This window comes from Bacillus cereus group sp. MYBK14-1 (genome assembly GCF_051916885.1).
GTDB lineage: Bacteria > Bacillota > Bacilli > Bacillales > Bacillaceae_G > Bacillus_A > Bacillus_A cereus.
Genome location: NZ_JBQAHM010000003.1, coordinates 230,687 through 343,989, shown reverse-complemented (window position 1 = coordinate 343,989; position 113,303 = coordinate 230,687). Strand labels below are relative to the sequence as shown.

Genomic DNA, 113,303 nt, shown 5'->3' with positions numbered 1-113,303 from the left:
ATGTTATTCCTGCTTTAAAAGCAGATTGGTTCGTAATGGTTGCAAAAATTATGGAACAATCTGGTGATATTATTTTCGCTAACCTTGCATTATTATTCGCAGTTGGGGTAGCAATTGGTTTAGCTGGTGGAGACGGAGTAGCTGGTTTAGCAGCATTCGTCGGCTACTTAATTATGAACAAAACGATGAGTGTGTTCTTAGAAGTAGATAAGCTAGTGAAAGTAACAAGTTCTGGAGCAGACCCAGTAAAAATTGGATTTGCAGATCCAGCGTATGCAAACGTATTAGGTATTCCAACGCTACAAACAGGGGTATTTGGTGGTATTATCGTCGGTATAGTAGCGGCATATTGCTATAATAAATACTTCAATATTGAATTACCATCATACTTAGGTTTCTTTGCAGGTAAGCGTTTCGTACCGATTGCAACTGCAACATTCTCTTTAATAGTAGGTATTATCATGTGCTTCGTTTGGCCATACATTCAAGGTGGCTTAAACACGTTCTCACATCAAATGATTGATGCAAATAGAACAATTGCAGCATTTATATTCGGTTTAATTGAACGTTCATTAATTCCATTTGGATTACATCACATTTTCTATTCACCGTTCTGGTTCGAATTCGGTCAGTATACAAATGCAGCTGGCGAATTAATCCGTGGTGACCAAAAAATCTTTATGGCACAGTTAAAAGACGGTGTAGAATTAACAGCAGGGACATTTACAACTGGTAAGTATCCGTTCATGATGTTCGGTCTTCCAGCAGCAGCTTTAGCAATGTACCATGAAGCACGTCCAGAAAATAAAAAATTAGCAGCAGGTATTTTAGGTTCTGCAGCATTAACATCTTTCTTAACAGGTATTACAGAGCCACTTGAATTTTCATTCTTATTCGTAGCGCCAGTATTATTCGGAATTCACGCTGTATTTGCTGGTCTATCATTTATGACAATGCAAATTTTAGGTGTTAAAATTGGTATGACATTCTCTGGTGGTTTAATTGACTTCCTATTATTCGGTGTACTACCAGGCCGTACAGCATGGTGGTGGGTAATTATTGTTGGTCTTGTACTAGCAGTTATTTACTACTTCGGATTCCGCTTTGCAATTCGTAAATGGAATCTAAAAACACCTGGTCGTGAAGTGGCAAATGCAAATGACGGCGCAGGAAAAGCAGAAGCAGGCGAACTCCCTCGTGAAGTATTAGTAGCACTTGGTGGTAAAGAAAACATTGCTTCTTTAGATGCTTGTATTACTCGTTTACGTGTTCAAGTTAACGAACAAAAGAATGTAAACAAAGACCGCTTAAAAGAACTTGGAGCAGCTGGTGTACTTGAAGTTGGAAATAACATTCAAGCTATTTTCGGACCGAAATCTGACACATTAAAATCACAAATTCATGATATTATGTCAGGTCGTACACCTCATGTTGAAAAAGAAGAACCTGTAAAAGTGGAAGAAACTCCTCAAAAAGTTGATGAAAATGAAACAATTGTATCACCAATCGAAGGAAAAATCTTACCAATTACAGAAGTACCTGACCAAGTATTCTCAGGAAAAATGATGGGAGACGGATTTGCAATTGAGCCAACTGAAGGAACAGTAGTTTCTCCAGTGAACGGTGAGATTGTCAATGTATTCCCTACAAAACATGCGATTGGTATTCAATCTGAAGGCGGAAAAGAAATTTTAATTCACTTCGGTATTGATACTGTAAAATTAAATGGTGAAGGTTTTGAAGCGCTTGTAGCACAAGGCGACAAGGTGAAACAAGGCCAACCATTATTAAAAGTAGATCTTGCATTTGTAAAAGAAAATGCACCATCTATCATTACACCAATTGTCTTTACAAACTTACAACAAGGGCAACAAGTCGAATTGAAAAAAGATGGAAATGTTAAGAAGGGCGAAACCGCTATTATTGACATTCAGTAGGAATTTGACGCAAAATGTTTATAATTATAATAGGCGATGTGGTTGACCGAACATCGCCTATTATATACAATAGATGATGTAGTACTCACGTCTATACAACTAAAAAATACTGTAATTTAAAGGAGATAAATTATCATGGAAAAAATCTTTAAAGTAACTAGCGACTCAGGAATTCATGCTCGTCCAGCAACTCTACTTGTAAACACTGCAAGCAAATTCGGTTCTGATATTAACTTAGAGTATAACGGAAAGAACGTTAACTTAAAATCAATCATGGGCGTTATGTCTTTAGGCATTCAACAAAACGCAGAAATTAAAATCACTGCAAATGGTGATGATGCAGCTCAAGCACTAGCAGCTATCGAAGAAACTATGAAAAACGAAGGATTAGGAGAATAATGACTCTTAACATTCAAGGGATCGCTGCATCAAGTGGGATTGCTATTGCAAAGGCTTTCAGACTTGAAAATCCTGAATTTAACATCGAAAAGAAATCAATTACAAACGAAGCTGCAGAAATTGCACGCTTAGACGCTGCGCTTGAGAAAGCAAAAACTGAATTAGAAGCTATTAAGGACCACGCATTTGCTGAGCTAGGTGCTGACAAAGCTGCAATCTTTGAAGCGCATTTATTAGTGTTAAATGATCCAGAACTAGTAAACCCAGTAAAAGATAAAGTAAATAGCGAAAAAGTAAATGCTGAATTTGCAATGGATGAAGTTGCATCAATGTTTATTTCTATGTTTGAAAACATGGATAACGAATATATGAAAGAACGTGCTGCGGACATTCGTGACGTAACAAAACGCGTTCTTGCACATTTACTAGGAATTAACTTCTCAAATCCTGGTACAATTTCTGAAGAGGTAATCATCATTGCTGAAGATTTAACACCATCTGATACAGCTCAGTTAAACCGTAAGTATGCAAAAGGTTTCACTACTGATATCGGTGGACGTACATCTCACTCAGCAATTATGGCTCGTTCTATGGAAATTCCAGCTGTTGTTGGTACAAAAGTTGTTATGGAGAAAATCCAAAATGGCGATATCGTTATCATTGACGGTTTAGATGGAGAAGTAATTGTAAACCCATCAGAAGAAACTCTTCGTTCGTTTGAAGAAAAGAAAGCGAAATTTGAAGAGCAAAAAGCTGAATGGGCTAAATTAAAAGACCAAGCTACTGTAACAAGTGACGGACATCACGTTGAGCTTGTTGCAAATATCGGAACACCAAATGATGTACAAGGTATTATCGATAATGGCGGAGAAGGCGTTGGCTTATACCGTACAGAATTCTTATACATGGGCCGTGACAATCTTCCAACAGAAGAAGAGCAGTTCGAAGCGTATAAAGCAGTTCTTGAAGGTGTAAAAGAAGGTCAACCAGTCGTTGTTCGTACACTTGATATCGGTGGAGATAAAGAGCTTCCATACTTACATTTACCAAAAGAAATGAACCCATTCTTAGGATATCGTGCAATTCGCTTATGTCTTGATGAGCAAGATGTGTTCCGTACACAACTTCGTGCATTACTTCGTGCTAGCGTATACGGTAACTTAAAAATTATGTTCCCAATGATTGCAACTCTTGATGAGTTCCGTCAAGCGAAAGCAATTTTATTAGAAGAGAAAGCGAAACTTGTAGAAGCGGGTACAACTGTTTCTGATTCTATTGAAGTTGGTATGATGGTTGAAATCCCAGCTTCAGCAGTATTAGCAGATCAATTCGCGAAAGAAGTTGACTTCTTCTCTATCGGAACAAATGATTTAATCCAATACACAATGGCTGCAGACCGTATGAACGAACAAGTATCATACTTATACCAACCATATAACCCATCTATTTTACGTCTTGTAAAAATGGTTATCGATGCTGCTCATAAAGAAGGAAAATGGGCTGGTATGTGTGGTGAGATGGCGGGCGATTCACTTGCTATCCCATTACTATTAGGATTAGGGTTAGATGAGTTCAGTATGAGTGCAACATCTATTCTTCCTGCAAGAACACAGCTAAGCAAGTTGTCAAAAGCAGAAATGGAAACATTAGCAGAAAAAGCATTAATGATGTCAACTGCTGAAGAAGTTGTTGAACTAGTTAAAAGCATCTAATTAATAAAAAAACCTGAGTCGATTTGAAATCGGTCTCAGGTTTTTTCTATGAGAAAAGTAAATCTTATTTGCTTACTATCGAGGATAAGAGACAGAATTAGATAGCGATTGCAACGATATCAGTTGGGCATACACGTAAAATACCAGTAAAAGTATTTCGATTTTGATTGTTCTTATCGTCTTTATTGTTATCTTTGTTGTCTTTGTCATTACGAGCTAAAGCAGAGAAAAGAGCAACACCGTTAGCGAAACCTTCAAAAATTACATTGTTGAAAGTACCATTACCTCTAATGCTTAAAAGAGAAAGTTCTGTTCCAACTGAAATGCTAGCAAGTACGTTACATACAGCTGGTTGTTGTGGTCTAACCTCTCTCTCTCTCTCTTTCTCGCGATGGTCGCGCTCTCTTTCATGATGATGACATTCTCTAAAGTTATCACAGCATCCAAATGATCCAAACATAATCCTCATCACCCCCTTCACACTTATAATCTATGTAAGTTCGGTAGTTAGTGACTGGACAGAGAGTGGAATTTTTTCTAGGGGATTTTCTCATTTTAAATGACTAGCTGGGTGTTTAGTATGGAATGATGTTTAAAATAGGTGGAATATAACAAAAAAATGTAAAAACCACCGAAATAAATGAAATGGGTAGCCTTTACACTTTTTTACTTTTATATAAAACGATGATATATATAGGAAGAGCTAGGAGTAGTGGTACAATGGATCGTGCAGTATGTTTTTCTGATTCTAATTGGAATGCTTCTTCTTTTGGAAATTGTAAAATGGAGATGTTTGCGGCATCACCAATAAAATATAGAAGCAGTACAGTTACTATGTAACATAAAAGTGCGATAAAGCTTCCGTATGAACTCAATGAAAATCCCTCTCTTGTTATCTATTTGTTATCATTGTATCACAATTGTAACAAAAATACACGGGTATATTTCAACGCTTTAACAAAATTCGACACGAAACGTCACGTTTATTTATGAGAAGGGAATAGAATATACTTTTCCATAAGTATAAATGTCGAATGATTTGTAGTAATATTACAAAATTATGACAGGGAATAAAAAAACGAAGGCAATGTAGTTGCCTTCGTTTTTTATTATTTTGCCCACTCGCTTACTTGCTCTACGCTCATGCGAGGTGCAGGGTGGCCTTTTAAAGTTGATTCACCAATTGTAATAAGCATAATAGGAACGTAACGAGATGAAACGTTAAATTCGTCTGTCAGTGCTTGTGGATTGAAGCCACCAATAGCACAAGTATCCCAACCAGTTGCTTTAGCTGCAAGCATAAGTTGCATTGCTGCTAAAGATGCATTTGAAAAGGCAGCATCTCTTGGGAATTGTTCACGAGCATATGCAGATTCAATATTTTTAGCTAAGCGTTCTTTTGCTTCTTCTTTCATAAATCCCTGTTCTACAATTGGACCATATACTGGCTCAACATTTTTATAAGCTTCTAAATCACCTAAAATAGCGACTACTGCAGAAGCATCAAGAATTTGTTGTTGGTTATAAGCTATTGGGTGTAATCGTTTTTGTACATCTTCACCTTGAAAAACAAGGAATTTCCAGTGTTGTAAGTTCCAAGCGGAAGGTGCTTGTGCTGCTGCTTTTAAAATCTCATGTAATTCTGTAGATGAGATTTCTTTATTTGGGTTGAATGCACGTGTAGATGTGCGTTCATATAGAACGTTAAAAAAGTTGTCGTTTGTCATAATATATCCTCCAAATTGTATATAAAATTATCGGGAAAACGCAATGTATATTACTTACATTTTGTAAGTTATCGAATTTAAGAATATAATATCTTTATTTTAATTGTCAAGTTTTAAGAAATAAGCTAGGGCATTCATACAAACGATATAATTCCTATAATCATACACTAAAAAAGGAATTTATAGAGTGAAAAGGGAAGATAACATTCTCAATTAGCTTGTTAATATGTATTTCTCACAAATTAAAGTTTATTGGAGAACAGTCTTTTAAAAATGTTTGTGAGGAATTCAGTAGAACAAGATATATGAAGTGAGTGAAGACTAGTGATGAACATACTACATTTTTTATTAGAGAATACGGTTTTCCAAAATGTGTTACAAGATCTGCAGTTAAATGTCCTTTATATAGAAAATGGATGTAAACATCAACAAACGATAGAAAATATCCATCCAAAATGTATGTTTATAGCAAATAGTTTTGAAGAGGGCGAACTATTATTTCAAAGAACGAAACCGCACATTATAATTATGTATGTAACAGATTATTCTCAAATAAAATATATAAAGAATATGTATACCTCGCAAAGTACATTCATTGTCATTTGGGATCAACAAATAACAAAGGAATTTACAGATGTACTTGCATTAGGAATACGTAATATTGTAATAGCCCCTGTAACTCCGCAAGCAGTGTTAGAAGAAGTGAATAAGAGTTTGTATCAACTTTCTTTAGTAAGGCAAGTTAGTTTACAACAGGAACTGCTTCAAACGATGTTTGATTTTCAAAATGATTTATTATTTATAGTAGAAGATGATGAAATTGTTGATTGTAATACAAATTTTTTAACGTTTTTCGGATATGAAAATTTGTTTGCCTATCGCGAGCAACATTTAGTATTTGCTGAACATTTTATTAGAGAAAATGGATACTACTCGACGACGCATGATATAACATGGCTAGACGATACTTTATCAAGCGGTAGAAGAATTAAGATGTCAAATTATGAAGGGGCAGTATCTACTTTTCTATTACGTGCGACACCATTGCCAGAAGATTTATCAAGATTTATTGTAAAGTGCACGGAAATTACAGAATTAGATGAAATCTATCAAGAACAAGAAAGACTTGCTATGATAGATTCATTGACAGAGATTTATAATCGTTTAAAGTTTCAACAAATACTAGAGGTAGAATGGGAAAAGGTAATACGTAATGATGAGAAAATAGCAATTATTTTATTTGATATAGATAATTTTAAAACAGTTAATGACACATATGGTCATGATTTTGGCGATTTGGCATTAATACAACTTGCAGAGCTTATGAAATCTAAAGTGGAGCAGCAACATGTATTTGCAAGATGGGGAGGGGAAGAATTCATTATATTAGTGACAAATACAGTAGAAAAGGAAGCATTTCAAGTTGCGGAATCATTACGATTCTTCATTGAAACAAAGCAATTCACTGGAATTTCGAAGTTAACAGCTAGCTTTGGAGTTGCGTTATATGAACAAGGAACTACAAGAGAAGAATTAATGCAACGAGCGGATATTGCATTATATGAAGCGAAAAAAAATGGAAAGAATCAAGTATGTGTGTATAGAAAAGAAAAAATGTGATTTTTCGCAACAAATTGTTGCGATTTTTTTTTATTGTTTGATAATAGAATAGGGGGACAATTTTTAGCGAAGGAATTATGGAGGATCAATATGATAAAAAAAGTAATGGTGGTGGCTTCACTGTCTGCTATAGTTGGCGGCGGAGTATACTATTTTCTTGTTAGCCCCAATATAAAGGAAAACACTGTATTAACAACTAAAGTGAATCCTACTATTGAATCGGAAGTACAAGGGAATATAGAAGAAAAAGAAGAGCAACAAATTGATTATGCTAGCATATCTCAAAAATTAGATCAATATTTAGTCGGAAAGCAATTCAATGGAACAGTTTTGGTAACAGATAAAGAGCATGTTATATTGAATAAAGGATATGGGTATGCTGATGTTCAAAATAAAATAGAAAATACGCCTCAAACAAAATATCGTATCGGTTCTATTACGAAAACAGTCGTTGCCACATCTATTTTACAGCTGCAAGAACAAGGGAAATTGAATATTCAAGATAATGTAAATAAATATATTCCTTCATTTCCGGAGAATAAAAATATTACGCTATATCATTTATTAACGCATACCTCTGGTTTACCTGAACACGCAAAAGGCAATATTAATGCGGCTTCCCGCTTACAATTAATTAATTGGATTGGACGTCAAAATTTAGAATTTCCTGCAGGAACAGGTTGGAGATATACAGATTATAATTATATGGTGCTTGCTTATATAATAGAACATATATCGAAAAAACCTTTAGGAGATTACATAAAAGAAAACATATTTGTAAAAGCAGATATGCATGAATCCGGTATGGGAAATATGGTACCTGGAGATAAAAATTTTACAAAGGGTTATGTGAAAAAAGATCAAGAGCTTGTACCAGCGCAGAAGTTAGGCATGGATTGGCTATATGGTTGTGGTGAGATGTATACGACAGTTGGAGATATGAAGAAATTAGACGAAGCAATTATAAATGGAAAACTTCTTTCTGAACAAAGTATACAAGCAATGTTTTCACCTTCAGCAGAACGGAAATATGCATTTAGTTTTTATATATATCCAGATTATTTTCATAATCATGGTGTATTATCTGGTTGGAACACTTTCAATAATTTTAATAAAGAAAAAGGAACTTTTGTTATTTTATTTTCAAATGTGAAAAATAGTATGGATGATGACTTTAATAAAGAGTTCCGAAAGATGGTAAATGATTTATTAGAACAAAGGGGATGAGAAAATGGAACATAAAACTTTATCAATAGGTTTCATTGGTATTGGCGTAATGGGAAAAAGTATGGTTTATCACTTAATGCAAGATGGTCATAAAGTATATGTATATAATAGAACGAAAGCAAAAACAGATTCTTTAGTGCAAGATGGTGCAAATTGGTGTAATACGCCAAAAGAGTTAGTAAAGCAAGTTGATATTGTAATGACAATGGTTGGATATCCACATGATGTAGAAGAAGTGTATTTTGGTATAGAAGGAATTATAGAACATGCAAAAGAAGGTACGATAGCAATTGACTTTACGACATCTACACCTACTTTAGCAAAACGGATTAATGAAGTTGCAAAAAGAAAAAATATATATACGTTAGATGCACCTGTCTCAGGAGGAGATGTTGGCGCAAAAGAAGCAAAACTCGCAATTATGGTAGGTGGGGAGAAAGAAATATATGATAGATGCTTACCTTTACTTGAAAAGTTAGGAACAAACATTCAATTACAAGGACCAGCTGGGAGTGGACAACATACAAAAATGTGCAATCAAATTGCGATTGCTTCCAATATGATTGGAGTATGTGAAGCTGTTGCTTACGCGAAGAAGGCTGGACTGAATCCAGATAAAGTGTTAGAGAGTATTTCAACAGGGGCAGCAGGTAGCTGGTCATTAAGTAATTTAGCTCCTCGAATGTTAAAAGGAGACTTTGAGCCAGGATTTTATGTAAAGCATTTTATGAAAGATATGAAAATTGCTTTAGAGGAAGCAGAAAGATTACAATTACCAGTCCCAGGCTTAAGTTTGGCGAAAGAATTGTATGAAGAGTTAATTAAGGATGGCGAAGAAAATAGTGGAACACAAGTACTATATAAAAAATATATAAGGGGGTAAACGAGGTGGACCTTCAAAAGTTTGATGAGATGATTGATACTGTACAGCGAGCTACTTGTATGCAAATTAATGAAAAACAAAAAGAAGCTTTTAAACAAAAATATGATTTTGAACCAGAATTTGAATATGGAAGAGATGAGAAGGGACATTATGTAATTCGAACCTCAAAAAAGATGTTAGAAGAAATGGAGTTTTATTTGGCATTGAAATATGATCGTGATGGAGTGGATCTTTATATGCAAGCTGAGATTGATGGTATATTTCATGTATCTGTTAGCTATGGTGAAGATGCCCTACATCTACAAGAATTGTTTCAATTTCTAGAAGAAAATAAATAAAAGTCCTCATTTGAGGACTTTTATTTATTTAGTCATCTTTAATTTTTATAATTATAAGTTAGAAGCGCGTCGGCATCGTTCAACAGGGAACGGGATAATTTGTGCGATGTGATTAGGACCAAATTGTTTTGTACGAGCATGGCGTATTATATAAAAAGCACACAGAATTGAAACAGGAATAGCGCCGAATAAACCAAATAATAAAGCGCTTACACAAGATGCGACAAATCCTAAAACACCAATTTCTAACTCTTCCATAATAGCTCCTAAAATAACAGGAAATGCTCCACATGTAACTCCAAGTATAAGTGCGATAAGTAAGCTCATGATTATCCCCCTCTGTTTGCGATATTATTTTCCTTCTAAGTTAATTGTAGTATATCACATGTAAAACAGAATTTTCAGAAAAAATTCAATAAATGTTCAAAAAATGTTCGAAAAATGCACTTGAAAAATTAAGGTGTAAATTTGTGATGAAATGGTACTTTCAAGTAAATAAAAAATCAGACTTATTTCAAAATGAAATAAGCCTGTTCCATAGGAGGATGTATATATGTAGAGTGAATAAAAGTTTGGAAAAGGGGGTCCAAGTCCTTTTATTCAACTAACTACCTTAATAGATTGGAACCCAGCCTTCAGTTGTCACAAAAATACGAATAGCTACAACTTGGCGATCATCTTGCAAGGTAAAATAATGTCTTGCATTTTCAGGAACAGATATTAAATCGCCTGGCTCAAGTTCAACATCAAAGAATTTCCCATCTTTACCTTCAATAGCGAAAATGCCGTGACCACTGACGATAAAGCGAACTTCGTCATCTGTATGATGGTGTTCCTTTTGGAAATTAATTAATAATTCGTCAAGGTTAGGTGTGCTACTTGAAAGTGAGATTACATCATGTGCTTTATAACCTCGACGTGCTGAAACATCAGCGATTTCTTTTGAAAAAATAGCTAATATTTCAGCTTTGTTTTCATCTGTTAACGAATAATTTTCATTTAAATGAGTAGGAAGTTTAGAAATATTCCATTTCTCATATAAAACGCCTTCCTCTTGTAGAAATTTAGATACTTCCACTTCATTTTCAATACGAGTATTTACTTCATGAATACGAATTTGCGCCATTAGAAACGCCTCCTTGAATTGATAATAGTTTTATATGAAATTGGAATAAAAACTCATAAGCTTCTAATCTCTTCTTTGCATCAAAGCTATCTCGGCCCCATACGGTAATACCGTGGTTACGGATTAATACTGCACCCGAATCTCCTTGTATATGCTTTCGGAAGTTTTCTCCAAGTGTTGGGATATGGGCATGGTTTTCGATAATAGGAATGTGAATGGTTGCACCTTCTTCCCAAATATCGAGAGCTTTAATAATTTCTTGATTTTGAAGGGTGACTGCATCACTATATAAATTTGTGATGACATTATTATCGGTTGTATGAACATGAAGTACGCAACCGGCATTCGTATTGTTATAAATGTGTGTATGCAATATTGTTTCTGCTGAAGGGCGTAATTCAGTCTCTAAAACGGGAACTCCTACATGATCTACTAATAGAAAATCATCTGGAGTGGTTTTTGTTTTATCTTTACCGCTTGCCGTAATAAGAAAAGTAAGTGGTTCATGACTAACCTTTATAGAAATATTACCACTTGTTGCTGGGAACCAATTTCGTGTTGTTAACTCTTTTTTTATCTCGCTTAAGTCATACCATTGACGAAAAAGTTGTTTCATGCCTTCACCTCCAACAAAAGTTTTAATTCAGCTTGCACATCTTGAAATGTTTCAAACGGTGTATAAGCAATATGATTTTCTTCACACTTTGTAATAAGAAAATCGCGAGCGAATACTTTATCAGCTTGTTTCGCGGCTTGTAAATCAGTAATAGAATCTCCAATTACAATATGAAAGTCATCTGTATCACTTAATTTACGGATTAATGATGATTTACATAATCCGCAATGATTTTGACAATGATCATCACAAGAATGAGGCCATTTAACTGTAATAAACTCTGCTGAAAAGTCTGTTTCATTACAATAAATTTGCTCTTTTGGAATGATTCCTTGTAAGAGTGGATAGACGAAGAAATCCATTCCACCTGATATCACGTAAAAAGAAATGTTATTTTCCTTTACGAATTGTATAAACTCATGAAAACCACTACGGATTTCAGCAGTTTCTATTAAAAATTGAATAATATCATCGTGCAGATTAGTAGGTATTAATTGAAATAATTGAGAAACACCTTCTTGAATGGATAGTTCTTGTGATAAAATTTTATTCTTTACTTCTTCGGCTTCTGGTGGTGCGAATTTTTCCATAATGGACATAATGTTATCATTATTTGTAATCGTGCCATCGAAATCACAAAATACTTGAATACTCATAATTTCACCTCATAAGAGGGATTTCCCCATATTTGTAGTGCACTATGCAAATTTATGTCGTCTACTTCATGGAGTGGTTTATTTTGCAAAGTAGCATCAATTGCAGTACGGAAAGCTTTACCGCCGCCTTGCGCTCCATTTGGATGTCCGTGTATCCCGCCGCCAGCATTAATAACAACATCTTTACCGAAATCTCGTACAATAAAGGGAACGAAACCAGGATGAATACCAGCAGACGGAACAGAAAAGCTCTTCTTGAAAGATGCATCGTCTTCAGTTAAATATTTTGAGATAGCAAGAGCCTCCTCTTTTTCTAGCGCAACACTTCCGTATGGAGATGGGAATAATGAAAAGTCAGCCCCAGCATAACGTAGTAGCTTTCCAAGTAATAATGGAGATGAAACTCCATATAACTTGGATGCTGAATAAGCACCACTTACAGCAGGATGTGCCATAATAGGAACTGGGATTTCATCATCTTCTGCAAGTGATTGTAGTACATCTAGTCCGTAAGCAAATACGTTAAATAATAGAATATCAGCTCCAGCTTGCACTGCACGTTTAGCATTTTCTTTTAAATCAAAAGTTCGTCCTGTTAAATTTACGGCATATAACGTTTTATGTCCGTATGTTTCATATACAGATTGTAAAACTTCTTTTCCAGATACAATGCGTTTCGTAAGTGGTGTTAATGCATTTTCAAATAATATTTCATCATCTTTTACTATATCTACACCACCAATTGCTTGATCGCGTAATTGCGTTTTTAAATACCCAATGTTTCGTCCAATCATTCCTTTAAAAATACTCATTAAAAGGGGACGATCATGCACTTGTAAAAGATTTCGAATACCATCTATCCCAAATTTTGGACCAGGAAAATGTTTTTTTAACTCGTCTGAAAAAGTTAAGTCAATTAATTTTACTTCGCCATCAAGTGATAGCTTTCCAAATGTAGTCGTTAAAATCGCTGGTAAATCTGGACTGAAGTTTAATAGCGGATATTCGATTTTAATAATTCCGCGTTTTACTTTTTTACGTAAATACGAATTGGTATGTTCATGTTCAGCTAATTCCTCAACATGAATGACGTTGCCTTTATGCTGCTTTAATTGTTCTTGCAATAAGTGTGGCAAATGAGTCCAAGAGCCAATTGTTAAACCGAGTGCAGTTTGCTCAGCTTTTTTTTCTAAGTTATGTGAATCATCATGGATTAAATACGTCGCTATAATTCCGCTCATTGTTATAACCTCCTAGTTAAATAAAAAAACCTCTCAGCTAAGGAGAGGTTTTTTTACAACCAGCTCCTTATCTGTCAGCGTAATGCTGCGAGAATTAGCACCGTGTCTACAATTGTAGATCGGTTGCCGGGTTTCGTCGGGCTCGTCCCTCCACCTGCTCTTGATAAGAAGTATTTAGAAATGTTTAAATTTTTAAGATAACTGAATTTTGTCAGATATTTTTCGTGTTGTCAATTACTTTTTGAAAAAATTTAATTTATCAATTCGATTAATGGCTTCTCGTAATCTATCTTCTGTATGTAAGAGACCAACACGGACATACCCTTCGCCATGCTCACCAAATCCAACACCAGGAGCAACTGCGACATGTGCTTTTTCTAGTAAAATATTAGAAAATTGCTCAGAGGTATATCCTTTTGGAACGGGAAGCCATGCAAAGAATGATCCTGTTGGAATGTCTACATTCCAACCAATTGAGTGACAGGCTGAAATAAGAGCGTTTCTTCGAGATTCGTAACTATTTACAAGGTCTATTACACAAGACTGTGAACTTAATAGCGCTTCTCGAGCAGCATCTTGAACTGCACCGAATATACTAACATACATATGATCTTGTAATAGGTTAATTGTTTCAATCACACTTTCATTCCCTACAGCAAAAGCGATGCGCCAGCCAGCCATATTGAAAGTTTTTGATAATGTGTAAATTTCAATTCCTATATTTTTCGCACCATCTGCTTGCAAGAAACTAACAGGTTTTTGACCATCAAATCCGATAGCGCCATAAGCAAAATCGTGAACAACTAATATATTATGTTTATTAGCAAAGTGAATGGTTGCATCAAAAAAATCTTTTGATGCAGTAGCACCGGTAGGATTATTTGGATAGTTTAAAAACATTAATTTTGCACGCTCTGCAATAGAGTCATCAATGTTCGTATAATCTGGTAAAAAGTTATTTTCTGCAATAAGTGGCATTCTTTCAAAGTGTGCTTTTGCTAAAGCAACCCCGGATAAATAATCTGGATAACCTGGATCCGGAACGAGAATCGTATCACCAGGATTTGTAAAACAAATCGGTAATTCTACTAGTCCAGCCTTCCCACCAAACAAAATAGCAACTTCAGTTTTTGGGTTTAATTCGACGCCATATTCACGTTTATAGAATGTAGCCACGGCTTCCTTTAAGCTTTCATGTCCGCGAAATGGCGGATATTTATGATGAATGGTCTTTTCGGCAGCATCTTGTAAAGCTTTTACGATATGCTGCGGTGTTGGTTGATCTGGATTACCTTGACCTAGATTAATAACATCGTGACCAGCTGCAACGACTTTGTTAACTTTTGTAACAAGTGAAGCGAAAAATTGTGTTGGCAATGATGTTACTATCTCAGAAGGTTGAAATAATTTCATACTTTCCACCTCTTTTGAAAGTTGTTACAATTCTAGTGACAAATGATATAATCTTTCCAGTATTTTGTAAAGAGAAAAATAAGAATGGGGGTGAAAAAATGAAAGTCGCATGTATTCAAATGGATATTGTTTTTGGAGATGTAGAAAAAAATATTGAGAATGCTAAAAATAAAATAAGTGAAGCTATGAAGGAAAGGCCAGATGTTATCGTCTTACCAGAACTATGGACAACAGGATATGATTTAACGAGACTTTCTGAAATTGCAGATAGGGATGGAGTGGAAACGAAAGAAAAGTTAATAGAATGGGCGAAGCGATATGATGTACATATTGTTGGTGGGTCCATAGCAAAGCAAACAGAGCAAGGCGTTACAAATACGATGTATGTTGTAAATAATGAAGGACAGTTAGTCAACGAATATAGTAAAGTACATTTATTTCAGCTTATGGATGAACATAAATATTTAATAGCTGGTAATGGTACGGGCGAATTTAAGCTAGATGATGTTGAATGCGCTGGAACAATTTGTTATGATATTCGTTTTCCAGAGTGGATGCGTGTTCATACTGCTAAAGGGGCAAAAGTATTATTTGTTGTAGCTGAATGGCCATTAGTTCGTTTAGCACATTGGCGTTTGCTATTGCAAGCAAGAGCAGTTGAAAATCAGTGTTATGTTGTTGCGTGTAATAGAGCAGGGAAGGATCCGAATAATGTGTTTGCAGGTCATTCTTTAATTGTGGATCCTTGGGGTGAAGTTGTAGTAGAGGCGAATGAAGAGGAATCAATTTTATTTGGAGAGCTTGAATTCGAGAAAATTAAAGAAGTACGTAAAGGAATTCCAGTTTTTGCGGATCGCCGTCCAGAATTATACAAATAAAATGTTGACAAGTGATTTTTATTCTTGGTATAGTCTTCAACATAAAGTTAAAAATTCAAAAAATTATACAACTCTTATCAAGAGCAGGTGGAGGGATTTGGCCCGATGAAGCCCAGCAACCGACCGTAATACCATTGTGAAATGGGGCGTTTATTACGCCAAAAGGCACGGTGCTAATTCCAGCAGAAAGTAAAACTTTCTGGCAGATAAGAGGGGAGAAGATAAACTTCAAACCTCTTTCTTAGTGGAAAGAGGTTTTTCTATGTTAGAAAAACCTCTGAATTTAAAAAGGGGGAGAAGAAGATGGGATATTATTCATTAACAGAAATAACAGCTGTACAATATGCGAAAGATCATGGCTATTTTGAAGAGAAGGCAAATGTCATTTGTCATGAAATTGGAGATGGAAACTTAAATTACGTGTTCAAATTAGATGATGGAGAGAAATCCATTATAATAAAACAAGCACTGCCTTATGCGAAAGTAGTTGGTGAAAGCTGGCCATTGTCTATAAAAAGAGCAACGATTGAAAGCAAGGCATTACAAATTTTTGCGCAGTATGTACCGGATTATGTTCCAGTAGTGTACAGTCATGATGAAGAGTTAGCGATAACGGTAATAGAAGACTTATCAAGACTAACAATTACAAGAAAAGGATTAATAGACGGAGAAGAATATCCGCTTTTATCCCAGCATATTGGTCGTTTTCTAGCACATGTTTTATTTTACACTTCAGATTTTGGTTTACAGTCAGAAGAGAAGAGGATACTAGAAGGTACCTTTGTAAATCCGGACCTATGTAAAATTACAGAGGATTTAGTGTTTACAGATCCTTTTGGGCATTATGATACAAATGATTATGAGCCAGATTTACAGCTCGTGGTTGATGAACTTTGGAGTGATAAAACTTTAAAACTAAAAGTAGCACAATATAAATATAAGTTCTTAACAAGAAAAGAAACTCTTATTCATGGTGATTTACATACTGGTAGTATTTTTTCGTCACCTTCTGAAACGAAAGTGATTGATCCAGAATTTGCGACATATGGCCCATTTGGATTTGATATAGGTCAATTTATTGCAAATCTATTATTAAATGCGTTATCTAGAGAAGAAGAAAAGAGAAGTGTACTATTTTTTCATATAGAAAAGACGTGGAGTTATTTTGTAGAGACTTTTACAAAGTTATGGATTGGAGAAGGTGTAGAAGCATATACGAAAGAAAAACAATGGTTACCAATTATTTTGCAAAATATCTTTACTGATGCTGTTGGATTTGCCGGATGTGAACTAATTCGTAGAACAATTGGTTTAGCTCATGTAGCAGATTTAGATGAAATAGAAAATAAAGAAACAAGAATTCAAGCTAAGAAACAAGCGCTATCCTTAGGAAAAGAACTAATAAAATATGAATCTAAAAGTGCTGATATTCAACTGTTTCGAACATTATTTCAACAGACAGTTTCAAGGGGTGTAAAAGCATGAGTACAATCGTTACTGTTCCGAGATCTGTAAGTTGGAAAGGGGATGCAATTGCGGTATTAAATCAAACGAAATTGCCACATAGCACAGAATACAAAACATTAACGACTATTGAAGAGGTTTGGAAAAGTATCATAATGTTAGAAGTACGCGGAGCGCCTGCAATTGGAATTGTAGCTGCATTTGGCTTGGCGCTTGCAGCGAAAAAATATAATACTTTACATATCGAAGAATTTCAAAAGAAGTTTAATAGAGACTGTAACTATTTAGGGACATCACGCCCAACGGCAGTAAATTTATTTTGGGCAATTGATCGTATGAGAGAATCTATTCGAGAGATTACTACAATAAAAGAAGCACAAAAAATATTAGAAGAAGAAGCGCTTCGCATTCAACAGGAAGATGAAGAGGTGTGTCGAAATATTGGGGAATATGCGTTAACATGTTTTAAAGATGGCGATAATATTTTAACAATCTGTAACGCTGGAAGTATCGCAACTGCCAGATATGGAACTGCATTAGCTCCCTTTTATATTGGAAAAGAGAAAGGTGTGCGTTTACATGCATATGCGTGTGAAACGAGACCAGTTTTACAAGGTGGTCGCTTAACGACGTGGGAATTGAAGCAAGCAAATATTGATGTGACCCTTATAACAGATAATACTGCAGCTCATGCTATTCAAACGAAAGAAATAAACGCAATTATTGTGGGGGCGGATCGAATTGTCGCAAATGGAGATACAGCCAATAAAATAGGGACAATGAATTTAGCTATTTTAGCAAAGTACTTTAATATCCCATTTTACGTTGCTGCGCCACTGTCAACATTTGATGTTACGAAAGAAACTGGAGCCGAAATTATTATTGAAGAAAGAGATGAAACAGAAGTTACGAAAATCTTTGGAAAACAAGTAGCACCAATTGGAACGGATGTTTATAATCCAGTATTTGACATAACGCCGAATGAATTAATTACAGGAATTATTACTGAGAAAGGTATTATACGCGGGGACTATAAACGAGAAATTGCATCATTATTTGAAAAACAAGCTAATACATAATAGCTTGTTTTTTTATGCCTAAATGCAGTGTTTTCTCTTACTTATATAATGAAAGGAGGGGAAGAGGGTGGAAGAGTGGATCAAGATGATAGGTAATGTAGGGTTTCCGATTGTTGTAACATTATATTTACTCCACCGTATTGAAAGTAAATTAGAGGGGGTAATTGTTGCAATTGAGAAGCTCCCGCGGCAATTACTAAAGTACGAAGATCCTCGGGATAAAAAATAAAGTTTGCTCTTCTTGAGCAAACTTTATTTTTATTGAGCGGTATAACCACCATCGATAACGACAGCTTGACCAGTTATACCTTTAGCTTTTTCACTCGCTAAAAACATCGCATAATCTGCAATTTCTTGTACTTGTAATAAGCGCTTTTGTGGAACGAGTGGATAAATAACATCTTCTAAAACATTTTCAAGTGGTACATTTCGTGTAGTAGCTAAGTCTTGTAGTTGATTACGTACAAGGGGGGTATCAACATAACCAGGGCAAAGGGCATTAACAGTAATACCATGCGTAGCACCTTCTAAAGCGGCAACTTTTGTTAATCCAATTACGCCATGTTTTGCACTATTGTAGGCAGCTTTTCCAGCAAACCCGACAAGGCCGTTAATAGAAGCGACATTAATAATACGACCATATTTTTGTTGTTTCATAATCGGAAAGGCATGCTTAATTGCAATAAACGGAGCAATTTGCATAATTTGAATTAGTAGCTCGAACTTTTCAGTTGGAAAGTCTTCAATGGGTGAAACGTGTTGCATTCCTGCGTTGTTAATTAATATATGTAATGAACCGAAATGATCAACTGTTTGAGAAATTGCTGCTGTAATTTCCTCTTCAGATGTAACGTCACATTTTAAACCGATAGCTTGAAAACCTTCATTTTGTAATTGTTCAGCAGCTTCTTTTGCACGTTCTTCAAGCCGATCGGTAATCACAACTTTTGCACCTTCTTTTGCAAAAGCCTTTCCCATTTCATAACCAATACCACTTGCAGCACCTGTTAAAAAGACAACTCGATTTGTAAACATGATGAAAAACATCCCTTCATAATAAAGTTTTCATAGTGCTCTATTTAGAGAAGCTATAATGAAATTCCTGCAAACATTTGGAAAAAATATCGTTAGCTATCTTGTTTTGCAAAATAGTCTTTGCTATACTATTTTGTAAAGCAAGATACTTACGCTTATCTATCTTGTAAAGCAAGATAGTAGGAGGATTTGAATTATGTCGACAAGTCAAATGCTGAAAGGGATTTTAGAAGGATGCTTACTTGCTATTATTTCTGAAGGCGAAATATACGGTTATGAAATGAGTGAAAAGCTAGCGAAGTATGGTTTTACAATGGCGAGTGAGGGAAGTATTTATCCGTTATTAATACGAATGCAAAAAGAAGGACTAATAACAAGCGTAATGAAGGAATCTCCATCTGGTCCAAAGAGAAAATATTATACATTAACAGAAAAAGGCGAGGAAGCACTTGATGAATTTATGGATCGCTGGGAAACGATGCAAAGTAGTGTAGAACGTCTACTTGAAGGGAAGGGAAGGAGAAAATAATGCTATCAAGTGAAGCGCGAAAGTTTTTGTTAGATATGAGATTATTTTTGACGGCAAAGAGTGTGAAAGAAAGCGATATTGAAAATTTTATAGAAGATGCGGAACTCCATTTAATTGAGGGTGAGAGTGATGGGAAAAGTGTAGAAGATATTTTCGGAAGCTCACCGAAAGAATATGCAAATGAACTTGTCAAAGTAATGGAAAGAGATAGACAGGAAACGTGGAAGCAAATTGGTTTTACAGTAATGAATATCGTATCGTTTTGGATTATTGCTTCTATATTAATAGTGAATCATGGAATGTTACAGATTTCACTTATTCAGTGTATCGGTTATAGTTTTTCATTGATTTTAGTTGTTATAGGTCCTAATTTTCTACTTCGCAAAATGGCCTTCGTCACAAGTTTTACAAAAACATGGTTTTCTATGTGGTCTTTAGTTATGATCGCTCCAATGTTTTTATTAGGAGCTGTTACGATATTAGACGTGATATATCCGACAAAAATGCTCACATTCACCGAAGTGCAAAGTTATATAGTGGCTGGTGGGATTTTTATCATCACAGTAGCTATAAATATATATTTTGAAGGATGGTTTAAAAACTTATATTTAATCATTCCACTTTCAATTATGTTAGTGTTTAAAACATTTACAACGGAAGACCTTGTTCCAATGTTATTTCAAATTATATGTTTATACGGAAGTTTATTTATTTTAATTTTTGTTGAAATTATGATGAAGGCGAATAGAAGAGAAATGGTTAAATAAGGGAGGGGCTATAATGCAGATTTCTAAAGAAGGAGAAAAGTTCTTAATCGATACGAAAGTATATTTAATAACAAAAGGAATTAAAGAGGAAGATGTTGACGCTTTTTTAGAAGATGCAGAACTTCATTTAATTGAAGGTGAGAAAGAAGGAAAAACGGTAAGTAATATATTTGGTGATTCGCCAAAAGAGTATGCGGAAGAATTAGCGAAAGAGATGGAGAAGGATAAAGGCGGAAGTATAAAGAGTGTTTTAGGAATGATTATTGGGATAGGTGGGTATTGGTTACTAACCAATATTTTATTTGGAAATCCGAATCAACAATTTACGTTAACAAATGTACAGGTAATTGGTTATCCTATCGTTTTAATTATTACAATTATTGGAACGGTTTTTGCGTTTAGAATGTCTTCTTTTAAAAGTAAATTAGTAGAGTTTGGAATTATTTATGTAATAGTAATGATACCTATTTTATTATTAGTGTTATTAATGTTTATGAATAAATGGTATGGGACGCCAATTTTACAATTGTCGACAATGCAGACATATATATTAGCAGTAAGTATATTTTTATTACTTCTTATTGGTGAAGTATATGTTCTTGGTTGGATGGGTGTTTTGGTACTAATTGTTCCTCTTGCGATTATGTTCTTATTTAAAGACTTAGAAGAAAGAAATGTATTTTGGGGAATTGCAAAGATATTACTTATGTATGGAAGTATATATGGATTAATGAGATGGTCTTTAAAAATTGAAGAAAGAAAAAGTGTGAACTAGAAATTCAATAAAAAGCGGCTGCTCTGGATATACCAAAAATTATTTCCAAAGAAATATTATATAGGGATTTTTAGAGGGATTACATTTACATTTAGTTGTCTATTTTTATTTCTAGCAGCCGGGATTTGTTTTGTTGATTGGAATAAGTTGTTTTAAACAGTAACATGAGGGTTACTGTTTTTTTCTTTGCAATAAAGAGCTTTGTAAAGAGAGTGTTTTTTGTTCGTTCGTCAATAGAGACTGAATAGGAACATTTTCAGGGCGCGGGACTATCGGATACATAAGATTGGTTGGAGAAGGATGGTGCTCCGAGCCAGTTGGGGAATGAGGATCTGCGTGAGTAAGTTTTCCGTGAACACGTCTTGTAAATAAAATATGACCGATTTCGTGAGCAAGCGTATATATATTTTTCATAGGAGCAGCCGAGTTTGTTAAAACGATATATCCGGTAAGTTGTTGCTGTTTTGCTAAAGAGTAAGCGCAGGCAATTACTGCTGTTTCTTTGAAATAATCACTGCCAATATAACAAATATAAAGGTCGCATTCAGGAGCTTCATTTACACATGTTTGGAAAAAGGATGCCAGCTTTTCTTGACTTTGAATGGAATTTTTATAACTGATTTCACGGTCAAAAAAACGGAAAAGTTCATTTAATACAATTACTTCTTGAATTTGAAATGTAATGGGGTGCCAAATTGATTCTGCAACAGCTAAATCTTTTGCGATGCGGTCATCAGAAATATCGGCGCCGGGAGTAATACAAATACATATATTGACGTATGGATCCATAAGGAACACCTCAACTGAAAAAAAGTTCTTCCTATAATATATGTGGGGAAAAGATGTCATGTATGGATAAACGCCTTCTTTATTGAATATATAGATGACAAGTCGAAAAAATTTCATAGTTCTATAACGTAGTGTGATCATCTTTTTGATATAGTAAAGAAAAGGGGGAGAATATATGTATACATTAAAAATCGTTTCAGACAGAGAAGCTCTTTATCAATTTGCAAGTTATGTAAGAGTTGTACAAGGGGTGGAAGATGTATATGTAGAGGTGGGAGAACCTTTATATGAACATCCGTTAATGAAGTTTTATGTACATATTAAGCTGAAAGAAACATATGAGCAGCATAAAGCGTTACAGGAAATAGCAAGATTAGTAGAATTGGGGCGTTTTACATATGTCCATTATCGTAATGATGAAATTGAGGAAGCTTTTGAAGCTGTAAAATATGAAAGTTTTAAGAAATAAAGGTGAAAAAAAGGAGGCGAAAGCTTCTTTTTTTCTTTAAAATTACATGAACAAAAAGAGCAAAATTTTGTTATGATAAGGGAGGTTAGGGAAAGGGGAATTTACATATGGGGTATATTGAAGAGTTACGAAAAGTCGTTGGTACAAGGCCGCTTATTCTCGTAGGATCAGCAATTATTATATTAAACGATAATCAAGAAGTATTGCTTCAATATCGTTCAGATACATATGATTGGGGTGTACCTGGTGGGGCGATGGAACTGGGCGAAACGACAGAAGAAACTGCACGTAGAGAGTTATTTGAGGAAACGGGGTTAACTGCAAAAATAATGCAATTTCTTGGTGTTCTATCAGGAAAAGAAGTATATTTCCGTTATCCGAATGGCGATGAAATTTTCAATGTTATTCATCTGTATCAGGCACATCATGTGAGCGGAGAATTAAAGCTCGATCATGAAGGGTTAAAACTTCAATATTTTCCAGTAGATAAGTTGCCAAAATTGAATGAAACGACAGAGAAAATTTTACAAAAGTTTTTATATGCGCTGACAGAATAGAAGGTTAATTCCTTCTATTTTTATTATATTAAATATTTTGATTTTTTAGTATGTTTATAGTATGATAGTTATAGATATACATCTTATGGAATTTCACCTAAAAACTGACTAGGGTACATAAGAGAGGGGCAAGTGCAAAATGCATAATGTTGTTATTACAGCTGCAGTTCGTTCGCCAATTGGAACTTTTGGAGGAGCGCTAAAAAATGTAACGCCAGTAGAATTAGCTGTTCCTGTACTTCAGGAAGCTGTAAAACGAGGCGGGGTAGAACCACATGAAGTTGATGAAGTAATTTTAGGTCATTGTATTCAAAGAACTGATGAAGCAAATACGGCGAGAACAGCTGCATTAGCGGCAGGATTTCCTGACACAGTTACGGGATATACAATCCAACGTCAATGTTCTTCAGGTATGCAAGCAATTATGTCAGCTGCAATGCAAATCCAATTAGGTGTAAGTGATGTCGTTGTTGCAGGTGGGGTAGAAGCGATGAGTTCGAGCCCTTATGCATTGAAACAGCACCGCTGGGGACAACGTCTACAGCACGGAGAAATTCGTGATACGGTGTGGGAAGTGTTAGAAGATCCGATTCACCATATTATGATGGGTGAAACAGCGGAAAATTTAGTTGAACAATATGAAATTACAAGAGAGGAACAAGATGAAGTTGCTCTTCGCAGTCATACATTGGCACTGAAGGCAATCGAGTCTGGATACTTTGACGATCAAATTGTTCCTATTACAATAAAAGAGCGTAGAAAAGAAGTTGTATTTTCGAAGGATGAACATCCACGTGCAGATATTACAGCTGAAAAATTAGCTGGATTGAAGCCGGCGTTCCGTAAAGATGGATCAGTGACTGCTGGAAATGCATCTGGCCTTAATGACGGGAGTGCAGTTCTAGTATTAATGAGCGAAGAAAAAGCGAAAGAAAAAGGTTTACAACCGTTAGCTAGAATTGTTGGATATTCAGTAGCTGGAGTAGATCCAAAAATTATGGGTATTGGACCAGCACCAGCAATTCGTAAAGGTTTAGAAAAAGTAGATTGGTCATTGGAAGATGCAGATTTACTTGAAATTAATGAAGCTTTCGCGGCTCAATATTTAGCTGTAGAGAAAGAGTTAGGCTTAGACCGTGAAAAAGTGAACGTAAACGGTAGTGGCGTAGGACTTGGGCATCCAATTGGTTGTACAGGGGCTCGTATTACAGTAAGTTTAATTCACGAATTAAAAAGACGTGGGTTAGAAAAAGGAATTGCCTCTTTATGCGTCGGTGGCGGTATCGGGGTTGCCTTATTTATAGAAGCACTATAAAAAAGAAGCAGCTATTGCTGCTTCTTTTTTTACGACTCAAATAGATGATGGAATAATCGATCGCGATTTTCAAAGAAAAGTTTCATCGTTTGGTAATGCTCAGTTTCTTCTAATGTGGATTCGTGAATTCCCTCTTGTGTTAAAGAATATATAGTGGATTCAGGATAAGCCATTAAAATAGGAGAATGCGTCGCGATAACAAATTGTGAACCTTGTTCAGCTAGTTCGTGCATTCGAATGAGCATGGAAAGTTGTCTCATTGGTGATAAAGCTGCCTCAGGCTCATCTAAAATGTATAAACCTTGTCCTGAAAAACGGTTCATAAATAATGAGAAGAATGATTCACCGTGTGATTGTTTGTGTAGTGAGATACCACCATAAGAGTTGATAACCGGATTCCCACGTGCTTCTCTATCAGCATCTATTTCATCAATATAAGAAGCAACGTTATAAAATGATTCAGCGCGAAGAAAGAAACCGTCGTTTGGTGTATTGAAACTTTTTGAAATTCGAAGGTATTCATGTAAAGATGAATGGGAATCGTTTGTGCTAAAGCGGAAGTTCTTCGTTCCACCTTCTGCATTAAAACCTAACGCAATTGCAATTCCTTCAAGTAATGTTGATTTACCTGTTCCGTTTTCTCCAATAATGAATGTTACATTTGGATGGAAAGCTAGTGATTGTAATGTTCGAATAGCGGGTAAACAGTAAGGATATGCGGAAAAACTAGGGATATTTTCTTTTTTTAATGTGACATTTTGTAAAAAGGGTACGTCAATCAATATATAAACCTCAATTCATAACGGATTTTGAATTTAAAAAGGCAGCAAATACAAGTGTTAATGACACCTGAATCCCTTCTTGTTTTCTGAATATTTTATGTGGATTATATCATTTAAACTATCATATTCCAATGTGAAAATAAATATTGCATGAAGATCCATTCTCTCGTTATGATATATGGTATTCTATTGAAAATGTGAGAAGGAGTTAAAGTATGCCGTTTACATTTGCACATCCAGCAGCAGTTCTTCCTTTTGCGAAAAAGCACTCTAAACATATTTCAGTAACGGCTCTTATATTAGGTAGTATGGCGCCTGACTTTGAATATTTTTTGCACTTTAGACCCTATGGTGTTATTGGTCATACATGGCTTGGGTTCTTATATTTAAATTTACCGCTTGTATTTCTAATCGCATACATATATCATTACATTTTAAAAAAGCCGTTTATAACGCATTTGCCTAAACCGTTTGCTGGTTATTATTCATATGCAATAGATGAGAGGTGGGGGCTACATACCTGGAAAGAATTCTTTGTATTTTGCTATTCTGCATTATTCGGTATGCTCACGCATGTCGTTTTGGATGCATTTACTCATAATACAGGCTATTTCGTTATGAAAATAGCATTGTTACAAATTGAATTACGCAGTATTCCATTGTATAAATATATGCAACATGGGAGTACATGTGTTGGCTTATTATTGCTATTATACGTACTATGGAAGTATAAAGATGAAACAGGGAAAGATATGATTGTAGCTTTAGAAAAAAGAAAGTATTGGGTTTCGATAATCATTGTGACAGCTTTTATATTTATCGTGCATGCGTTCCTAGATCCCTATTTTCATATTTTCCAAATTGGAGGTATAATAGTATCTGGACTGACAAGTTCATTTTGTGGAATTGTCATTGTTTCTATAGTTTACAAAGCAAGGGACTAATTTTATATTCATGAATGATAGCGTTAGGAGAAATGAAATGATGAAAGCATGGAAAAGTATTTTTGTTTTATGTAGTTTTCTTCTTATGTTAAGTGGTTGCTTCCATCAAGAAGAAAAGAAAGCTGAACCGAAGAAGAAAGAATCTATTCCTGAAACGAAAGAATATGGTGGGCGTGAGCTGAAAAAAGTAGGACAAAAAGTGAAAGAAACAGGATGGGGTACTTTCAAGTTAGAGCAGATGCATTCTGTGAATCAAACATTTGAAGTAGCGCCAATGAAAATTCACGTACAAGATGTGAAAGTAATCTCTTTATCACAAATGAGTGAAAAGGCAAAAAATACATTGAAAGTATACACGGCACTAACTCCTGAAGAAGTAAAACGTAGATTAGGGGATAAAGTAAGCCAAGAAGATGCAGAATTATATGCATCGCTAAGTGGAACAGAGATTAGTAATACAATTCGTTACGTTGAGATTACATATAAAGTGGAGAATAGCGGAAATAAAAATATGCAATTTTTCTCTATGAATGATGTTATGATTAATGGTAAGCAACATTTTAAAGTAGCCACTCAAAACTTTTTATATGACGAAGATACGTTAGTTGGTACAAAAAATGTATCAAGAGAAGACTATAAGCCTGGTGAAATAAGAGATGGTATTATTGGTTTAATACTTGACGATGGAAAAGACAAGGTAAAGGATATTCAGTTTACAACTGATGATTTACTTGCAGGAGATTCAGAAACACAAGATGTTGTAAAAGAGCCACAAACGTTTAACATCTCACTAAAATAATGTAAGACAAAACAGTCAGCATACAAATATTATGCTGACTGTTTTTTTATTTCTTTTATGTATGAATCTACATTTTGAAAAGGCACCTTAATTTTAAACGCATCTTTTTGTTCATTAAATTGCTTTTCATTGTAGGGACCGAAACGTTTATTGTGCTTTACATCAATAATCCAATAATGTTCACTTTTTTTATTTGCAATTGCTGCGTCAGGGTTATTTGGATCTGATTTTTCCTCAGTTTGTTTTGCAATAATGTATTTATCATCCCAAGCAATGTCTGTAATTTTTGCAGGGATGTATTGTGTGGCATATACAGCATCTTGCGAGGGGAAAAGTTCAAATGCATTTCCAGAAGTACGTATGAGTTCGTATTCATCGTTAACCGTATAAGTTAAGTGACTTGTGTTTCCTGCACAACCAGTTAATAGGAAGGCGACGAATAGGATTATCCATTTTTTCAATATGGGAACCTCCTTTATAATGCTATTGTAACAAATTGTACAAGAAAAGTAAGAGAAACGCTAGTTTACAATGTTTTTTAGAAGTGGTACGATGAGACGGGTAAAGAAGGATATGAAGGAGTCGACATAAAATGAAGTTAAAGATGCATCGTCCAGCGCTTGTAATGAATCGCATAGGTGCTTCCCTAATTGACATGTTTTTAATCTCGGTTATGTATGGTGCAGTAGTAGCTATTATGACCGGAAACTATAGTGCTATGTTTAAGCGCTTTAATATAAGCTTAGGTGATTTTAGATATGATTTCGCAGTAGTTTTCATATTAATGGCGATATATTTTATTGTATTACCCTTTATTTGGAACGGTGTTACACTTGGCAAAAAGGTAACGAGAATAAAATTAATTTCATTGAAGAGTGAAAAGCTAACGTTGCAAACATTAATTATAAGATTTTTTGTAGTGTTATTACCGAACGTATTGCTATTAGGAATTCCATTAATATGTAACGTATATATGATGTTGTTCCGCAAAGACAATTGCGGTTTTCAGGACTTAATTACAAAGACGAAAATAATAAGTCTTGTATAATAAAATAAAAAAAGACCCTTTTATATATAAAAGGGTCTTTTTTTATTTTATAAGTATATTGTGAATATTTACAGTAAGGAAAAGCTAAAATGTGTCATTTCTATTTATAATAGATTGAAAATTAAGATAATGGTATAATGATTAAAAATAATATCTTTATCTCACCATTTGGGGCTGATTAAAGTTTTACTTTATATAATAAGGGGGAAGTTGAGATGACAGGAGGTAGCATAATTTTTTGGGGCATTCTTATTTTTATCGGTCTAGTTCTTGAGCAGCGTAAGAGTAAGAAAAAAGAAGGATAAAAAGTAAACGTTTACAAATCGAATGGCAATTTTTCTTGCTTGCAGAATAATCTCATAAAGGAGTATACTGAATGACGGTAAGACTTATAGAAGGGGTAATGAAAATGAAGCTTGCAGGAAAAGTTGCTATCGTAACTGGCGGTGGCATCGGTATTGGACGTAATACAGCTCTTTTGTTGGCTAAACAAGGCGCAAAAGTTATTGTAACGGACATTGATCAAGAGAGTGGACAAGCAACAGTGGAGGAAATTACGAATCTAGGCGGAGAAGCCCTTTTTGTATTCTATGATATGGAAAAGCAAGGAGATTGGCAACGCGTTATTAGCATTACTTTGAATGCATTCAGTCGCATTGACATGCTTTTTCAAAATGCTGGTTTATATAAAATAGATTCTATTTTTTCTCGCCAACAAGAGAACGATTCCAATGTACTTTGTATTAATGACGTTTGGATAGAGATAAAACAATTAACGTCATCTTTTATGAAACAGCAAGAAGAAGTGGTGCTTAGTGATTTACCGATTTTCGGTATTATTGGCACGAAAGGACAATCATTTCATACAGTAGAAGCCCTAGTATAATAATGAAAACCGCCCTCAATATATGTGGACGGTTTTTTATATGTGTATAGTAAAGATAAATTTTTTAGCGAATACGTTGTTCAGTTTGGTTATCAAAGAAATGCGCTTTATTTATATCAAATGCTAATTTAATTTGGTCACCAGGTGAAAACGTATGTCTTGCATCTACACGTGCCGCAAAATCTTGATTCCCAAGTTTCATATATAAAATGGATTCAGCACCTAATAACTCAGCGACTTCAATTTTTGTTGTGAAGGCAGTAGATTGTGAAGCTTCTAAAAATAGTAGTTCATCATGAATGTCCTCTGGACGAATACCTAAAACAATTTCCTTATTTACATAGCCTTGTTCACGTAGCATCTTCATTTTTCCTTCAGATACTTTAATTTTTATAGTATTGTCTATAACGAAATCGGTTTCAGTCAATTTACCACGGAAGAAGTTCATAGCTGGTGAGCCGATAAATCCACCCACGAAGATGTTTTCTGGTGTTTCATATACTTCTTTTGGAGTTCCAATTTGTTGGATTTTTCCATCCTTCATAACGACAAGACGCGAAGCCATAGTCATTGCTTCTGTTTGATCATGTGTTACATAAATTGTTGTTGTTCCAAGACGATGATGTAGCTTAGAAATTTCTGAGCGCATTGCAACACGGAGTTTAGCATCTAAGTTTGATAATGGTTCATCCATTAAGAAAACTTTTGCATCTCGAACGATTGCTCTACCTAACGCAACACGTTGGCGCTGTCCACCTGATAATGCTTTCGGTTTTCTATCTAAATATTGTTCAAGTCCTAAAATTTTTGCTGCATCTTTCACACGACGATCGATTTCATCTTTTGGTATTTTTCGAAGTTTTAATCCAAATGCCATATTATCATATACACTCATATGTGGATAAAGAGCGTAGTTTTGGAATACCATAGCGATATCTCGATCTTTTGGAGGAACATCATTCATTAGTTTACCATCAATTGAAAACTCGCCTTTTGAAATATCTTCAAGTCCAGCTACCATTCGTAATGTTGTAGATTTTCCGCATCCAGAAGGACCGACAAATACAATAAATTCTTTATCTTGAATGTGTAAATTAAAATCAGTTACAGCTGTTACGTTATTATCATATATTTTATAAATGTTTTCTAATTTAAGTTCTGCCATGGTATTTCCCCCTAGAAATAATTATGCAAACGTTTTCTTTGGGTTCATTATAAACGAATAGATTCAAAAAATAAATAAAAAAATAAAACGTTTTCATTTATTGGAGATTTATTAGTGGTTTTCATATGTTTTCTTAGAAAAAGAACAATAAAAATTGTAAGCGCTATTTTAAATTGAGATAGAATCTGTTATCATTCATTAATGAAAACGTTTGCGCCTTAAAAAAGAGAAAAATGAATGATGAATGAAATGGGGTAGCATAATGGAAAAACAATGGTGGAAAGAAAGTGTAGTATATCAAATTTATCCTCGTAGCTTTATGGATAGTAATGGTGATGGTATAGGAGATCTTCAAGGGATTATTTCAAAGCTAGATTACTTAAAAGAGTTAGGGATTGATGTGATTTGGTTATCACCAGTCTATGAATCTCCAAATGATGATAATGGTTATGATATAAGCGATTATTGTAAAATTATGAACGAGTTCGGAACAATGGAAGATTGGGATGAGCTATTACATGAAATGCATGAACGTAATATGAAATTGATGATGGATTTAGTTGTTAATCATACATCTGATGAACATAATTGGTTTATTGAATCACGTAAATCAAAAGATAATAAATATAGAGATTACTATATATGGCGCCCTGGAAAAGAAGGAAAAGAACCGAACAACTGGGGAGCTGCTTTTAGTGGATCTGCATGGCAGTATGATGAAATGACAGATGAATATTATTTACATCTGTTTTCTAAAAAACAGCCAGATTTAAATTGGGATAATGAAAAGGTAAGACAAGATGTTTATGAAATGATGAAGTTTTGGTTAGAAAAAGGAATTGATGGTTTCCGTATGGATGTTATTAATTTTATTTCTAAAGAAGAGGGATTACCAGCTGTTGAAACAGAAGCAGAGGGGTATGTTTCAGGTCATAAGCATTTTATGAACGGTCCAAACATTCATAAATATTTACATGAAATGAATGAGGAAGTATTATCGCATTATGATATTATGACGGTTGGTGAAATGCCTGGTGTAACGACAGAAGAAGCGAAATTGTATACTGGAGAAGAACGAAAAGAATTGCAAATGGTATTCCAATTTGAACATATGGATTTAGATTCAGGAGAAGGTGGAAAGTGGGATGTAAAACCATGCTCACTTCTTACTTTAAAAGAGAATTTAACAAAGTGGCAAAAAGCATTAGAGCATACCGGATGGAATAGCCTTTATTGGAATAATCATGATCAGCCTCGCGTTGTATCTCGTTTTGGTAATGATGGAATGTATCGCATTGAATCAGCAAAAATGTTAGCGACAGTTCTTCATATGATGAAAGGAACGCCATATATTTATCAAGGAGAGGAAATCGGAATGACGAACGTCCGATTTGAGTCAATTGATGAATATCGAGATATTGAAACGTTAAATATGTATAAAGAAAAAGTGATAGACCATGGTGAAGATATAGAAAAAGTAATGGAATCTATTTATATAAAGGGTCGTGATAATGCTAGAACTCCGATGCAGTGGAATGATCAGAATCACGCTGGATTTACAAAAGGTGAACCTTGGATTACTGTAAATCCTAACTATAAAGAGATTAATGTGAAACAAGCAATCCAAGATGAAGGTTCAATTTTTTATTACTATAAGAAATTAATTGAACTACGCAAAAATAATGAAATAGTTGTGTATGGATCATATGATTTAATATTAGATAATGACCCTTCTATTTTTGCTTATGTAAGAACATATGGAGATGAAAAACTACTTGTTATTGCAAACTTTACTGCGGATGAAAGTGTATTTGAAATGCCTAAGGATATTAGTTATAGTGAATCAGAGTTATTTATACACAATTACGATGTAGAAATCGGATCAATAGATAACATTCCATTACGTCCGTATGAAGCGATAGTGTTCAAATTGAAATAAGAAAAAGCCTTATGCCACTTCAAACTTGGCATAAGGCTTTTTTGGATTACCATTTTAATATGGAGAATCCATATGGAGGAAGTGTAACTTGTAATACACTTGCTTCTGCTGAAAATTCTTCGTTTGTATAAATGTTAATTATTTTCTTACCAGTAACATGAAGAGGGAGTGAAACTGTAACTTCACTATTAGTAGGGTTTAAAACGAAAAAGATAGTTTCATCCTCATATGTTTTCGTATAAGAAATATAATTATGTTCATCATTTGCTTCGATGAATTGAAAAGTACCATGTCCTCCAAATGCTTTATGTTGTTTCCGTAATAAAATCAATGTTTGTATATGGGTAAATAATGCATGATCTTGTTCTTTAGTATCCCAAATCATACATTTACGGCAATCAGGGTCCATGCCGCCATCCATACCAATTTCATCTCCGTAATAAATACAAGGAGAGCCGATGAAAGAAAGATGGAATACATAGAGCAATTTCAACTTATTTTTATCTCCGTTGCATGTTGTTAAAATTCTTGGAGTATCATGGCTATCTAATAAATGAAAGGCTGCTTCATTTACATTCATAGAGTAGGAATGTAGAGATTCTGTAATTTGCTTCATGAATTCACTTGCTTTAATGGAATCGTTAGCAAAGTAAGAAAGTAGAGCGTTTGTAACAGGATAGCTCATGACAGCATCAAATTGATCGCCTTGTAGCCACGGAAGGGCATCGTGCCAAATTTCTCCCAAAATATATACTTCAGGATTTAGTGTCTTTATTTCAGTTCGGAATTCTCTCCAAAAGTTGTGATCGACTTCATTGGCGACATCAAGGCGCCAGCCATCTATATTGAATTCTCGTACCCAATAACGTCCTACTTCAAGTAAGTATTCTTTTACATCTGGATGAGCTGTATTTAATTTAGGCATATACGGTGTAAAGGCGAAAGTATCATAATTTGGAAGTGGTTCGGTTATAATCGGAAATTCATGAATGTGGAACCACTCTTTATATGCGGACTTCTCACCATTCTCTAGTACGTCTTGAAATTTCTCGAAAAAGTATCCACTATGATTAAACACAGCATCGAGCATTACTTTTATACCGTGCTTATGACATTCTTCAACGAGCTCTTTAAAAGTTTCTTTCGTCCCAAATTGTGGGTCAATTTCCATATAGTCAATTGTGTCATATTTATGGTTTGAATGAGCTTTGAAAATAGGTGTGAAATATATTCCGGAAATGCCAAGCTTAACAAGGTAATCAAGGTTTTGAATAACACCAGAAAAATCTCCGCCGAAAAAATTAGTTGGAGTTGGATTCGCACTTCCCCAAGGAAGGGTGTTTTCTGGATTCAGCGTACTATCGCCATTAGCGAATCGCTCAGGGAAAATCTGATACCAAATGGTGTCTTTAATCCAAGATGGTGCTTTGAATACATCATCTGCATGAATAAATGGAAAACAGAAAAAGTTACCAACATCATCATTTGGAATGCTAGAAAAGAATCCTCGCTCTGCATAAATAAGAGTGTCTGTTTCAGATTTTAATTCAAACCCATAACGTAAGCGCTTAAATTTTGGTTCGATTGAAATGGACCAATAATCAAATAATGCAGTAGAACCCGTTTTTTTCATGGGTGTACTTGCTGATATCCATTTCCCGTCTTTCCATTCGTAAGGATCACCGTAAATAAGATCGGCGTTTTGAATATCATCTCTCTTAGTACGTACTCGGATGTGAATTGTTTGTTCATCATAAGCGTATGCATAATTATCTTTCGGCCTATGATAAATAGCTTCTTTAAACATATAGAAAATCCCCCTTCAATATCTCTATACATAGTATTCCCTTAAGTGTAATAATAAAGCCTATATTGCAAACGATTGCCTTTCTCGTAGCTTTAATATTGCTTATAAGAGTAGTATTCATTTCATATAAAGTCAATGTATAAAGAGTATAATGACATAATTTTTAAATTAATATTTGCAAAATGAATAAAAGAATGTATAATGATAGACAAATAGCGCAAACGTTTTCATAGACTTGAGATATTGTTTGCGCTTCAATTAAACTATTAAATGCAAACGTTTTCAGTTACTGAGGTACATAGACAATTTAGGGAGGTTTTTGGGATGAAGAAAGCATTATCATTATTAACGGTTTCGGCATTATCTATTGGTATGTTATCTGCATGTGGACCGAAAGATTCAGGGAAAAAAGAGGAAAGTAAAGCGAAAAAAGACTATGATCTTCTTGTTTGGGAAGATGATAAAAAAGGTGTTGGTTTAGAACCAGCAGTGAAAAGCTTTGAGGAAAAATATAAAGTAAAAGTAAAAGTTGTTGAAATGCAAATGACAGATCAAGTGAAGAAGTTACGCCTTGATGGGCCAGCGGGGACTGGACCAGATGTTGTAACATTGCCACACGATCAAATCGGAAATGCAGTAACAGAAGGTTTACTTTCTGAAGTGAAAGCAGATGATGCTGTAAAGAGTAAATTTACTAATTCATCAATAGAAGCACAGACATATAATGGAAAATTATATGGTTTACCAAAAGCAATTGAGACACCAGTCTTTATTTACAATAAAAAACTAATGCCAAAAGCGCCAGAAACGATGGACGAGCTGTTTAACTTCTCAAAAGAATTTACGAAAGATGGCAAGTACGGATTTTTAGCATTAGGAGATAACTTCTACTTTGCTAATGCATTCATGGCAGGTATGGGCGGTTATGTATTTGGTGAAAAAGATGGAAAGCCAAATGCAAGTGATGTTGGATTAAATAATAGCGGAGCAGTACAAGGTGCTGAATATCTTCAAAAATGGTACAAGGAAAAATTATTCCCAAAAGGTATTATCGGTGAATCAGGTGGGCCTGCTGCTGATGGACTATTCAATGAAGGAAAAGCAGCTTCTATCATGAATGGCCCATGGGCGTTCCAAGCAATGGAAAAGAACGGGATTGATTATGGCGTTGCTCCAATGCCGAAATTACCAAATGGTCAACCAATGAAAACGTTTGTTGGGGTTAAAGGATGGCATGTAACAAGTTTCTCTAAACAAAATGATTTAGCTACAAAATTCACTGAGTGGGTAACAAATGAAGAAAACGCAAAAATTCGATTTGAGAAAACAAAAGAAATTCCTCCAGTAAAATCAGTAATGGAAGATCCAATTATTAAAGATAACGAAGCTGCAAAAGCAGTTGCAACGCAATCTGAAAATGGAATTCCAATGCCAAACATTCCAGAAATGCAAGAAGTTTGGAAACCAGCTGGAGATGCGCTTCAATTAGTTGTTACAGATAAAGAGGCACCAAAAGCGGCGCTTGATAGTGCAGTGAAACAAATTAAAGGTAATATTGAGGCAAATCATAACAAGAAAAAATAAGGTGAAATTCGTGCCTCGAATATGAGAGGCACGAATTCTCTCCCTTCCATGTAGGAAGAAAAAAGGGGGAAGGAACATGCAAACATCTATGGAACCAGCAAATGGGTTAAACCATTCAAAGCATAGAAAAATGGCAACCATGTTATCAATCATTCCAGGCGTGGGCCAAATGTATAATAAACAATTTGTAAAAGGTCTTATTTTTCTAGTATTAACAGGTTCATTTATTGTAGCCTTTGCTGATTTATTAAATATGGGATTATGGGGTATTGTAACGCTTGGTACAGAAGTTCCACGTGACCATTCTGTCTTTCTATTAGTAGAAGGAATCTTGGCCCTTATCGTTATCGCTTTTGGGCTCGGCATATATGCATTTAACTTATACGATGCATACCAAAATGGAAAGAAACGTGATATCGGAACACCGTTAAATTCTGTAAAAGAGCAATACCGTAATTTGTTAGATCAAGGTTTTCCTTATTTAATGGTTTCACCAGGTTTTCTACTACTTATCTTTGTTGTCGTATTTCCAATCATCTTCGTAATTTTAATTGGATTTACAAACTATGATCTATATCATTCTCCTCCAGCAAAATTAGTAGATTGGGTGGGCTTTAAAAACTTTATTGATATTTTCACTTTACCGATGTGGAGAGAGACATTTGTAAGTGTATTCTCTTGGACTGTCATTTGGACATTCGTTGCAACAACATTACAAGTTGCGCTTGGTATTTTCTTAGCGATTATCGTAAATCAGCCCGGTATTAAAGGAAAGGCAATTATTCGAACAATCTTCATTTTACCGTGGGCGGTTCCAGCATTCGTATCTATTCTTGTTTTCTCTGGTATGTTTAATGAAACATTCGGAGCGATTAACAATCAAGTATTAGCTTTATTCGGAATTGAAAAAATTGCTTGGATGACAGATCCATTTTGGGCGAAGATTGCTTTAATTATGATTCAAACGTGGCTTGGGTTCCCGTTTATCTTTGCGATGACAACGGGTATACTGCAATCGATTCCGGGAGAATTATATGAAGCGGCTACAGTAGATGGAGCGACAGCTTGGCAACAGTTTCGTAAAATTACATTGCCACTTGTGTTATATGCAACAGCACCAATATTAATTACGCAATATACGTTTAACTTTAATAACTTTAGTATCATCTATCTATTTAACGGTGGAGGTCCTGCTGTAGCTGGACAAGACGCAGGTGGAACGGATATTTTAATTTCATGGATTTATAAGTTAACGATGACTTCAGCGCAGTACGGAAAAGCAGCAGCTCTTACAATGATATTATCGTTAATCGTTATTACAGTTGCGTTATGGCAATTTAAGAGAACAAAATCATTCCAAGAAGAGGATATGATGTAAATGAATATTAAAAGACAGAAGATGTTACGTCTCTCATTAAGTTATTTAGTTATTTTCGTAATGTGTGCCATCATTTTCTATCCGTTATTATGGATTATTGGCTCATCGTTTAATCCGGGTGATAGTTTATCTGGATCAAGTATTATTCCACAAAATGCAACGTTAGATCATTATCGTAAGTTATTAGATCTAGAGAATAGTAATTACTTACTATGGTATAAAAACACATTAAAAGTAAGTGTTTTAACGATGATTTTCTCAGTGTTAGCAATTAGCTTTACTGCTTATGCATTTTCGAGATATCGTTTTGTTGGAAGAAAAAATGGTTTATTAACATTTTTAATTCTGCAAATGATTCCAAACTTTGCAGCGTTAATTGCTTTATACGTATTAGCTCAATTAACAGGATTAATTGATACACACCTTGCATTAATTTTAATTTATGTAGGCGGGGCTATTCCGATGAATACATGGCTTATGAAAGGGTATTTTGATACGATTCCGAAAGAACTAGATGAATCAGCTCGAATGGATGGAGCAGGGCATTTTCGTATTTTTTGGCAAATCATTATGCCACTTGCAAAGCCAATCGTAGCGGTTGTAGCGTTATTTACTTTCATTGGTCCATTTACAGATTTCATTTTAGCGAGTATTATTTTGCGAACACCAGAAAATTATACTTTAGCAGTTGGATTATATGAAATGGTTGCGAAGAAATTCGGTAATGAGTTTACAACGTTTGCAGCGGGTTCTGTGTTAATTGCGATCCCAATTTCAATTTTATTCCTATCACTACAAAAATACTTTATTTCTGGTTTAACAGCTGGAGGTACAAAAGGATGAAAAATGGGACATTACGTCCCATTTTTCTTTTCATCTCCCTATAAATAAGTTTATAGGGAGATGAAAAGAGATTTGACATCACATGTGAAAAGAAGTGAAATAAATAGTATATTATAGTATAGGAAAAAATAGCTATATCCCTTACAATACATGAAGAGGGAGAATAGGATTAGTTTTGCAAGATATAAGAAATGAAAGTTTATGACTTGCAATGAGTGCGAGATAAAATATATGAAAAATGGCAGAGAAATGAGAGGAGGGGGATTTTTATGACAGTTACAATTAAAGATGTGGCGAAGCAAGCGAATGTGGCACCATCAACAGTTTCTCGTGTAATTGCTGATAATCCAAGTATAAGTGAAAAGACAAAGCGCCGTGTTAGGAAAGTGATGAGTGAATTAGGGTATCATCCCAATTTAAATGCGAGAAATCTTGCGAACCAAACGACGAAAACACTTGGTCTTGTTATGCCAAGTTCTGCAAGTAAAGCTTTTCAAAATCCATTTTTCCCAGAAGTTATAAGAGGGATTAGTTCATTTGCACACGTAGAAGGTTATGCGCTTTACATGTCGACAGGTGAAACGGAAGAAGAAATTTTTAATGGTGTCGTAAAGATGGTACAAGGACGCCAAATTGGTGGCATTATTCTTTTATATTCAAGGGAGAATGATCGGATTATTCAATATTTACATGAACAAAATTTCCCGTTTGTTTTAATAGGAAAACCATATGATCGAAAAGATGAAATTACATATGTAGATAATGACAATTATACAGCTGCAAGAGAAGTGGCAGAATATTTAATTTCATTAGGGCATAAGCAAATCGCGTTCATTGGTGGTGGATCAGATTTACTTGTAACGAGAGATCGTTTAGCTGGTATGAGTGATGCCTTGAAATTAGCAGACATTGTATTACCAAAAGAATATATTTTACATTTTGATTTTTCGAGGGAAAGTGGTCAACAAGCTGTTGAGGAATTAATGGGACTGCAGCAACCGCCAACGGCAATTATGGCAACGGATGACTTAATTGGACTTGGTGTGTTAAGTGCTCTTTCTAAAAAAGGATTCGTTGTACCGAAAGATGTTTCTATTGTAAGCTTTAATAATGCTTTATTATCAGAAATTGCGAGCCCTCCACTTTCGACAGTTGATGTGAATATTTATCAGCTAGGATATGAGGCAGCAAAAGCTTTAGTTGATAAAGTAGAGAATGCAGAATCCACTGCAAAGTGTATCATTATTCCTCATAAATTACTAAAACGTCAAACTTGTGATCATTATGCATAAAAAAGCTAAGAGTTTAACTCTTAGCTTTTTTCTTTAGAAAGGCTTCTAATCGGTCGCAGCCTTCTTTTAAAGTTTCGATACTATACGCATAGGACAAGCGAAGGTAGCCTTCACCGTATTCAGAGAATGCTGTTCCAGGAACTACAGCTAGTCCCGCTTCTTTGACAAGATCAAGTGCAAAATCAAATGATGAAGATGTCAAATGACCAACATATGGGAATAAGTAAAATGCACCTGTTGGCTTTTCAACTGTTAATCCCATTTGAGTGAGTCTATTATATACGTAATCACGGCGTTTTTTATATTGGTGGCGCATCATTTTTGGTGCGTCTTTAGCTGCTGTTAATGCTTCAATTGCAGCGTATTGAGCGATTGAAGTAGCACACGTTACATTGTATTGATGAACTTTTAATATGTGTCCTGCTAAATAGCTTGGTGCAAATAAAAGTCCAACACGCCAGCCAGTCATAGAATGTGATTTAGATAAACCGTTAATGACAATTGTCTTTTCACGCATTTCTGGGAAATGTGCGATAGATGTATGCTTTTGTTCATATACAAGCTCGCTATAAATTTCATCTGAAAGGACGAAAATATTTTTATCTTTTAAAACATCTACAATATCTTTTAATTCTTCTGTGGATAAAGTTACACCAGTTGGATTAGAAGGATACGGTAGTACGATACATCTTGTTTTTTCTGTAATAGCATTTTTAAGCGCTTCAGCTGTTAAACGAAATCCAGTTTCACGAACATCTACAAAAATAGGCGTTGCACCGCATAATCGAATAATGGGTTCGTAACCTGGATAAATAGGAGCAGGTAAAATTACTTCTGTTCCTGGCTCTAAAATCGTTCGGAATGCAACATCAATTGCTTCGCTAGCACCGATTGTAACGATGGTTTCGTTTTCAGGTGAGTAATGTAAATCGTAGTTATCTTTTACGAAGTTACAAGCTGCCTTACGTAATTCTAGTAAACCAGCGTTATGTGTATAGCTTGTATAGTTTTCTGTAATAGCCCGTTTTGCCGCTTCTTTCACGAGAGAAGGTGTAGGGAAATCGGGTTGTCCAATTGTTAAAGAAATCAAATTATCATAGTTTTGAATCATGTTAGAGAATTGACGGATTCCAGAAATTTGGATATCCTTCACTCTAGGGTTAATGAATTGTTCCATTGTATCTCCCTTTCTTCCGTTTGAAAATTAAGTTCATTTTATCATATTTTCTATGATTACGCTTTGTATATGTTATTTAGAAAGAGAGAGAAAAGAGAAAAAAAGCCGCTATAAGCGACTTTTTAATATCCGTATTCCCAATCTATTTCATCTTCATTCCAGAGTACAGAGGATACCTTGCCAAGGTGAACAACTGATTCGTTCACAGCACATGTGCAGTTTTCTTCTCCCGCTTTATGCTGTAACTCTTCATATACTGATTTTTCAACATTTTCTAGAACAACCAAATTTTCTTCTTTTAAAACAAGCGTAGTACCCGCCATATTTATCTTCCTCCTACTAAAGTAATGATCACTTATTTGTAAACATAGATAGTATGGATTATATGCTGTATTTTGCTATAGTTGTCCGTCTAAAAAAGTATTTTTATATTTTCTTTGTAATCCGTATTCATTGTATACTGCACGAAGGAAATTTGGTACAGGGTTTACAATCATTTCGAAAATCTGTAACAATTATTATGAGTTGTTAACAAAGAATTAACAAATATGTTAAGAAAAATCAAAATTTTAAAACAAATACACCTATAAAATGATATAATCATATCAAAATACATATAGGGGATGAGAGGTTATGGAGCTTATCCGTGATTTATTGATTCAAATTGCCATCATAATTTTGCCACTATTTTTATATGAAGCGATTCGTTTAAATCGCTATCAAGAAATGCCTCCGAAGCCAAATCGTTACTTTATTATGTTTTTATCTAGCGTTACGCTCGTTCTCTCCATGACATACTCTATTTGTTTTGGCAATGTGTGTGGGTATAACTTTCACCCCATTCCAATTGTCAGTGGTTTTTTATATGGTGGGATTGTTGGTTTAATCCCAGCAGTTATTTTTGTTGCATACGAATGGTTACTAAAGGGAATGAGCTTTCTTCCAGTTTTAGAAGTAATATTTTTATTGATAGTTCCGCTATTTTTATCAAAGAAATGGTCTCTTTTTTCAAGGGATAAGAAATTAATTTTAGCATTTATGATTTCATCATTTTATGTGCTTGTTTCTTTAGTATTAGGCATGATTAATGTTCTTTTGGAAACAGGATTTACACCGTATATTTCGCAAATATATAGCGGATTTATATTTGCCTCGCTTATCATGGTCATGACAATGGTATTCCAGGTGTATTTAACTGAATATTTAAATGAAAATGCATTGCTACGTACAGAGATGCAAAAATCAGAAAAGCTTAATATTGTAAGTGAGTTAGCAGCAAGTGTGGCACATGAAGTTCGAAATCCACTAACTGTTGTTCGTGGATTTATCCAATTGCTAGAAAGTACGGAAGATGTGAAGAATAAGGATTATATGCGTCTCGTATTAGCTGAATTGGATCGGGCGGAACAAATTATTTCAGATTACTTAAATTTAGCAAGGCCGCAAATTGAGAAAAAAGAACACATTTGTTTATCAGCCCAATTAATAGAAATGACCACTCTTATGTCGTCATTTGCAGCGATGCAAGGTGTATATTTACAAGTTGAAATTTCAGAAAGTCTTTATACGATTGGTGATAAGACAAAATTGAAGCAAGCTATTATGAATGTTGTTAAAAATGGTATTGAAGCAATTCAAGGAAATAAAGGATATTTAAAAGTAACAGCTATTCAAAAAGATGAAACAATCATAATAAGAGTTAAAGATAGTGGTGTTGGTATGACGAAAGAACAGTTAGCAAGGCTTGGGCAACCATATTATTCTTTAAAAGAAAAAGGGACAGGATTAGGACTTATGGTAACATTTAGTATTTTACAAGCGCATAATGGTACATTGGAATATAAGAGTGAAAGTGGAAAAGGCACTGAAGCAATTATTATATTACCAGCTGTACAAAATAAGGAATAAAAGTTACCGATGAAAGGTAACTTTTTATTTTATATTGTTTATTCATTTGTTTTTTCTTGTTTTGCTCGGCTAAATAAACTTTTAAATGATTGAAAGAAGCTTTGCTCTTTTGAGGCAGCAACCATTCTTTTTGTTTCTTGAATTTCTCGAATAACTTGCATAAGCTGTGCATCACGGTTACTGTCTTTATTATAAATTTGACTAACAAGTTTATTCATTTTTTCTTCCTGTTTGGATTCTCGTTTATACATATGATTCATTAATAAGTCCATCTTTTCTTTTTGCAGTGCATCTGTTTGAGCGGCGTGATCGACTAACTCTTGAAGCATTTTTTCTTGAGAGCCTTCTTTTACATAAACTTGTTGCATCAATTCGTCTAGTTTCTCATCCTTTAAACGATTTTGTGTAATTAAAGTAGAATTTTGATGAATAATTGCCTCATTTAATTGAGCTAGCATTTCAAGTTTTAACATGAACTCCTCAAAGTTACGCCCATCTTCTTTTTCTTTCGTTTGTATCTCTTGCTTATCTTGTATAACTGGTACAGGTGGGGCCTCTTTTTCTTTTAAAATAATCGGTATCGTTTCTGAAATATCTTCTTGTAATGTAGCAGCTCTTTCGTGTATAGATTTCAATAATTTTAAATCATCAAGTTTATAAATACGAGCATCAGCTGTTTTGGAAATCATATAACCATGTTCCTCTAACAGTTGACTATATTTGCGAACTATATGTTTTGGGATGCCTGTTTTATTCGTGACATCTTTCGTTTTATAGGTAGCTTCCATCATATTTCCTCCCCAAAAAGTATCGTATATATCATTTCAATCTTTTATGAGGACTTCCTTTGAAAAAGAATGTCGGAAGGCTATTAGTTTTCTACAGCATTAGTGAAAAAATGAAAATTTTTGGCGGAATGGCAAGGAATAACTAAAATAATGTCTGAAAACATATACAGGAGAAGTTTGTTATAATAACGGAGGAAAAAAACTGGTAGAAACATGGAGGTATACATGAAGCAATTAAAAGGTATTATCATTTCAATTATCGCAATTCTGTCTATTTTAGTAGCAGTTTATGAAGTACTTGTGCCAGAGGAAACAAGTGTAAAGAAAACGAATACGTATGATCAAGTGTTAGAATTTCCGAAAGAACGTTATCCAGAGACAGGAAAACATATTACGGATGCTATAAAAGAAGGGCATTCAGAAGTTTGTACAATCGATCGTGGTGGTGCTGCAGATAGAAGGAAATTGTCGTTAGCACCATATCCATCAAAAAAAGGGTATGATCGTGATGAATGGCCAATGGCGATGTGCAAGGAAGGCGGAAAAGGAGCACATATTGAATATATAAGTCCGGCGGATAACCGTGGAGCAGGCTCTTGGGTAGGGAATAAGTTAGATAAATACCCAGATGGTACGCGAGTAAAATTTGAAGTGAAGTAGTAGTTGTATATTTCATAATGAAGGAGAAGGGGAACTATGGAGTTAACGATTTCTTATTCGCAATTAATGTTGATGAACTATGACGGTGAGCAACCTTATGTAGATTGGACTGATGAAGATTTTGAAAGAGGTTATGCTAAGGCAGATGGAACTGTTATTTTTGAAGCACTTTCTGATTATACTTGTGAAGTGAAAGTGACCCCAGGGAAACATATTGAAAAAGAAGAAGTAGTTAGAACGATTACGGTTCCTTTTACAGTTGAAAATGAAAGTATCGTTATAACGAGTATTCTTTCTAATAAATTTCAAATACCTATTCCAAATGGTGAGTATACAGTTGTATTACAAGCAATTCCTCTTGAAGAGCCAACGGATGATGAATTATATAAAATACAATATGAATTCTTTTTTGAAAGTAAAGAATAAAAAATGGGTTATCCTGAGAAAAGGATAACCCATTTTTGTTATGCGTTTGTTTTTAAAAGGGAACGAGCATCTTTCGCTGCTTGCACCATATGTTCTAAAGCTGGAATAACTTCTTCTGTTCTTCTCGTTTTTAAACCACAATCAGGATTAATCCAGAAATATTTAGGATCACATACTTCTAAAGATTGTTCTACGATTTTATACATTTCATCTTTACTCGGTACACGTGGGCTATGAATATCATATACACCTAGGCCGATGCCTTTTTCATATGTTGTATGTTTTAATGTATCAATAAATTCTCCGTGACTTCTTGATGTTTCGATAGAAATTACATCTGCATCTAATGCGCGAATCGCGTCAACAATATCTTCGAAGTTACTGTAACACATATGAGTATGAATTTGTGTTTCATTTGCTACAGAAGAAGTTGCTAAAAGGAAGGATTGTACTGCCCATGTAATATAAGCATCCCAATCTTTTTCTTTTAGTGGCATTCCTTCACGAAGTGCGGGCTCATCGACTTGGATTACTCTAATTCCGGAAGATTCAAGTAGTTCAATTTCGTGACGAAGAGCTAGTGCAATTTGATACGAAACTTCTTTTCTTGGAATATCATTTCGAACGAAGGACCAATTTAAAATTGTAACAGGTCCGGTTAACATTCCTTTTACAACTTTCTCTGTTAAGCTTTGCGCATAAACTGTTTCCTTAATAGTCATGCCGTTAATAAAGGCTACATCACCATAAATAACAGGTGGTTTTACGCAGCGGGAACCGTATGATTGTACCCAACCGTTTTTAGTGAATGAGAAACCAGCAAGGCGCTCACCAAAATATTCGACCATGTCAGTTCTTTCAAATTCACCATGTACAAGGACATCAAGCCCAATTTCTTCTTGGTAACGAATCCATTTTTCTGTCTCTTTTTCAATAAATTGTTCATATTGTTCATTTGAAATAACACCGTTACGCCATTCTTTTCGCGTTTGACGAACTTCAGTTGTTTGCGGGAAGCTACCAATAGTCGTTGTTGGTAATAGCGGTAACTCTAGAGCAACTTGTTGTAATTCGTATCGTTTTTCAAATGGAAGAGGACGTGAAAAATCTTCTTCTTTTAGTGCTGTTCGTGCTGCTTTGACATCTTCTCGGTTACGTGCAGCAGATGAACGAATTGTATGATGTACGTTTCGATATGTTTCCAGCTCATTACTAATGCTTTCTGTACCTTGAGTGAGAGCGGAATGAATAAGAACTAATTCTTCTAATTTTTGATTTGCAAATGCTAACGCATCAAACAGCTCAGTCGATAAGTGAGTTTCTTCTGTTTTATCGATTGGTGTATGCAATAAGCTACAAGAAGGCTGAACGATGATATCTTTCGTTTGGACTTGTTTTTGTAACGTTGTAAATAACTCAAGAACTTCATCAAGGTCAGCTCTCCAAATGTTACGGCCATCTATACAACCGACAGCTAAAGTTTTATCAGCTGGGAATCCATATTTTGAAATAGCATTTAGATTACCTTCTTTACCATGAATGAAATCTAATCCAATACCGGATACCGGGAATGTAATAATTTCTTCATAGTTTTCTTCTACGCTATCAAAATATGTTTGTAAAAGAAGAGTCGCATTTGGAACTTCTTTACGAATAGCTTCATAAATTTCTTTTGCTTGTTGAACTTCTTTTTTAGTTAAAGAAGCGAAAATCGGTTCATCAACTTGAATGGCTGGTGCACCAGCTGCATGTAGTTCTGAAAGCAGTTGTACGTAAGGTGCAACTAACTGTTTTAAAATGGTAGGAAATTGTTCTTGTGTATAACCTTTAGCTAATTTTAAGAAAGTATATGGTCCTAAAATAACAGGCTTTCCATCTACTCCTAATTCTTGTTTTGCCTCTTCGTATAAGCGAAGTGGACGATTATCTTTTAAAGAGATTTGTAATCCCTCTTCATATTCAGGAACGATATAGTGATAGTTTGTGTTAAACCATTTTGTCATTTCGGAAGCTACGTGATCTTTAGAGCCACGCGCCATTGCGAAATATACATCAAGGTAAGATGTAAACTCAGAAAAACGTGATGGAATAAATCCTAGCATATAGGCAGTATCCAAAACGTGATCATAATATGTAAAGTCGCCAATTGGAATGAGTTCAATCCCTTTTTCTTGCTGTACTTTTACGTGTTGAAGGCGAATTTCTTTCATTGTTGTTAAAAATTGTTCTTCATCGATTTTATTGGACCAAAAAGCTTCCAATGTTTTTTTCCACTCTCGTTGTAGTCCGATACGTGGATAACCTAAGTTACTTGTTTGAATTGCCATTTTAAATTCCTCCCTAATTGAAAGTAAGCATTTCCGTTTACTAGGAAATACCTATAACAAAAAGTACAAAGACATAGAAAATAAGCCTTCCTTTTTGTTTTAACACCTCATCATCATCCGTGAATCTATCAGTGTTGTTAAAACAGGCAGGTCTCCTGACTTATGCTTCATATAATTTCTTTCACCTTCCCGTTTTCACAGTGGCACCAAAAAGAAATCTCAGCATTTACAGTGGCGGGACCGTGTTGGAGTTTCACCAAGCTTCCCTTTTAAACACGAAACGAAACTTTCGTGTACCTATTTTCCTTTTGAAAGGAATTTAACAAGCGATATGATATTGAAACAAATTTTAACATAATTTTTGGAATTTTGTCTACTGTTTTAAAATAAGAAAATTCTAAAGTTTTTATTTCTTAGTATTCTGACTTTTTATATTCTGGAGTAACTAATAATATTACAGTATGAAAAGAGAAATTGAGCTATGAAAGAAGTAGGGATGTCTTCTTTCATAGCTCAATCTTCATCTATAGCAACTTCTGAAAGTTGGCCTGCTATAGCATCTTTAAGGAGGGTGTTTAGCCATTGTAATTCAACTGTAATATGCTCAATTACACTTTGCAAAATATATAGTTGTGCACGTGGAACCTTTCCTTTATTACAATCATATATCGTTTGCATAGTATGTAAATATTGAAGAGTATCGTTTTTCTTTTTTTCTAAAATAGGAACTAATTCGTGATCATTGCTAAAGTGAGCGAAAGATAAGGCTGAATAAATAGGTTTATATATTTGGTTTTTGGCTTCGAATTGTTTTAATAGTAAAGTGTGGAATAGTTTTTTGCCTTCTTCTGTTATATGAAAAATCGTTTTGTCAGGTCGATTTGTGTCTCTAATTACATTTGTAATATGAATTGCCCCTTGCTTTTCTAATTGCTCGAAGGCGTAATAAAGTGATCCTTTAGCATATTTAATGTAACAATCCATTTGTCGTTCTTTCATAATATGCTGCACTTCATATGGATGTTTATCTCCTTCGAGTAGTAAGCCGAGAATGACTAATTTCATGCTCATGCTGTCTCAACTCCTGTATATAAAAACTTTATACATATTATAAACGGCATATCCTTTTTCATAAAGGGATATGCCGCTTCTTTTTTATATTAACTAACTTGCTTTTGTTTTTCTTTCTTTTTAGGGCCTGTAAAGAGGCGTTCATTTCCCATAAGTAAAATACAAATAATACTTAGTACAGCCGGGATGAGTGCCCAGAAGAATGTGTTCGCAATAGATGTAGCGAGAGCTTCCTTAATACCCGCTAATATTTCAGCAGGAATTTTTGCGGTAGCGCCTGGTGATAATAAGAAACTTGTGTCTCCGCCTTTTGGAGCTAATTTTGCTAGTTCAGGGGGGAATACAGAGTTTAGTTTATCTGTAAAAATATGATTTTGAATTGTACCAAAAATCGTTACACCAAGAGTCATACCGAGTGATCGGAAGAATGAGTTTGTTGATGTCGCCGAACCACGGTCCCGCATTTCCAACTTGTGAATAGAAGACATACTTAATACTGAGAATGAGAAGCCAACACCAAGCCCAGCGAGAATCATAAATAGTGTTACGAGTAAACGAGGTGTGTCCATTGTTAAAGTACTTAATAAATAAATACCAAGAACGAAGAAGACACCAGATACCATCATAATGTTACGATAGCTTGTTCGAGAAGCTAATTGTCCTCCTGTTTGACTTCCAATTACAGAACCAACCATCATTGGTGTTAAAATTAATCCAGCATTAGAGGCGGAACCTCCAAGAACGCCTTGAATGAAGATTGGAATATAAACTGTACAGATAATAAAAGCGGCACCATAGAAAAAGGCAACTCCTTGACTAGCTGCGAATAAAGGTTTTTTAAATAGATGGAACGAAATAATAGGCTCGGTTGCTTTTCGTTCTACAAAGAAGAAAATAATAAGCGTAATAACTACTGTTGTAAATAGGCCAATAATTACAGTAGAATTCCAGGCATATTCCTTACCACCAAGTTCTAATGCGAACATTAAGCAAACGATGCTTATGACAAGTGTAATAGCACCAGCCCAATCAATTTTTTGTTTTCTAAATTCTAGAGACTCACTGTAGTATTTAGTAATGAAGAAAAAGGAGATAAGTCCTAATGGAATATTAATATAGAAGACCCAATGCCAACTTATATAGTCTGTAATATAAGCACCTAATAAAGGACCGAATACACTAGATGTCCCGAAAACAGCACCGAATAGTCCTGTCATCTTCCCGCGTTTTTCTGGTGGGAAGATATCGTACATAATTGTGAAGGCGATAGGCATAAGGGCACCACCACCGATCCCTTGAATAGCTCTATAAATACTTAATTGCTCAATACTTGAAGCTGTTCCGCAAAGAGCAGAACCGAATAAGAAAAGAATGAGGCCCCCAATATAAAAACGTTTCCGCCCGTACATATCAGAAAGTTTCCCGAAGATAGGCATCCCTGCCATTGTTGCTACCATATAAGCTGATGTGACCCAAACAAACTTATCAAATCCTCCTAGGTCTCCAACGATTGTTGCCATTGCGGTTGCAACGATTGTATTATCCATTGCGGCCATTAATATACCAAGCAGTAAACCAGCAACAACAAATTTTGTCTTGTTGGCTTCTTTTTTTAATGGTTGAGTTTCCAAATATAACCCTCCTTTAGAAATAAGTAAACTATATTAAGTTTTGAGTGCAGTGGATAAAAAATTTTAATGTATAGTTGATTTTAATTTCTTTTCCATAAGTGCACTGATATGCCATAAAGAATATTATAGTCAAATTTGACTATAAGGCAAACTTTTTCTTACGTCAAAATATTCTTTCGTATGAGTAGAGAACGAGTAAGCCATACTGAATATTGCTATGAAGGGAATGAAGTAAATTGTAAAAAAATTTCATAAAGAACACCTTCTGTTAATAGATGAAAAATGGTTTTTTCTTCATATTGTCGAATAGGATAAAAGGAAGAGAAATATTAAACATTGCTTGTAGCAAGCTTTAGTAATTTGGGGAATTCATTGTGTGTATGTTACATCTGAAATGAGGTGAATATATATTATGAAAATATGGGGACGAATTTCGGATACAGGAAAGTATTCAATACCGCTACAACCAGTATTGTGGATTGACGGATCGAAAAAGGAAAACGAATTTCCTCAAGTAGCCGTTACATTACAAATTGGTAGTATGTATACAGAACAGTTTTCGTATGAATTGACCTACGATGTAAACGACATACTTATTATGCGAATTGAAGTGGAAAATAAAGGGGTAGAAATGATTTCGAGAGTTGTTGTAAGTCATATGATTCGAGATTACTTTGCTTATATTCCTAATTCTTTAAAAGTTGATAAGGGGATAAGTGAGTTTTTATTCCAGCTTGTTAGATGGCGAATTGATGATTTGTTACCGAATGAGAAGGTGGAACTACGTTGTAAAATAAAAGCTAATAAAGATAAAGCTCTTAAACAAACATTCTTTCAGGCTACATATACATTTCAAGATAAAGAGATATCATATGGCCCACTGCAAACAAATGAAGTTGTTGTGCGTCAATGATAAAAAGGAACCTGTACAAAAGGTTCCTTTTTTAGTGAAGGTTGTGTTTTTTGAGTATTTTCTTTTGCTCCATTCCTTTTTTTCCTACATAGTTATTTTTGTAGCCAAAGTATAGAATAAATAAAAATGAAACAACATTAACAATAGCGTCGATTTGATCGTTTGTAATAAAGTGTATCCCGAAAGAGGTAAATAATAATTTTAATGATAATAGAAAACCAGCTAGTAAACGCATAGCATCTGATAGATTCTCTTTTTGTAGCATATAGATTACTCCTTTCTATAAAAGTTATATATTATATATATGAAATAGAGTAGAAAAGGTATACAAGCTTAAGCAGAAATGTACATTGCATATGTACATTTTTTATTTTGTAGAAAAACATTATTGATATAGAAACATATATTGGTATAAAAGGGGGAAAAGTATGAAACATAAAGGGAAAATTAGTGGATTATTGCTTGGCAATACTGTGGCAGTTACAGAATGGATTGCACTTCAGGATGTAATTGCAAAACTGGATTCACGATCATTTTATACCGTCTTTATTATTTATATATTGCAAATGATACTAAGTTATTATTTTGGACATTGGTACGATAAAAGAGCGAACGAGCGTATGGGTATGGAAGTAGGAGGAATGGCAAGCAATGATTTTGTTGTTGATTTTTTTGGGAAAGTAGCTGCTTTATCTGAAAGAGATTCTCGTAATATTACAGTGTACATTCTTTCTGTAAAAGAATGGGAAGGATTAAAAGACACGTTGCAAGAAAAAAAGTTGGGAGTGTTAGTACAAAAATTAGAGAGTACCATTGTAAAGACAATTCGGAAGGGCGATGTTGTTACAAAGTGGGATGAAAATAAGTACGTTATTGTAGCAATTGATAATGGTCATGAAACATCAACAATAACAAAACGATTAATGAAAAATATTGAAAGTGAAATAGAAGGTGATTTACTCAGTGTCACTCTTTTATTTGGAGCAGCTAGCTATCCAGTAGAAGGAAAAACGTTTGAAGAACTGTTGAGAAAGTCGCAAAATCAATTGTACCAGTATAGAAATTTGCAAGAAAAGGAGTGAAGCTTTGATTTGAAGATATATGATAGGAAGATGTTTTATTTGTAACATTTTTTTGACTTTTATTACAAAAAAACGCCACGTTTGTAATAAAAGTCTTTAAAAATATATGAAATAAGCATATAATTATGATGGTAGTGCCAATGCAATTTGCACAGTGTGTTTTATTTTAAAAGTGTAGAGGAAAGCAAGCTCTACACTTTTCCTTTTTAGGAAATGAAAAGAATATTTGTAAGTTGTTGCGAGATATCGATTGTACTGTGTAAAATGAACAAAGAGATTAATTGATAGAAAGCTGGAAAGGGAATGATAGACGTGAGAGCGGAGCGATCACCTTTTATCAGGTGAACTATTATAGTCTTATTAAGACTGAGGTGAAATTCCGTGGATATTAAAGTAATACATAGTGTGAACAGGCCTTAAAAAACACGAAGTAGTATACTTAAAGATGGATATGGAATTGCTAAATAATTCAAAAAGAATAATGTAATATCAAGTAATAATTTGTACAAACAATATTAATGATCTTCGTAAAAAAGATGCGAGTGTATAGAACAATTACATATTTTATAACTTTTTTATATTACACGATGGTCGTTTATAAGTAGGAGGAAGAGATGTTGAAATATAGTAAATTAGCAATTGTAACTACATTATCAATGATTTTATTAGCCGGTTGTTTCGGCCCGAAACCAGAAGAAGAATTATATGTAGCGTTTGAAAACGCTGCTAAACAAGAAAAAACAATGTTTGAAGATGCAAAAAAACTTGAGACTTTAGAGAAAGAAGGACAAGAATTATATAACCAGATTGTTCAAGAAGGAAAAGATAATAATCAAACTGTTAAAGAAAAACTGAATCAAGCAGTGAAAAATACAACTGAACGAGAAAAAGTGCTTACAAAAGAAAAAGAAGTTTTAAATAAAGCGCAAGAAGAAGTGAAGTCAGCTGATAAGTATGTGAAGAAAATTGAAGATAAGAAATTGAAAGATCAAGCTGATAAAGTGAAAAGCATGTATGAGAAACGCCACGATTCGTTTAATAAAATGTATGACAGCTATAACAAATCTTTAAAACAAGAAAAAGAGTTATATACAATGTTACAAGATAAAGGTACTAAATTAAAAGATATTAGTGAAAAAGTAAAAGTAGTAAATCAATCTTATAAGGATATTGAGTCAGAAAAAGATAAATTTAATGAATTTACAAAGTCTTATAATACAGAAAAAGTAGCTTTTTATAAACAAGCAAATATTAAAATTAAAGAAGAGAAAAAATAAAACAGTTTGGCCTACAATTGGCCAAACTGTTTTATTTTTTTGTATAAGTACGACTATACCATGGAACAGGCTCACTTAATTTTTTTTCTTGTTTTAATGCTTCAGGACCAATATAATCTTGAAGTGTTTTTTTTGCTACTGTTAAAGATAAGGTTGTTTTCGGATTTCGATAGGAGGATTCAAGATGACCAAGATGCGGTAGAATTCGAAAATCTTCTTTCGTAGGAGGGATGTGGAAAAAATAATCGCCTAAACGTATAAGGACATCAGATTGTTGTTGGCTAAAACGTGGGTTTCTAGAAAAATGCAATCCTTCTTTAATTGCTTTTTTTTCAGCAATCAAACGTTCTAAAGCTGTCTTTTTTAACCAGTATAAATATTTAGGATTAGTAGCTGCTTTAGCATGACGATTCACAACGAAAATAGATTGAGCTAGTCGATTAATAGAATGTTGGTTTTGTAATTGAGATTGTGGTTGTGAAGGTTTCATATTGAATCTCCTTTCAATTTTTCATTATTATACCATAAATAAAATAGGTATTTATTATACGCAAAAAGTGATTGTATATATTTTCAATATTAAAGCAATATTGTTACAAAAAACAACTATTTTGTATAATAGTAATAGAATATGTTTTTGAAATTTGATAATGAAAGAGTGAGAAGTTTGAAAGAAATATTAAAACAACAGTATGCCATTATAGATATTGGATCTAATACAATGCGTTTAGTTATTTATGAAAAGCAAAATGGAGGTTTTTATAAAGAGATTGAAAATACGAAAGTTGTTGCTAGGTTAAGGAATTACTTAATTGATGGTGTATTGAATGAAGAGGGAATAGAAGTATTATTACAGACATTATTTCAATTTCAAGAAAGTACAAGATTCCATCAGTTGCATCATGTACTTTGTGTTGCAACAGCAACAATTAGACAGTCGGAGAATCAAGAGGAAATTAAAAAGCTTGTTGAAGGACAAACGGACTTTACTCTTAGAGTATTATCAGAGTATGAGGAAGCGCGTTACGGATACTTGGCGGTTATGAATTCTACATCGTTTTCAGAAGGAATAACGGTAGATATTGGTGGGGGAAGTACGGAAGTTACATACTTTAGAAATAGAGAGATTTTAGAGTACCATAGTTTTCCTTTTGGGGCACTTTCTTTAAAGCAACAATTTATTAAAGGTGATATTCCTACTAAAGATGAGTTAGAGGGAATGCAACAGTATTTAGAGTTTCAATTTCGAACGTTACCATGGTTAATCAATAAGAAATTGCCTCTTATTGCAATTGGTGGTAGTGCTAGGAACTTAGTAAAAATCCATCAAAATTTAATATGTTATCCTATAGCAGGATTACATTTATACAAGATGAAAGAAGAAGATATTGAAAGTGTAAAAGAGGAATTGGAAAAATTGTCGTTCATAGAACTTCAGAAATTGGAAGGATTAGCAAAAGATCGAGCAGATACGATTATTCCAGCGGTTGAAGTATTTCATACACTTGTTAATGTTATAGAGGCACCGGCATTTGTATTAAGTAGAAAAGGGTTAAGAGAAGGTGTTTTCTATGAAGAGTTGACAAAAGATTTGGGGATTTCATATTATCCGAACGTAGTTGAAGAAAGTTTGCATTTACTATCACATGAATACGAAATGGACATGGAATTTGTTATTCAACTTATTAAACATGGAAGACTAATTTGCAAACAACTTGAGGAAATAGGGCTTATTTCTATGTCAGTAAAAGACTGGGAAGTGTTCCATCAAGCTGCGAAAGTATTTAATATAGGCAAATATATAGACGAAGAAGCGAGCCGTTTACATACGTTTTATTTATTAGCGAATAAGACAATTGATGGCATGATGCATAAAGATCGAGTAAGGCTAGCGCTTATTGCATCGTATAAATCAAAAATGTTATTTAAACAACATTTATCTCCATTTGAAGGTTGGTTTGATAAAAGCGAACAAAAAAAAATCCGCCTGTTAGGAGCTGTTTTACAATTTTCAGCTACTTTAAATGTAAGGCAACGATCGCTTATTGATACCATATCTATAACAGAAAGCGAAGAGGGATTAACGTTTAAAGTTTTATGTGAACAATCGGCATTAGCAGAAAAAGTACAAGCTGAAAAACAAAAAAAACAGTTAGAAAGAGTATTAAAAACGAATATTAATTTATTATTTGAACTAAAACATTAGGATTGTACGGATGTCTTTACGAAAAATTTACACTTTGTAATATTGTAATTTGATAAAATGAAATTAACTAAATTATAGTAAAAAAGTTTCAAGGGGAAGTGTGAAGATAATGGAATTATTGAAGGGGAATGCAGTAAATTTAAATGATACAGCTTATTACAATAATCGAGAGTTAAGTTGGTTAGCATTTAATGAACGTGTCTTACAAGAAGCGCAAGATGCAAATAATCCACTTTTGGAAAGATTGAAATTTATTAGTATTTTTAGTTCGAATTTAGATGAATTTTTTATGGTACGTGTAGCGGGATTAAAGGATCAAGTGAGTGCTGGATTTAATCAACCAGAAAATAAAGCTGGCTTAACACCGAAAAAGCAATTAAATAAAATTGCGATAAAAGCCCATGCACTAATGACAGTACAATATGATACATTTAAAAATTATGTATTACCAGCGCTTGAGTTAGAGGGAATTGAACGTTTAACATTCAATGATTTGACGAAAGAGCAGCGAGAATTTATAGAAGAGTATTTTGACGAGCAAATTTTTCCGGTGTTAACTCCTGTAGCTATTGATGCATATCGCCCATTTCCAATGTTATTAAACAAAAGTTTGAATTTGGCTACTCTTTTATATGATGAGAAGCAAGCGGAAGAAGAAAACAGGACGAAGTTAGGGATTGTACAAGTTCCTTCATTACTTGAGCGCTTCATAATTTTACCGAGTGAAGGGCAAAAGCATAAATTTATTTTATTAGAAGACGTAATTAGTAGCTTTACTCATAAATTATTTACGGGATATACAGTATCATCTGTTACTCGTTTCCGTATTACACGCAATGCAGATTTAACGATTCATGAAGAAGGTGCGAGAGATTTATTAAAGGTAATTGAAAAAGAATTAAAAAAGCGTAAGTGGGGGGCTGCTGTACGTTTAGAAGTTGGGAAAGAACACATTGATGAAAGAGTATTAGCGTTATTATATGAGGTTCTGGAAGTAAAAGATGAAGATGTATATATAATGGATGGCCCATTAGATTTAACATGTTTGTTTTCTTTATATAAAAAACTAGCTCCTTTATATGAACATCTTGTATATCCAGCTCTTATTCCGCAACCGCCTCAAGATTTAGGTGATGAAGAAGATGTATTTGAAAAAGCAATTGAGCATGATATTTTATTACATCATCCTTTTGAATCATTTCAGCCGGTAGTTGATTTTGTCCGTGATGCGGCAGACGATCCGAATGTACTTGCGATTAAACAAACGTTATATCGTGTAAGTGGTGATTCACCGATTATTCAGGCGTTAAAGATAGCGGCTGAAAAGGGAAAACAAGTGACGGTATTAGTTGAATTAAAGGCAAGGTTTGATGAAGAAAACAATGTTCACTGGGCTAAAGAATTGGAACAGGCAGGCTGTCATGTTATTTACGGTGTCAGTCACTTGAAAACACATAGTAAAATTACGCTAGTTGTAAGGAGAAAAAACGGAAAAATCGAAAGGTTCGTACATCTCGGAACTGGGAACTATAATGATGCAACAGCGAAGTTATATACTGATTTTGGATATATTACATCAAGAAAAGATTTTGGGGTCGATGCAACCAATTTCTTTAATTATTTAAGTGGTTATACAACAAAGCCACATTTTCATCATTTATCGGTTGCTCCATTTGATATAAGAGAGCAATTTATGGATTTAATAGATGAAGAAATCCGTTATCATAGGCAATATGGAAATGGATATATTATCGCTAAGATGAATTCATTAACAGATAAACCGTTAATAAAAAAAATGTACGAAGCATCACAAGCTGGAGTAAAGGTAGAGCTCATTGTTCGAGGAACATGTTGCCTACGACCTGGTATTCCAAATGTAAGTGAAAATATTCGTGTAGTTAGTGTTGTTGGAAGATATTTAGAACATAGCCGTATTTATTATTTCCATCATAATGGGGAGGAGAAAATATATTTATCTTCAGCTGATTTGATGACGCGAAATATGGAGAAGCGAGTGGAAATATCTTTCCCGATATTAGATATTGAAATGAAGGCACGAATTAAGGCGATTTTACAGCTTACATTAGCTGATAATGTGAAAACACGTGAACAAAATAAAGATGGTGATTACTATTATGTTATTAATGGTAGTACAGAAGAAATTGATAGCCAAGTGAAGTTGTTTAAGATGGCGTATCAAAATACAGACGCTGAATAATGAAAAAAAGTAAAAACCTCTTATGTCCATAAGAGATTTTTACTTTTTTCTACTCATATGCTCCAAAAATAGAAGGATGAGTAGAAACAATAGTTTTATTATAAGCGTGTAATGAGATGGCTCGTTGAGAGAATAATATTTGAAAGAATCGTTACTTTAACCTAGTAATAGTAGGGTTGCTGACATGGTCCACCGTAACAAGGATAAGGTGCTGGCGGCGGGAAAGGTGGTGGATAAGGTGGATAAAATGGTCGAGGGCCGAAAGCTAATGCTCCGCCGAGCAATCCACCAGCAATTCCAGCTAGAAAGGGAACGCCAAAAAACGGGAAGAAGCGTGAGTCGCCTACTGGACCAATAGGTGCTGAACGGACTGGAATTGGTTGATAATATGGATACATGAACATACCTCCTTTATTGGACTCACTTTTATCATATGGTAAACGAAACATGGATGAGCGCGTACAAGAAAGGATATGTAAGAAAATAGGCGAATTATTACGAATGTTGGAGTGTGAAAATTGTGATTTCAGGTTTTGACATGAAACGAAATGGGACACGTGTTCTTCCGAGGCCTCGATTGACATAGAGAGTTAAATCCTGCATCGTATAGAAGCCTTCAATATAGTCTTTGGCGAGTGATGGCGTAATAATAGCCCCTAAAAAAGGAATTTGTACTTGTCCGCCATGGCTATGACCAGAAAGTTGCAAGTTGATTGGATATTTTGAAATTTGCGGCGCGATATCTGGCTCGTGAACAAGAACGATGTTATAAGTATTTTGCCGTGCATGTTGTAATGTTTTCTCTATTTTTGGTTTGCCTAGTAGTATATCATCGAGACCGAAAATAGAAATTTCACTATTATCCATTAGACGAATTCTTTTTTTACTATTTAGCAATAGTTCAAATCCTGATTCACGCATGATGTGCTCATAGTATTCAGTTCCATATCCACCGTGATCATGGTTACCATAAATAGCGAATTTACCGAAGGGGGCTTGTATATTTTTTAAAATGGATGCGACAAAAGGAGTGTCAGTATACGTTTGATAATTATCAATGAGATCTCCGGTAAAAAGGACAATATCTGGATTTACAGCATTAATTTTAGAAACAACTTGAGATAAATGTTGAAGCGAGAAATAGTATCCGAGATGTAAATCGCTGAATTGAAGAATTTTCATACCATGAAAACTTTTTGGGATGAGTTGTGATTTTAATGTGTGCTGTGTAAAAGAAATGAAATGGGGTTCTATATATTTAGCATAGTAGTATCCGATGCCACTGGTTATAAATGAATAGAGACAAGTACGCATACCAATTTTTAAAAAATTTCTTCTTGTAATGTGCGTCATAAAAATATGAGTATACCTCAATGTTTTTATTCCATTTACAGGCTACTCAAATCTCCTTTCAGTTTATTTAAAAATATACTTTACATAATAAAAAATTAGTATAGATTACGAAAAAAATGAATAAAAAGAAAGTTCTTTACATTAAAATATCAGAAAAGTTTAAAAATATAAAGATTTCTATTAAATAAAGTGATAAAATGAATGTGTATTCATTTTTTTGGAGGGGATGTATGTGAAAGAAAAGGTAGTTATTATAACAGGTGGATCGAGTGGAATGGGAAAAGGAATGGCGACTCGCTTTGCAAAAGAAGGGGCACGAGTTGTTATTACAGGACGTACAAAAGAAAAACTAGAGGAAACAAAGTTGGAAATTGAACAATTTCCAGGGCAAGTATTACCTGTACAAATGGATGTAAGAAATACGGATGACATTCAGAAAATGATTGAACAGATTGATGAGAAGTTTGGTCGAATTGATGTTTTAATAAATAATGCAGCTGGAAACTTTATTTGTCCAGCAGAAGATTTATCCGTGAATGGCTGGAATTCGGTCATTAATATTGTATTAAACGGTACATTTTACTGTAGCCATGCTGTCGGAAAATATTGGATTGAAAAAGGTATAAAAGGGAATATCATTAACATGGTAGCAACATATGCATGGGATGCAGGTCCAGGAGTTATTCATTCGGCTGCAGCAAAGGCAGGAGTATTAGCGATGACGAAGACGCTCGCTGTTGAGTGGGGACGTAAATATGGAATACGAGTTAACGCTATCGCTCCAGGACCAATTGAACGTACGGGCGGTGCTGATAAATTATGGATTTCAGAAGAAATGGCTAAGCGTACGATACAAAGTGTTCCGCTTGGAAGGCTGGGTACGCCAGAAGAAATCGCTGGTCTAGCTTATTATTTATGCTCAGATGAAGCTGCGTACATAAATGGAACTTGCATGACAATGGATGGAGGACAACATTTACATCAATATCCATTTTAAAAGGGATAAAAAAATGAATGTTTGATTCATTTTTTTACGGTTAAATGTGACGGAATTGTGACATATGAAAGAAAAGTGTTTACAAGAGGTCATATATACGTTATATTTAAGACCTCTTTTTTCTTCATAGTAGAATTGCTAATTCCCCTTAGCATTTTACCCCTCTAATCCCTTCAGGAAAACTGAAGGGATTTTTTATTATTTTTCCGTAAATATCATGTTATAATTTTTGAAAAGTAAAGGGAGGGAAGCACGTTGATAGATGCATTAGATGTAATGAGTAACTTGGATAAAGTCCTTCCTTATTATCAAGCTATTTTTAGTGCTGATGAGCATACTGTAATTGGATATGAAGTAGTAGGACGTATTCAAACAGAAGAGGGCATACAAAGTTTAGCTTCTTTCTTTCACGATGATTCGATTCCAAGTGAATTTCAACTGGAAGCGGATAATATTATAGTAGAAAAAGCTTTAAATCGTTATTTAGAAAGCGATCAAAAATTATTATTATTTATACATCGGAATGCTAATGTATTAATGAATGATGATGATGAAAGCTTGCTTCAACTTTTATTGAGGTACGAAGAACAAGGTTTAAATTTAAAACAAATTGTTTTAGAGATTACAGAGCATGAATGTAAAGAAGATATAGAGCAATTTAATCATTTGCTTATGTATTATCGTACATATGGTATTCAAATTTCGATTAATAAAGTCGGAACGGGTACAAGTAATTTAGAGCGTATTAGCGTGTTAGCACCTGATATTTTAAAAGTAGATTTAACGAACTTAAGGCAAACAGCACTTTTACAATCTTATCAAGATATTTTATATTCTTTATCATTACTTGCTAGAAGAATTGGTGCAACTTTATTATATGAAGAAATAGATGCTTTTTATCAACTGCAATATGCTTGGAAGAACGGCGGAAGATATTATCAAGGTAATTATTTAAAAGAATGTTTACCTGATTTTATTGAAACGAATGTTTTGAAAGAGCGACTAGGTAATGAATGTCATCAGTTTATTCAGCATGAAAAGAAGAAGTTACAAAAAATTTATAATTTAACAGAGATGTTACGCGATCGCATTGGCGATGTTTTATCAAAACAAAAAAAGAATGAAGATATAAATGATTGGTTATTACAATTTAGTCAAAGTGTATCACAGTGTAGTTTTCGTATATTTATTTGTAATGAAGATGGTTTCCAACAATCAGGAAATGTTATGAAAAAAGATGGAGAATGGATTGTGATGCCGGATTATTATATGAAGAACTGGAGCTGGCGCCCGTATTTTCTCGAGAATATAATGAAAATGCGTTTTGAGAATAAGGCGAGGCTTTCAGATTTATATGCAGATATTGAAACGGGAGAAATGGTACGAACATTTTCTTTCCCGATTGATGATGACAACTTTTTATTTATAGATTTATCTTATGAATATTTATATGAAGAAGATGTTTTATTTTAATGCACGAAGAGATTCGTGCATTTTTTGTTTGTTTTTATCATAAATTGGTAATAGTGAAAATGGTGATGAAAATGCTGTCTATCGTTGTAAAGATTTTACGAACGAAATCTGTCCTTTCTTTGCATAATCATTGTTACAATGAATACTACAAAGACAAGTTCTTTTAAAAGGAAGGTGAAAAAATGAGGAAATATGGAATATGGCTTGTTCTATTTGTATGTGTTGCCTTTCTAGTTGGTTATAGTGTTACGACTGTTTTAGGAAAAGAGGAAGTGGAAGTCGATCGGAAAGAAGTATTTACAACGATACAAAAAGGCTATGAAACCCAGTTTTCAATTCGTGGGAAGCATTTGCCGATGAATAAGATGATAGAGACGTTATCACCGTATTTTACAGATAATTTCCTTCAAGTATTTACAGATGAAAATAGCAGAAGTGATAAACAAAGTGGTGAATATTTACTTCCGGCAAAAGAAGCACCGTTTTCTTTTAATTCAGAAACGAAAATGTCGTATGATGAAGAACATAAAAATTTATATGTATATGAGCGGACAAAAAGTGGACAATATCAAATTGTAACATTGAAAAGGGATCAAGATAAATGGAAGTTAGCAGGATATCATGAAAGTCAGGAACTTTTAACTGAAATAAAAAGGTTGCAACAATTATAAAGTGAAACTTTTAATCAGTGGGTGGGAGTTTTACTACCTACAAATAGCGGGATAAGAATAGGAATAGGTATTTACCTATTCCTATTCTATATTGAGTAGTTGTTGTAACTTTTCAATTTGAAAACCTGCAACTACTTCGCCATCAATTACGACTGTTGGAGTTGAATAAGAATCATAGTCGTATAAAAGACGATTGCGAGCAGCAGCGTCTTTTTTTACGTCAAATTCTTCATATGCAACGTTATTATGCTTCAAAAATTCTTTTACAATAACACATGGCGGACAATCGGGTTGTGTATAAACCTCAATTTTTTTCATTGTAATTCCTCCTTTTTTCTGTTTTTTATTATATTCTTCCAGTATAAAAACCGCAATAATGAAGGAGAAATATGTTCTTTCTGTTTTTTCCTTCGCATTTCGACAAATTTTTAGTTGAGTTTCTGGCCAATAACCTTTATCCTAGAGTGTGGAACATTTTTTCTGTTATGACGGATAGAATGAGTATAGCTGTAAAACCTATTGGTAGGAAGATCAGAGAAAGGAGAGATTTCATGTCTCTACTCCAAGGAATTTTAACTCGACTTGTTAGTCTACAAGAACAAGCTGAAAGCGGTGAAGTAGCACAACGCTATTTTGAAGTGAACGGTGAGCGCAAATGTAGCGTGAAATTTTTCGATAAAAGTGAAATGTATGAGTTAGAAGTGTATCAACAAGGTGAAAAACCTCAAGTATATCAATTCGATAATATCGACATGGTTGCAATTGAGATTTACGATATCATTTCTTGATACATATAAAAAAGGTACTGCCACATGGCAGTACCTTTTTTAGTTCTATTACTTTCCAGCGTAATGTATAGAAGTTTTTTATTTTTCCTACAATGGTATTAAAATGAAAATTTAATCCGTGCAAGTTTGCTTATCCATGTGGATAATTAGTCCCGTCAACCGGGTGAATATGTGAAGCTAAACTTCTCACTATCGCTGGGTTTTGCAAATAGCGGGAGAAATATAACTAGGAGGTTATCGTATGGAACGTTTACCAGTTGTGATTTGTCCTAATTGTCAAAGTTCTGCTGAGATTATTCATGTATTAACGGCTCAATCTAATCAAAATGTAATTTATACGTGCCAAGTTTGTCACTTTGTAATTCGAAATATTGAAACGAATAAAGGATAGGAAGTTATAATTTTAGTTTTTGTCCCATACAATGAGAATACGAAAAGTCTGTCTAATTGAAAGGACGTGACTCTGTGGACGGTGCACATAAATTTTACAATGTTTCAGAGAGACATTTAAATTTTGATATGGTCTTTAACCGTATTTGTAGTTTCATTGAAAAGGATCCGCGAAATTTGTATCGATTATCCATTGGGACAGACTCGCAAGCGCATCAAAAGGATACGAGGTTTATTACAGCAATCCATATTCATCGTGTTGGAAAAGGTGCCTGGGGTTGTTTACACCATAAATCAGTAAAAGATAAGCCAGCGACCTTACGTGAGAAAATATATTTAGAAACGCAGTTTAGTCAAGAAATCGCATGTCTATTTACGCCTACTCATATACAAACAATATGGGAGTTATTGCATCCTTATGCTCAAGATGGGGCTGGATTCATAATGGAAATTCATTTAGACATTGGGAATGATGGCTTAACAAAAGAATTTATTTTAGATATGACAGAAAAAATTCGAGCGATGGGATTAACTGCAAAAATTAAGCCGGATGCTTATGCGGCGTTTAGCTATGCAAATCGATATACGAAATGATTTTTTTGTATGTGTACGATTGTTACATATCTTTAAATGAAAACTGAATATTACATCTATTAAATAGGTTGAATTTTTTATATAATAAGAGTAACGATGCGAGTGTAAGGAGAGGGGTATATGCAAAGGGAAGTTGTTTTAACGAAGGAAGAAGAAAGTTTACTACTAGATATTTTATTTCAGCAAAATTACGCAAGTGAAATTTTAGCTGTGGAACTTACAGATATTGAGAATGGTTTGAAACAGACAGATGTGATGCAATATAAAAAAATCACAAGGTTATTTTACAGATTAAAAAATAAAGGGTATTAAGCGCTACCGGAATGGTAGTCTTTTTTTTGTGCGGTATGCTAAAATAGCTGTGTGATTGTATTTTTATTGAAATAAATTTAGGACAAAATAATAATATGAAAACGCTGTCATAAAATGTGAATAGAGTTGTGAACATAAGCAGGAAAAAGGGAAAATGGGGGATGTAATATGATTAGTATTCCGAAAGACGAATTTCAACAAATTCTTGTGAAGGATTTAATGATTTCATCGGAAAAAGTAGCTCATGTCCAAATTGGAAATAGTTTAGAACATGCTTTACTCGTTCTTGTAAAATCTGGATATTCAGCGATACCTGTCTTAGATCCAATGTATAAACTACATGGTTTGATTAGTACTGCCATGATATTAGATGGTATGTTAGGATTAGAACGTATTGAGTTTGAAAGGCTCGATGATATGAAAGTAGAGCAGGTGATGAAAGAAGATATACCTGTTCTTAAATTAGACGATTCATTTGCAAAAGCTTTAGAAATGACAATTGATCATCCTTTTATTTGCGCTGTTAATGAAGAAGGCTATTTTGAGGGGATTTTAACACGTCGGGCTATTTTAAAATTGTTGAATAAGAAAGTAAGGCAACATAATCGATAAAGTGAAAAAAGTGACTTCATAGAAACGAAGAAGTCACTTTTTTTCGTGCATATCACTTGTGTATGTATTATATTTAAAAAGACATAAAACATAAGGAAAGTTTGTGCTGGACAATTGTATTTTCTGAATGAAAGCATTCGGGTAAATTAAGGATGAAAAGCTTATTGAAATAAGGTGTATGGAAGCTAAGGAAAGAGGGAGAAAGTTGCAAATTGATGATTTTCAAATGATGGTTGTGTTAGCTCAGGAATCAAATATGAGAAAAGCGGCGGAACGTTTATTTGTTTCCCAACCTGCGCTGAGTCAACGATTACAATCTATGGAGAAACAATGGGGAATGAAGTTTTTTATTCGCTCACAAAAAGGATTGACAATTACACCTGAAGGGGAAAAAGTTGCAAATTATGCCAAAGAAATGTTGCAAAGGGAAGAAGATATAAAAAGTGAGCTGGCTGTTTTCAGAACGGAAACTCATGGAACGTTAAAAATAGCTGTTGCATCAGTTATTGGTCAATATTGGCTCCCTCCTGTTTTGAAAAAGTTTGTGCATAAATATCCTTCTGTAAAGATATCGCTGTTTACTGGATGGAGTAGTGAAGTGCAAAAGCAGTTTTATGAAGGAGACGTGCATGTTGCTATACTGAGGGGAACACAAGAATATAAAGGTCAGAAGCAACAATTATTTGAAGATGAACTGTATTTAGTTGATAAAGAAATAAAAGATATTTCGATGTTAAAAGAAACAAATAGGCCGTTCATTCAATTTAAAAGTGACTCGACTTATTATGGACAAATACAAAATTGGTGGTATGGTTTATTTTCTAATCCGCCTAAGCGAACGATTGTAGTTGACCAAATTGAAACATGTAAACAACTTGTTTTAAATGGTATAGGTTATGCCCTTTTACCTTCTACTGTTTTAAAGGAAGTACAGGAAAATATGTATAAAACACCTGTTCAACTGACGAGAGAAACATGGTTGTTAACAAGTGACTCGGCAAGGCAGTTGAAGCAAGTACAAGCATTTTTAGAAATTATAGAAGAAATTCAAAGGGGAAAATAAGATTATTATCTTGCTACTCGCTCTTTCGTTTGGTAGAGTAACATTATAAATGGATTTAGGAGGCAACAAGAATGAAAATGATGGACGCTAACGAAATTATTTCGTTTATTCAAAAAAGTGAAAAGAAAACTCCTGTAAAGGTATACATAAAAGGGGATTTAAAAGAAGTAACATTCCCTGAAACAGTACAAGCATTTGTGAATAAAAAATCAGGTGTATTATTCGGAGAATGGTCTGAAATTAAGACAATTCTTGATGAGAATAATAAGCACATCGTTGACTACGTTGTAGAAAACGATCGTCGTAATTCTGCAATCCCAATGCTTGATTTAAAAGGTATTAAAGCTCGCATCGAGCCAGGTGCTATTATTCGTGACCATGTTGAAATTGGTGACAACGCTGTAATTATGATGAATGCAACAATTAACATTGGTGCTGTAATTGGTGAAGGTTCTATGATCGACATGAACGCAGTACTTGGTGGACGTGCAACAGTCGGTAAAAACTGTCACGTAGGTGCAGGTGCTGTACTTGCAGGTGTTATTGAGCCACCTTCTGCAAAACCAGTTATCGTTGAAGATGATGTAGTAATCGGTGCAAATGTAGTTGTTTTAGAGGGTGTTACAGTAGGTAAAGGTGCAGTTGTAGCAGCGGGAGCTGTTGTAACAGAAGATGTGCCTCCATACACAGTTGTTGCAGGTACTCCAGCACGTGTAATTAAAGAAATTGATGAGAAGACAAAAGCAAAAACAGAAATTAAACAAGAGCTTCGTCAATTAAACCCAGAGAAATAAAAAGTAAAAAAAGCGTAAGAGCGTAAATGGGCTCTTACGCTTTTTATAGATAGAGGTGCAAAAATGACAGTAAGCAAATTTGTCCAAATTCGTAGAGATCTACATAGAATTCCAGAAATCGGATTTAAGGAATGGAAAACACAACAGTATATTTTAGATTATATAGGAACACTTTCTCATGAATTTGTGGAAGTGAAGACATGGAAAACGGGTGTAATCGTTAAAGTAAATGGAAAAAATCCCGAAAAAATAATAGGTTATCGTGCAGATATAGACGGTTTACCAATTACAGAGGAAACTGGATACGAGTTTGCTTCTATTCATGAAGGAATGATGCATGCATGTGGCCATGATGTACATACAACAATCGGTTTAGGCCTTCTAACGAAAGCTGTGAGCGAAAGAATAGATGATGACCTTGTATTTCTATTCCAGCCAGCAGAAGAAGGACCAGGCGGTGCTCTTCCTATGTTAGAAAGTGAAGAGTTAAAAGAATGGAAACCAAATATAATTCTTGGTCTTCATATTGCACCAGAATACGCTGTGGGGACAATTGCAACGAAAGAAGGACTGTTATTTGCCAATACTTCAGAATTATATATTGATTTAAAAGGGAAAGGTGGCCATGCTGCCTATCCACATACTGCAAATGACATGATTGTTGCAGCGAGTCATCTTGTTACACAGCTTCAATCCGTTATTAGTCGCAATGTAAATCCTCTTGATAGTGCAGTAATTACAATCGGGAAAATTACTGGTGGTACGGTTCAAAATATTATTGCAGAAAAATCTCGTTTAGAAGGAACGATTCGAACATTATCAGTGGAATCAATGAAGCGTGTGAAAAGCAGAATTGAGTCAATTGTTGCAGGTATCGAAGCTTCTTTCCAGTGTGAGGCGATTATAGATTACGGAGCAATGTATCATCAAGTATATAACCATGAAGAGTTAACGAGAGAGTTTATGGAATTTGTACATAAACAAACTGATATGAATGTTATTACATGTACTGAGGCAATGACGGGTGAAGATTTTGGTTATATGCTTCGAGAAATCCCTGGATTTATGTTTTGGCTTGGAGTAAATTCAGAATATGGTTTACATCATGCAAAATTAAAACCAGACGAAGAAGTGATTGAAAAGGCAATTACATTTTTAAGCCAATATGTAAAGTGGAAAGGGAATAGAAAATAAAACTTCCACTTTCTTGAAGGTTCCAAAAAACTTTTTGTTCTGAGGTGTAAGTAACGCTCGTATAGATTGATTTTAGACATTGACATACAAATGGAAGAATTAAAGTTAATTGTACTGTTTTAATAATGAGCAGGGGGGTTAGCCACTGCTCATTATTAATTATTTGACTAACTTATATATGTTTACTTTTAGTATGAAAAGTGTGTAAAATCAATGTGAAACATAGAAAAAAGGGTGGGGAATTACGTGCAAATTAGCAGTGCGATTTTATGTTTCGTCTTATATGCGTACGTTATTATTGCGGCGGTTTATTTTGGGATAAGTTTTTATGCCTATCGTCTAGTAGATAATAATGAATATGACGAAACATACAAATGGGTGAAGAGATATTTATCACCTGTACTAGAAATTATGAATGGGTTTGTGCTCTTTTTATTTATTGGATTAATTGCTTTTTCAACGAGTTTAGTAGGGAATAAAACTACGTTATTTGTATTGGGTATCATTATTTTTATGTTGTTAGGAATAAGGATTGGTAATACGGTCTTTTGGAATGAAAGAAAAGTAGATGGTTGGACGGGAATGTTAATTCCGTGCATGTTAGCTGCAATCGTGACAAATATAGAGCATGAATATTATCAATTACATTTTTGGCTTATTATCGTTTTAACAATTCTTTCTGTTTTGTATATAAGCACAGTAGTACTAACATATATTGCACATGAAAAAGGAGATGTTAAAGGCACTCGTTTCTTTAGAGGACGGGCATTATTTTGGAGTATGCCGACGATGGTAGTTATCGCGCTTATTGCGATATTAGTAAATGGATATCAATTTTCTAATTGGCAACTATTTTTAGAAAATTGGTGGATCTTTATCTTTTCGTTTATTGCTTTTTTAGGTGCAACGCATTATTTATTCCATCAACATCATTACATATGGGCGTTGTTATTTGCATTCACACAGCTTCTATTTGCCTTTTTTGGTCAAGAAACATTATTATTCGTTTTTGAAACATTTAGTTCTTTTGGAAATATATTTGTATTTGCTATGCTACTTGTTGGTATCGCTTTTTACTTGCAACAATATTTTTATATACAAAAACAAAAATAAGAGCTAATTACAGTTTTTGTGACGCATATAAAGTGTGTTACACTGAAAATAAATAGTACTTGAAGTTATTGGAGGAATTCCCGTGGGTGAGAAAGAAAAAGAATTTGCTGTCATTGGACTTGGTCGCTTTGGTGGAAGTATTTGCCGAGAACTAGCTCAATTAGGAATGGAAGTAATGGCAATCGATTCAGATGAGGATAAAATTAATGAATTTGCAAATATAGCTTCGCATGCTGTAATTGCAGATTCAACAGATGAGATGGTATTAAAAAGCCTTGGTATTCGAAATTTTGATCACGTAGTCGTTGCTATTGGAGATAATTTAAATTCAAGTATTTTAACGACTTTGATTTTGAAAGAGTTGGGTGTAAAAAATATTACTGTAAAAGCTCAAAATGATTATCATGAAAAAGTGTTAAGTAAAATAGGTGCAGATCATATTGTGCATCCAGAACGTGATATGGGGAAAAGGATTGCTAATAATATTGCATCAAGCAATGTGCTAGACTACCTTGAGCTTTCAGATGAGCATAGTATTGTAGAGATTATTGCGAATAAAAAAATTGATGGGCACTCTTTAATTGAATTAGATATTCGTGCGAAGTTTGGATTGAATATTGTAGCAATTAAACGAGGCAAAGAAGTTATCGTATCCCCTCGAGCTACGGAGAATATTCAAGCAGGAGATATATTAATTGTCATTGGTCATGACGATGAAGTGGATCGATTTAAACACTTTTTAAGATAAGAGAAAAGAAAAGGACAATGCCTTCATGGCATTGTCCTTTTCTTATATTTCCATAATGATTGGTAAAATCATTGGACGGCGTTTCGTTTTCTCATATAGGAATGGAGCTAATGTGTCTGTAATTTCATTTTTAATTTCAGACCATTGTGTTGTTTTACGCTCCATTACTTTTTCTAAATGAGTTGTAATTAATGTTTGTGCATCATTGATTAAATCGCTACTTTCACGCATGTAAACGAAACCGCGTGAGATGATATCAGGTCCTGCTGCAACTTTAAATTCTTTCATATCAATGCTTACAACTACAATTACAAGTCCTTCTTCAGAAAGGATACGACGATCGCGTAATACGATATTGCCAATATCTCCAATACCGTTTCCATCAATGTAGACCGAACCAGATGGGATTTTTCCAGCTACGCTAGCTTCATCCGAACGTAAAGCAAGAACATCGCCATTATCCATAATGAAGCAATTTTCTTCAGGGATGCCACAATCATTTGCTATGTTCATGTGCATACGCTGCATACGATATTCACCATGAATTGGCATGAAGTACTTCGGTTTAATTAGACGTAACATTAACTTTTGTTCTTCTTGTCCACCGTGTCCGCTTGTATGGATATTTGAAAGTTTCCCATGAATTACATCAGCGCCAGCGCGGTACAACATGTTAATTGTACGACTTACGCTAATTGTATTTCCTGGAATTGGTGAAGAAGAGAAAACAACTGTATCTCCAGGAATAATTTGAATTTGGCGGTGTGTACCGTTTGCAATACGTGAAAGTGCTGCCATCGGTTCACCTTGACTACCTGTACATAAAATAACAACTTTATTAGCTGGTAAGCGGTTTAGTTGAGATGCATCTATGAATGTATCTTTCGGGCAACGAATATAACCAAGGTTTTGTCCAATTTCAATCGCTGCTTCCATACTTCGACCAAACACAGCTACTTTACGGTTGTTTTCAACAGCAGCTTCAACAACTTGTTGTAAGCGGTGAATATTTGATGCAAAGGTTGCGAATATAATCCGTCCTTCTACTTTACGGAAAATGTCTTGAATGCTATCACCAACGCGACGCTCAGACATAGTAAAGTTTGGAACTTCACTGTTCGTACTATCAGATAATAGACATAGTACGCCATCTTTACCGATTTCAGCCATTTTTGTTAAATCAGCTGGTTCACCAACTGGTGTGAAGTCAAATTTGAAGTCACCTGTATGAACGACTTGACCTTGAGGTGTTTTCACAACAACGCCGTACGAATCTGGAATACTGTGAGTTGTACGGAAGAAGGATACAGACGTTTTTTTGAATTTAATAACGTCATCTTCTTGAATCTCGTAAAGTTTTGCTTTACGAAGTAAGCCGTGTTCTTCTAGTTTGTTTTTGATGAGTGCAATTGCTAATTTTCCGCCGTAAATTGGAATGTTCACTTGACGTAATAGGTAAGGGATTCCGCCGATATGATCTTCGTGACCATGTGTAATGAATAACCCTTTAATTTTATCTTCGTTTCGCACAAAATAAGTGTAGTCTGGTATTACATAATCGATTCCGAGAAGTTCGTCCTCTGGAAATTTAATTCCAGCATCAATTATAATAATTTCATCTTGAAATTGAACAGCGTATGTATTTTTACCGATTTCACCAAGCCCACCGAGAGCAAATACAGCAACTTGGTCGTTTTTTAGAAATTTCATATCGCTATACGATTTCCGCTAATGTTAAATCAGCGTTTTCTTTTTCATATTCAAGATGAGCGCCAGTAACAGACTGAACAAACTCGATATTATATGCGAACTTATTTAATTTTGTACGAACATCCTTTTCAGACGTAGCCTCTAAATATAAAACTTTTGTATTTTCACGTACTGGAACCTCAGTTAATTTTTCTTGATAAAATACTTTAAAAATCATTTGGAAAACCTCTCCTTGTCTATGTTTTGCATTATCTGTTACTTATTATAAAGCAAACAGTCACGATTTTCATGTTTTTTCGAATGAGAATGAAGAAAAAGCCCGAAATGGGCACAATTTAAGCGACTGTCTTTTTACGGACTAGACCATTTAAATAACGCTTGAGCTTTTTCTTCAGCTTCTTCAGCATGATTACTCCTTCCTTTCCTTATTTTAAACATGCCTATTACTAGTGAAAACTCTATCTCTGATATAAGAGATAGGACAAAAGTGAATGGTGAATCTTGTCCTTTCCCATACAGTGAAAGTTATTCTATAGTAACGATTAGTAGCCGTTAGTTATAGGTATAGTATGAGGAAGAATGGAAAAGAAAATTCATACGAACAAGTATCCACATGTTTTACTAATATATATATGCAAAGTTTACAAATAAGGTCAGAAAGGGAACGCTTTCTTCACAGATGTTTAATATGTTATACTTTTTTTTAGAATTTGAAAAGTGATATTCAAAATAGGAATATAGAGTGCCAGAAAGGATTTTGACAAATGAATGATAAAATTGTCTTTTTTGATATTGATGGAACATTATTAGATCATGATAAAAAAATTTCGCAATCTACACGAGATGCAGTAAAACAGTTACAAGAAAAAGGTGTACATGTAGCAATTGCGACAGGTCGCGCGCCATTTATGTTCGAAGATATTCGTAAGGAACTTGATATACATAATTATGTTAGTTTTAATGGACAATATGTTGTCTTTGAAGATGAGGTAATATTTAATAATCCGTTACATCCAGATGCTTTACATAAGTTTACTCAGTTTGCAAAACAAGAAGGATATCCACTTGTATATCTTGACCATCAAGATATGAGAGCATCAGTGGAATATCATGATTATGTGAAAGAAGGCTTTGGAAGCTTAAACTTTGAGCATCCAGCATATGAGCCTAATTTTTATGAGGAACGTAATATTTATCAAACACTACTTTTTTGTGAAGTAAATGAAGAGGAAAAGTTTATTAATCATTATCCAGATTTTCATTTTATTCGTTGGCATGCATATTCAATGGATATCATTCCGAATGGTGGTTCTAAGGCAAAAGGAATTGAGAAATACATTGAAAAGTTAGGTTTTAATCGTGATCAAGTGTATGCATTTGGAGATGGCTTAAATGATTTAGAAATGATCGAAGCCGTTGGCACAGGTATTGTGATGGGAAATGGCCATGAAGACTTGAAAAAACTTGCAAATCATGTGACAAAGGATGTTAATGAAGACGGTATATATCATGGACTAAAGTGGGCTGGATTGCTATAAGTGAATATGGAACCCATTTCATAATAAAAAGGCGGAAGATTAACTTCCGCCTTTTTATTATTATCGCTCTAGAGGTTTGGAATCATCAGGAGCGGCAAAAGGATTTTCTTTATTGATATGGTCATAGAACATAACGCCATTTAAATGGTCAATCTCGTGCTGAAATACGATTGCTGGTAAACCTTTTAAACGTAATTTTACTTCTTCTCCGTTAATAGAAGTTGCTTTTACTGTAATTCTTGTATAACGAGGAACATAACCAGGTACTTCGCGGTCTACAGATAGACAGCCTTCACCACCCTGTAAATATGTACGTTCAACAGAATGGCTAATGATTTTTGGATTGAATAATGCATGGCTATATAATGTACCATCCGCATCGGTTACATGAACTGCAATCATTTTTTTTGAAACACCGATTTGCGGAGCCGCTAATCCGATTCCAGGGCGTAAACTATATTTTTCAGCCATTTCAGGATCTTGGCTATTTATTACGAATTCAATCATTTCTTTTAAGGTAGTTGTATCTTCTTCGCTTGCCGGTAAGGACACCTCTTCTGCAACGTTGCGCAAAATAGGATCTCCTTCGCGAATAACATCTTTCATTGTAAGCATATGTAATCTCTCCTTTCCTCTTTAGTCTACCAAAGGAGATGGAAAAAGTCATCGGCAAGAAAGGGAAGGCATTTTGAAAATCGTTCTATTATAGAGTAGTTATGTATGTGATAAACAGAAAAAGACGGCAAAGCCGTCTTTTTCTTTCCATAGTTGTTTCGTTTTACAATTAGCGAATGCAAGCAGCACCAACGATAATTAAAAGAATAAACAACACAACGATTAAGGCGAAGCCGCGTCCAGACCCGCCACAAGAACCGCCATAACCGTAGGAAGGATATGAACAAGTTGGATAGCAATATGAGTATCCGTACATGAGATGACCTCCTTTATCATTTCCCGCTAATACTGCGGTTACTATAATGTATGGAAGAGAGGGTAGAAATGTATAGGTATTTACCTAAAAAAGGAAGAGTAGTTTGTATATTTTTGTTACGAAGAGAGAAAAACTAAAGAGAATTAAATCGTTTACATATTATTCTAAGAGAAAAAATAAGTGAAAAAGGGAATAATATAACAGTAGGTCAATGCTTACTAATACAGATGTAAAAAATAAAAACACGTTTGTGTAGTAGAAACCTGCATATTATTTATAAAAAAACGTATTCAAAGTAATTGACATCGTAATTAGAATAGTTGTAAACTAAAAAACGTGATCAAGATTGTATTAATATGTTTCTGAAAAAACATTAGTACAGATTGTTAGGTACACAAAATTATTCTCAACCGACATACAAACATGTTGGTTTACATCGTTGCGCTTTTTAAACTGGAAAATAGCCAGTGAAAGCGTTTCAGAATATGGTTCAAGAGAGGAAGAGGTGAACGGAATGGGTACTAAAACAAAAAAGACCCTATTTAATGTTGATGAGCAAATGAAAGCTATCGCAGCTCAATTTGAAACATTACAAATTTTAAATGAAAACGGTGAAGTTGTGAATGAAGCAGCTATGCCTGAATTATCTGATGATCAATTAAAAGAATTAATGCGTCGTATGGTGTATACTCGCGTATTAGATCAACGTTCTATTTCTTTAAACCGTCAAGGACGTTTAGGTTTCTACGCACCTACAGCTGGACAAGAAGCTTCTCAATTAGCAAGTCATTTCGCACTTGAAGCAGAAGACTTCATCTTACCAGGATACCGTGATGTACCACAATTAGTATGGCACGGATTACCATTATACCAAGCATTCTTATTCTCTCGTGGACACTTCATGGGTAACCAAATGCCTGAGAATGTAAATGCATTAGCTCCACAAATCATTATCGGTGCGCAAATCATCCAAACTGCTGGTGTTGCGTTAGGTATGAAACTACGTGGTAAAAAATCTGTTGCAATTACTTACACTGGTGACGGTGGTGCTTCACAAGGTGACTTCTACGAAGGTATGAACTTTGCAGGTGCATTCAAAGCTCCAGCAATCTTCGTTGTTCAAAACAACCGTTATGCAATCTCTACTCCAGTAGAAAAGCAATCTGCAGCTAAAACTGTAGCACAAAAAGCAGTAGCAGCAGGTATTTACGGAATTCAAGTAGACGGTATGGATCCATTAGCTGTATACGCAGCAACTGCTTTCGCTCGTGAGCGCGCAGTAAATGGCGAAGGCCCTACTTTAATCGAGACTTTAACATTCCGTTACGGTCCACATACAATGGCTGGTGATGACCCAACTCGTTACCGTACAAAAGATATCGAAAACGAATGGGAACAAAAAGACCCAATCGTACGCTTCCGTAAGTTCTTAGAAGCTAAAGGCCTATGGTCTCAAGAAGTTGAAGAGACAGTAATCGAAGAAGCAAAAGAAGATATCAAACAAGCAATTGCTAAGGCTGACCAAGCTCCAAAACAAAAAGTAACTGATTTAATGGAAATCATGTACGAAAAAATGCCTTACAACTTAGCTGAACAATATGAAATCTACAAAGAAAAGGAGTCGAAGTAAGCCATGGCTCAAATGACAATGATTCAAGCAATCACTGATGCTTTACGCGTTGAAATGAAAAATGACCCTAACGTACTTGTATTTGGTGAAGACGTTGGTGTAAACGGCGGTGTATTCCGTGCTACTGAAGGTTTACAAGCTGAATTTGGTGAAGATCGTGTAATGGATACTCCACTTGCAGAGTCTGGTATTGGTGGACTTGCAGTTGGTCTTGCACTTGAAGGATTCCGTCCAGTTCCAGAAATCCAATTCTTCGGTTTCGTTTATGAAGTAATGGATTCAATTTCTGGTCAATTAGCTCGTATGCGTTACCGTTCTGGTGGACGTTGGACTGCTCCAGTAACAGTTCGTTCTCCATTCGGTGGTGGTGTTCATACTCCTGAACTTCATGCTGATAGCTTAGAAGGATTAGTGGCTCAACAACCTGGTCTAAAAGTTGTTATTCCATCTACTCCATACGATGCTAAAGGTCTTTTAATCTCTGCGATTCGTGACAACGATCCAGTTATCTACTTAGAGCATATGAAATTGTACCGTTCATTCCGTCAAGAGGTACCAGAAGGTGATTACACAATTGATTTAGGTAAAGCTGATATCAAACGTGAAGGTACAGATGTATCTGTTATCGCTTACGGTGCTATGGTTCACGCTGCATTAAAAGCTGCTGAAGAACTTGAAAAAGAAGGTATCTCTTTAGAGGTTGTTGACTTACGTACAGTTCAACCATTAGATATCGAAACAATCATCGCTTCTGTTGAAAAAACAGGTCGCGTAGTTGTAGTTCAAGAAGCTCAAAAACAAGCTGGTATTGCAGCTAACGTTGTAGCGGAAATTAACGACCGTGCAATCTTAAACTTAGAAGCTCCAGTTGTACGTGTTGCAGCTGCTGATACAGTATTCCCATTCTCTCAAGCAGAGAGCGTATGGTTACCAAACCACAAAGATATTGTTGAAGCTGTAAACAAAGTAATGAACTTCTAATTTTTAGCTTTTCATGTGCAAAAGAAATCAGCACATGCTGGTTTCTTTTGTACATATTCCATAATAATGAAATGAATCAGGGGGCTGAATTCCGTGGCATTTGAATTTAAACTACCAGATATCGGTGAAGGTATCCACGAAGGTGAAATCGTAAAATGGTTTATTAAACCAGGCGATGAAGTAAACGAAGACGATGTACTTCTTGAAGTACAAAATGATAAAGCAGTAGTAGAAATCCCTTCTCCTGTTAAAGGTAAAGTACTTGAAGTACTTGTAGAAGAAGGAACAGTTGCAATCGTAGGAGATACATTAATTAAATTTGATGCTCCTGGATACGAAAACCTTAAATTTAAAGGTGACGATCATGATGAAGCTCCAAAAGCTGAAGAAGCAGCAGTAGAAGCTCCAGCAGCGGAAGCTACTCCAGCAGCAACTGCAGAAGTAGTAAATGAGCGCGTAATCGCTATGCCATCTGTTCGTAAATACGCTCGTGAAAAAGGTGTAGACATTCATAAAGTAGCTGGTACTGGTAAGAATGGCCGTATCGTAAAAGCTGACATCGATGCATTTGCAAATGGTGGACAAACTGTAGCAGCAACTGAGGCTCCAGCAGCAGTAGAAGCTACTCCAGCAGCAGCGAAAGAAGAAGCACCAAAAGCACAACCAATCCCAGCTGGTGAATATCCAGAAACTCGTGAGAAAATGAGTGGTATCCGTAAAGCGATTGCGAAAGCAATGGTTAACTCTAAACACACAGCTCCTCACGTAACATTAATGGACGAAGTAGATGTAACAGAACTTGTTGCTCACCGTAAGAAGTTCAAAGCAGTAGCAGCTGACAAAGGTATTAAATTAACTTACCTTCCGTACGTTGTTAAAGCTTTAACATCTGCATTACGTGAATACCCAATGTTAAACACTTCTTTAGACGATGCATCTCAAGAAGTAGTTCATAAACATTACTTCAATATCGGTATCGCAGCTGATACAGACAAAGGTCTATTAGTACCAGTTGTTAAAGATACAGATCGTAAGTCTATCTTCACAATCTCTAACGAGATCAATGATCTTGCTGGTAAAGCACGTGAAGGTCGTCTAGCTCCAGCTGAAATGAAAGGTGCTTCTTGCACAATTACAAACATTGGTTCTGCAGGTGGACAATGGTTCACTCCAGTTATCAACCACCCAGAAGTAGCAATCCTTGGTATCGGCCGTATCGCTGAAAAACCAGTTGTGAAAAACGGTGAGATCGTTGCAGCTCCAGTATTAGCATTATCTCTAAGCTTTGACCATCGTTTAATTGACGGTGCAACTGCTCAAAAAGCGTTAAACCAAATTAAACGTCTATTGAATGACCCACAATTATTAGTAATGGAGGCGTAATAACAATGGTAGTAGGAGATTTCCCAATTGAATTAGATACAGTCGTTGTTGGTGCAGGTCCTGGTGGATACGTTGCGGCAATTCGTGCAGCACAATTAGGTCAAAAGGTAGCAATCATTGAAAAAGCTAACCTTGGTGGCGTATGCTTAAACGTTGGATGTATTCCTTCAAAAGCGTTAATCAATGCAGGTCATCGTTATGAGAATGCAATGCATTCTGATGACATGGGTATTACTGCAGAAAACGTAAAAGTTGACTTTACAAAAGTTCAAGAATGGAAAAACGGCGTAGTTAAGAAATTAACTGGCGGTGTTGAAGGCCTTCTTAAAGGTAACAAAGTTGAAATCATTCGCGGTGAAGCTTACTTCGTAGATGCTAATACATTACGCGTTATGACTGAAGATGCAGCTCAAACTTATACGTTTAAAAATGCTGTTCTTGCAACTGGTTCTACACCAATCGAAATTCCAGGATTCAAATACTCTAAACGTGTTATCAACTCTACAGGTGCTTTAAGCTTACCTGAAATTCCTAAAAAACTTGTTGTAATCGGCGGCGGTTACATCGGTATGGAATTAGGTACTGCATATGCTAACTTCGGTACAGAAGTTACTGTAGTAGAAGCTGGCGACGAAATCTTAGCTGGTTTCGAAAAAGCTATGAGCTCTGTTGTTAAACGTGCTCTACAGAAAAAAGGTAACGTAAATATCCATACAAAAGCTATGGCTAAAGGCGTTGAAGAAACAGAAACTGGCGTAAAAGTTAGCTTTGAAGTTAAAGGTGAAATCCAAACTGTAGAAGCAGATTACGTATTAGTAACTGTAGGTCGTCGTCCAAACACTCAAGAAATCGGTCTTGAGCAAGTTGGAGTTAAAATGACTGACCGCGGCATCATCGAAATCGATGAACAATGTCGTACAAATGTACCAAACATCTATGCAATCGGTGATATCGTTCCTGGACCACCATTAGCTCACAAAGCTTCTTACGAAGGTAAAGTAGCTGTAGAAGCAATTAGTGGCCATGCATCAGCTATCGATTACATCGGAATTCCTGCAGTATGCTTCACTGATCCAGAATTAGCATCTGTTGGTTACACTAAAAAACAAGCTGAAGAAGCTGGAATGACTGTAACTGTATCTAAGTTCCCATTCGCTGCTAACGGTCGTGCATTATCATTAAACAGCACTGACGGTTTCTTACAACTTGTAACACGTAAAGAAGATGGTCTTCTTGTAGGTGCTCAAGTTGCAGGTGCAGGTGCTTCTGATATTATCTCTGAGATTGGTTTAGCTATCGAAGCTGGAATGACAGCTGAAGATATCGCTCAAACAATCCATGCTCACCCAACATTAGGTGAAATCACAATGGAAGCAGCTGAAGTTGCTCTTGGAATGCCAATTCACATTGTAAAATAATTTAAGTAATGTAAATAGCCCTTCTCTTATTGTAAGAGAGGGGCTATTTTTATTTTCATCAAATGACTTGCAAGGTCTTTAAACGTACTTGTCGAATGAATATATAATACTTTAACAAATGATTCCGGTTTAACTTACTTCAAAGGTAATATATATCATCCTATAATATGTAATTGATTCAAACGTAACCCCATATATTAATAAAATAGAGCATGTCAAAGGAGAAGGTTCCATGAAAATATTACATGTTATATTTTATCATTTACTACTATGGAGTGGCTTTTCCACTGTATTAACATTATCGAATGGTGATAAGTTTCATTATAAAGTTATTCTTTTTTTCGTATTTCTATATTTAGCCTATGTAATAGCATATTTTGTATTGCACGTAAGAAAGCAAGCTTTATTTCTTACATGTTCGAATTGTATATTATTTTTAATCATATTATCTATTTTTTAAATTAGCGTTTATAAAAATACATTGTTCTTCCATTAAATAATTGTAACTCTCCTTCTAATTTCTTCGCTAAAAAACGGCAAAATTCATTTGCTTTCCCTTTGTCACCAAATGTTGCATTAGGTGGTAAAGAAACTTGGATGAAAGATTGTTCATTTTCTATACCAACACCAATATAAATTGAGTCATACCGGTCGTGATTGGATTGAAGTTTTAATGTTGTTGTAGATGTATCTAAAATTTCATAAGGAAAAGCGGTATTTGTATACGTGTAATTAATTTGGGCACCAGTTTTAGAAGTAACTGTTTTATAATAATGAAAAAGTTGTTTTATATCATCTATTGAAACTGATTGTTGGTTGGATTTCGGTACAAGCGTAATAAAGGCGTGTTGCATATAAGTTCCCCCTAACTTAGTAGAATACTATCATTCTACATCCTACTGAATTTTTTGACAATTAAAAGGAGTATTACATGTTTTGTTTAATATACTATTAATGAAACGTGATGCAGAAAGGTGGAAACCAATGTTTGAAAAATTGTATGATGAGCATGAAAGTGTGAAGGTACGATTTTTAGGGTTTATGACACATGATACACGTTATGATTTTGGTGTTATTTATACAAATATGTTTTTTGGGAAGCCGCTCATTGTTTGTATGCAAACAGGAAGGTCTACTTTACTCGGACGAGATGATGTAGAGAATGTTCAATATATACAGGAGATTTTTAAATTAGGATCAGAAGAGGAAGCAAAGGAGTTAGCTCAGTTTTTCAAATTTCTAGTTCCGTCAACTTCTTTACATGCGGAATATGAAGAATAATTAATGTGAAACAGTCGTACTTATAAATATGGCTGTTTTTTTATTTGAATATCGCATACTAATTTAAATTGAAAATATTTAATGTGTTATACTAAAAACCTATTGACGTAAAAAGTATAACATATTAAAATAAAGACAGAAAGTTAAGCGGTTACAAAAAGTTTTTGGGATTATAAACTTAGGGGGAAATGAAAAATGGGAACAATCGTATGTCAAGATTGTGAAGGTACAATTGCACACTTCGAAGATGAGAAAGTAACGGTACTTTACGGGAAATGTGGATCTTGCGGATGTGATCACACAGAGCATACAAAAGCCCAATAATTGATAGGAAATGGACAGCTAAAAGTTTTTAGGACCATAAACTTAGGGGGAAATGAAAAATGGGAACAATCGTATGCCAAGTATGTGAAGGAACAATCGGACATTTTGAAGATGAGAAAACGACGGTACTTTACGGAAAATGCGGAACAAATTGTGACTGTGCTAGAAAAGATAATGCGAAAGCTTAATGATAAATAAATAGATTACTATTGAAACTCAGGGGGAAATGAAAATGGGAACAATCGTATGCCAAGTATGTGAAGGAACAATTGGACATTTTGAAGATGAAAAATCAACAGTACTATACGGGAAATGTGGATCTCATTGCGAATGTGACCATAAAGAACATACAAAAGCTTAATAATAAGAAAAAGCGCCTACATGTGTAGGCGCTTTTTTAATAAATTGTAGTTGTATGACCAACTGTTGCAACAATTGCATCATCCCTAATCGGAATAAAGCTTATGGAGGTCTGTGGTGTACTAGAAGAAGCGTATTGGCTCATTATACGACTATCGATACGGGTAATAGTATCGGTCAAGAAAGCTGAAATAAAAGCGTAAGGGACTCGTCGTTCATTTAATGAATAAATAATTTCTTCTTTTGTTTTTACACCTACGCCATGCCCGTAAAAAAAGAAATTTCCTAAATAGATTGTATTTTCTCCTTGCCATTCAATCGTAGCTGGATTTACTTGTGGGTTTTTAAAGTAAACGAGGTCACCTGGAACAAGATCGCCACCGTTTTTTGTTATGAGCCTTAGATCTTGGTCGTAGTCCCATGTATAAAGTAAAAGGTTTGCAAATAGACGATTGAAAGTTTCTTCCTCATACAATGATAGTAAAGCTTTATAAAAAATAATGATCATAGCGGTTGCGCATTCAGTTCCATATAGTTTTCCGTTTTTGAAAATATCCTGTATGGCAATAGAAGGTGGTATGTTTGGAAGAAGCTCGAATCCTCCAAGAGACGTTTTTTTCCAATACTGGGGGTTGCAAAAGGATTGTTGAAATGTACGAAACTGAAATCCACTTTGAAAAAGCTCTAGTGCAGAGATAATAATATTAACTCGTAAATTGAGATCAAAGCTGAGTTCATCAGCTGTTCGGAAGGAATAAACTTCTTGATTTCCTGCCATTATTGATAAAATTTGTTGTTTCTCTGCTGCAAAGGGCTCGTATTCATTTGTAATATAAGGATGTACAATAGAACGGCCTATTACAATCATAATAGTATCCCCACCTATACGTTACATTCTTAAGTATCGTATGAAGAAAAGGAAAAAAGGTGAAAAAAAAGCCTATCAACTGATAGGCTTGTACTCTTTAATAACACGTAATGTTTGTAATGTCATATCTTCAGGACCTTGTACAGGTAAACCTGCTTCTAAGTTTTTACGAATATACTCTAAGTTTTCTTGTGTAATAATTTCCCCCGGAGTAAAGATTGGAATCCCTGGCGGATAAACCATAACAAAATCAGCTATAATACGACCCGCTGCATTTTCAAATGGAATGACTTCTGTTTCCGAATAAAAAGCATCTCGAGGAGAAAGTGCTAGCACTGGAATTTCTGGAATCTCTACTTGTACTTGAACACCTTTATCTGCCCTATTTCTAAATGTTGCTGCTAAATCTTGTAATGCTGCAATAAGTGTATTTGTATCACTTTCTGTATCTCCCAAAGTGATAAGACATAGTATGTTGTATAGATCTGAGAGTTCTACTTCAATGTTATATTGCTCTCTAAGCCATACTTCAGCTTGGTGGCCGGTAATGCCTAAATCTTTTACAGATACAATTATCTTTGTAGGATCATAGTTAAAGGTAGCATCTGTACCTAACATTTCTTTTCCAGGACAGTAAAGATGCTCAATAGAATTTATAGCATCACGAACATGCTCAGCTAATTGTATTGTTTGTTCTATGAGTGCTGTTCCTTCTGTAGCAAGACGTTTTCTCGCAACATCAAGGGATGCTAACAAGATGTAAGAAGTTGATGTAGTTGTAAGCATGCTAATAATAGATTGGACATGCTTTACATTCACTAAGCCTTCTTTCACATTAAGAATAGAACTTTGAGTTAAAGAGCCTCCTAATTTGTGAACACTTGTTGCTGCCATATCCGCACCAGCTTGCATCGCTGACATAGGTAATTCATCGTGAAAATGAATATGAACACCATGAGCTTCGTCGACTAGTACAGGGATGTCATAAGAATGTGCTAATTGTACAATCTGTTCTAAGTCTGCAGCAAACCCAAAGTACGTTGGGTTAATAACAAGTAAGCCCTTTGCATCTGAGTGCTCTTCAAGTGCTTTTTTGACAGATTGAATTGTGATTCCATGAGAAATACCGAGCTTCGGATCGATTTCAGGATGCATGAAAATCGGTTTTGCACCTGAGAAAATAATAGCTGACATTACTGATTTATGCACGTTTCGTGGTACTAGGATTTTGTCACCAGGACCGCAAACGCTCATCACCATTGTCATAATAGCGCCACTTGTACCTTGAATAGAAAAGAAAGTATGATCTGCACCGAATGCGGCTGCTGCTAAATCTTGTGCTTCTTTAATCATACCTTTTGGATGATGTAAATCATCGAGTGGCGCAATATTAATTAAATCAATTGCTAATGCATTATGCCCAATAAATTCGCGAAATGTAGGATCCATGCCCTGTCCTTTTTTATGACCAGGAATATGGAATTGAATTGGATTTCGCTTACTGTGCTCAACTAAAGCGGTAAACAATGGTGTTTCGTATTGGGACAATCTATACACCCCTTCTTCTTCATAATATTTAGTGTAATTTGTTTTATATAATCCTGCTCTAAAAAAGTGTAGCCCTTTTTAGAATAAGGCTTGTTTTTCTGCCATTCAAAAAATCGTTTTTGAGATGGTAGCTTCACTTTATTTTCTATAAAACAAAAGCATTATATCACCAATAATTATAGATGTATAGAAAAAAATCTTTTTAAGGTGAGTATGTTTAATAGTTAGCCTCAACTAATGAATAGAGGAAGACAATTCCATTAAAATGAATAAATAGTGTATAATGCAGAGTGGCTATAATGAAGAATAAAATATTCTCTTTAAGATAGCATAATGAAACAAGAAGAAATGATAAATGAGGTGCAAAATGGAATATCAATATCCGTTAGATTATGATTGGTCAAATGAGGAAATGGTTACAATGGTGAAGTTTTATGAAGCGATTGAGAAAGCTTATGAAAAAGGAATTATAAGAGAAGAGTTAATGGGTTTATATCGTCGTTTTAAAGAGATTGTTCCATCGAAAGCAGAAGAAAAGAAAATTGATAAAGAATTTCAAGAAGTAAGTGGATACTCTATATATCGTGCTATTCAAAGGGCAAAAGAAGTCGAAGAACAAAAGCTTGTAAAAATGTAAAAAATATTTTGAAAAATAAAAACTGAAGTGATATAATGTGATAACAACTAAAAACGGACAATATAAATTGTCCGTTTTCTACTATCGATTACAAAGTGCATATAAAGGAAGGAGTGATTGCATCGTAGATTCAATCTTAGCAAGGAATTGTTCGTTGGTCATTGCTGAAAACTCCTCTGGTGATATATGAATACCAACTAATAATTCTGCTTTTTTTACAGTAGCTAATCGTTCAATCATCTTTTGTAAGTCTTCGGTTTCAAGTGTTTTATGTAATTTCACACTTGGTTTAGTATGGTCAATGGACCAAACGAAGTCATTTGGAATATTTGTTTTTAAATCATTTAAATGTTCTAAGAAGGCATGAGCCGTCTCAACTTTTTGTGGACACTCATAGATTAAACCAAAGTATATGAAGGCATGAGTACCCCATAAGCCGATTTGGAAATGCGGTAGCATTTTATATCCTCGTTTATTTGTTGAAAAAGCAACCCAAGTATCGTTTGGTGGATTGACTTTGCGGCGTGCGTGTTTTGCAACATGATAAAAAAAGTTCTCATCAGTTTGTTTGGATAAGTATTCTGCAAATTGTTCCCCTAAAGCTTCTAGCTTAGGATGAATGTTCGTTTTAATTGCACTCATTCGTTCTTCGAGACCATCAACTGTAAAGACATCAAAATCAGTTGACTTGAATGTTTGTATTGTCATGATTGTTCCTCCAACTCCTATTTTGCTTTTATTTTAGCATAGCTTGTACTATTCATAAAAAAAACAGCACAAAAAAATTTAAATAAAAAAATATAATTTTGTTGCATAGATGATTTATCCAACATAGTATAGTATAAAACAAAAAATCAGAAAATTGAATTAATTCTAGTCCGAGGGCAGACGAATATTGGGAGGAGGCAAATAATATGAGACAGGTGATTAATGCGTTAAAGAGAACAGATGCTGAAAAGAGAATACCGGTGCTACGTTTGGAGCTAGATTATGAATTAGCAACTTTATATGATGCGATGATGGAAGATGATAACCAGAAAAAAGAAGAGTGTGTACAAAAGTTAGAAGTATTAAGACTTGAAATGATTCGTTTAGAAGCGTAATAATAGTATATGTATAAAAAATTAGTTGGTGCGAACCTTATAAAGGGTTCGTTTTTTCTGTGAACAGTATAGATCGGAGTGTTTAAACATGCAAGAAGTATGGAAAGACATCGATGCACACGCCAAACGGTGGATTCGGGATGCAGGAGAGCATTTAATGGCATCAATGAAAAAAGCACTTATTATAGAAACAAAATCAAATGCAGCTGACTTAGTTACAAATATGGACCGAGAGATAGAACAGTTTTTAATTGGGAAAATTAAAGAAACATTCCCGAATCATAATATTTTAGGAGAAGAGGGTTATGGAGACGAGATAACGTCTTCTGACGGGGTTGTTTGGTTAATTGATCCAATTGACGGCACGATGAACTTTGTTCATCAAAAAAGAAATTTTGCGATTTCAATTGGGATTTATGAGAACGGTATCGGAAAGATTGGACTTATATATGATCCAGTGCATGATGAGCTATATCATGCAGTCAAGGGATCTGGAGCTTTTTGTAATGATATATCAATTCCTCCATTGGAAAAAGGAACTGTAGAGCAAGGTATTGTAGCTTTAAATGCGATATGGCTTACAGATAATCCATTGCTTAATATGGAAAGTATGATGGCACTTGTTAAGAAAGCAAGGGGCACAAGGTCATATGGCTGTGCAGCATTAGAGATGGTATACGTTGCAACAGGAAGAATAGATGCATATGTAACGCCGAGATTATCACCATGGGATTTTGGCGGAGGGCAGATAATTGTAGAAGAAGTTGGAGGTAAGGTGACGACATTCTCTGGAGCGCCACTTTCTATCATAGAGAAGAGCAGTGTGTTAGTTGCAAAACCAGGAGTGTATGAAGAAGTGTTATCGTTTATATGAGAGCAACAAAAAAAGTAAGAGGCTGTGTATAAGCTTCTTACTTTTTAGCGTTATTGTGATTTGCGCATTTTTCTTTTTGTTACAAAACCGTATCCAACTGTAACAAATGTGCCGATAATGCAAATAATAATACCGATTGGACTATTTTCAGCAATCATAATGCCGATACCGATTAAGAAAATAACACCGATAATTGCAGTTAATAAAAAGCGATATTGAATGTGTTCCATTTCTTCACCCTCCAATCTCATTTTACTTTCACAAAAGTAAGAATACAACTATATTTTCATTCTTGCTTTTATTTTAATTGCTATTGTATCCCCTTCGCTCTTATAATAGAGAAGGATTAAAAAGACATTAGGAGTTGGACATGTTGAAAAAACGACAAGATTTACGTAATATAGCAATTATTGCCCACGTTGACCATGGTAAAACAACACTTGTTGACCAGTTATTACGTCAAGCGGGGACTTTCCGTGCGAACGAACACGTTGAAGAACGCGCAATGGATTCAAATGATCTAGAAAGAGAACGCGGTATTACAATTTTAGCGAAAAATACAGCGATTCACTATGAAGATAAAAGAATTAACATTTTAGATACACCTGGTCACGCTGACTTCGGTGGAGAAGTAGAACGTATCATGAAAATGGTTGATGGTGTTTTACTTGTTGTTGATGCATATGAAGGTTGTATGCCACAAACACGATTTGTTTTAAAGAAAGCTCTTGAGCAAAACTTAACTCCAATCGTAGTTGTAAACAAAATTGACCGTGACTTCGCTCGTCCAGATGAAGTAGTTGATGAAGTAATCGACTTATTCATTGAGCTTGGTGCAAACGAAGATCAATTAGAGTTCCCAGTTGTATTTGCATCAGCAATGAACGGAACAGCAAGCTTAGATTCAAATCCAGCAAATCAAGAAGAGAATATGAAATCATTATTCGATACAATTATCGAACATATTCCAGCACCAATTGATAACAGCGAAGAGCCACTTCAATTCCAAGTAGCACTTCTTGATTACAACGACTACGTTGGACGTATTGGAGTTGGTCGCGTATTCCGCGGTACAATGAAGGTTGGACAACAAGTTGCTTTAATGAAAGTAGACGGAAGCGTGAAGCAATTCCGCGTAACGAAATTATTCGGTTACATGGGATTAAAACGTCAAGAAATTGAAGAAGCAAAAGCAGGGGACTTAGTAGCCGTTTCTGGTATGGAAGACATTAACGTAGGTGAAACAGTATGTCCAGTTGAACATCAAGATGCGTTACCATTATTACGTATTGATGAGCCAACACTACAAATGACGTTCCTTGTAAATAACAGCCCATTTGCAGGTCGTGAAGGTAAATACATTACATCTCGTAAAATTGAAGAGCGTCTTCGTTCACAATTAGAAACAGATGTAAGTTTACGTGTAGATAATACAGATTCTCCTGATGCGTGGATCGTATCTGGACGTGGGGAACTACATTTATCTATCTTAATTGAAAACATGCGTCGTGAAGGTTATGAATTACAAGTATCTAAGCCAGAAGTAATCATTAAAGAAGTTGATGGCGTAAGATGTGAGCCTGTAGAGCGCGTACAAATCGATGTACCTGAAGAATACACTGGTTCTATTATGGAATCTATGGGTGCACGTAAAGGTGAAATGTTAGATATGGTGAATAACGGAAACGGTCAAGTTCGCCTTACTTTCATGGTTCCAGCACGTGGTTTAATTGGTTACACAACAGAATTCTTAACATTAACTCGTGGTTACGGTATTTTAAACCATACATTCGATTGCTACCAACCAGTACACGCTGGACAAGTTGGTGGACGTCGCCAAGGTGTTCTAGTTTCACTTGAAACAGGAAAAGCATCACAATACGGTATTATGCAAGTTGAAGACCGTGGTGTAATCTTCGTTGAACCAGGTACAGAAGTATATGCTGGTATGATTGTCGGAGAACACACTCGTGAGAACGACTTAACAGTTAACGTTGTGAAAATGAAACAACAAACTAACATTCGTTCTGCGACGAAAGATCAAACTTCAACAATGAAGAAACCACGCTTAATGACTTTAGAAGAGTCATTAGAGTACTTAAACGATGACGAGTTCTGTGAAGTAACTCCAGAATCAATTCGTTTACGTAAAAAGATTCTTGATAAGAGCGAACGTGAAAGAGCTGCTAAGAAAAAGAAATCTGTTGAAGCGTAAAAATAAAAAAACAACGCCCTTTATAAAGGGCGTTGTTTTTTTTATTTTGTTTATTTTTTTAGAATATTTACTCTTTTTTGTGGACAGTATTTTTTTTGCGAGTTACTCTTGTATTAAGTGTATAAAGAAAATTGCATTTTACTGCTAGGGGGGAAGAGTGTGTTAGAAAGGATGTCTTTTTTTGCAAAATTGTGTAAGGTAGATGAAAATCCAGAGTTAGGAATGTGGTTACTTTATGGGACGATTATTATATTAAGTGCTCTCGTTTATAATTTAGGGTTTGCTAGAAAGTTGTCTGTACTAAAAAATATTGTGATATACATATCATTAGCAATTGGATGCACAGTATTAACCTTTTTTGCTGTGTTTTTACCTGTTGGAGAAGGACTTGTTGTAGCGGCAATTGTACTTGGAATTTATAGACTGCGTTTGCGTCAAGCGAAACAACAAAAAGCAGGATAAGAAAGGGGAGTTTTCATGCGTTCAGTACAAGATGCACTATATAATTGGTTAACAATTAAAACAGTTGCGGAAGCACGTCCAGATGATAATGCTGCAAAAGAAACATATTTGTTATTTCAAAATATGGTATATGAAGAACATAAATTAAGAAATGTGGAAGTCGAAAAGAACGAGGAAATGTATTTAATTACATATGAAATAAATGGAGAACGGAAATCTGCAAGGTTTCCGTTAGAAGCCATTGATTGTTTTTTGGATCAGATGAATCGTGAACCAGAAAAATATAAATAAGTCCTTATCTATATGAGTAAGGACTTATTTACATTTTACCAATCATCTTCGATTTTTTTATCACGATATAATCGGAAATTACCACTTGCATGACGTTCCATTGTACGCTCTGCAATTCGTTCCGAACATTCCATGCACATATATGTATGAATAGGGCGATTACGCAGTTTTTTTGCCATAGGATTTTCATCATCTAACATATCTTTTTTATCACAAATCATACATTTGACTCTCATTTCGTCACCTCAATACGAATTCTATCAGTATAAGTATATCATGGAAGTATAATGTTTTTGAATAATAGTGGGAAAAAATAATATTTTCGCAATTCAAAAAATAAGTTATGATAAGGATATACCAAGTATATTTGGAGGTGAAAATATGGCGAATGTAGTAGAGCCTACCTTAACAGAGGATTTAGTACAAACGTTGCGTAAAGAGTGTATTGTTATGATAGCAACGACAGATTTCGAAAAACAAGTTCCTAACGTAAGTGCTATTTCTTGGGTGTATGCAGTGAGTGAAACTAGTATTCGATTTGCAGTAGATCAACGTTCACGTATTGTGGAAAATATACGTCATAATACAGGTGTGGTATTGACTATAATGGCGAATGAATCCGTATTTTCTATAAGTGGTGCAGGTGAAATTTTGACAGATAGAATGGAAGGTATTTCTCTAAAATTAACTGTAATAGAAGTAAAGGTGCAAGAAGTGCGTGATGTTATGTTTTATGGAGCGAAACTTGCAATTGAACCAACATATGAAAAAACATATGATCTTCGGGCAGCGAAAAAGCTGGATAACGAAGTGTTAGTAGGGATAAGAGAATTATAAAGATGCTAAATAAGAAATTCGTTTATTCACTTTTGTAGTCGGTTATTGTGATTTAACGTTAATAATTATAATAAAAAGTAATATATTGAATAGAAATGAATAAAGAATAAATAAAAGGTTTAATGACTATGATTTTCGATTCTACCTCGTTTACACGGTACATATAATTATAACAATGGTTCGTCCATATTTTATGGATGAAACCCTTGTTCTACAAATTTAAAAGTGGAGTCAGGGGGTAACAGGTTGGATAAAATTTATGTGTTAGATACGAATGTACTTTTGCAGGATCCTTTATCTATTTTTTCATTTGAAACCAATGAAGTAGTGATTCCAGCAGTTGTATTAGAAGAGGTTGATTCGAAAAAACGTTATATGGATGAAGTAGGAAGAAACGCTCGTTATGTATCTAAGTTAATAGATAAATTTCGTGAAATAGGAAAGCTGCATGAAAGTATCCCGCTAGAAAACGGCGGAACATTTCGTATTGAATTGAACCATCGTTCATTTGTGCAACTACAAGATATTTTTGTAGAAAAAACAAATGATAATCGAATTTTAGCTGTAGCAAAAAATCTATCTTTAGAAGAACAGGAAAAAGAGGACGGGAAGTCTGTTATTTTAGTAAGTAAAGATGTACTCGTAAGGGTAAAAGCTGATGCAATTGGTTTGAAGGCTGAAGATTATTTAAGTGATCGCGTAATTGAAGTAGAAAATATATATTCTGGTTTTTTAGAAGGATATATATCAAAAGAACAATTGGATTATTTTTATGAGAAAGGTGAATTGCCTCTATCTGAAATTGCGAATCATCCTTTTTACCCAAATCAATTTGTAGTAATGAAAGATGCATTAGGGGGCTCTAGTTCTGCGCTTGGCATTGTGGATCACTTAGGGAAGAAGGTAAAGAAACTTATTTTTCACAATGAACAAGTGTGGGGGATACGACCACGAAACGTGCAGCAAATTATGGGATTAGAATTGTTGCTTCGTGAAGATATTCCGCTTGTAACGTTAACGGGGAAAGCCGGCACAGGAAAAACGTTACTTGCGTTAGCTTCGGGACTTATGCAAACAGAAGACTTAGGGTTATATAAAAAATTACTTGTGGCAAGACCAATTGTTCCAGTCGGAAAAGATATCGGTTATTTACCAGGAGAAAAAGAAGAAAAATTAAGACCATGGATGCAGCCAATTTTTGATAACCTAGAGTATTTATTTAATACGAAAAAGCCAGGAGAGTTAGATGCTATTTTAGCTGGAATGGGTTCGATTGAAGTAGAAGCCCTTACTTATATACGCGGGAGAAGTATTCCAGATCAGTTCATTATCATTGACGAAGCACAAAATTTAACAAAGCATGAAGTGAAGACGATATTAACTAGGGTAGGGGAAAAGAGTAAGATTGTATTGATGGGAGATCCTCAGCAAATTGATCACCCATATTTAGATGAATATAATAATGGCTTAACGTATGTTGTAGAGAAGTTTAAAGAACAGCGTATTAGTGGTCATGTGAAGTTTGTTAAAGGGGAGCGATCTAATTTAGCTCAACTAGCAGCAGATTTATTGTAAAAAGGAGTGAGCTTAAGCTCACTCCTTTTCTTTAAATAATTGTAAATTTACGGATGTTACGGATTGGATTTTGTTGATTAGATCCATCATTGAAATAGAGATGAACAGGCCCGTCTTCTTTTAATGGTTTTCCTTCTTTTGAAAAGCCTAGTATAGCATTTTTGACAGTTTCTAATGGAAGTGTCATTGTATGATCTACCGTTTCAATTTCAACTTGCGTAGCGTCCTCTAAAATTTCAGCGTTAGCAAGGAATGGATGAAATGGTATACCAAATGTTCCAGTAATCAGCTGTTCTTTTTTATATTTCTTTACACTTTGTTGTATCGGTGGGAAGGCAGCACCATCACGAATTTCACGATCCCAATGTTCTGAAGTGTTTTTTAAATAAGTTTCTAGTTCAGACGTGTTTTCTCTAGTTTCATCAAAGTAAGTTGTCAAATCTACTTTTCGATCATCAAAGATCCAAACAGTTGGATCAATAGTGATTGGAAAACGTACTTTTCCGTTAATAAATAAAATTTCGCTCATTGTTGTTCCCCCATTTGTGTTATACTCCCACTTTTCAGTATAATAGCATTAGACACTGTTGTCACAAAAAATGTTTCTATTGCAATTTATTAAAACTATCGCTAATATTAATAGATAGGATAGAGGAGAGTAGGACGGAAACGGAGGGAATCAATTTGGCGTCTGAGACAGTAGCAAATCATCAGGAAAAGGCACTAGCCCTTCTACAAGCGGATGCAGAGAAGATTTTAAGACTTATTAAGGTGCAAATGGACCATCTTACAATGCCGCAATGTCCATTATATGAAGAAGTGTTAGACACACAAATGTTTGGACTATCCCGCGAGGTCGATTTTGCAGTTCGCCTTGGTCTTATTGCAGAAGAACAAGGGAAAGCAATGTTAGGTGAGCTCGAACGTGAGTTGTCTGCACTTCATGAAGCATTTACAAACAAACAACAATAACGGGTTCAAATAAGGGGGCTCAAACTAAATTAGTTTGAGCTTTTTATTTGTATAATAAAGCAGGAAGAATCAATATACATATGGAATACAACAATAATTAAATTGAAACAGAAAGAGGAAATGAAATGAAAAAAGTATGGAAATCAATGGATTATTCATTGTTACTTCCTCTTGTTATCTTATGTGTGCTGGGAGTAATAATGGTATATAGTTCTAGTTCCATTGTTGCGATTTCGCGATTTGATAAACCAGCAAATTTCTTTTTTAAAAGACAATTAATTACTTTAGCTGCTGGAACAGTGTTATTAATAATTCTTGCTATTATCCCATATAAAGTGTGGAGAAAACGAATCTTTTTATTGGGGAGTTATGGAATTAGTGTTGCATTATTAGCAGCAGCTGCCTTTTTCACTAAGAAAGTAAACGGTGCAAACGGGTGGATATTTGGAATACAGCCTGCAGAATTTGTTAAGATAACAGTTATTCTCGTCTTAGCTCATTTCTTTGCCAAAAGACAAGAAACGAATACACCTGTTTCCAAAGGGTCAGGTCCAGTACTTATTGGTGTTGGTATAATCATGTTTTTAATATTAAAGCAAAATGATTTAGGTACTGATTTGTTAATTGCAGGAACAGTAGGAATTATGTTCCTTTGTTCGGGAGTACAGGTTAACTTATGGATTAAACGAATTGCTTTAACTTCTATAGTATGGATTCCGGCAATATATCTTCTTGGCAATTATGCATTAAATCCATATCAAAAGGCACGTTTTTCTGTTTTCCTTGATCCGTTTAATGATCCTCAAAAGGATGGATTCCAATTGGTGAATTCATTTATTGGAATTGCTTCTGGAGGGCTTAATGGTAGGGGATTAGGAAATAGTGTGCAAAAGTATGGTTATTTACCAGAACCACAAACGGATTTTATTATGGCAATTATATCGGAAGAACTTGGTTTTATAGGCGTAGCAATCATTTTGATTTGTTTATTGCTTATAATTATTCGATCATTTAGAGTCGCACAAAAGTGTACAGATCCATTTGGAAGTTTAATAGCTATCGGAATTGCAAGCTTGTTTGGAGTTCAAACGTTTATTAATGTTGGTGGTATGTCTGGAGTAATACCACTTACCGGAGTACCATTACCGTTTGTCAGTTACGGTGGTAGTTCTTTATTAGCTAATCTACTTGCGATGGGGATACTACTCAATATTGCTAGTCACGTGAAACGACAAGAGAAACAACAGAATGGATTAATGAAAGAAAAAGAACAAAATGGACCACATCTTGTAGTTGTAAAATAAAAACACATTGTGCTTTAGAGCATGATGTGTTTTTATTTTTAAGTAGTTTTAAATATGATGTACTAATTTCTCTTTCAGTTAAAAGATATATCACATTAAGTTAAATGTGATATACAATTAAGTTGTTAGAAAAGGAAGAGGTATGCTATACTATTTTTGTGAAACAAATTGCACAGAAAACTTATCATTTGTTAAAAAATAAGGTATGATGGATAAAAATAAAGTGAAGCTTTCTAAGTATAATATAATGTGGAAAGTGAAGAACTTCACGCTTTTTAAGGTGTGTATATATTTTATCTCTAGAGTGGTAGGAAAGTAGAGGGGGAAAATCATGACAAAGCTGCAACGTATTCAAAAAGTATTGGTAGCTAACCGTGGAGAGATTGCAATTCGTGTGTTTCGAGCTTGTTCGGAACTTGGATTAAAAACAGTTGCAATCTATTCTAAAGAGGATAGTGGTTCTTATCATCGCTATAAAGCCGATGAGTCCTATTTAGTTGGGGAAGGAAAAAAACCAATTGATGCTTATCTAGATATTGAAGGCATTATTGAGATTGCAAAAAGTAATCATGTAGATGCAATCCACCCTGGATATGGTTTCTTGTCAGAAAATATTCAATTCGCTAAACGTTGTGAAGAAGAAGGAATTATCTTTATCGGTCCGAAAAGTAAGCATTTAGATATGTTTGGAGATAAAGTGAAAGCAAGAACACAAGCGCAGCTAGCACAAATTCCAGTTATACCTGGTAGTGATGGTCCAGTAAATTCATTAGAAGAAGTCGAAAAATTTGCTGAAAAGTATGATTACCCGATTATTATTAAAGCATCCCTTGGGGGTGGCGGTCGTGGTATGCGTATTGTGCGTACTAGTGAGGAATTAGGAGAATCATATAATCGAGCGAAATCAGAAGCGAAAGCAGCCTTTGGTAATGATGAAGTTTACGTCGAAAAATTCGTTGAAAAACCTAAACATATAGAAGTACAAATTTTAGCAGATGAAGAAGGCAATGTTGTTCATTTATACGAGCGTGACTGTTCTGTACAACGTCGTCATCAAAAAGTTGTAGAAATTGCACCGAGTGTATCACTTTCAGATGATCTGCGTCAGCGTATTTGTGATGCTGCTGTGAAGTTAACGAAAAATGTAAATTATTTAAATGCAGGAACAGTAGAATTCCTTGTAAAAGATGATGAGTTTTACTTTATTGAAGTAAATCCACGTGTTCAAGTAGAACATACGATTACAGAAATGATTACGGGAGTAGATATTGTTCAATCACAAATTTTAATAGCTGATGGACATTCATTACATAGCAAAATGGTAGGTGTTCCGAAGCAAGAGGAAGTAGTTGTACATGGATTTGCAATTCAATCTCGTGTAACAACTGAAGATCCGCTAAATAATTTTATGCCGGATACAGGAAAAATTATGGCGTATCGATCAGGCGGTGGTTTTGGTGTACGTCTTGATACAGGAAATAGCTTCCAAGGTGCAGTTATTACACCGTACTACGATTCTTTACTTGTAAAAGTTACAACTTGGGCACTTACTTTTGAGCAAGCTGCTGCAAAAATGGAACGTAACTTAAAAGAATTCCGTATTCGTGGTATTAAAACAAATATTCCATTCCTAGAGAATGTAGTAAAACATAAAAACTTCTTATCAGGAGAATATGATACTTCATTTATCGATGCGTCACCTGAATTGTTCTTGTTCCCGAAACGTAAAGACCGTGGAACGAAAATGTTAAATTACATTGGTACAGTAACAGTAAATGGTTTCCCAGGAGTAGGTAAAAAAGAAAAACCAATATTCCCAGATGCTCGTATTCCATGTTTAAAACATTCAGAGCCAATCCAAAATGGAACGAAACAAATTTTGGACGAGCGTGGAGCGGACGGATTAGTAAAATGGGTACAGGATCAAAAACGTGTACTTTTAACGGATACAACATTCCGTGATGCACACCAGTCATTACTTGCAACTCGTATTCGTACAAAAGATTTACATCAAATTGCGGAGCCAACAGCGAGAATGTTACCGAACCTATTCTCAGCGGAAATGTGGGGCGGTGCAACGTTTGACGTTGCGTATCGTTTCTTAAAAGAAGATCCATGGGAACGATTACTAGATCTTCGTGAAAAAATGCCGAACGTTTTATTCCAAATGTTACTTCGTTCTTCAAACGCAGTTGGATACAAAAACTATCCAGATAATTTAATTCAAAAATTTGTGGAATGTTCTGCTCAAGCAGGCATTGATGTATTCCGTATTTTTGATAGCTTAAACTGGGTGGAAGGCATGAGAGTTGCAATTGACGCTGTACGAGACACTGGTAAAATTGCAGAAGCAACAATGTGCTACACAGGGGATATCCATGATCCACTGCGTAGTAAATATGATTTAAATTACTATAAAAATTTAGCAAAAGAGTTAGAAGCATCAGGAGCTCACATTTTAGGTATTAAAGATATGGCGGGCTTATTAAAACCAAATGCAGCATATGATTTAGTTTCTGCATTAAAAGAGACAGTGTCGATTCCAATTCATCTGCACACGCACGATACGAGTGGAAATGGTATATTAACGTATACGAAGGCAATTGAAGCGGGTGTTGATATCGTCGATGTAGCAGTGAGTTCTATGGCTGGTCAAACGTCACAACCAAGTGCGAACACGCTATACTATGCATTAGGTGGAAACGAAAGACAACCAGATGTTAATATAGATTCTTTAGAAAAACTATCTCATTATTGGGAAGATGTACGCAAATACTATGCACCGTTTGAAAGTGGTATGAATGCGCCTCATACAGAGGTATATATGCATGAAATGCCGGGTGGGCAGTATAGTAATCTTCAGCAACAAGCGAAGGCGGTTGGTTTAGGAGATCGCTTCGATGAAGTGAAAGTAATGTACCGCCGTGTGAATGACATGTTTGGAGATATTGTAAAAGTAACGCCATCATCAAAAGTTGTTGGTGATATGGCATTATTTATGGTTCAAAACCATCTGACAGAACAAGATGTTTTAGAGCGTGGACATGCTATGGACTTCCCAGGATCTGTTGTTGAAATGTTCTCTGGTGATTTAGGTCAACCGTACGGTGGTTTCCCGAAAGAATTACAAAAGATTATTTTAAAAGGGAAAGAGCCATTAACAGTAAGACCAGGTGAATTACTAGAGCCAGTAGATTTCGAAGCGTTAAAAGAAGAATTATTCCATAAACTTGGACGCGAAGTAACGATTTTTGATGTAGTTGCATATGCTTTATATCCAAAAGTATTTATGGATTATGAAAAAGTTGCTGAGCTTTATGGAAATGTATCTGTACTTGATACACCGACGTTCTTCTATGGTATGAGACTAGGTGAAGAAATTGATGTAGAAATTGAACAGGGTAAAACATTGATGGTTAAACTAGTATCAATTGGAGAACCTCAGCCGGATGGAAATCGTGTCCTTTACTTGGAATTTAACGGTCAACCACGTGAAATTATCGTGAAAGACGAGAGTGTAAAAGCAACAGTTGCACAACGTGTGAAAGGAAACCGTGAGAATCCAAATCATATTAGTGCAACGATGCCAGGAACGGTAATTAAAGTAGTTGTAAAAGAAGGCGATGAAGTGAAAAAAGGCGATTCTATGGCAATTACAGAAGCGATGAAAATGGAAACGACAGTTCAAGCGCCGTTCAATGGTAAAGTGAAGAAAGTATATGTTAACGATGGTGATGCGATTCAAACGGGTGATTTACTTATTGAATTAGATCACTAAAATAAAAAAAGAGCTGTGTAAAATACAGCTCTTTTTTTATTGCAAAAAATCCCTTGCCGAATTGGCAAGGGATTTTAGTTTTAAATTATTTTGTTTGTTTAGAAGTTAATTCGGCTTCTTTTGCATTCACTTTACTTCTTGTTCCTAACATAACTAAATAGCATAGTACGGCAAACAAGCAAGAAATGAATAGAGAATGTAACAATGCCATTGCTAAACTAGCGTTTGTAAATACAACTAAAACTCCTACTACAGCTTGAAGTGTAACAAGGATAAATGAAATGATCCATCCCCAATATACGACAGGTTGCTGTTTGTAATGGCGAATAGCGAGAATCATCGCGTATAGTATCCAAGCGAAAATTAACATCGCTGCAACTCTATGGCCCATTTGAACCCATTCATGTAGTTGAGTTGGCATAGGTCTGTTTTTGCTACATAAAGGAAAGTCTGGACAGGCTAAGCTAGCTCGTTCGTGACGTACTAAAGCACCTGTGTAGACGACGATATAACTGTAAATTGTTACACCATAAATATGAAATTTCATTTTTTTGTCCATAATAAGTGAACGTGCATCAAATTTTTGGTCAATTTCAAAGATAAGACACGTTAATAAAATGACAGAAGCAAATGAAATTAAGGAAATACCGAAGTGGATAGCAAGTACAGCTGGCATTTGGCCCCAAACAACTGCTGCTGCTCCCATTAATGCTTGTGCAACTAAAAATACGAAGGATAAAATTGCTAACGTTTTTGTTTCACGCACATGTTTATAATATTTCCAGGACAAAATACAAAGGAGAGTGACAAGAATTCCAGCTGATCCGGATGTTAATCGGTGGCTAAGTTCAATAATAGTTTCCATTGATAAATTAGATGGAACAAATTCACCGTTACAAAGTGGCCATGATTTACCACAACCTTGACCAGAACCTGTTTTTGTAACTAAAGCGCCTCCTAATAAAACTATTAATAAATCAAGGCTTGTAATGACTGCTAACCATTTAATAAAGCGTTGCAATCTCTTTCACCATCTTTCTGCTATGAAGTTATTGCGAAATATTTTCATTCCATTATGTATAGAATAAAACGCGCTAGTTCCTATGATATATAAAAAATAATAAAATAGCAAAGAAATGGAGGGGGAAGGAAAGGGGGAGAAAATAGGTGTAAAAACAGGGTTCATAAGGAAAATTTTAGGTGAAAAATAGGCTATTTTGAAAAGAAATGGGGAGAATACGTGTTAAATAAGACAAAATAGTTTATTATAGAAGGTAACATCATGTTATGATAAGGACAAGTCAGAATGAAGTTTTTTATATTCGACACAAAAAGTTCATGTTTTCTTCACAAAATGTTCGGGAAATATGATTTAATATATTGGAGTATGGGCGTAGATTAGTAGTAGAATGGGTTAACAATGTTTCTACTGTAATAATATTGCTATATAGAAGCGAATTATTTCATTTGAAATATGCGCAAAAAGAAAGATGAAAGTTTTAAGAGGGGGTTAGAGTGATGAACCATGCAACAAGTGAGCTGCATGATGAGTCCGCTGTTACAAGTGTACCGGAAACAACTCGGTTACAAGATTTAAAAGCACTCGTTAAAATGGGGATTGTAAACTCAAATACACTTACTGTATTTACAGGATTTTGGTTGGCATTACACTTTAATGGATTAAGTGTAATGGACAATCTGGATAAGTTATTCTTTACAATCGTTGGTTCTGGATTAGTTATGGCAGGGGTATGTTGTTTAAACAACTACATTGATCGAGACATCGATCCATTAATGGAAAGAACAAAGACCCGTCCAACGGTTACTGGAAAGTATAAACCAGGATTTGCACTTACATTTGGACTAGTCATATTACTTCTTGGTTTTGTATTTTTATTATTAACAACACCAATGGCAGTCTTAATGGGATTTATTGGTGCTTTCACATATGTTGTTCTATATAGTTTATGGACAAAGAGAAAGTATACACTAAATACTGTTGTAGGTAGTATATCTGGTGCAGTTCCTCCTTTAATTGGATGGGCAGCAATCGATCCATCTTTAGGCCATCCAATTGCTTGGATGTTATTTTTAATTATGTTTATTTGGCAAATCCCACATTTCCTTGCATTAGCAATGAAACGTGTTGATGAATATCGAAATGCAGGAATTCCAATGCTTCCTGTAGTTCATGGATTTGAAATTACGAAACGCCAAATTATGATTTGGACAGTATGTTTATTACCACTACCATTTTATATGAGTGGACTAGGGATAACATTTATGGTAATTGCAACACTGCTTAACATCGGATGGATCGTTTTAGGATTTTATGGCTTCCGTAAGAAAGATGACATCAAATGGTCCGTGCAAATGTTTGTTTATTCCCTAAATTATTTAACAATCTTATTTGTATCAATGATTGTAGTTACATTCTTCTAAGACAACGACATAATTGGATTTCTTTACGTTGAGATTTACTTTACTTAACTATAAAGTACAATCTAATTCACAAGGAAAGTGGGGGTTGTTTGTATGAAGAAACAGTGGCGACTGCTTTCGTTCGTTTCACTGCTGGCTTTACTGTTAGGGGGATGCGGTAAAGCCTTTCAATCTACTTTAATTCCGCAAGGAGAAGTAGCAAAAATGCAATATGATTTACTTCTACTGGCGAGTGCAATCATGGTAGGAGTAGTACTAGTAGTTACTATTATTTTCTTATATGTAATTGTGCGTTTCCGACAAAAGAAAGGTCAGGAAGATTATATTCCAGAGCAAGTTGAAGGGAATCACAAGCTAGAAATTATATGGACAGTTATTCCGATTATTCTTTTACTAATCTTAGCTGTTCCAACAGTTACATATACATTCAAACTTGCTGATGTAAGTGCGATGGAGAAAAAGAATATTGATAAAGATACTATCGTTGTTGATGTAACAGCGAATCTTTATTGGTGGGAATTTTCTTATAAATCAGAAAAGATAGTAACTTCGCAAGATTTGGTCATCCCCACAGGTAAGAAAGTGTATTTAAATTTGAAGGGTGCCGATATTAAACACTCATTTTGGGTTCCATCTTTAGCAGGGAAAATGGATACAAATACAGACAATGTGAACAAAATGTGGTTAAAGGCAGATAAATCGGGCACTTATAATGGTTTTTGTACAGAATTTTGCGGCCCATCACATTCTTTAATGCAATTTAAAGTGAAAGCTTTAGATGAAAGCGAGTACAAAAAATGGCTTGCTGATATGAAGAAGATTGATGGGAAGAAAGAAGTAGCTTCAACAAAGGCGCAAGAGGGCCAAGAAATATTTAATAAAAGCTGTATTGGTTGTCATGCAGTTGGATCTAATGATAGTAGACCACCTTCCGCTCGTATCGCACCAAACTTAGCAAACTTTGCGGATCGCGATATGGTTGCCGGTATTGCCGAAAACAATGAAGAAAACTTAAAAAAATGGCTGAAAGATCCTGAAAATATGAAGCCAGGAAACAAAATGACTGGCAAATATGGCAACTTAACGGATGATCAAATTGATGCATTAAATGCATACTTACAAACGTTAAAAGTTGAAAAGTAAAGAGGGATTATTCGCGAAGGGGAGGTTGAAAACGTGAGTTCTGTAGCAAAAAAACAGGGGATGGGTGCTGTCATATGGGATTATTTAACGACAGTAGACCATAAAAAGATTGCCATTCTCTATTTAATTGCAGGTGGATTGTTTTTTGTAATAGGCGGAATAGAAGCTCTATTTATTCGCCTTCAATTAGCGATTCCTAACAACGCTTTTCTTGTTGGGGATGCTTATAATCAAGTATTAACGATGCACGGTACAACAATGATTTTCCTCGCAGCTATGCCACTCGTGTTTGCATTTATGAACGCCGCTGTACCACTTCAAATTGGTGCACGTGATGTAGCGTTCCCGTTTTTGAATTCACTCGGATTTTGGTTATTTTTCTTTGGTGGAGTATTTTTAAATTTAAGTTGGTTTTTAGGTGGAGCACCTGATGCAGGATGGACATCTTATGCATCTTTAGCTTTAGCCTCTAAAGGTCATGGTGTTGATTTCTATGTACTCGGCTTGCAAATCTCAGGTATTGGTACATTAATTGGAGGTATTAACTTCCTTGTAACCATTATTAATATGCGGGCGCCAGGAATGACGTACATGCGTATGCCGATGTTTACGTGGACGACATTTGTAACATCTTCGCTTATATTATTCGCTTTTCCGCCGTTAACTGTAGGATTAGGACTTTTAATGTTAGATCGTTTATTTGGAACAAGTTTCTTTAATCCGGCATTGGGCGGGAATACAATTATATGGGAGCATTTATTCTGGATTTTCGGTCATCCAGAAGTATACATTCTTATACTCCCAGCTTTCGGAATATTCTCAGAAATCTTCGCGACATTTTCGAAAAAACGATTGTTTGGTTATTCATCGATGGTGTTTGCGACTGTATTAATTGGATTTTTAGGATTTATGGTATGGGCGCACCATATGTTTACTGTTGGACTTGGTCCAGTTGCTAATGCTATTTTCTCGGTCGCAACAATGGCGATTGCGGTTCCAACTGGTATCAAAATATTCAACTGGCTCTTTACAATGTGGGGCGGAAGTATTCGTTTTACGACACCAATGATGTGGGCAGTAGCTTTCATTCCATCATTCGTAATGGGTGGAGTTACAGGGGTTATGCTAGCATCTGCACCAGCTGATTATCAATTTCATGATAACTATTTCGTAGTAGCGCATTTTCATTATGTAATCGTTGGCGGTGTTGTATTTGGTTTACTTGCAGGAGCTCATTATTATTGGCCACTGATGTTTAATAAAGTATTAAATGAAACATTAGGAAAGATAACGTTCTGGCTATTCTTTATCGGCTTCCATTTAACGTTCTTTATTCAGCATTTCCTTGGCTTGATTGGTATGCCACGCCGTTACTACACATATCTTGAAGGGCAAGGGTTGGAAATGGGGAATATGATTAGTTCCATCGGAGCGGTGTTTATGGCTCTTGGAACGATTGTTCTTCTATTCAATGTAATTAAAACGACAGTATCAAAAGAAAAAGCTGGTCGTGATCCGTGGGATGCACGTACATTAGAATGGACAATGCCAGCACCGACACCAGAATATAACTTTAAACAATTACCATTTGTTCGCGGATTAGATCCGTTTTGGATTGAAAAACGTGAAGGTAATAAAGAGATGACAGCAGCGGAACCAGTTGGTGATATTCATATGCCAAATCCTTCGTTTTCACCATTTGTCATTTCTTTCGGATTGTTTATAGCGGCATTTGGTGCGATGTATATGCAGGGCGGAAAAGATAAGTTCTGGTTATTAGTAGCAATTATTGGTTTAATCATTACATTTGGCGCAATGTTCCTACGTTCAGTAATTGATGATCATGGGTATCATATTCATAAAGAAGATTTAGAGGATAAGGGGGGCAAGGCATAATGCATGTAGATGAAAAATTAACGAATGAAACATTTCCAGCAGAGCCTGAAAAAGCAACCCTTGAAGGGAAAAATAAGTTTGTCGGTTTTTGGTTATTTCTTGGAGGCGAAACAGTGTTGTTCGCTTCCTTATTCGGAACATATTTAGCGTTAAAGAATTCTACAAATGGTGGACCAACATCTCAAGAGATGTTCCAAATGCCACTCGTTTTCATTATGACGATGCTTTTATTAACGAGTAGCTTAACGAGTGTATATGCGATGTATCACATGAAAAACTTTAACTTTAAGAAAATGCAGCTTTGGTTACTAGTAACAGTATTGCTAGGTTTAGGGTTTTTAGGGTTTGAGATATATGAGTTTTATCATTATACACATGAATTTAAGCATACTATGAGAAGTAGTGCGTTTGGCTCTGCGTTTTATGCTCTTGTTGGTACACATGGACTCCACGTATTGTTTGGGTTATGTTGGATTCTAACATTAATCTTTAGAAATGCGAAGAGAGGTCTAAATTTATACAATGCACCGAAGTTTTATGTTGCATCGATTTATTGGCACTTTATTGACGTAGTTTGGGTGTTTATTTTCACTGTAGTATATTTAATGGGAATGGTGGGATAAACAATGGCGATAAAGCAAACGAATAATCCTAAAGTTGATCTTGTTTATCGGAAGAGAAAAAGTGCGGAGGAAATGAGGCATCAAGTTATTACGTTTGCATTAATGATTTTTTTAACATTAGTTGCATTTGTAGCGGTGGCGCATCCAAAAACTTTTAGTCCGATTTTCTCTGTACCGTTTATTTTACTATTAGCAGTGGTACAAGTAATTTTTCAATTGTATTATTTTATGCATATGAGTCATAAAGGACATGAAGCAGCAAGTTTCTTTCTTTACTCTGGTCTGCTAATAGGGTTAATTACAATTTTAGCTTTTATGACAATCGTGTGGATTTGAAAAGTGAAAAATAAGGGAGCTTGTGTTGTCACAGCTCCCTCTTCATATTATGAGATAACCTTACGAAGGTAGGTGTGAAAATGAGTAACTTGTGGATATTTGGTTTTCAGGCTTTATGGAGTCCAATCTTTTTATTATTTATGCTTTCGATTCTTATTGGGTACTTCTTAATTATTGGGCCATATAGAATGCGATTTGAAAATGCGACGAAGGTAAGTAAGAAGCAAATTTTTTATTTTACGACTGGTATTGTTCTTTTGTATTTTGTAAAGGGAGGGCCTATTGATTTAATTGGCCATATTATATTTAGTGCTCATATGTTTGAAATGGCAGTCATGTATATTGCAGTTCCACCGTTACTGTTGCTTGGTATACCAATTTGGTTATATCGTTACATTACTTCTTTTAAGTTTGTTCAAATTATATTAAAGGCATTTGCTAAACCGCTTATTGCGTTATTTGTATTTAACGGCCTGTTTTCTTTTTATCATTTACCAGTTGTTTTTGATACGGTAAAACAAAGTCAAATAGCTCATCCTATTTGTCTCGCTATATTGTTTTTTACAGCAATCATGATGTGGTGGCCGATGTTAAATCCATTACCAGAATATCAAACATTAAGTGATATAAAGAAACTTGGTTATATGTTTGCTAATGGCATATTATTAACGCCTGCTTGTGCGTTAATCATTTTTGCGACAGCCCCGTTATTTGCAACGTATACGGATCCGGCTGCTTGGATGAAAGCGATGGAACTATGTGTACCAGCGGGCACTTTATCAGATTTAAATATAACGGGACCAGAATTTTTGCACTGGATGCCAGTCGTACAAGACCAGCAAACTGGTGGTATCATAATGAAAATTGTCCAGGAAATAGTGTACGGTACAATTATAGGCTATGTATTCTTTAGATGGGCACGTAGAGAACGTGAAAAGGATAAGGAGCAGTTGCAACAATTGCCGCCGTATTTACAGACTAAGTAAAAAAAGTGTATGGGATTCCATGCGCTTTTTTTACTTAGTTTTAGCTACCTTAAAAAGATTGAATTTTCTAATTTTTTATGTTAAGTTAGTGTAGGCGTGTACTAAAAGTGGAGATAAAATTTACTACTAGCTTTCATGCGTAATAATTCCATATGTATTGCAAGTTTTTTAGAGAGTTACAAATATATATTGTTATCTTTAATAAACACGAACTATTTTAAGGGGGAGTTTAAATGGGTAGTAGTGGAAGTATGGTAAAGCCGATTAGTGGTTTTTTGACAGCACTAATTCAATATCCAGTACCAGTAGTAGAATCGCGTGCAGACATTGATAAACAAATTCAACAAATCATAAAAACAATTCATTCGACCAAATCAGGTTACCCTGGTTTAGAATTGATAGTATTTCCTGAATATAGTACACAAGGGCTCAATACAAAAAAATGGACTACAGAAGAATTTTTATGCACAGTGCCTGGGCCAGAAACAGACTTATTTGCTGAGGCATGTAAAGAATCTAAAGTATATGGTGTTTTTTCAATAATGGAGAAAAATCCTGATGGTGGAGAGCCATATAATACAGCAGTTATTATTGATCCACAAGGTGAAATGATTTTGAAGTATCGTAAGCTAAATCCTTGGGTGCCAGTCGAGCCTTGGAAAGCTGGAGATTTAGGCTTACCTGTTTGTGATGGACCTGGAGGAAGTAAATTAGCTGTTTGTATTTGTCATGATGGCATGTTCCCTGAAGTATCTCGTGAAGCGGCCTATAAAGGTGCAAATGTCTTAATTCGTATTTCTGGATATAGTACACAAGTTAGTGAACAATGGATGCTAACCAATCGTTCAAATGCATGGCAGAATTTAATGTATACATTGTCGGTAAACTTAGCGGGTTATGATGGCGTATTTTATTACTTTGGTGAAGGACAAGTATGTAATTTTGATGGGACTACTTTAGTACAGGGACATCGAAATCCTTGGGAGATTGTTACTGCTGAAGTATATCCAGAACTAGCAGATCAGGCTAGATTAGGATGGGGATTGGAAAATAATATATATAATCTAGGTTCAAGAGGATATGTAGCAACTCCTGGTGGGGTGAAAGAAAATCCATATACGTTTGTAAAAGATTTAGCTGAAGGTAAATATAAGGTTCCTTGGGAAGATGAGATTAAAGTAAAAGATGGATCTATTTATGGATATCCAGTAAAAAAAACGATTCATTCTTAGGGAAGGGAAATAAAACAAGCGCATCATATTGATGCGCTTGTTTTTGTTAATCAATAATTTGAAATTCTTTTAACTCTTTTTCGACATTTTGTAGGAGTTGTTCGCTTTTTTGAAGTACATTCGTTGGGAAAGTCTCATCATCACCATATTCAACGCCGTGAGGATAATAATGTTTTCCTAATAAGGGGGGAAGTAGTTTTACTTCAGCGTGTCTACTGCCAATGTCACCTTCAACAGCAACTCCTTGCACTCGTAAATAATAAACATCCTTTAATATTTCAAATTTATAATCGTATGTAACTCGCTCATAATCCCACTGTCCGGCAAGTACGAAGTGGTTGTTTTCCATGATTTCAGTTAAAAGAGTTAATTCAACGACGGCTCCATTAAATTGCGTATTTGTAAATTGCATATAATACCTCCTTTTTTAATGTTACACCATTATTTTTATAATAGTATGAATAATAAGAAAGTGCAATTCATATTGAGAGAAAAGGGATAATCCAGACTTTTTTCACAAAAATATGATATAGTGAAAAGAGTACGGTACACACAAAAAGAAAGAAAAGGATTTGTGTATATCTCAATTTTATGTTTTGTTCAGGAGGTATATCGTTTGAAGAAATTATTGCGTATCGTAATGATTACATTTTTAATTTTAGCTGTTGATTTATACGGGAAATTACTCGTTTCACAATATATATTAACCCCATCTCAATCAAAGCAAGAAAATAAAATTGTGAAAAAGAAAAAGCAAATTAAGGAAGACTCCTCAGACACTGTTTTAAATATGATTGGTGAAGACTCTGAAAACTTATTAGCGAAGTGGGGAGAACCCTCTCGAATAGAGCCATCTGCATACGGATATGAATGGTGGGTATACAACCAGGATTTAACTCAGTATGTTCAATTTGGAGTTTCTGAACGTAAAGTTGTAACGGCATACGCAGCTGGTGAACAAGTTAAGGTTCCACCTTATTATATAAATGAAAAATATGAAGAAGTATATAAAAAAAGTCCGCTTTCGCATGAAATTTCATTAAAAAGAGGGAAAAATAGTTATCAATTTGAGCTATCTGATACCGAAGTCATGGAACAACCATTAATACCTGTAGAAGATGGATGGGCGCAATTGTATTTTGATCAATTTACACATGAGCTTATTGGTGTTCGTTATATGGATGATGAAACTTTATTACGCCAAAGACCGTATCAGCTCGTTTATTCAGGTGAATTAATAGCAGAACAACCATTGACTCCAGAAAAAATAAAACAAGTAGAAAATGGGAATATGCAACAAATTTTTGATTTAACAAATATCATTCGAAGTCGTCATAAATTACCATTATTAACATGGGATCAGGAAACAGCAGATGTTGCTGTTGGTCACAGTAAAGATATGAAAGACAATAATTATTTTTCTCATGACTCACCTACATTAGGTACACTAGGAGATCGTTTGCAGCGCGGGAAAGTAGGATTTCAACTTGCTGGTGAGAACATAGCGGCGCAACATAGTGATGGAATTGCGGCAGTGCAAGGTTGGTTAAATAGTGAGGGGCATAGAAAGAATTTATTAAATGAACAATTTACAGGATTAGGTGTTGGTGTATACGATAAATTTTATACACAAAACTTTATTCGAAAATAAAGTGAAATTGTAAGCGGTGGGGTGTTAACATCACCAAATTAGTTACTTCGTATTCACTGAATTGTAGGTGGGAATCTGACCGTATGCAAATAGCAGAAAAAAAGGTGCATGAATCGTCTAAAAATAGGCGAACCATGCGCCTTTTTTTTCTTACTATATAGTAGATATACATGGAGAGGTGAGGATTATGCCAACAACAAAAGGACCGTTACATCCATCGGTTCAACAGTTTAAAGAATTTGTAAACCATCACCCTAAAATGGTTCATGAGGTTAGAAGTGGTCATAAAACATGGCAACAATTTTATGAAGAATGGTACTTACTTGGTGAAGAAGATCCAATATGGGCAACTTATAGACCGGATGGAGCGCCTGCGTTTTCTTCGGTAAAAGAAAATAAAAAAGAAAAAGATAATCGAACTGAAGAGGAAAAAACTGCTGATGTGATGGGGCAAATGCTTTCTTTTTTTAAAAAGTTGGACGTGGAACAAATGCAGAACCATTTAGCCAATGTGACGAGTGCAATCGGGAGCGTGCAACAAGTTATTCAGCAATTTCAAGGTAACCGTACGCAGCAAGAGCAAAGTACTTCAGAAAATAACCCATTTTTCTTTCAAAAGGATTAGGGGGAAAGATGATGAGAGCAGAAATTATGGAGTTTATAAAGGCTGATGAGGATTTATCTCGCTATATTAGAGAGCAACCGTACTGGTATAGAAAATTAACACGAAATCCTGAAGAAAAAGAGGCTTTTGAGTTAGCGGCGATGCAACATTTCAAAAAAACAATACCAGATAAAGTGGAAAAGTTTCAAAATCAATTGGCCGTTGCTTCGATCATGATTGATATGTTTCAGTATATGAAGCAACAAAATGCAACCTAATTGGAAGTGAAAAATATGTCCGTCATGCAGAACTTTTGTTACAATAGAGGTTGATTATTTAAAAAGGAGTTGCAGCATGACGGAAATTTGTTTAGTACGACATGGACAAACTGATTGGAATTTTCAAGAAATTATTCAGGGGCGAGAAGATATTCCGCTTAATGAAGTTGGTAAGAAGCAAGCGAGTCAGAGTGCAGCTGCTTTACAAGAAGAAACGTGGGATATCATTATAAGTAGCCCGTTAATTAGAGCGCAAGAAACGGCTAATGAAATTGCAAAGACAGTTGGATTACAATCGATTTTATTAGATGAGCGATTTGTTGAACGGAATTTTGGAGAAGCTTCAGGGAAGCCGGTTGCGGCTGTTAGAGAGTTGATTGCTGAAGGTAAAGTAGAAGGTATGGAGCGAGATGAAGAGATTGTAGCTCGTTGCTTTGCTGCTTTAGAAGATGTTGCGACAACTCATTTTGGCAAACGTATTATTATTGTTGCTCACTCACACGCGATAAAAGCGATTTTACATGCTATTGAACCAGATGAAATTACATTTAAGACACCATTAAAAAATGCGTGTATTAGTTATGTGAAACAAAATAGTGGAAAGTGGGATGTTCTTAAATATAATATAGCGGAACATATTAATGTATAAGTGTGTACGGATATAGTGTAAAAATAGTTTCATTATATCTTTCTTTTGAGTAAGTCACTTCAATTAGTAGTTCTAATCTAAATGTGGTATGATGGATACTCGGAGGTGTCTCTCATGATTGTAGCGACGCTAGAAAGCGTATTAATATTAGATAAGGCAGAGCAGCTTGCAAAAGCGATTATCTGTTCAGATATAGCAGAAGATTATCGTAAGTATTATAGAGAATTACATGAAGATATGGAACTTCAGACGCTCATTCAGCAATTTACAGCGATGAAAGAACGGTATGAGGAAGTACAGCGTTTTGGAAAATACCATCCTGACTATACTACCGTGTCAATGAAAATGAGAGAATTAAAGCGTTCTGTGGACTTACATGATAAGGTTGCAGCTTTTAAAAGAGCAGAAACTGCTTTGCAGAAGTTATTAGACGAAGTTAGTGTAGCAATCGGTTCGGAAGTGTCTTCTTCCATTAAAGTGCCAACAGGAAATCCATTCTTTGATGCTGGTGGCTGTGGTGGAGGTTGTGGTACTGGCGGAGGTTGTGGTTGTAAAAAAACGGGGTGATGTACCCCGTTTTTTAGAAGTTGGAAGAAAACGTATACAGAGTTTGTCCTGTAATGTTATAAATTTCTGATTGGTTTTCATAGAATATAAAATATATGTTTTTAAAAGGAGAAGATGGAGAAGATTATGTTCGGGCAACGACAAAGTATGATTGTTTATTTACATTCATTGAAACATGCCAAGATTTTAAGGAAATATGGTAACATACATTACATATCAAAACGATTAAAATATGCTGTAGTATATTGTGATATGGAACAAATTGAGCATATGATGCATAAGTTGAACAAACTTCCTTTTGTGAAAAAGATAGAACAGTCGTATCGCCCGTATTTAAAAACGGAATTTGAAAATTCGCGTCCTGATCGAGCAAAAGAATACGATTATAGCTAATAGAAAAAATCCCCGGCTAAATTTAGCCGGGGATTTTTCACTTGAAATAACGTGTTATTTCATCGGAGGAATGAAATTGTTCATTCGTAAAATACCAATTAAATGATTAAAAAATAGTTCTTTTTCTGGGAAAGTTGTAGATGGTTTTACAGTAAAGGTAGCCACTTTTTTTCCGAGTTGTTCTGCCGTTTCTTCAAATAAAATGACACGTTTACTTTTTTTATTTTCAAATACAGGAATGCCTTCACGACATATGTATAATGGTTGGAAATCACCAGTAGTAGTTGGTTTTAATATTACAACAAGCGAACATACTTTTTTATCGTTTTTTATCGTTTCAAATTGTAACATATGTGCTATACGTTCTTGATTTGTTTTGGCAATTTCAAGTAATTCATATAAATCAGAGTAGCCTTCTCCAAGTTCTATAAAGCGTTGAATCATATCTTTTCCTCCTCTTTCTTTTACTGTACCATTTCACTTTTTAAATGAAAAGCACACAAAGAAAAAAAACCCTGCATAGCAGGGCCCTTCTTATACTAGCATGTACTAGTAAGAAGGCAAAGGGAGAGGAGAAACCGGAGGAAGAACTTATGGGGAAACGTAAGTCTTCTCCGCGGTTGGCAACAACATCGAAGGTGATGTTGTTATAATTATTTATGTCCAATCTAAATGAAGATATACATAATGAAATTAAATTTTATGTTGGGCTTTTTATTTTTCTTTTTTTTATTTTGTGATAGGATAAAAAAGATAAAGTGGAACTAATATACATATTGGGTTCATATTAGTGAATGATGAGATGAATACATAAAAATAACGAGAGGTTATTTGAGGCCGAGTTTTCCTATAGTTAGGTGAATGTGGTTTGTTAACGGTTACCGAAGTGGGAATGGCTTTCTATAATCGCTCGATAGATTGAAATAAAGGTAGTGACAACAGATGAGAGTAGTTTCAGGAAAATGTAAAGGACACCCACTTAAAGCGGTTCCTGGTAATACAACACGTCCAACGACAGATAAAGTAAAAGAATCTATTTTTAATATGATAGGTCCTTATTTTGATGGTGGTATCGCCCTTGATTTATTTGGTGGTAGTGGTGGTCTTGGAATTGAGGCTTTGAGCAGAGGGATTGATAAAGCAATTTTTGTTGATCGGGATAGTAAAGCGATAAAAGTAATTCATCAAAATTTAGAAAGTTGTAGAGTACAGGAACAAGCTGAAGTATATCGAAATGATGCTGAACGTGCAGTAAAGGCGCTAATAAAACGTGAAATGTCATTCGATCTTATATTGATAGATCCTCCATATAAAGAGCAAAAAATTGTATCTTTAATTAGTATAATGGATCAACATGGATTGCTACATAGTGATGGATTAATTATGGCAGAGCATGGTAATGATGTAGTTTTACCTAATTCAATAGGAAGGCTTGTAAAAGTACGAGCTGAGAATTATGGGATTACTGCAATATCGATTTATAAGTATGAAGGTGAGGGGACAGAATGACAAGTATAGCTATTTCTTCAGGAAGTTTTGATCCAATTACCCTTGGGCATCTGGATATTATTAAAAGGGGAGCAAAAGTATTTGATGAGGTGTACGTAGTCGTTTTAAACAATTCATCAAAAAAACCATTCTTTTCAGTTGAAGAGCGATTAGAATTAATTCGAGAAGCGACAAAGGATATCCCGAATGTAAAAGTAGATTCGCATAGTGGGCTATTAGTAGAGTATGCAAAAATGCGTAATGCAAATGCAATATTACGTGGTTTACGAGCAGTTTCTGATTTTGAATATGAGATGCAAATTACTTCTATGAATCGAAAATTAGATGAAAATATTGAAACATTTTTTATTATGACAAACAATCAATATTCATTTTTAAGCTCGAGTATTGTAAAAGAAGTTGCGAGGTATGGAGGAAGTGTAGTAGATCTTGTACCTCCTATTGTAGAACGTGCTTTAAAAGAAAAGTTTCAAACCCCGTTAAAGTGAACGGGGTTTTTCTTTATATGTGCGCAATAATAATAAAATAACATATAAGTATAGACAAAATAATGTGAAAATTGGTCCATAATGTATAAAAGATGTCCAAATTTCATGTAGTATAGAAGGATGCTCGGATAAAAATACAGGAATATCTTTTGGTATAGGCGAGAAAGAACTCACTTTCTCATAAAATGGTGTCCAAAATACAAATGTAAAAATAGGGGCAAGAATACTTTGAATAATTCGTGCGAAAAAATAGGGTTTAAATCGGATATCTGTTTCAGCTAATATGCTAGCAACTTGTGCCTGAATAGAAAGACCACTAAATGCTAAAATGAAGCTTGTTACCATAGCTTGTTGTAAGAGCGGTGTTTCATTTATTTGACTAATCATTTGGCTTCCGAGTGTCATTTCGAAAATACCTGATAATATAGGTATACTAAAATCTGTACTTAGTTGGAAGAATGATAAAATATGTTGCATAATAAAAGAAAGAGCTGCTGTAATGTGAAATACAGTAATCATTTTATTTAACACAGAGAATAAAATAATAAATCCGCCAATCATAAGTAATGTTTGAATAGAAGAAACAATGGCATCCCCAAGTAATTTACCAATTGGTCTTTTTTCTTGTAAGCGTGTCTCGTGAAGGATTAAAAAAGGGTTTTGAAAGCGACGTTTTTTTGTAGTGTGTGTATTAATTTTGTAAGCGGTATTATCGCCGTAAAAACGCATAATTAATCCGACAGCAAAGTTACTGAAATAATGGGCAGCGGCTAATATAATTCCTAATTTCGGATTATTAAAAAAACCGATAGACACAGCACCGAAAATAAAAAGTGGATTAGAAGAATTTGTGAAAGAAACGAGGCGCTCCGCTTCAATCTGAGTTAAAAGATTGCTTTTTCGTAGTCTAGCGCTTAATTTGGCGCCTGCAGGGAAACCAGAAGCCATTCCCATCGCCCAAACAAATCCGCCTATCCCTGGAACGCGAAAAAGTGGGCGCATGAGTGGTTCTAATATAACGCCAATAAATTTTACAACACCGATACTAATTAGAAGTTCCGCAATGATGAAAAACGGTAGTAGTGAAGGGAATACAACTTCCCACCATATATTTAACCCGCGAATAGAAGCTTGCAAAGCGGCTTGGGGGTGGAGTACAAGAGAAAAGGTTAAAAATAGCGTTGATATGGTAAGGAAAGCGGTTTTCCATTTTTCATACATGTAAGTAAATCCCCCTTTGTCCCAAAAAACGTTCATTTCAGTATACGTGGATACGTAGTGAATTTAGACCATAAGTATGAAAAAGGAATGAAAAAAATTAAAGGGTGAGAAAAATGAAAGAACCAAAGATTGGTTTAGCACTTGGGTCTGGAGGAGCGAAAGGGTTTGCTCATATTGGTGTAATAAAGGTTTTAAGGGAAGCGGGTATCCCTATTCACATGATTGCAGGAAGTAGTATGGGGGCGCTAATAGGTACGTTTTATGCGGCAAGTAGTAACGTTGAAAGATTGTATAAATTGGCATCTGTTTTTAAGCGGAAGTATTATTTAGATTTCACGGTACCGAAAATGGGATTTATTGCTGGAAAACGTGTCAAAGATATGATTAAAATGTTTACATATAATAAAAATTTAGAAGAGTTAGATATCCCGACGGCTGTTGTGGCTACTGACATATTGAA

Annotated in this window: 126 protein-coding genes, 1 pseudogene and 3 riboswitches (2 of these 130 running past the window's edge); of the genes and pseudogenes, 86 read left to right on the top strand and 41 right to left on the bottom strand. The window is 34.9% G+C overall.

Going from position 1 to position 113,303, the window contains the following annotated elements:
• The 3 genes from ptsG to ptsP all read left to right on the top strand — a co-directional run.
• On the top strand, window positions 1-1,937 hold the 3' portion of the coding sequence (gene ptsG / locus ACTFR3_RS11340; RefSeq protein ID WP_000473178.1) for a PTS glucose transporter subunit IIABC. The gene continues 127 nt to the left of window position 1, outside the view; 1,937 of the gene's 2,064 nt are visible here — the last part of the coding sequence; its start codon lies beyond the left edge, outside the window; its stop codon occupies window positions 1,935-1,937.
• Window positions 1,938-2,072: 135 nt separating this feature from the next.
• On the top strand, window positions 2,073-2,336 hold the full coding sequence (ptsH, locus tag ACTFR3_RS11335; protein WP_000411080.1) for a phosphocarrier protein HPr: 264 nt from the start codon (window positions 2,073-2,075) through the stop codon (window positions 2,334-2,336).
• Window positions 2,336-4,048, top strand: coding sequence for a phosphoenolpyruvate--protein phosphotransferase (gene ptsP / locus ACTFR3_RS11330; protein ID WP_000174207.1), 1,713 nt, complete (start codon window positions 2,336-2,338; stop codon window positions 4,046-4,048). The genes ptsH and ptsP overlap by 1 nt, the downstream gene beginning before the upstream one ends.
• Window positions 4,049-4,145: 97 nt before the next feature.
• Here ptsP and ACTFR3_RS11325 read toward each other — a convergent pair whose 3' ends face one another.
• The 3 genes from ACTFR3_RS11325 to ACTFR3_RS11315 form a co-directional block, all read right to left on the bottom strand.
• Entirely contained in the window at window positions 4,146-4,508 is a 363-nt protein-coding gene (locus ACTFR3_RS11325) for a DUF3915 domain-containing protein (protein WP_000468041.1), read from the bottom strand.
• Window positions 4,509-4,704: 196 nt separating this feature from the next.
• On the bottom strand, window positions 4,705-4,923 hold the full coding sequence (locus ACTFR3_RS11320) for a hypothetical protein (RefSeq protein ID WP_440044426.1): 219 nt from the start codon (window positions 4,921-4,923) through the stop codon (window positions 4,705-4,707).
• 234 nt (window positions 4,924-5,157) lie between these two features.
• Window positions 5,158-5,775 (bottom strand): nitroreductase family protein, encoded by a 618-nt coding sequence (locus tag ACTFR3_RS11315; RefSeq protein ID WP_000180387.1) that lies wholly within the window; start codon window positions 5,773-5,775, stop codon window positions 5,158-5,160.
• Between the two features lie 327 nt (window positions 5,776-6,102).
• On the opposite strand from ACTFR3_RS11315, the gene ACTFR3_RS11310 reads away from it, so the two are divergent.
• The 4 genes from ACTFR3_RS11310 to ACTFR3_RS11295 all read left to right on the top strand — a co-directional run bounded on the left by ACTFR3_RS11310 (window position 6,103) and on the right by ACTFR3_RS11295 (window position 9,843).
• The gene (locus ACTFR3_RS11310; protein WP_001023185.1) at window positions 6,103-7,395 is read left to right on the top strand and encodes a GGDEF domain-containing protein; all 1,293 of its coding nucleotides are present in this window, start codon (window positions 6,103-6,105) and stop codon (window positions 7,393-7,395) included.
• A gap of 90 nt (window positions 7,396-7,485) precedes the next feature.
• Window positions 7,486-8,622, top strand: a complete 1,137-nt coding sequence (locus tag ACTFR3_RS11305; protein ID WP_000592910.1) for a serine hydrolase — start codon at window positions 7,486-7,488, stop codon at window positions 8,620-8,622.
• A gap of 4 nt (window positions 8,623-8,626) precedes the next feature.
• Window positions 8,627-9,505: an NAD(P)-dependent oxidoreductase gene (locus ACTFR3_RS11300; RefSeq protein ID WP_000400429.1), complete on the top strand. Its 879-nt coding sequence runs from the start codon at window positions 8,627-8,629 to the stop codon at window positions 9,503-9,505.
• 5 nt (window positions 9,506-9,510) lie between these two features.
• Window positions 9,511-9,843 carry a DUF3909 family protein gene (locus ACTFR3_RS11295; protein ID WP_000365619.1) on the top strand — a complete coding sequence of 111 codons (333 nt, stop codon included), beginning with the start codon at window positions 9,511-9,513 and terminating at the stop codon, window positions 9,841-9,843.
• A gap of 51 nt (window positions 9,844-9,894) precedes the next feature.
• Here ACTFR3_RS11295 and ACTFR3_RS11290 read toward each other — a convergent pair whose 3' ends face one another.
• The 6 genes from ACTFR3_RS11290 to ACTFR3_RS11265 all read right to left on the bottom strand — a co-directional run bounded on the left by ACTFR3_RS11290 (window position 9,895) and on the right by ACTFR3_RS11265 (window position 14,895).
• Window positions 9,895-10,170 carry a hypothetical protein gene (locus ACTFR3_RS11290; protein ID WP_000054659.1) on the bottom strand — a complete coding sequence of 92 codons (276 nt, stop codon included), beginning with the start codon at window positions 10,168-10,170 and terminating at the stop codon, window positions 9,895-9,897.
• Window positions 10,171-10,456: 286 nt separating this feature from the next.
• Window positions 10,457-10,969 carry a 1,2-dihydroxy-3-keto-5-methylthiopentene dioxygenase gene (locus ACTFR3_RS11285; RefSeq protein WP_000057314.1) on the bottom strand — a complete coding sequence of 171 codons (513 nt, stop codon included), beginning with the start codon at window positions 10,967-10,969 and terminating at the stop codon, window positions 10,457-10,459.
• A complete protein-coding gene (locus ACTFR3_RS11280) occupies window positions 10,947-11,585 on the bottom strand; it encodes a methylthioribulose 1-phosphate dehydratase (RefSeq protein WP_000811341.1) in 639 nt (212 codons plus the stop codon). Before ACTFR3_RS11280 ends, ACTFR3_RS11285 begins: the two co-directional genes overlap by 23 nt.
• Complete coding sequence (locus ACTFR3_RS11275) at window positions 11,582-12,241, bottom strand: 2-hydroxy-3-keto-5-methylthiopentenyl-1-phosphate phosphatase (protein WP_000027461.1); 660 nt, start codon at window positions 12,239-12,241, stop codon at window positions 11,582-11,584. Before ACTFR3_RS11275 ends, ACTFR3_RS11280 begins: the two co-directional genes overlap by 4 nt.
• Entirely contained in the window at window positions 12,238-13,482 is a 1,245-nt protein-coding gene (mtnW, locus tag ACTFR3_RS11270; protein WP_440044424.1) for a 2,3-diketo-5-methylthiopentyl-1-phosphate enolase, read from the bottom strand. The genes ACTFR3_RS11275 and mtnW overlap by 4 nt, the downstream gene beginning before the upstream one ends.
• A 64-nt stretch (window positions 13,483-13,546) precedes the next feature.
• Window positions 13,547-13,652: riboswitch (SAM riboswitch) on the bottom strand.
• A 64-nt stretch (window positions 13,653-13,716) separates the two neighbouring features.
• The gene (locus tag ACTFR3_RS11265) at window positions 13,717-14,895 is read right to left on the bottom strand and encodes a pyridoxal phosphate-dependent aminotransferase (RefSeq protein WP_440044423.1); all 1,179 of its coding nucleotides are present in this window, start codon (window positions 14,893-14,895) and stop codon (window positions 13,717-13,719) included.
• Window positions 14,896-14,909: 14 nt separating this feature from the next.
• On the opposite strand from ACTFR3_RS11265, the gene ACTFR3_RS11260 reads away from it, so the two are divergent.
• The 4 genes from ACTFR3_RS11260 to ACTFR3_RS11245 all read left to right on the top strand — a co-directional run bounded on the left by ACTFR3_RS11260 (window position 14,910) and on the right by ACTFR3_RS11245 (window position 18,545).
• Window positions 14,910-15,773 (top strand): carbon-nitrogen family hydrolase, encoded by an 864-nt coding sequence (locus tag ACTFR3_RS11260; protein WP_440044459.1) that lies wholly within the window; start codon window positions 14,910-14,912, stop codon window positions 15,771-15,773.
• Window positions 15,774-15,844: 71 nt separating this feature from the next.
• Window positions 15,845-15,986, top strand: a riboswitch (SAM riboswitch).
• Window positions 15,987-16,076: 90 nt separating this feature from the next.
• Window positions 16,077-17,258 carry an S-methyl-5-thioribose kinase gene (gene mtnK / locus ACTFR3_RS11255; protein ID WP_000542682.1) on the top strand — a complete coding sequence of 394 codons (1,182 nt, stop codon included), beginning with the start codon at window positions 16,077-16,079 and terminating at the stop codon, window positions 17,256-17,258.
• Window positions 17,255-18,316: an S-methyl-5-thioribose-1-phosphate isomerase gene (gene mtnA, locus ACTFR3_RS11250; protein WP_440044422.1), complete on the top strand. Its 1,062-nt coding sequence runs from the start codon at window positions 17,255-17,257 to the stop codon at window positions 18,314-18,316. Before mtnK ends, mtnA begins: the two co-directional genes overlap by 4 nt.
• 67 nt (window positions 18,317-18,383) lie before the next feature.
• Window positions 18,384-18,545 carry a YvrJ family protein gene (locus ACTFR3_RS11245; protein ID WP_000393336.1) on the top strand — a complete coding sequence of 54 codons (162 nt, stop codon included), beginning with the start codon at window positions 18,384-18,386 and terminating at the stop codon, window positions 18,543-18,545.
• A gap of 29 nt (window positions 18,546-18,574) precedes the next feature.
• On the opposite strand, the gene ACTFR3_RS11240 is transcribed toward ACTFR3_RS11245, so the two are convergent.
• A complete protein-coding gene (locus ACTFR3_RS11240) occupies window positions 18,575-19,351 on the bottom strand; it encodes a 3-hydroxybutyrate dehydrogenase (RefSeq protein WP_440044421.1) in 777 nt (258 codons plus the stop codon).
• Between the two features lie 196 nt (window positions 19,352-19,547).
• On the opposite strand from ACTFR3_RS11240, the gene ACTFR3_RS11235 reads away from it, so the two are divergent.
• The 4 genes and pseudogenes from ACTFR3_RS11235 to ACTFR3_RS11220 form a co-directional block, all read left to right on the top strand.
• Window positions 19,548-19,880, top strand: a complete 333-nt coding sequence (locus ACTFR3_RS11235; RefSeq protein WP_000107982.1) for a PadR family transcriptional regulator — start codon at window positions 19,548-19,550, stop codon at window positions 19,878-19,880.
• A complete protein-coding gene (locus ACTFR3_RS11230) occupies window positions 19,880-20,647 on the top strand; it encodes a DUF1129 domain-containing protein (protein WP_000952886.1) in 768 nt (255 codons plus the stop codon). Before ACTFR3_RS11235 ends, ACTFR3_RS11230 begins: the two co-directional genes overlap by 1 nt.
• 13 nt (window positions 20,648-20,660) lie before the next feature.
• Window positions 20,661-21,422 (top strand): DUF1129 domain-containing protein, encoded by a 762-nt coding sequence (locus tag ACTFR3_RS11225; RefSeq protein WP_048655576.1) that lies wholly within the window; start codon window positions 20,661-20,663, stop codon window positions 21,420-21,422.
• A 12-nt stretch (window positions 21,423-21,434) separates the two neighbouring features.
• Window positions 21,435-21,578: pseudogene (locus ACTFR3_RS11220) on the top strand (DNA-binding protein); the annotation flags it as partial.
• 15 nt (window positions 21,579-21,593) lie between these two features.
• Here ACTFR3_RS11220 and ACTFR3_RS11215 read toward each other — a convergent pair.
• Entirely contained in the window at window positions 21,594-22,211 is a 618-nt protein-coding gene (locus ACTFR3_RS11215) for an ImmA/IrrE family metallo-endopeptidase (RefSeq protein ID WP_000371608.1), read from the bottom strand.
• 175 nt (window positions 22,212-22,386) lie between these two features.
• Between ACTFR3_RS11215 and ACTFR3_RS11210 the strand changes: the two genes are divergently transcribed.
• From ACTFR3_RS11210 to ACTFR3_RS11200, 3 genes are all read left to right on the top strand, one after another.
• Window positions 22,387-22,680, top strand: a complete 294-nt coding sequence (locus tag ACTFR3_RS11210; protein WP_000288330.1) for a DUF3928 family protein — start codon at window positions 22,387-22,389, stop codon at window positions 22,678-22,680.
• 107 nt (window positions 22,681-22,787) lie between these two features.
• Window positions 22,788-23,237, top strand: coding sequence for an NUDIX hydrolase (locus tag ACTFR3_RS11205; RefSeq protein WP_000540529.1), 450 nt, complete (start codon window positions 22,788-22,790; stop codon window positions 23,235-23,237).
• A 139-nt stretch (window positions 23,238-23,376) separates the two neighbouring features.
• On the top strand, window positions 23,377-24,552 hold the full coding sequence (locus ACTFR3_RS11200; RefSeq protein WP_000552078.1) for an acetyl-CoA C-acetyltransferase: 1,176 nt from the start codon (window positions 23,377-23,379) through the stop codon (window positions 24,550-24,552).
• A 29-nt stretch (window positions 24,553-24,581) separates the two neighbouring features.
• On the opposite strand, the gene ACTFR3_RS11195 is transcribed toward ACTFR3_RS11200, so the two are convergent.
• Window positions 24,582-25,334, bottom strand: coding sequence for an AAA family ATPase (locus ACTFR3_RS11195; protein WP_440044420.1), 753 nt, complete (start codon window positions 25,332-25,334; stop codon window positions 24,582-24,584).
• Window positions 25,335-25,549: 215 nt separating this feature from the next.
• On the opposite strand from ACTFR3_RS11195, the gene ACTFR3_RS11190 reads away from it, so the two are divergent.
• Both ACTFR3_RS11190 and ACTFR3_RS11185 read left to right on the top strand, forming a co-directional pair.
• Entirely contained in the window at window positions 25,550-26,278 is a 729-nt protein-coding gene (locus ACTFR3_RS11190) for a DUF4184 family protein (protein ID WP_001116852.1), read from the top strand.
• Between the two features lie 37 nt (window positions 26,279-26,315).
• On the top strand, window positions 26,316-27,077 hold the full coding sequence (locus tag ACTFR3_RS11185; RefSeq protein WP_000973899.1) for a hypothetical protein: 762 nt from the start codon (window positions 26,316-26,318) through the stop codon (window positions 27,075-27,077).
• Between the two features lie 29 nt (window positions 27,078-27,106).
• On the opposite strand, the gene ACTFR3_RS11180 is transcribed toward ACTFR3_RS11185, so the two are convergent.
• A complete protein-coding gene (locus ACTFR3_RS11180; RefSeq protein ID WP_000758789.1) occupies window positions 27,107-27,538 on the bottom strand; it encodes a DUF3997 domain-containing protein in 432 nt (143 codons plus the stop codon).
• Between the two features lie 131 nt (window positions 27,539-27,669).
• Between ACTFR3_RS11180 and ACTFR3_RS11175 the strand changes: the two genes are divergently transcribed.
• The 3 genes from ACTFR3_RS11175 to ACTFR3_RS11165 all read left to right on the top strand — a co-directional run bounded on the left by ACTFR3_RS11175 (window position 27,670) and on the right by ACTFR3_RS11165 (window position 29,011).
• A complete protein-coding gene (locus tag ACTFR3_RS11175) occupies window positions 27,670-28,125 on the top strand; it encodes an RDD family protein (RefSeq protein ID WP_000769080.1) in 456 nt (151 codons plus the stop codon).
• Window positions 28,126-28,340: 215 nt separating this feature from the next.
• Complete coding sequence (locus tag ACTFR3_RS11170; RefSeq protein ID WP_440044419.1) at window positions 28,341-28,430, top strand: flagellar motor protein; 90 nt, start codon at window positions 28,341-28,343, stop codon at window positions 28,428-28,430.
• A gap of 71 nt (window positions 28,431-28,501) precedes the next feature.
• Window positions 28,502-29,011, top strand: a complete 510-nt coding sequence (locus ACTFR3_RS11165) for an SDR family NAD(P)-dependent oxidoreductase (protein ID WP_000218413.1) — start codon at window positions 28,502-28,504, stop codon at window positions 29,009-29,011.
• Window positions 29,012-29,075: 64 nt separating this feature from the next.
• On the opposite strand, the gene ACTFR3_RS11160 is transcribed toward ACTFR3_RS11165, so the two are convergent.
• Window positions 29,076-30,176 carry an ABC transporter ATP-binding protein gene (locus tag ACTFR3_RS11160; protein ID WP_440037713.1) on the bottom strand — a complete coding sequence of 367 codons (1,101 nt, stop codon included), beginning with the start codon at window positions 30,174-30,176 and terminating at the stop codon, window positions 29,076-29,078.
• A 262-nt stretch (window positions 30,177-30,438) separates the two neighbouring features.
• On the opposite strand from ACTFR3_RS11160, the gene malL reads away from it, so the two are divergent.
• Entirely contained in the window at window positions 30,439-32,115 is a 1,677-nt protein-coding gene (malL, locus tag ACTFR3_RS11155) for an oligo-1,6-glucosidase (RefSeq protein ID WP_086403785.1), read from the top strand.
• Between the two features lie 46 nt (window positions 32,116-32,161).
• Here malL and ACTFR3_RS11150 read toward each other — a convergent pair whose 3' ends face one another.
• Window positions 32,162-33,922 carry an alpha-glycosidase gene (locus tag ACTFR3_RS11150; RefSeq protein ID WP_098583047.1) on the bottom strand — a complete coding sequence of 587 codons (1,761 nt, stop codon included), beginning with the start codon at window positions 33,920-33,922 and terminating at the stop codon, window positions 32,162-32,164.
• A gap of 324 nt (window positions 33,923-34,246) precedes the next feature.
• On the opposite strand from ACTFR3_RS11150, the gene ACTFR3_RS11145 reads away from it, so the two are divergent.
• The 4 genes from ACTFR3_RS11145 (at window position 34,247) to malR (ending at window position 39,019) form a co-directional block, all read left to right on the top strand.
• Entirely contained in the window at window positions 34,247-35,506 is a 1,260-nt protein-coding gene (locus ACTFR3_RS11145) for an extracellular solute-binding protein (protein ID WP_000709923.1), read from the top strand.
• 76 nt (window positions 35,507-35,582) lie between these two features.
• On the top strand, window positions 35,583-36,884 hold the full coding sequence (gene malC / locus ACTFR3_RS11140; RefSeq protein WP_001194993.1) for a maltosaccharide ABC transporter permease MalC: 1,302 nt from the start codon (window positions 35,583-35,585) through the stop codon (window positions 36,882-36,884).
• Window positions 36,885-37,727, top strand: a complete 843-nt coding sequence (malD, locus tag ACTFR3_RS11135; RefSeq protein ID WP_001022608.1) for a maltosaccharide ABC transporter permease MalD — start codon at window positions 36,885-36,887, stop codon at window positions 37,725-37,727. It abuts the gene before it with no gap.
• 269 nt (window positions 37,728-37,996) lie between these two features.
• Window positions 37,997-39,019, top strand: a complete 1,023-nt coding sequence (gene malR, locus ACTFR3_RS11130) for a maltose operon transcriptional repressor MalR (protein ID WP_000219053.1) — start codon at window positions 37,997-37,999, stop codon at window positions 39,017-39,019.
• A 13-nt stretch (window positions 39,020-39,032) separates the two neighbouring features.
• Here the strand turns inward: malR and ACTFR3_RS11125 are convergent, their stop codons facing one another.
• Entirely contained in the window at window positions 39,033-40,196 is a 1,164-nt protein-coding gene (locus tag ACTFR3_RS11125; protein WP_098583044.1) for an aminotransferase A, read from the bottom strand.
• 122 nt (window positions 40,197-40,318) lie between these two features.
• Window positions 40,319-40,519, bottom strand: coding sequence for a hypothetical protein (locus ACTFR3_RS11120; RefSeq protein ID WP_000929280.1), 201 nt, complete (start codon window positions 40,517-40,519; stop codon window positions 40,319-40,321).
• Between the two features lie 310 nt (window positions 40,520-40,829).
• Between ACTFR3_RS11120 and kinB the strand changes: the two genes are divergently transcribed.
• Entirely contained in the window at window positions 40,830-42,104 is a 1,275-nt protein-coding gene (kinB, locus tag ACTFR3_RS11115; RefSeq protein WP_000420369.1) for a sporulation sensor histidine kinase KinB, read from the top strand.
• A 38-nt stretch (window positions 42,105-42,142) separates the two neighbouring features.
• Here the strand turns inward: kinB and ACTFR3_RS11110 are convergent, their stop codons facing one another.
• The gene (locus tag ACTFR3_RS11110) at window positions 42,143-42,892 is read right to left on the bottom strand and encodes a DUF3967 domain-containing protein (RefSeq protein ID WP_000388471.1); all 750 of its coding nucleotides are present in this window, start codon (window positions 42,890-42,892) and stop codon (window positions 42,143-42,145) included.
• 225 nt (window positions 42,893-43,117) lie between these two features.
• Between ACTFR3_RS11110 and nucA the strand changes: the two genes are divergently transcribed.
• A complete protein-coding gene (gene nucA / locus ACTFR3_RS11105; protein WP_000811494.1) occupies window positions 43,118-43,552 on the top strand; it encodes a DNA-entry nuclease in 435 nt (144 codons plus the stop codon).
• Window positions 43,553-43,588: 36 nt separating this feature from the next.
• Window positions 43,589-43,978, top strand: coding sequence for a competence protein ComJ (comJ, locus tag ACTFR3_RS11100; protein WP_000424030.1), 390 nt, complete (start codon window positions 43,589-43,591; stop codon window positions 43,976-43,978).
• A 38-nt stretch (window positions 43,979-44,016) separates the two neighbouring features.
• Here comJ and metE read toward each other — a convergent pair whose 3' ends face one another.
• From metE to ACTFR3_RS11085, 3 genes are all read right to left on the bottom strand, one after another.
• The gene (gene metE / locus ACTFR3_RS11095; RefSeq protein ID WP_001007608.1) at window positions 44,017-46,305 is read right to left on the bottom strand and encodes a 5-methyltetrahydropteroyltriglutamate--homocysteine S-methyltransferase; all 2,289 of its coding nucleotides are present in this window, start codon (window positions 46,303-46,305) and stop codon (window positions 44,017-44,019) included.
• 128 nt (window positions 46,306-46,433) lie between these two features.
• Window positions 46,434-46,621, bottom strand: a riboswitch (cobalamin riboswitch).
• Window positions 46,622-46,818: 197 nt separating this feature from the next.
• Window positions 46,819-47,376: a PadR family transcriptional regulator gene (locus ACTFR3_RS11090; protein ID WP_000062061.1), complete on the bottom strand. Its 558-nt coding sequence runs from the start codon at window positions 47,374-47,376 to the stop codon at window positions 46,819-46,821.
• 89 nt (window positions 47,377-47,465) lie between these two features.
• A complete protein-coding gene (locus ACTFR3_RS11085; protein WP_000449912.1) occupies window positions 47,466-49,007 on the bottom strand; it encodes an MDR family MFS transporter in 1,542 nt (513 codons plus the stop codon).
• 412 nt (window positions 49,008-49,419) lie between these two features.
• Between ACTFR3_RS11085 and ACTFR3_RS11080 the strand changes: the two genes are divergently transcribed.
• The gene (locus ACTFR3_RS11080) at window positions 49,420-49,920 is read left to right on the top strand and encodes a hypothetical protein (RefSeq protein ID WP_000708120.1); all 501 of its coding nucleotides are present in this window, start codon (window positions 49,420-49,422) and stop codon (window positions 49,918-49,920) included.
• Between the two features lie 31 nt (window positions 49,921-49,951).
• Here ACTFR3_RS11080 and ACTFR3_RS11075 read toward each other — a convergent pair whose 3' ends face one another.
• Complete coding sequence (locus tag ACTFR3_RS11075) at window positions 49,952-50,185, bottom strand: SPP1 phage holin family protein (RefSeq protein ID WP_000939448.1); 234 nt, start codon at window positions 50,183-50,185, stop codon at window positions 49,952-49,954.
• A gap of 163 nt (window positions 50,186-50,348) precedes the next feature.
• On the opposite strand from ACTFR3_RS11075, the gene ACTFR3_RS11070 reads away from it, so the two are divergent.
• Both ACTFR3_RS11070 and ACTFR3_RS11065 read left to right on the top strand, forming a co-directional pair.
• Window positions 50,349-51,002, top strand: a complete 654-nt coding sequence (locus ACTFR3_RS11070; RefSeq protein WP_440044418.1) for a diguanylate cyclase domain-containing protein — start codon at window positions 50,349-50,351, stop codon at window positions 51,000-51,002.
• 614 nt (window positions 51,003-51,616) lie between these two features.
• The gene (locus tag ACTFR3_RS11065) at window positions 51,617-52,279 is read left to right on the top strand and encodes a YkyA family protein (protein ID WP_071740158.1); all 663 of its coding nucleotides are present in this window, start codon (window positions 51,617-51,619) and stop codon (window positions 52,277-52,279) included.
• A gap of 31 nt (window positions 52,280-52,310) precedes the next feature.
• On the opposite strand, the gene ACTFR3_RS11060 is transcribed toward ACTFR3_RS11065, so the two are convergent.
• A complete protein-coding gene (locus ACTFR3_RS11060; protein WP_000804864.1) occupies window positions 52,311-52,769 on the bottom strand; it encodes a YkyB family protein in 459 nt (152 codons plus the stop codon).
• A 141-nt stretch (window positions 52,770-52,910) separates the two neighbouring features.
• On the opposite strand from ACTFR3_RS11060, the gene ppx reads away from it, so the two are divergent.
• Window positions 52,911-54,485, top strand: coding sequence for an exopolyphosphatase (ppx, locus tag ACTFR3_RS11055; protein WP_053083189.1), 1,575 nt, complete (start codon window positions 52,911-52,913; stop codon window positions 54,483-54,485).
• Between the two features lie 109 nt (window positions 54,486-54,594).
• Window positions 54,595-56,703: a polyphosphate kinase gene (locus ACTFR3_RS11050; protein WP_000421680.1), complete on the top strand. Its 2,109-nt coding sequence runs from the start codon at window positions 54,595-54,597 to the stop codon at window positions 56,701-56,703.
• Window positions 56,704-56,864: 161 nt separating this feature from the next.
• Here ACTFR3_RS11050 and ACTFR3_RS11045 read toward each other — a convergent pair whose 3' ends face one another.
• A complete protein-coding gene (locus ACTFR3_RS11045; RefSeq protein WP_000283738.1) occupies window positions 56,865-57,101 on the bottom strand; it encodes a hypothetical protein in 237 nt (78 codons plus the stop codon).
• A gap of 97 nt (window positions 57,102-57,198) precedes the next feature.
• Window positions 57,199-58,056: a metallophosphoesterase gene (locus ACTFR3_RS11040; RefSeq protein ID WP_002026257.1), complete on the bottom strand. Its 858-nt coding sequence runs from the start codon at window positions 58,054-58,056 to the stop codon at window positions 57,199-57,201.
• 232 nt (window positions 58,057-58,288) lie between these two features.
• On the opposite strand from ACTFR3_RS11040, the gene fadH reads away from it, so the two are divergent.
• The 3 genes from fadH to ACTFR3_RS11025 all read left to right on the top strand — a co-directional run bounded on the left by fadH (window position 58,289) and on the right by ACTFR3_RS11025 (window position 61,197).
• A complete protein-coding gene (fadH, locus tag ACTFR3_RS11035) occupies window positions 58,289-59,053 on the top strand; it encodes a 2,4-dienoyl-CoA reductase (protein WP_000660913.1) in 765 nt (254 codons plus the stop codon).
• A gap of 255 nt (window positions 59,054-59,308) precedes the next feature.
• Window positions 59,309-60,526: an EAL domain-containing protein gene (locus ACTFR3_RS11030; RefSeq protein ID WP_000564306.1), complete on the top strand. Its 1,218-nt coding sequence runs from the start codon at window positions 59,309-59,311 to the stop codon at window positions 60,524-60,526.
• A gap of 182 nt (window positions 60,527-60,708) precedes the next feature.
• Entirely contained in the window at window positions 60,709-61,197 is a 489-nt protein-coding gene (locus ACTFR3_RS11025) for a DUF3993 domain-containing protein (RefSeq protein ID WP_001233804.1), read from the top strand.
• A gap of 81 nt (window positions 61,198-61,278) precedes the next feature.
• On the opposite strand, the gene ACTFR3_RS11020 is transcribed toward ACTFR3_RS11025, so the two are convergent.
• A complete protein-coding gene (locus tag ACTFR3_RS11020; protein WP_000717875.1) occupies window positions 61,279-61,515 on the bottom strand; it encodes a glutaredoxin family protein in 237 nt (78 codons plus the stop codon).
• A 233-nt stretch (window positions 61,516-61,748) separates the two neighbouring features.
• On the opposite strand from ACTFR3_RS11020, the gene ACTFR3_RS11015 reads away from it, so the two are divergent.
• From ACTFR3_RS11015 to ACTFR3_RS10970, 10 genes are all read left to right on the top strand, one after another.
• Window positions 61,749-61,985 (top strand): YkuJ family protein, encoded by a 237-nt coding sequence (locus ACTFR3_RS11015; RefSeq protein ID WP_000055151.1) that lies wholly within the window; start codon window positions 61,749-61,751, stop codon window positions 61,983-61,985.
• A 241-nt stretch (window positions 61,986-62,226) separates the two neighbouring features.
• Window positions 62,227-62,376 (top strand): hypothetical protein, encoded by a 150-nt coding sequence (locus tag ACTFR3_RS11010; RefSeq protein ID WP_000440540.1) that lies wholly within the window; start codon window positions 62,227-62,229, stop codon window positions 62,374-62,376.
• A gap of 74 nt (window positions 62,377-62,450) precedes the next feature.
• Window positions 62,451-62,969 (top strand): ribonuclease H-like YkuK family protein, encoded by a 519-nt coding sequence (locus ACTFR3_RS11005; protein WP_000348488.1) that lies wholly within the window; start codon window positions 62,451-62,453, stop codon window positions 62,967-62,969.
• 120 nt (window positions 62,970-63,089) lie between these two features.
• The gene (gene abbA / locus ACTFR3_RS11000; RefSeq protein WP_001188692.1) at window positions 63,090-63,281 is read left to right on the top strand and encodes an antirepressor AbbA; all 192 of its coding nucleotides are present in this window, start codon (window positions 63,090-63,092) and stop codon (window positions 63,279-63,281) included.
• Between the two features lie 168 nt (window positions 63,282-63,449).
• The gene (cbpB, locus tag ACTFR3_RS10995) at window positions 63,450-63,893 is read left to right on the top strand and encodes a cyclic-di-AMP-binding protein CbpB (protein ID WP_000623579.1); all 444 of its coding nucleotides are present in this window, start codon (window positions 63,450-63,452) and stop codon (window positions 63,891-63,893) included.
• Window positions 63,894-64,071: 178 nt separating this feature from the next.
• Window positions 64,072-64,956 carry a LysR family transcriptional regulator gene (locus tag ACTFR3_RS10990; RefSeq protein WP_002026259.1) on the top strand — a complete coding sequence of 295 codons (885 nt, stop codon included), beginning with the start codon at window positions 64,072-64,074 and terminating at the stop codon, window positions 64,954-64,956.
• Between the two features lie 71 nt (window positions 64,957-65,027).
• Window positions 65,028-65,750: a 2,3,4,5-tetrahydropyridine-2,6-dicarboxylate N-acetyltransferase gene (gene dapD, locus ACTFR3_RS10985; RefSeq protein ID WP_000783241.1), complete on the top strand. Its 723-nt coding sequence runs from the start codon at window positions 65,028-65,030 to the stop codon at window positions 65,748-65,750.
• A 63-nt stretch (window positions 65,751-65,813) separates the two neighbouring features.
• Entirely contained in the window at window positions 65,814-66,944 is a 1,131-nt protein-coding gene (locus ACTFR3_RS10980; protein WP_000218672.1) for an N-acetyldiaminopimelate deacetylase, read from the top strand.
• 246 nt (window positions 66,945-67,190) lie between these two features.
• Window positions 67,191-68,057, top strand: coding sequence for a cytochrome C oxidase assembly protein (locus ACTFR3_RS10975; protein ID WP_227899630.1), 867 nt, complete (start codon window positions 67,191-67,193; stop codon window positions 68,055-68,057).
• An 82-nt stretch (window positions 68,058-68,139) separates the two neighbouring features.
• Entirely contained in the window at window positions 68,140-68,805 is a 666-nt protein-coding gene (locus tag ACTFR3_RS10970) for a potassium channel family protein (protein WP_000504032.1), read from the top strand.
• A gap of 42 nt (window positions 68,806-68,847) precedes the next feature.
• Here the strand turns inward: ACTFR3_RS10970 and rnjA are convergent, their stop codons facing one another.
• Both rnjA and ACTFR3_RS10960 read right to left on the bottom strand, forming a co-directional pair.
• Complete coding sequence (gene rnjA, locus ACTFR3_RS10965; RefSeq protein WP_000670377.1) at window positions 68,848-70,515, bottom strand: ribonuclease J1; 1,668 nt, start codon at window positions 70,513-70,515, stop codon at window positions 68,848-68,850.
• Window positions 70,516-70,519: 4 nt separating this feature from the next.
• Window positions 70,520-70,732: a DNA-dependent RNA polymerase subunit epsilon gene (locus tag ACTFR3_RS10960; RefSeq protein ID WP_000576435.1), complete on the bottom strand. Its 213-nt coding sequence runs from the start codon at window positions 70,730-70,732 to the stop codon at window positions 70,520-70,522.
• A gap of 547 nt (window positions 70,733-71,279) precedes the next feature.
• On the opposite strand from ACTFR3_RS10960, the gene ACTFR3_RS10955 reads away from it, so the two are divergent.
• Window positions 71,280-72,053 (top strand): Cof-type HAD-IIB family hydrolase, encoded by a 774-nt coding sequence (locus ACTFR3_RS10955; protein ID WP_440044415.1) that lies wholly within the window; start codon window positions 71,280-71,282, stop codon window positions 72,051-72,053.
• A gap of 60 nt (window positions 72,054-72,113) precedes the next feature.
• Here ACTFR3_RS10955 and def read toward each other — a convergent pair whose 3' ends face one another.
• Together def and ACTFR3_RS10945 are read right to left on the bottom strand one after the other, a co-directional pair.
• Window positions 72,114-72,668: a peptide deformylase gene (gene def, locus ACTFR3_RS10950; RefSeq protein ID WP_000957048.1), complete on the bottom strand. Its 555-nt coding sequence runs from the start codon at window positions 72,666-72,668 to the stop codon at window positions 72,114-72,116.
• A gap of 169 nt (window positions 72,669-72,837) precedes the next feature.
• Window positions 72,838-72,984 carry a YjcZ family sporulation protein gene (locus tag ACTFR3_RS10945; RefSeq protein WP_000274562.1) on the bottom strand — a complete coding sequence of 49 codons (147 nt, stop codon included), beginning with the start codon at window positions 72,982-72,984 and terminating at the stop codon, window positions 72,838-72,840.
• 514 nt (window positions 72,985-73,498) lie between these two features.
• Between ACTFR3_RS10945 and pdhA the strand changes: the two genes are divergently transcribed.
• From pdhA to ACTFR3_RS10920, 5 genes are all read left to right on the top strand, one after another.
• A complete protein-coding gene (pdhA, locus tag ACTFR3_RS10940) occupies window positions 73,499-74,614 on the top strand; it encodes a pyruvate dehydrogenase E1 component subunit alpha (RefSeq protein ID WP_000536895.1) in 1,116 nt (371 codons plus the stop codon).
• Between the two features lie 3 nt (window positions 74,615-74,617).
• On the top strand, window positions 74,618-75,595 hold the full coding sequence (pdhB, locus tag ACTFR3_RS10935; protein ID WP_000068168.1) for a pyruvate dehydrogenase complex E1 component subunit beta: 978 nt from the start codon (window positions 74,618-74,620) through the stop codon (window positions 75,593-75,595).
• Window positions 75,596-75,688: 93 nt separating this feature from the next.
• On the top strand, window positions 75,689-76,978 hold the full coding sequence (gene pdhC / locus ACTFR3_RS10930) for a pyruvate dehydrogenase complex dihydrolipoyllysine-residue acetyltransferase (protein ID WP_000863419.1): 1,290 nt from the start codon (window positions 75,689-75,691) through the stop codon (window positions 76,976-76,978).
• A 5-nt stretch (window positions 76,979-76,983) separates the two neighbouring features.
• Window positions 76,984-78,396: a dihydrolipoyl dehydrogenase gene (lpdA, locus tag ACTFR3_RS10925; RefSeq protein ID WP_000260104.1), complete on the top strand. Its 1,413-nt coding sequence runs from the start codon at window positions 76,984-76,986 to the stop codon at window positions 78,394-78,396.
• Between the two features lie 232 nt (window positions 78,397-78,628).
• A complete protein-coding gene (locus ACTFR3_RS10920; protein WP_000697469.1) occupies window positions 78,629-78,856 on the top strand; it encodes a hypothetical protein in 228 nt (75 codons plus the stop codon).
• A gap of 1 nt (window position 78,857) precedes the next feature.
• On the opposite strand, the gene ACTFR3_RS10915 is transcribed toward ACTFR3_RS10920, so the two are convergent.
• Window positions 78,858-79,250, bottom strand: coding sequence for a DUF1885 family protein (locus tag ACTFR3_RS10915; protein ID WP_001163299.1), 393 nt, complete (start codon window positions 79,248-79,250; stop codon window positions 78,858-78,860).
• A gap of 130 nt (window positions 79,251-79,380) precedes the next feature.
• On the opposite strand from ACTFR3_RS10915, the gene ACTFR3_RS10910 reads away from it, so the two are divergent.
• The 4 genes from ACTFR3_RS10910 (at window position 79,381) to ACTFR3_RS10895 (ending at window position 80,362) form a co-directional block, all read left to right on the top strand.
• Window positions 79,381-79,677, top strand: a complete 297-nt coding sequence (locus tag ACTFR3_RS10910) for a DUF3055 domain-containing protein (protein WP_000462038.1) — start codon at window positions 79,381-79,383, stop codon at window positions 79,675-79,677.
• Between the two features lie 195 nt (window positions 79,678-79,872).
• Window positions 79,873-80,001, top strand: a complete 129-nt coding sequence (locus ACTFR3_RS10905) for a GapA-binding peptide SR1P (protein WP_000536778.1) — start codon at window positions 79,873-79,875, stop codon at window positions 79,999-80,001.
• Window positions 80,002-80,060: 59 nt separating this feature from the next.
• The gene (locus ACTFR3_RS10900; RefSeq protein ID WP_000536803.1) at window positions 80,061-80,189 is read left to right on the top strand and encodes a GapA-binding peptide SR1P; all 129 of its coding nucleotides are present in this window, start codon (window positions 80,061-80,063) and stop codon (window positions 80,187-80,189) included.
• A 44-nt stretch (window positions 80,190-80,233) separates the two neighbouring features.
• Entirely contained in the window at window positions 80,234-80,362 is a 129-nt protein-coding gene (locus ACTFR3_RS10895) for a GapA-binding peptide SR1P (RefSeq protein ID WP_000536796.1), read from the top strand.
• Between the two features lie 36 nt (window positions 80,363-80,398).
• Here ACTFR3_RS10895 and ACTFR3_RS10890 read toward each other — a convergent pair whose 3' ends face one another.
• Both ACTFR3_RS10890 and speA read right to left on the bottom strand, forming a co-directional pair.
• Window positions 80,399-81,229 (bottom strand): protein-glutamine gamma-glutamyltransferase, encoded by an 831-nt coding sequence (locus tag ACTFR3_RS10890; protein ID WP_048538884.1) that lies wholly within the window; start codon window positions 81,227-81,229, stop codon window positions 80,399-80,401.
• A gap of 75 nt (window positions 81,230-81,304) precedes the next feature.
• Entirely contained in the window at window positions 81,305-82,777 is a 1,473-nt protein-coding gene (speA, locus tag ACTFR3_RS10885; RefSeq protein WP_000084899.1) for an arginine decarboxylase, read from the bottom strand.
• Window positions 82,778-83,144: 367 nt separating this feature from the next.
• Between speA and ACTFR3_RS10880 the strand changes: the two genes are divergently transcribed.
• Window positions 83,145-83,414 (top strand): UPF0223 family protein, encoded by a 270-nt coding sequence (locus ACTFR3_RS10880; protein ID WP_000456562.1) that lies wholly within the window; start codon window positions 83,145-83,147, stop codon window positions 83,412-83,414.
• 81 nt (window positions 83,415-83,495) lie between these two features.
• Here ACTFR3_RS10880 and ACTFR3_RS10875 read toward each other — a convergent pair whose 3' ends face one another.
• Window positions 83,496-84,122, bottom strand: coding sequence for a YktB family protein (locus tag ACTFR3_RS10875; protein WP_000155317.1), 627 nt, complete (start codon window positions 84,120-84,122; stop codon window positions 83,496-83,498).
• 206 nt (window positions 84,123-84,328) lie between these two features.
• Here ACTFR3_RS10875 and ACTFR3_RS10870 point away from each other — a divergent pair, with 206 nt between their 5' ends.
• Window positions 84,329-84,517 (top strand): hypothetical protein, encoded by a 189-nt coding sequence (locus tag ACTFR3_RS10870; RefSeq protein ID WP_001250165.1) that lies wholly within the window; start codon window positions 84,329-84,331, stop codon window positions 84,515-84,517.
• 88 nt (window positions 84,518-84,605) lie between these two features.
• The gene (locus ACTFR3_RS10865) at window positions 84,606-85,391 is read left to right on the top strand and encodes an inositol monophosphatase family protein (RefSeq protein WP_001158701.1); all 786 of its coding nucleotides are present in this window, start codon (window positions 84,606-84,608) and stop codon (window positions 85,389-85,391) included.
• Between the two features lie 50 nt (window positions 85,392-85,441).
• Here the strand turns inward: ACTFR3_RS10865 and ACTFR3_RS10860 are convergent, their stop codons facing one another.
• On the bottom strand, window positions 85,442-85,621 hold the full coding sequence (locus ACTFR3_RS10860) for a DUF5325 family protein (RefSeq protein WP_000400127.1): 180 nt from the start codon (window positions 85,619-85,621) through the stop codon (window positions 85,442-85,444).
• A gap of 140 nt (window positions 85,622-85,761) precedes the next feature.
• Here ACTFR3_RS10860 and typA point away from each other — a divergent pair, with 140 nt between their 5' ends.
• The 3 genes from typA (at window position 85,762) to ACTFR3_RS10845 (ending at window position 88,359) form a co-directional block, all read left to right on the top strand.
• Window positions 85,762-87,606 (top strand): translational GTPase TypA, encoded by a 1,845-nt coding sequence (gene typA / locus ACTFR3_RS10855; RefSeq protein ID WP_000914762.1) that lies wholly within the window; start codon window positions 85,762-85,764, stop codon window positions 87,604-87,606.
• 159 nt (window positions 87,607-87,765) lie between these two features.
• Window positions 87,766-88,068 (top strand): YlaH-like family protein, encoded by a 303-nt coding sequence (locus tag ACTFR3_RS10850; RefSeq protein ID WP_000893662.1) that lies wholly within the window; start codon window positions 87,766-87,768, stop codon window positions 88,066-88,068.
• Between the two features lie 15 nt (window positions 88,069-88,083).
• Window positions 88,084-88,359: a hypothetical protein gene (locus tag ACTFR3_RS10845; RefSeq protein ID WP_440044414.1), complete on the top strand. Its 276-nt coding sequence runs from the start codon at window positions 88,084-88,086 to the stop codon at window positions 88,357-88,359.
• Window positions 88,360-88,394: 35 nt separating this feature from the next.
• Here ACTFR3_RS10845 and ACTFR3_RS10840 read toward each other — a convergent pair whose 3' ends face one another.
• Window positions 88,395-88,595: a YlaI family protein gene (locus ACTFR3_RS10840; RefSeq protein WP_002082250.1), complete on the bottom strand. Its 201-nt coding sequence runs from the start codon at window positions 88,593-88,595 to the stop codon at window positions 88,395-88,397.
• A gap of 145 nt (window positions 88,596-88,740) precedes the next feature.
• On the opposite strand from ACTFR3_RS10840, the gene ACTFR3_RS10835 reads away from it, so the two are divergent.
• On the top strand, window positions 88,741-89,196 hold the full coding sequence (locus ACTFR3_RS10835) for a pyridoxamine 5'-phosphate oxidase family protein (RefSeq protein ID WP_000024593.1): 456 nt from the start codon (window positions 88,741-88,743) through the stop codon (window positions 89,194-89,196).
• A 246-nt stretch (window positions 89,197-89,442) separates the two neighbouring features.
• On the top strand, window positions 89,443-90,771 hold the full coding sequence (locus tag ACTFR3_RS10830; protein WP_000358083.1) for a PhoH family protein: 1,329 nt from the start codon (window positions 89,443-89,445) through the stop codon (window positions 90,769-90,771).
• A 31-nt stretch (window positions 90,772-90,802) separates the two neighbouring features.
• Here ACTFR3_RS10830 and ACTFR3_RS10825 read toward each other — a convergent pair whose 3' ends face one another.
• On the bottom strand, window positions 90,803-91,300 hold the full coding sequence (locus ACTFR3_RS10825) for a hypothetical protein (protein WP_001289809.1): 498 nt from the start codon (window positions 91,298-91,300) through the stop codon (window positions 90,803-90,805).
• Window positions 91,301-91,455: 155 nt separating this feature from the next.
• On the opposite strand from ACTFR3_RS10825, the gene ACTFR3_RS10820 reads away from it, so the two are divergent.
• The 3 genes from ACTFR3_RS10820 to pyc all read left to right on the top strand — a co-directional run bounded on the left by ACTFR3_RS10820 (window position 91,456) and on the right by pyc (window position 96,825).
• On the top strand, window positions 91,456-91,743 hold the full coding sequence (locus ACTFR3_RS10820; protein WP_000135694.1) for a YlaN family protein: 288 nt from the start codon (window positions 91,456-91,458) through the stop codon (window positions 91,741-91,743).
• Between the two features lie 125 nt (window positions 91,744-91,868).
• Window positions 91,869-93,047, top strand: a complete 1,179-nt coding sequence (locus ACTFR3_RS10815; protein ID WP_078403679.1) for an FtsW/RodA/SpoVE family cell cycle protein — start codon at window positions 91,869-91,871, stop codon at window positions 93,045-93,047.
• A 331-nt stretch (window positions 93,048-93,378) separates the two neighbouring features.
• Window positions 93,379-96,825, top strand: coding sequence for a pyruvate carboxylase (pyc, locus tag ACTFR3_RS10810; protein WP_000164087.1), 3,447 nt, complete (start codon window positions 93,379-93,381; stop codon window positions 96,823-96,825).
• An 85-nt stretch (window positions 96,826-96,910) separates the two neighbouring features.
• Here the strand turns inward: pyc and ctaA are convergent, their stop codons facing one another.
• Window positions 96,911-97,846, bottom strand: coding sequence for a heme A synthase (gene ctaA / locus ACTFR3_RS10805; RefSeq protein WP_001188743.1), 936 nt, complete (start codon window positions 97,844-97,846; stop codon window positions 96,911-96,913).
• 497 nt (window positions 97,847-98,343) lie between these two features.
• Here ctaA and ctaB point away from each other — a divergent pair, with 497 nt between their 5' ends.
• The 7 genes from ctaB (at window position 98,344) to ACTFR3_RS10770 (ending at window position 105,483) form a co-directional block, all read left to right on the top strand.
• A complete protein-coding gene (gene ctaB, locus ACTFR3_RS10800) occupies window positions 98,344-99,267 on the top strand; it encodes a protoheme IX farnesyltransferase (RefSeq protein ID WP_001015058.1) in 924 nt (307 codons plus the stop codon).
• Between the two features lie 93 nt (window positions 99,268-99,360).
• Window positions 99,361-100,410, top strand: a complete 1,050-nt coding sequence (gene coxB, locus ACTFR3_RS10795; protein WP_000745268.1) for a cytochrome c oxidase subunit II — start codon at window positions 99,361-99,363, stop codon at window positions 100,408-100,410.
• A 60-nt stretch (window positions 100,411-100,470) separates the two neighbouring features.
• Entirely contained in the window at window positions 100,471-102,306 is a 1,836-nt protein-coding gene (gene ctaD, locus ACTFR3_RS10790; protein WP_153579316.1) for a cytochrome c oxidase subunit I, read from the top strand.
• The gene (ctaE, locus tag ACTFR3_RS10785) at window positions 102,306-102,929 is read left to right on the top strand and encodes a cytochrome c oxidase subunit III (RefSeq protein ID WP_000557861.1); all 624 of its coding nucleotides are present in this window, start codon (window positions 102,306-102,308) and stop codon (window positions 102,927-102,929) included. The genes ctaD and ctaE overlap by 1 nt, the downstream gene beginning before the upstream one ends.
• A gap of 3 nt (window positions 102,930-102,932) precedes the next feature.
• The gene (gene ctaF / locus ACTFR3_RS10780; RefSeq protein ID WP_440044413.1) at window positions 102,933-103,265 is read left to right on the top strand and encodes a cytochrome c oxidase subunit IVB; all 333 of its coding nucleotides are present in this window, start codon (window positions 102,933-102,935) and stop codon (window positions 103,263-103,265) included.
• 80 nt (window positions 103,266-103,345) lie between these two features.
• A complete protein-coding gene (ctaG, locus tag ACTFR3_RS10775; protein WP_000069023.1) occupies window positions 103,346-104,251 on the top strand; it encodes a cytochrome c oxidase assembly factor CtaG in 906 nt (301 codons plus the stop codon).
• Between the two features lie 233 nt (window positions 104,252-104,484).
• On the top strand, window positions 104,485-105,483 hold the full coding sequence (locus tag ACTFR3_RS10770; RefSeq protein WP_048538886.1) for a formamidase: 999 nt from the start codon (window positions 104,485-104,487) through the stop codon (window positions 105,481-105,483).
• Window positions 105,484-105,529: 46 nt separating this feature from the next.
• Here ACTFR3_RS10770 and ACTFR3_RS10765 read toward each other — a convergent pair whose 3' ends face one another.
• Complete coding sequence (locus ACTFR3_RS10765; protein WP_001160952.1) at window positions 105,530-105,895, bottom strand: YugN family protein; 366 nt, start codon at window positions 105,893-105,895, stop codon at window positions 105,530-105,532.
• 204 nt (window positions 105,896-106,099) lie between these two features.
• Here ACTFR3_RS10765 and ACTFR3_RS10760 point away from each other — a divergent pair, with 204 nt between their 5' ends.
• The 6 genes from ACTFR3_RS10760 (at window position 106,100) to ACTFR3_RS10735 (ending at window position 109,625) form a co-directional block, all read left to right on the top strand.
• Window positions 106,100-107,134, top strand: a complete 1,035-nt coding sequence (locus tag ACTFR3_RS10760; RefSeq protein WP_000735375.1) for a CAP domain-containing protein — start codon at window positions 106,100-106,102, stop codon at window positions 107,132-107,134.
• Window positions 107,135-107,321: 187 nt separating this feature from the next.
• The gene (locus ACTFR3_RS10755) at window positions 107,322-107,759 is read left to right on the top strand and encodes a YlbD family protein (protein ID WP_001143346.1); all 438 of its coding nucleotides are present in this window, start codon (window positions 107,322-107,324) and stop codon (window positions 107,757-107,759) included.
• An 11-nt stretch (window positions 107,760-107,770) separates the two neighbouring features.
• Window positions 107,771-108,016 carry a YlbE-like family protein gene (locus tag ACTFR3_RS10750; protein ID WP_001200990.1) on the top strand — a complete coding sequence of 82 codons (246 nt, stop codon included), beginning with the start codon at window positions 107,771-107,773 and terminating at the stop codon, window positions 108,014-108,016.
• A gap of 76 nt (window positions 108,017-108,092) precedes the next feature.
• Window positions 108,093-108,665: a histidine phosphatase family protein gene (locus tag ACTFR3_RS10745; protein ID WP_000134946.1), complete on the top strand. Its 573-nt coding sequence runs from the start codon at window positions 108,093-108,095 to the stop codon at window positions 108,663-108,665.
• 114 nt (window positions 108,666-108,779) lie between these two features.
• A complete protein-coding gene (locus ACTFR3_RS10740) occupies window positions 108,780-109,232 on the top strand; it encodes a YlbF family regulator (protein WP_000634366.1) in 453 nt (150 codons plus the stop codon).
• A gap of 126 nt (window positions 109,233-109,358) precedes the next feature.
• The gene (locus ACTFR3_RS10735) at window positions 109,359-109,625 is read left to right on the top strand and encodes a YlbG family protein (protein WP_002082261.1); all 267 of its coding nucleotides are present in this window, start codon (window positions 109,359-109,361) and stop codon (window positions 109,623-109,625) included.
• Between the two features lie 54 nt (window positions 109,626-109,679).
• Here the strand turns inward: ACTFR3_RS10735 and ACTFR3_RS10730 are convergent, their stop codons facing one another.
• Window positions 109,680-110,069, bottom strand: a complete 390-nt coding sequence (locus ACTFR3_RS10730) for a DUF7147 family protein (RefSeq protein WP_000616017.1) — start codon at window positions 110,067-110,069, stop codon at window positions 109,680-109,682.
• Window positions 110,070-110,567: 498 nt separating this feature from the next.
• Here ACTFR3_RS10730 and rsmD point away from each other — a divergent pair, with 498 nt between their 5' ends.
• Window positions 110,568-111,134: a 16S rRNA (guanine(966)-N(2))-methyltransferase RsmD gene (rsmD, locus tag ACTFR3_RS10725; protein WP_001266978.1), complete on the top strand. Its 567-nt coding sequence runs from the start codon at window positions 110,568-110,570 to the stop codon at window positions 111,132-111,134.
• Window positions 111,131-111,622, top strand: coding sequence for a pantetheine-phosphate adenylyltransferase (coaD, locus tag ACTFR3_RS10720; RefSeq protein WP_000200601.1), 492 nt, complete (start codon window positions 111,131-111,133; stop codon window positions 111,620-111,622). The genes rsmD and coaD overlap by 4 nt, the downstream gene beginning before the upstream one ends.
• Here the strand turns inward: coaD and ylbJ are convergent.
• Window positions 111,614-112,843, bottom strand: coding sequence for a sporulation integral membrane protein YlbJ (gene ylbJ, locus ACTFR3_RS10715; protein ID WP_440044412.1), 1,230 nt, complete (start codon window positions 112,841-112,843; stop codon window positions 111,614-111,616). The two genes, coaD and ylbJ, sit on opposite strands and share 9 nt — an antisense overlap.
• Before the next feature lie 113 nt (window positions 112,844-112,956).
• Here ylbJ and ACTFR3_RS10710 point away from each other — a divergent pair, with 113 nt between their 5' ends.
• A protein-coding gene (locus tag ACTFR3_RS10710; protein ID WP_000662588.1) for a patatin-like phospholipase family protein crosses the window boundary here: on the top strand, window positions 112,957-113,303 show its start. It continues 445 nt past the right edge of the window; only the first 347 of its 792 coding nucleotides appear in the window; it begins with the start codon at window positions 112,957-112,959; the stop codon falls past the right edge of the window.

What these genes read in the sequence shown, in the direction of transcription:
- dapD (WP_000783241.1), top strand. Translation starts at nt 65,028, where the DNA reads ATGAAAATGATGGACGCTAACGAAATTATTTCGTTTATTCAAAAAAGT.
- ACTFR3_RS11075 (WP_000939448.1), bottom strand. Translation starts at nt 50,185, where the DNA reads ATGCTACAAAAAGAGAATCTATCAGATGCTATGCGTTTACTAGCTGGT.
- pdhB (WP_000068168.1), top strand. Translation starts at nt 74,618, where the DNA reads ATGGCTCAAATGACAATGATTCAAGCAATCACTGATGCTTTACGCGTT.
- ACTFR3_RS10945 (WP_000274562.1), bottom strand. Translation starts at nt 72,984, where the DNA reads ATGTACGGATACTCATATTGCTATCCAACTTGTTCATATCCTTCCTAC.
- ACTFR3_RS11060 (WP_000804864.1), bottom strand. Translation starts at nt 52,769, where the DNA reads ATGAAACCTTCACAACCACAATCTCAATTACAAAACCAACATTCTATT.
- ACTFR3_RS10755 (WP_001143346.1), top strand. Translation starts at nt 107,322, where the DNA reads ATGCCAACAACAAAAGGACCGTTACATCCATCGGTTCAACAGTTTAAA.
- ACTFR3_RS10840 (WP_002082250.1), bottom strand. Translation starts at nt 88,595, where the DNA reads ATGAGAGTCAAATGTATGATTTGTGATAAAAAAGATATGTTAGATGAT.
- malR (WP_000219053.1), top strand. Translation starts at nt 37,997, where the DNA reads ATGACAGTTACAATTAAAGATGTGGCGAAGCAAGCGAATGTGGCACCA.
- ACTFR3_RS11235 (WP_000107982.1), top strand. Translation starts at nt 19,548, where the DNA reads ATGTCGACAAGTCAAATGCTGAAAGGGATTTTAGAAGGATGCTTACTT.
- def (WP_000957048.1), bottom strand. Translation starts at nt 72,668, where the DNA reads ATGCTTACAATGAAAGATGTTATTCGCGAAGGAGATCCTATTTTGCGC.
- ACTFR3_RS10735 (WP_002082261.1), top strand. Translation starts at nt 109,359, where the DNA reads ATGTTCGGGCAACGACAAAGTATGATTGTTTATTTACATTCATTGAAA.
- ACTFR3_RS10745 (WP_000134946.1), top strand. Translation starts at nt 108,093, where the DNA reads ATGACGGAAATTTGTTTAGTACGACATGGACAAACTGATTGGAATTTT.
- ACTFR3_RS11165 (WP_000218413.1), top strand. Translation starts at nt 28,502, where the DNA reads ATGACGGTAAGACTTATAGAAGGGGTAATGAAAATGAAGCTTGCAGGA.
- ACTFR3_RS11010 (WP_000440540.1), top strand. Translation starts at nt 62,227, where the DNA reads ATGGAACGTTTACCAGTTGTGATTTGTCCTAATTGTCAAAGTTCTGCT.
- ACTFR3_RS10915 (WP_001163299.1), bottom strand. Translation starts at nt 79,250, where the DNA reads ATGCAACACGCCTTTATTACGCTTGTACCGAAATCCAACCAACAATCA.
- ACTFR3_RS11125 (WP_098583044.1), bottom strand. Translation starts at nt 40,196, where the DNA reads ATGGAACAATTCATTAACCCTAGAGTGAAGGATATCCAAATTTCTGGA.
- ACTFR3_RS11240 (WP_440044421.1), bottom strand. Translation starts at nt 19,351, where the DNA reads ATGTTTACAAATCGAGTTGTCTTTTTAACAGGTGCTGCAAGTGGTATT.
- ACTFR3_RS11205 (WP_000540529.1), top strand. Translation starts at nt 22,788, where the DNA reads ATGGGGTATATTGAAGAGTTACGAAAAGTCGTTGGTACAAGGCCGCTT.
- nucA (WP_000811494.1), top strand. Translation starts at nt 43,118, where the DNA reads ATGAAGCAATTAAAAGGTATTATCATTTCAATTATCGCAATTCTGTCT.
- pyc (WP_000164087.1), top strand. Translation starts at nt 93,379, where the DNA reads ATGACAAAGCTGCAACGTATTCAAAAAGTATTGGTAGCTAACCGTGGA.
- kinB (WP_000420369.1), top strand. Translation starts at nt 40,830, where the DNA reads ATGGAGCTTATCCGTGATTTATTGATTCAAATTGCCATCATAATTTTG.
- ACTFR3_RS10845 (WP_440044414.1), top strand. Translation starts at nt 88,084, where the DNA reads ATGCGTTCAGTACAAGATGCACTATATAATTGGTTAACAATTAAAACA.
- ACTFR3_RS10880 (WP_000456562.1), top strand. Translation starts at nt 83,145, where the DNA reads ATGGAATATCAATATCCGTTAGATTATGATTGGTCAAATGAGGAAATG.
- rsmD (WP_001266978.1), top strand. Translation starts at nt 110,568, where the DNA reads ATGAGAGTAGTTTCAGGAAAATGTAAAGGACACCCACTTAAAGCGGTT.
- ACTFR3_RS10980 (WP_000218672.1), top strand. Translation starts at nt 65,814, where the DNA reads ATGACAGTAAGCAAATTTGTCCAAATTCGTAGAGATCTACATAGAATT.
- ACTFR3_RS11280 (WP_000811341.1), bottom strand. Translation starts at nt 11,585, where the DNA reads ATGAAACAACTTTTTCGTCAATGGTATGACTTAAGCGAGATAAAAAAA.
- ACTFR3_RS11015 (WP_000055151.1), top strand. Translation starts at nt 61,749, where the DNA reads ATGTCTCTACTCCAAGGAATTTTAACTCGACTTGTTAGTCTACAAGAA.
- coaD (WP_000200601.1), top strand. Translation starts at nt 111,131, where the DNA reads ATGACAAGTATAGCTATTTCTTCAGGAAGTTTTGATCCAATTACCCTT.
- ACTFR3_RS10835 (WP_000024593.1), top strand. Translation starts at nt 88,741, where the DNA reads ATGGCGAATGTAGTAGAGCCTACCTTAACAGAGGATTTAGTACAAACG.
- mtnK (WP_000542682.1), top strand. Translation starts at nt 16,077, where the DNA reads ATGGGATATTATTCATTAACAGAAATAACAGCTGTACAATATGCGAAA.
- ACTFR3_RS10875 (WP_000155317.1), bottom strand. Translation starts at nt 84,122, where the DNA reads ATGACAATACAAACATTCAAGTCAACTGATTTTGATGTCTTTACAGTT.
- ACTFR3_RS11020 (WP_000717875.1), bottom strand. Translation starts at nt 61,515, where the DNA reads ATGAAAAAAATTGAGGTTTATACACAACCCGATTGTCCGCCATGTGTT.
- cbpB (WP_000623579.1), top strand. Translation starts at nt 63,450, where the DNA reads ATGATTAGTATTCCGAAAGACGAATTTCAACAAATTCTTGTGAAGGAT.
- ACTFR3_RS11230 (WP_000952886.1), top strand. Translation starts at nt 19,880, where the DNA reads ATGCTATCAAGTGAAGCGCGAAAGTTTTTGTTAGATATGAGATTATTT.
- pdhA (WP_000536895.1), top strand. Translation starts at nt 73,499, where the DNA reads ATGGGTACTAAAACAAAAAAGACCCTATTTAATGTTGATGAGCAAATG.
- ACTFR3_RS10730 (WP_000616017.1), bottom strand. Translation starts at nt 110,069, where the DNA reads ATGATTCAACGCTTTATAGAACTTGGAGAAGGCTACTCTGATTTATAT.
- ptsH (WP_000411080.1), top strand. Translation starts at nt 2,073, where the DNA reads ATGGAAAAAATCTTTAAAGTAACTAGCGACTCAGGAATTCATGCTCGT.
- ACTFR3_RS11120 (WP_000929280.1), bottom strand. Translation starts at nt 40,519, where the DNA reads ATGGCGGGTACTACGCTTGTTTTAAAAGAAGAAAATTTGGTTGTTCTA.
- mtnA (WP_440044422.1), top strand. Translation starts at nt 17,255, where the DNA reads ATGAGTACAATCGTTACTGTTCCGAGATCTGTAAGTTGGAAAGGGGAT.
- ACTFR3_RS11045 (WP_000283738.1), bottom strand. Translation starts at nt 57,101, where the DNA reads ATGTATCCATATTATCAACCAATTCCAGTCCGTTCAGCACCTATTGGT.
- ACTFR3_RS11080 (WP_000708120.1), top strand. Translation starts at nt 49,420, where the DNA reads ATGAAAATATGGGGACGAATTTCGGATACAGGAAAGTATTCAATACCG.
- ACTFR3_RS11160 (WP_440037713.1), bottom strand. Translation starts at nt 30,176, where the DNA reads ATGGCAGAACTTAAATTAGAAAACATTTATAAAATATATGATAATAAC.
- lpdA (WP_000260104.1), top strand. Translation starts at nt 76,984, where the DNA reads ATGGTAGTAGGAGATTTCCCAATTGAATTAGATACAGTCGTTGTTGGT.
- ACTFR3_RS10905 (WP_000536778.1), top strand. Translation starts at nt 79,873, where the DNA reads ATGGGAACAATCGTATGTCAAGATTGTGAAGGTACAATTGCACACTTC.
- ACTFR3_RS11290 (WP_000054659.1), bottom strand. Translation starts at nt 10,170, where the DNA reads ATGAGCTTACTTATCGCACTTATACTTGGAGTTACATGTGGAGCATTT.
- ACTFR3_RS10770 (WP_048538886.1), top strand. Translation starts at nt 104,485, where the DNA reads ATGGGTAGTAGTGGAAGTATGGTAAAGCCGATTAGTGGTTTTTTGACA.
- ACTFR3_RS11190 (WP_001116852.1), top strand. Translation starts at nt 25,550, where the DNA reads ATGCCGTTTACATTTGCACATCCAGCAGCAGTTCTTCCTTTTGCGAAA.
- ACTFR3_RS11175 (WP_000769080.1), top strand. Translation starts at nt 27,670, where the DNA reads ATGAAGTTAAAGATGCATCGTCCAGCGCTTGTAATGAATCGCATAGGT.
- ACTFR3_RS11315 (WP_000180387.1), bottom strand. Translation starts at nt 5,775, where the DNA reads ATGACAAACGACAACTTTTTTAACGTTCTATATGAACGCACATCTACA.
- ACTFR3_RS11210 (WP_000288330.1), top strand. Translation starts at nt 22,387, where the DNA reads ATGTATACATTAAAAATCGTTTCAGACAGAGAAGCTCTTTATCAATTT.
- metE (WP_001007608.1), bottom strand. Translation starts at nt 46,305, where the DNA reads ATGGCAATTCAAACAAGTAACTTAGGTTATCCACGTATCGGACTACAA.
- ACTFR3_RS10750 (WP_001200990.1), top strand. Translation starts at nt 107,771, where the DNA reads ATGAGAGCAGAAATTATGGAGTTTATAAAGGCTGATGAGGATTTATCT.
- ylbJ (WP_440044412.1), bottom strand. Translation starts at nt 112,843, where the DNA reads ATGTATGAAAAATGGAAAACCGCTTTCCTTACCATATCAACGCTATTT.
- rnjA (WP_000670377.1), bottom strand. Translation starts at nt 70,515, where the DNA reads ATGAAATTTCTAAAAAACGACCAAGTTGCTGTATTTGCTCTCGGTGGG.
- ACTFR3_RS11110 (WP_000388471.1), bottom strand. Translation starts at nt 42,892, where the DNA reads ATGGAAGCTACCTATAAAACGAAAGATGTCACGAATAAAACAGGCATC.
- ctaD (WP_153579316.1), top strand. Translation starts at nt 100,471, where the DNA reads ATGGGTGCTGTCATATGGGATTATTTAACGACAGTAGACCATAAAAAG.
- ACTFR3_RS10815 (WP_078403679.1), top strand. Translation starts at nt 91,869, where the DNA reads ATGAAAAAAGTATGGAAATCAATGGATTATTCATTGTTACTTCCTCTT.
- ACTFR3_RS11325 (WP_000468041.1), bottom strand. Translation starts at nt 4,508, where the DNA reads ATGTTTGGATCATTTGGATGCTGTGATAACTTTAGAGAATGTCATCAT.
- ACTFR3_RS11040 (WP_002026257.1), bottom strand. Translation starts at nt 58,056, where the DNA reads ATGACGCACATTACAAGAAGAAATTTTTTAAAAATTGGTATGCGTACT.
- ACTFR3_RS11090 (WP_000062061.1), bottom strand. Translation starts at nt 47,376, where the DNA reads ATGAGCATGAAATTAGTCATTCTCGGCTTACTACTCGAAGGAGATAAA.
- ACTFR3_RS11285 (WP_000057314.1), bottom strand. Translation starts at nt 10,969, where the DNA reads ATGGCGCAAATTCGTATTCATGAAGTAAATACTCGTATTGAAAATGAA.
- ACTFR3_RS10920 (WP_000697469.1), top strand. Translation starts at nt 78,629, where the DNA reads ATGAAAATATTACATGTTATATTTTATCATTTACTACTATGGAGTGGC.
- ACTFR3_RS11200 (WP_000552078.1), top strand. Translation starts at nt 23,377, where the DNA reads ATGCATAATGTTGTTATTACAGCTGCAGTTCGTTCGCCAATTGGAACT.
- mtnW (WP_440044424.1), bottom strand. Translation starts at nt 13,482, where the DNA reads ATGAGCGGAATTATAGCGACGTATTTAATCCATGATGATTCACATAAC.
- ACTFR3_RS10765 (WP_001160952.1), bottom strand. Translation starts at nt 105,895, where the DNA reads ATGCAATTTACAAATACGCAATTTAATGGAGCCGTCGTTGAATTAACT.
- ACTFR3_RS10860 (WP_000400127.1), bottom strand. Translation starts at nt 85,621, where the DNA reads ATGGAACACATTCAATATCGCTTTTTATTAACTGCAATTATCGGTGTT.
- ptsP (WP_000174207.1), top strand. Translation starts at nt 2,336, where the DNA reads ATGACTCTTAACATTCAAGGGATCGCTGCATCAAGTGGGATTGCTATT.
- comJ (WP_000424030.1), top strand. Translation starts at nt 43,589, where the DNA reads ATGGAGTTAACGATTTCTTATTCGCAATTAATGTTGATGAACTATGAC.
- malC (WP_001194993.1), top strand. Translation starts at nt 35,583, where the DNA reads ATGCAAACATCTATGGAACCAGCAAATGGGTTAAACCATTCAAAGCAT.
- ctaE (WP_000557861.1), top strand. Translation starts at nt 102,306, where the DNA reads ATGCATGTAGATGAAAAATTAACGAATGAAACATTTCCAGCAGAGCCT.
- ACTFR3_RS11050 (WP_000421680.1), top strand. Translation starts at nt 54,595, where the DNA reads ATGGAATTATTGAAGGGGAATGCAGTAAATTTAAATGATACAGCTTAT.
- ACTFR3_RS10910 (WP_000462038.1), top strand. Translation starts at nt 79,381, where the DNA reads ATGTTTGAAAAATTGTATGATGAGCATGAAAGTGTGAAGGTACGATTT.
- malL (WP_086403785.1), top strand. Translation starts at nt 30,439, where the DNA reads ATGGAAAAACAATGGTGGAAAGAAAGTGTAGTATATCAAATTTATCCT.
- ACTFR3_RS10895 (WP_000536796.1), top strand. Translation starts at nt 80,234, where the DNA reads ATGGGAACAATCGTATGCCAAGTATGTGAAGGAACAATTGGACATTTT.
- ACTFR3_RS11145 (WP_000709923.1), top strand. Translation starts at nt 34,247, where the DNA reads ATGAAGAAAGCATTATCATTATTAACGGTTTCGGCATTATCTATTGGT.
- ACTFR3_RS10960 (WP_000576435.1), bottom strand. Translation starts at nt 70,732, where the DNA reads ATGATTTTTAAAGTATTTTATCAAGAAAAATTAACTGAGGTTCCAGTA.
- ACTFR3_RS11305 (WP_000592910.1), top strand. Translation starts at nt 7,486, where the DNA reads ATGATAAAAAAAGTAATGGTGGTGGCTTCACTGTCTGCTATAGTTGGC.
- ACTFR3_RS11065 (WP_071740158.1), top strand. Translation starts at nt 51,617, where the DNA reads ATGTTGAAATATAGTAAATTAGCAATTGTAACTACATTATCAATGATT.
- abbA (WP_001188692.1), top strand. Translation starts at nt 63,090, where the DNA reads ATGCAAAGGGAAGTTGTTTTAACGAAGGAAGAAGAAAGTTTACTACTA.
- ACTFR3_RS11185 (WP_000973899.1), top strand. Translation starts at nt 26,316, where the DNA reads ATGATGAAAGCATGGAAAAGTATTTTTGTTTTATGTAGTTTTCTTCTT.
- ACTFR3_RS11265 (WP_440044423.1), bottom strand. Translation starts at nt 14,895, where the DNA reads ATGAAATTATTTCAACCTTCTGAGATAGTAACATCATTGCCAACACAA.
- ACTFR3_RS11025 (WP_001233804.1), top strand. Translation starts at nt 60,709, where the DNA reads ATGAGGAAATATGGAATATGGCTTGTTCTATTTGTATGTGTTGCCTTT.
- typA (WP_000914762.1), top strand. Translation starts at nt 85,762, where the DNA reads ATGTTGAAAAAACGACAAGATTTACGTAATATAGCAATTATTGCCCAC.
- ACTFR3_RS10890 (WP_048538884.1), bottom strand. Translation starts at nt 81,229, where the DNA reads ATGATTGTAATAGGCCGTTCTATTGTACATCCTTATATTACAAATGAA.
- ACTFR3_RS10825 (WP_001289809.1), bottom strand. Translation starts at nt 91,300, where the DNA reads ATGAGCGAAATTTTATTTATTAACGGAAAAGTACGTTTTCCAATCACT.
- ctaF (WP_440044413.1), top strand. Translation starts at nt 102,933, where the DNA reads ATGGCGATAAAGCAAACGAATAATCCTAAAGTTGATCTTGTTTATCGG.
- ppx (WP_053083189.1), top strand. Translation starts at nt 52,911, where the DNA reads ATGTTTTTGAAATTTGATAATGAAAGAGTGAGAAGTTTGAAAGAAATA.
- ACTFR3_RS11310 (WP_001023185.1), top strand. Translation starts at nt 6,103, where the DNA reads ATGAACATACTACATTTTTTATTAGAGAATACGGTTTTCCAAAATGTG.
- ctaG (WP_000069023.1), top strand. Translation starts at nt 103,346, where the DNA reads ATGAGTAACTTGTGGATATTTGGTTTTCAGGCTTTATGGAGTCCAATC.
- ACTFR3_RS11225 (WP_048655576.1), top strand. Translation starts at nt 20,661, where the DNA reads ATGCAGATTTCTAAAGAAGGAGAAAAGTTCTTAATCGATACGAAAGTA.
- ACTFR3_RS10955 (WP_440044415.1), top strand. Translation starts at nt 71,280, where the DNA reads ATGAATGATAAAATTGTCTTTTTTGATATTGATGGAACATTATTAGAT.
- ACTFR3_RS10990 (WP_002026259.1), top strand. Translation starts at nt 64,072, where the DNA reads ATGGAAGCTAAGGAAAGAGGGAGAAAGTTGCAAATTGATGATTTTCAA.
- ACTFR3_RS11275 (WP_000027461.1), bottom strand. Translation starts at nt 12,241, where the DNA reads ATGAGTATTCAAGTATTTTGTGATTTCGATGGCACGATTACAAATAAT.
- ACTFR3_RS10740 (WP_000634366.1), top strand. Translation starts at nt 108,780, where the DNA reads ATGATTGTAGCGACGCTAGAAAGCGTATTAATATTAGATAAGGCAGAG.
- ACTFR3_RS11150 (WP_098583047.1), bottom strand. Translation starts at nt 33,922, where the DNA reads ATGTTTAAAGAAGCTATTTATCATAGGCCGAAAGATAATTATGCATAC.
- coxB (WP_000745268.1), top strand. Translation starts at nt 99,361, where the DNA reads ATGAAGAAACAGTGGCGACTGCTTTCGTTCGTTTCACTGCTGGCTTTA.
- malD (WP_001022608.1), top strand. Translation starts at nt 36,885, where the DNA reads ATGAATATTAAAAGACAGAAGATGTTACGTCTCTCATTAAGTTATTTA.
- ACTFR3_RS11215 (WP_000371608.1), bottom strand. Translation starts at nt 22,211, where the DNA reads ATGGATCCATACGTCAATATATGTATTTGTATTACTCCCGGCGCCGAT.
- ACTFR3_RS10865 (WP_001158701.1), top strand. Translation starts at nt 84,606, where the DNA reads ATGCAAGAAGTATGGAAAGACATCGATGCACACGCCAAACGGTGGATT.
- ACTFR3_RS11070 (WP_440044418.1), top strand. Translation starts at nt 50,349, where the DNA reads ATGAAACATAAAGGGAAAATTAGTGGATTATTGCTTGGCAATACTGTG.
- ACTFR3_RS11170 (WP_440044419.1), top strand. Translation starts at nt 28,341, where the DNA reads ATGACAGGAGGTAGCATAATTTTTTGGGGCATTCTTATTTTTATCGGT.
- ACTFR3_RS11300 (WP_000400429.1), top strand. Translation starts at nt 8,627, where the DNA reads ATGGAACATAAAACTTTATCAATAGGTTTCATTGGTATTGGCGTAATG.
- ctaB (WP_001015058.1), top strand. Translation starts at nt 98,344, where the DNA reads ATGAACCATGCAACAAGTGAGCTGCATGATGAGTCCGCTGTTACAAGT.
- ACTFR3_RS10900 (WP_000536803.1), top strand. Translation starts at nt 80,061, where the DNA reads ATGGGAACAATCGTATGCCAAGTATGTGAAGGAACAATCGGACATTTT.
- ACTFR3_RS10870 (WP_001250165.1), top strand. Translation starts at nt 84,329, where the DNA reads ATGAGACAGGTGATTAATGCGTTAAAGAGAACAGATGCTGAAAAGAGA.